Annotated in this window: 99 protein-coding genes, 1 tRNA gene and 1 riboswitch (1 of these 101 running past the window's edge); of the genes, 49 read left to right on the forward strand and 51 right to left on the reverse strand. The window is 65.1% G+C overall.

Annotated elements, in window-relative coordinates; translation table 11 throughout:
* Positions 1-142 precede the first annotated feature (142 nt).
* On the reverse strand, positions 143-2,593 hold the full coding sequence (lon, locus tag NTV05_13695; protein ID MCX6545448.1) for an endopeptidase La: 2,451 nt from the start codon (positions 2,591-2,593) through the stop codon (positions 143-145).
* 125 nt (positions 2,594-2,718) lie between these two features.
* Positions 2,719-3,174, reverse strand: a complete 456-nt coding sequence (locus NTV05_13700; protein MCX6545449.1) for a TraR/DksA C4-type zinc finger protein — start codon at positions 3,172-3,174, stop codon at positions 2,719-2,721.
* Positions 3,175-3,775: 601 nt separating this feature from the next.
* On the opposite strand from NTV05_13700, the gene rpmB reads away from it, so the two are divergent.
* Positions 3,776-3,967, forward strand: coding sequence for a 50S ribosomal protein L28 (rpmB, locus tag NTV05_13705; protein MCX6545450.1), 192 nt, complete (start codon positions 3,776-3,778; stop codon positions 3,965-3,967).
* Positions 3,968-3,970: 3 nt separating this feature from the next.
* Entirely contained in the window at positions 3,971-4,357 is a 387-nt protein-coding gene (locus tag NTV05_13710) for a RidA family protein (GenBank protein MCX6545451.1), read from the forward strand.
* Here NTV05_13710 and NTV05_13715 read toward each other — a convergent pair.
* Positions 4,354-6,537 (reverse strand): bifunctional (p)ppGpp synthetase/guanosine-3',5'-bis(diphosphate) 3'-pyrophosphohydrolase, encoded by a 2,184-nt coding sequence (locus NTV05_13715; protein MCX6545452.1) that lies wholly within the window; start codon positions 6,535-6,537, stop codon positions 4,354-4,356. The genes NTV05_13710 and NTV05_13715 overlap by 4 nt on opposite strands.
* A gap of 391 nt (positions 6,538-6,928) precedes the next feature.
* Here NTV05_13715 and NTV05_13720 point away from each other — a divergent pair, with 391 nt between their 5' ends.
* Positions 6,929-7,879: a tetratricopeptide repeat protein gene (locus NTV05_13720; protein MCX6545453.1), complete on the forward strand. Its 951-nt coding sequence runs from the start codon at positions 6,929-6,931 to the stop codon at positions 7,877-7,879.
* 311 nt (positions 7,880-8,190) lie between these two features.
* Here the strand turns inward: NTV05_13720 and NTV05_13725 are convergent, their stop codons facing one another.
* The 10 genes from NTV05_13725 to NTV05_13770 all read right to left on the reverse strand — a co-directional run bounded on the left by NTV05_13725 (position 8,191) and on the right by NTV05_13770 (position 18,671).
* Positions 8,191-8,658, reverse strand: a complete 468-nt coding sequence (locus NTV05_13725) for a biopolymer transporter ExbD (protein MCX6545454.1) — start codon at positions 8,656-8,658, stop codon at positions 8,191-8,193.
* The gene (locus tag NTV05_13730) at positions 8,658-9,089 is read right to left on the reverse strand and encodes a biopolymer transporter ExbD (GenBank protein ID MCX6545455.1); all 432 of its coding nucleotides are present in this window, start codon (positions 9,087-9,089) and stop codon (positions 8,658-8,660) included. The genes NTV05_13725 and NTV05_13730 overlap by 1 nt, the downstream gene beginning before the upstream one ends.
* A 94-nt stretch (positions 9,090-9,183) precedes the next feature.
* On the reverse strand, positions 9,184-9,861 hold the full coding sequence (locus tag NTV05_13735) for a MotA/TolQ/ExbB proton channel family protein (GenBank protein MCX6545456.1): 678 nt from the start codon (positions 9,859-9,861) through the stop codon (positions 9,184-9,186).
* A 105-nt stretch (positions 9,862-9,966) separates the two neighbouring features.
* Complete coding sequence (locus NTV05_13740; protein ID MCX6545457.1) at positions 9,967-10,683, reverse strand: TonB family protein; 717 nt, start codon at positions 10,681-10,683, stop codon at positions 9,967-9,969.
* A 350-nt stretch (positions 10,684-11,033) separates the two neighbouring features.
* Positions 11,034-13,469, reverse strand: coding sequence for a sodium-translocating pyrophosphatase (locus tag NTV05_13745; protein ID MCX6545458.1), 2,436 nt, complete (start codon positions 13,467-13,469; stop codon positions 11,034-11,036).
* Positions 13,470-13,555: 86 nt separating this feature from the next.
* Positions 13,556-14,365, reverse strand: coding sequence for an undecaprenyl-diphosphatase UppP (gene uppP / locus NTV05_13750; protein MCX6545459.1), 810 nt, complete (start codon positions 14,363-14,365; stop codon positions 13,556-13,558).
* 145 nt (positions 14,366-14,510) lie between these two features.
* Positions 14,511-15,500 (reverse strand): protein translocase subunit SecF, encoded by a 990-nt coding sequence (secF, locus tag NTV05_13755; protein MCX6545460.1) that lies wholly within the window; start codon positions 15,498-15,500, stop codon positions 14,511-14,513.
* 18 nt (positions 15,501-15,518) lie between these two features.
* Positions 15,519-17,087 (reverse strand): protein translocase subunit SecD, encoded by a 1,569-nt coding sequence (gene secD / locus NTV05_13760; GenBank protein MCX6545461.1) that lies wholly within the window; start codon positions 17,085-17,087, stop codon positions 15,519-15,521.
* Between the two features lie 19 nt (positions 17,088-17,106).
* Complete coding sequence (gene yajC, locus NTV05_13765; GenBank protein ID MCX6545462.1) at positions 17,107-17,463, reverse strand: preprotein translocase subunit YajC; 357 nt, start codon at positions 17,461-17,463, stop codon at positions 17,107-17,109.
* A complete protein-coding gene (locus tag NTV05_13770; protein ID MCX6545463.1) occupies positions 17,460-18,671 on the reverse strand; it encodes a tRNA guanosine(34) transglycosylase Tgt in 1,212 nt (403 codons plus the stop codon). Before NTV05_13770 ends, yajC begins: the two co-directional genes overlap by 4 nt.
* A gap of 26 nt (positions 18,672-18,697) precedes the next feature.
* Here NTV05_13770 and NTV05_13775 point away from each other — a divergent pair, with 26 nt between their 5' ends.
* Positions 18,698-19,876, forward strand: coding sequence for a D-alanine--D-alanine ligase (locus tag NTV05_13775; GenBank protein MCX6545464.1), 1,179 nt, complete (start codon positions 18,698-18,700; stop codon positions 19,874-19,876).
* Positions 19,873-21,423: a hypothetical protein gene (locus NTV05_13780; GenBank protein ID MCX6545465.1), complete on the forward strand. Its 1,551-nt coding sequence runs from the start codon at positions 19,873-19,875 to the stop codon at positions 21,421-21,423. The genes NTV05_13775 and NTV05_13780 overlap by 4 nt, the downstream gene beginning before the upstream one ends.
* Positions 21,424-22,005: 582 nt before the next feature.
* Here NTV05_13780 and NTV05_13785 read toward each other — a convergent pair.
* Positions 22,006-24,123: a HEAT repeat domain-containing protein gene (locus NTV05_13785; GenBank protein MCX6545466.1), complete on the reverse strand. Its 2,118-nt coding sequence runs from the start codon at positions 24,121-24,123 to the stop codon at positions 22,006-22,008.
* Between the two features lie 245 nt (positions 24,124-24,368).
* The gene (gene menC, locus NTV05_13790; protein MCX6545467.1) at positions 24,369-25,478 is read right to left on the reverse strand and encodes an o-succinylbenzoate synthase; all 1,110 of its coding nucleotides are present in this window, start codon (positions 25,476-25,478) and stop codon (positions 24,369-24,371) included.
* Between the two features lie 60 nt (positions 25,479-25,538).
* Between menC and NTV05_13795 the strand changes: the two genes are divergently transcribed.
* From NTV05_13795 to NTV05_13825, 7 genes are all read left to right on the forward strand, one after another.
* Positions 25,539-26,180: a deoxynucleoside kinase gene (locus NTV05_13795; GenBank protein MCX6545468.1), complete on the forward strand. Its 642-nt coding sequence runs from the start codon at positions 25,539-25,541 to the stop codon at positions 26,178-26,180.
* Between the two features lie 95 nt (positions 26,181-26,275).
* Entirely contained in the window at positions 26,276-27,139 is an 864-nt protein-coding gene (gene accD / locus NTV05_13800) for an acetyl-CoA carboxylase, carboxyltransferase subunit beta (protein ID MCX6545469.1), read from the forward strand.
* Positions 27,136-28,431: a bifunctional folylpolyglutamate synthase/dihydrofolate synthase gene (locus NTV05_13805; GenBank protein MCX6545470.1), complete on the forward strand. Its 1,296-nt coding sequence runs from the start codon at positions 27,136-27,138 to the stop codon at positions 28,429-28,431. Before accD ends, NTV05_13805 begins: the two co-directional genes overlap by 4 nt.
* A 60-nt stretch (positions 28,432-28,491) precedes the next feature.
* Complete coding sequence (locus tag NTV05_13810) at positions 28,492-29,346, forward strand: MBL fold metallo-hydrolase (GenBank protein MCX6545471.1); 855 nt, start codon at positions 28,492-28,494, stop codon at positions 29,344-29,346.
* Between the two features lie 397 nt (positions 29,347-29,743).
* Positions 29,744-30,115: a hypothetical protein gene (locus NTV05_13815; GenBank protein MCX6545472.1), complete on the forward strand. Its 372-nt coding sequence runs from the start codon at positions 29,744-29,746 to the stop codon at positions 30,113-30,115.
* 173 nt (positions 30,116-30,288) lie between these two features.
* Positions 30,289-31,728 (forward strand): pitrilysin family protein, encoded by a 1,440-nt coding sequence (locus NTV05_13820; protein MCX6545473.1) that lies wholly within the window; start codon positions 30,289-30,291, stop codon positions 31,726-31,728.
* A complete protein-coding gene (locus NTV05_13825) occupies positions 31,725-33,260 on the forward strand; it encodes a pitrilysin family protein (protein ID MCX6545474.1) in 1,536 nt (511 codons plus the stop codon). The genes NTV05_13820 and NTV05_13825 overlap by 4 nt, the downstream gene beginning before the upstream one ends.
* A gap of 72 nt (positions 33,261-33,332) precedes the next feature.
* Here the strand turns inward: NTV05_13825 and NTV05_13830 are convergent, their stop codons facing one another.
* Positions 33,333-34,154: an arsenite methyltransferase gene (locus NTV05_13830; GenBank protein MCX6545475.1), complete on the reverse strand. Its 822-nt coding sequence runs from the start codon at positions 34,152-34,154 to the stop codon at positions 33,333-33,335.
* 256 nt (positions 34,155-34,410) lie between these two features.
* Between NTV05_13830 and NTV05_13835 the strand changes: the two genes are divergently transcribed.
* The 7 genes from NTV05_13835 (at position 34,411) to NTV05_13865 (ending at position 42,604) form a co-directional block, all read left to right on the forward strand.
* Positions 34,411-36,741, forward strand: coding sequence for a hypothetical protein (locus NTV05_13835; protein MCX6545476.1), 2,331 nt, complete (start codon positions 34,411-34,413; stop codon positions 36,739-36,741).
* Positions 36,742-36,785: 44 nt separating this feature from the next.
* The gene (locus tag NTV05_13840) at positions 36,786-37,283 is read left to right on the forward strand and encodes a dTDP-4-dehydrorhamnose 3,5-epimerase family protein (protein MCX6545477.1); all 498 of its coding nucleotides are present in this window, start codon (positions 36,786-36,788) and stop codon (positions 37,281-37,283) included.
* 55 nt (positions 37,284-37,338) lie between these two features.
* Positions 37,339-38,355, forward strand: a complete 1,017-nt coding sequence (gene rfbB / locus NTV05_13845) for a dTDP-glucose 4,6-dehydratase (protein MCX6545478.1) — start codon at positions 37,339-37,341, stop codon at positions 38,353-38,355.
* Positions 38,356-38,423: 68 nt separating this feature from the next.
* Entirely contained in the window at positions 38,424-39,374 is a 951-nt protein-coding gene (locus tag NTV05_13850) for a GDP-mannose 4,6-dehydratase (GenBank protein MCX6545479.1), read from the forward strand.
* 7 nt (positions 39,375-39,381) lie between these two features.
* Positions 39,382-40,350 carry an NAD-dependent epimerase/dehydratase family protein gene (locus NTV05_13855; GenBank protein ID MCX6545480.1) on the forward strand — a complete coding sequence of 323 codons (969 nt, stop codon included), beginning with the start codon at positions 39,382-39,384 and terminating at the stop codon, positions 40,348-40,350.
* Positions 40,347-41,687 (forward strand): DUF92 domain-containing protein, encoded by a 1,341-nt coding sequence (locus NTV05_13860; GenBank protein MCX6545481.1) that lies wholly within the window; start codon positions 40,347-40,349, stop codon positions 41,685-41,687. Before NTV05_13855 ends, NTV05_13860 begins: the two co-directional genes overlap by 4 nt.
* Complete coding sequence (locus NTV05_13865) at positions 41,687-42,604, forward strand: UbiA family prenyltransferase (protein ID MCX6545482.1); 918 nt, start codon at positions 41,687-41,689, stop codon at positions 42,602-42,604. The genes NTV05_13860 and NTV05_13865 overlap by 1 nt, the downstream gene beginning before the upstream one ends.
* A 69-nt stretch (positions 42,605-42,673) precedes the next feature.
* Here the strand turns inward: NTV05_13865 and NTV05_13870 are convergent, their stop codons facing one another.
* Positions 42,674-43,507 carry a zinc metalloprotease HtpX gene (locus tag NTV05_13870; protein MCX6545483.1) on the reverse strand — a complete coding sequence of 278 codons (834 nt, stop codon included), beginning with the start codon at positions 43,505-43,507 and terminating at the stop codon, positions 42,674-42,676.
* Positions 43,508-43,661: 154 nt separating this feature from the next.
* Complete coding sequence (locus tag NTV05_13875; protein ID MCX6545484.1) at positions 43,662-44,798, reverse strand: M20 family metallopeptidase; 1,137 nt, start codon at positions 44,796-44,798, stop codon at positions 43,662-43,664.
* Between the two features lie 17 nt (positions 44,799-44,815).
* On the opposite strand from NTV05_13875, the gene NTV05_13880 reads away from it, so the two are divergent.
* On the forward strand, positions 44,816-45,463 hold the full coding sequence (locus tag NTV05_13880; protein MCX6545485.1) for a hypothetical protein: 648 nt from the start codon (positions 44,816-44,818) through the stop codon (positions 45,461-45,463).
* A 12-nt stretch (positions 45,464-45,475) separates the two neighbouring features.
* On the opposite strand, the gene thiC is transcribed toward NTV05_13880, so the two are convergent.
* Positions 45,476-47,215 carry a phosphomethylpyrimidine synthase ThiC gene (gene thiC / locus NTV05_13885; protein MCX6545486.1) on the reverse strand — a complete coding sequence of 580 codons (1,740 nt, stop codon included), beginning with the start codon at positions 47,213-47,215 and terminating at the stop codon, positions 45,476-45,478.
* A gap of 153 nt (positions 47,216-47,368) precedes the next feature.
* Positions 47,369-47,461, reverse strand: a riboswitch (TPP riboswitch).
* Positions 47,462-47,649: 188 nt separating this feature from the next.
* Here thiC and NTV05_13890 point away from each other — a divergent pair.
* From NTV05_13890 to NTV05_13900, 3 genes are read left to right on the forward strand one after another with little or no spacing between them, the layout of a single operon-like run.
* A complete protein-coding gene (locus NTV05_13890; GenBank protein MCX6545487.1) occupies positions 47,650-47,868 on the forward strand; it encodes an AbrB/MazE/SpoVT family DNA-binding domain-containing protein in 219 nt (72 codons plus the stop codon).
* On the forward strand, positions 47,865-48,332 hold the full coding sequence (locus NTV05_13895) for a PIN domain-containing protein (GenBank protein ID MCX6545488.1): 468 nt from the start codon (positions 47,865-47,867) through the stop codon (positions 48,330-48,332). The genes NTV05_13890 and NTV05_13895 overlap by 4 nt, the downstream gene beginning before the upstream one ends.
* 24 nt (positions 48,333-48,356) lie before the next feature.
* Complete coding sequence (locus NTV05_13900) at positions 48,357-49,814, forward strand: SEC-C metal-binding domain-containing protein (protein MCX6545489.1); 1,458 nt, start codon at positions 48,357-48,359, stop codon at positions 49,812-49,814.
* 37 nt (positions 49,815-49,851) lie between these two features.
* Here NTV05_13900 and NTV05_13905 read toward each other — a convergent pair whose 3' ends face one another.
* From NTV05_13905 to NTV05_13940, 8 genes are all read right to left on the reverse strand, one after another.
* Entirely contained in the window at positions 49,852-51,789 is a 1,938-nt protein-coding gene (locus NTV05_13905) for a response regulator (protein ID MCX6545490.1), read from the reverse strand.
* A gap of 16 nt (positions 51,790-51,805) precedes the next feature.
* Entirely contained in the window at positions 51,806-52,264 is a 459-nt protein-coding gene (locus NTV05_13910; GenBank protein MCX6545491.1) for a response regulator, read from the reverse strand.
* On the reverse strand, positions 52,261-56,592 hold the full coding sequence (locus tag NTV05_13915; protein ID MCX6545492.1) for a PAS domain S-box protein: 4,332 nt from the start codon (positions 56,590-56,592) through the stop codon (positions 52,261-52,263). Before NTV05_13915 ends, NTV05_13910 begins: the two co-directional genes overlap by 4 nt.
* Positions 56,589-57,023 (reverse strand): response regulator transcription factor, encoded by a 435-nt coding sequence (locus tag NTV05_13920; GenBank protein MCX6545493.1) that lies wholly within the window; start codon positions 57,021-57,023, stop codon positions 56,589-56,591. The genes NTV05_13915 and NTV05_13920 overlap by 4 nt, the downstream gene beginning before the upstream one ends.
* 98 nt (positions 57,024-57,121) lie before the next feature.
* On the reverse strand, positions 57,122-57,778 hold the full coding sequence (locus tag NTV05_13925) for a response regulator transcription factor (protein MCX6545494.1): 657 nt from the start codon (positions 57,776-57,778) through the stop codon (positions 57,122-57,124).
* Positions 57,775-58,878 (reverse strand): PAS domain-containing sensor histidine kinase, encoded by a 1,104-nt coding sequence (locus NTV05_13930; GenBank protein MCX6545495.1) that lies wholly within the window; start codon positions 58,876-58,878, stop codon positions 57,775-57,777. Before NTV05_13930 ends, NTV05_13925 begins: the two co-directional genes overlap by 4 nt.
* Positions 58,823-60,835 (reverse strand): PAS domain-containing protein, encoded by a 2,013-nt coding sequence (locus tag NTV05_13935; protein ID MCX6545496.1) that lies wholly within the window; start codon positions 60,833-60,835, stop codon positions 58,823-58,825. The genes NTV05_13930 and NTV05_13935 overlap by 56 nt, the downstream gene beginning before the upstream one ends.
* A gap of 115 nt (positions 60,836-60,950) precedes the next feature.
* Positions 60,951-62,126 carry a class I SAM-dependent rRNA methyltransferase gene (locus NTV05_13940; GenBank protein ID MCX6545497.1) on the reverse strand — a complete coding sequence of 392 codons (1,176 nt, stop codon included), beginning with the start codon at positions 62,124-62,126 and terminating at the stop codon, positions 60,951-60,953.
* A 71-nt stretch (positions 62,127-62,197) separates the two neighbouring features.
* On the opposite strand from NTV05_13940, the gene rpiB reads away from it, so the two are divergent.
* From rpiB to hutI, 7 genes are all read left to right on the forward strand, one after another.
* On the forward strand, positions 62,198-62,647 hold the full coding sequence (gene rpiB, locus NTV05_13945; GenBank protein ID MCX6545498.1) for a ribose 5-phosphate isomerase B: 450 nt from the start codon (positions 62,198-62,200) through the stop codon (positions 62,645-62,647).
* Positions 62,648-62,649: 2 nt separating this feature from the next.
* Positions 62,650-63,927, forward strand: coding sequence for a serine hydroxymethyltransferase (locus tag NTV05_13950; GenBank protein ID MCX6545499.1), 1,278 nt, complete (start codon positions 62,650-62,652; stop codon positions 63,925-63,927).
* 86 nt (positions 63,928-64,013) lie between these two features.
* Positions 64,014-65,900, forward strand: a complete 1,887-nt coding sequence (locus NTV05_13955) for an ATP-dependent DNA helicase (protein ID MCX6545500.1) — start codon at positions 64,014-64,016, stop codon at positions 65,898-65,900.
* A gap of 192 nt (positions 65,901-66,092) precedes the next feature.
* The gene (locus NTV05_13960; protein MCX6545501.1) at positions 66,093-67,064 is read left to right on the forward strand and encodes a tetratricopeptide repeat protein; all 972 of its coding nucleotides are present in this window, start codon (positions 66,093-66,095) and stop codon (positions 67,062-67,064) included.
* A gap of 24 nt (positions 67,065-67,088) precedes the next feature.
* Positions 67,089-67,784 (forward strand): YggS family pyridoxal phosphate-dependent enzyme, encoded by a 696-nt coding sequence (locus NTV05_13965; protein MCX6545502.1) that lies wholly within the window; start codon positions 67,089-67,091, stop codon positions 67,782-67,784.
* Between the two features lie 73 nt (positions 67,785-67,857).
* Positions 67,858-68,472, forward strand: coding sequence for a DivIVA domain-containing protein (locus tag NTV05_13970; GenBank protein ID MCX6545503.1), 615 nt, complete (start codon positions 67,858-67,860; stop codon positions 68,470-68,472).
* Positions 68,473-68,577: 105 nt separating this feature from the next.
* On the forward strand, positions 68,578-69,816 hold the full coding sequence (gene hutI, locus NTV05_13975) for an imidazolonepropionase (protein ID MCX6545504.1): 1,239 nt from the start codon (positions 68,578-68,580) through the stop codon (positions 69,814-69,816).
* Here hutI and cydB read toward each other — a convergent pair.
* The 10 genes from cydB to NTV05_14025 all read right to left on the reverse strand — a co-directional run bounded on the left by cydB (position 69,813) and on the right by NTV05_14025 (position 79,071).
* A complete protein-coding gene (gene cydB, locus NTV05_13980; protein ID MCX6545505.1) occupies positions 69,813-70,832 on the reverse strand; it encodes a cytochrome d ubiquinol oxidase subunit II in 1,020 nt (339 codons plus the stop codon). The two genes, hutI and cydB, sit on opposite strands and share 4 nt — an antisense overlap.
* A gap of 10 nt (positions 70,833-70,842) precedes the next feature.
* Positions 70,843-72,195, reverse strand: coding sequence for a cytochrome ubiquinol oxidase subunit I (locus NTV05_13985; protein ID MCX6545506.1), 1,353 nt, complete (start codon positions 72,193-72,195; stop codon positions 70,843-70,845).
* 45 nt (positions 72,196-72,240) lie between these two features.
* Positions 72,241-72,588, reverse strand: coding sequence for a hypothetical protein (locus tag NTV05_13990; protein MCX6545507.1), 348 nt, complete (start codon positions 72,586-72,588; stop codon positions 72,241-72,243).
* Between the two features lies 1 nt (position 72,589).
* Positions 72,590-73,240 carry a signal peptidase I gene (lepB, locus tag NTV05_13995; GenBank protein ID MCX6545508.1) on the reverse strand — a complete coding sequence of 217 codons (651 nt, stop codon included), beginning with the start codon at positions 73,238-73,240 and terminating at the stop codon, positions 72,590-72,592.
* Positions 73,241-75,049, reverse strand: a complete 1,809-nt coding sequence (gene lepA, locus NTV05_14000) for a translation elongation factor 4 (protein ID MCX6545509.1) — start codon at positions 75,047-75,049, stop codon at positions 73,241-73,243.
* 97 nt (positions 75,050-75,146) lie between these two features.
* Positions 75,147-75,563, reverse strand: a complete 417-nt coding sequence (locus NTV05_14005; GenBank protein MCX6545510.1) for a hypothetical protein — start codon at positions 75,561-75,563, stop codon at positions 75,147-75,149.
* Between the two features lie 8 nt (positions 75,564-75,571).
* On the reverse strand, positions 75,572-77,071 hold the full coding sequence (locus tag NTV05_14010; GenBank protein MCX6545511.1) for a glycosyltransferase family 2 protein: 1,500 nt from the start codon (positions 77,069-77,071) through the stop codon (positions 75,572-75,574).
* 303 nt (positions 77,072-77,374) lie between these two features.
* Positions 77,375-77,689, reverse strand: coding sequence for a type II toxin-antitoxin system Phd/YefM family antitoxin (locus tag NTV05_14015; protein MCX6545512.1), 315 nt, complete (start codon positions 77,687-77,689; stop codon positions 77,375-77,377).
* Entirely contained in the window at positions 77,686-78,084 is a 399-nt protein-coding gene (locus tag NTV05_14020) for a type II toxin-antitoxin system VapC family toxin (GenBank protein MCX6545513.1), read from the reverse strand. The genes NTV05_14015 and NTV05_14020 overlap by 4 nt, the downstream gene beginning before the upstream one ends.
* Positions 78,085-78,291: 207 nt before the next feature.
* Positions 78,292-79,071 (reverse strand): carboxypeptidase-like regulatory domain-containing protein, encoded by a 780-nt coding sequence (locus NTV05_14025; GenBank protein MCX6545514.1) that lies wholly within the window; start codon positions 79,069-79,071, stop codon positions 78,292-78,294.
* A 609-nt stretch (positions 79,072-79,680) separates the two neighbouring features.
* On the opposite strand from NTV05_14025, the gene larB reads away from it, so the two are divergent.
* The 12 genes from larB to NTV05_14085 all read left to right on the forward strand — a co-directional run bounded on the left by larB (position 79,681) and on the right by NTV05_14085 (position 91,789).
* Positions 79,681-80,439, forward strand: coding sequence for a nickel pincer cofactor biosynthesis protein LarB (gene larB / locus NTV05_14030; GenBank protein ID MCX6545515.1), 759 nt, complete (start codon positions 79,681-79,683; stop codon positions 80,437-80,439).
* Positions 80,440-80,601: 162 nt separating this feature from the next.
* On the forward strand, positions 80,602-83,100 hold the full coding sequence (locus NTV05_14035; GenBank protein ID MCX6545516.1) for an endonuclease MutS2: 2,499 nt from the start codon (positions 80,602-80,604) through the stop codon (positions 83,098-83,100).
* Positions 83,100-84,863, forward strand: coding sequence for a DNA primase (gene dnaG, locus NTV05_14040; GenBank protein MCX6545517.1), 1,764 nt, complete (start codon positions 83,100-83,102; stop codon positions 84,861-84,863). The genes NTV05_14035 and dnaG overlap by 1 nt, the downstream gene beginning before the upstream one ends.
* Before the next feature lie 12 nt (positions 84,864-84,875).
* Positions 84,876-86,558 carry an RNA polymerase sigma factor RpoD gene (gene rpoD / locus NTV05_14045; GenBank protein ID MCX6545518.1) on the forward strand — a complete coding sequence of 561 codons (1,683 nt, stop codon included), beginning with the start codon at positions 84,876-84,878 and terminating at the stop codon, positions 86,556-86,558.
* An 82-nt stretch (positions 86,559-86,640) separates the two neighbouring features.
* A tRNA-Ile gene (locus tag NTV05_14050) sits at positions 86,641-86,716 on the forward strand.
* An 8-nt stretch (positions 86,717-86,724) separates the two neighbouring features.
* Positions 86,725-87,477: a C4-type zinc ribbon domain-containing protein gene (locus tag NTV05_14055; GenBank protein MCX6545519.1), complete on the forward strand. Its 753-nt coding sequence runs from the start codon at positions 86,725-86,727 to the stop codon at positions 87,475-87,477.
* Positions 87,477-88,004: a ribonuclease HI family protein gene (locus NTV05_14060; protein ID MCX6545520.1), complete on the forward strand. Its 528-nt coding sequence runs from the start codon at positions 87,477-87,479 to the stop codon at positions 88,002-88,004. The genes NTV05_14055 and NTV05_14060 overlap by 1 nt, the downstream gene beginning before the upstream one ends.
* A gap of 123 nt (positions 88,005-88,127) precedes the next feature.
* A complete protein-coding gene (locus NTV05_14065) occupies positions 88,128-88,376 on the forward strand; it encodes a hypothetical protein (protein MCX6545521.1) in 249 nt (82 codons plus the stop codon).
* Between the two features lie 730 nt (positions 88,377-89,106).
* A complete protein-coding gene (locus tag NTV05_14070; protein ID MCX6545522.1) occupies positions 89,107-89,484 on the forward strand; it encodes a hypothetical protein in 378 nt (125 codons plus the stop codon).
* 34 nt (positions 89,485-89,518) lie between these two features.
* The gene (locus NTV05_14075) at positions 89,519-89,953 is read left to right on the forward strand and encodes a DUF6334 family protein (protein ID MCX6545523.1); all 435 of its coding nucleotides are present in this window, start codon (positions 89,519-89,521) and stop codon (positions 89,951-89,953) included.
* Positions 89,954-90,702: 749 nt separating this feature from the next.
* Positions 90,703-91,098: a hypothetical protein gene (locus NTV05_14080; GenBank protein ID MCX6545524.1), complete on the forward strand. Its 396-nt coding sequence runs from the start codon at positions 90,703-90,705 to the stop codon at positions 91,096-91,098.
* A gap of 196 nt (positions 91,099-91,294) precedes the next feature.
* Entirely contained in the window at positions 91,295-91,789 is a 495-nt protein-coding gene (locus NTV05_14085; GenBank protein MCX6545525.1) for a hypothetical protein, read from the forward strand.
* A gap of 403 nt (positions 91,790-92,192) precedes the next feature.
* Here NTV05_14085 and pgeF read toward each other — a convergent pair whose 3' ends face one another.
* Positions 92,193-93,038, reverse strand: coding sequence for a peptidoglycan editing factor PgeF (gene pgeF / locus NTV05_14090; protein ID MCX6545526.1), 846 nt, complete (start codon positions 93,036-93,038; stop codon positions 92,193-92,195).
* 9 nt (positions 93,039-93,047) lie between these two features.
* On the opposite strand from pgeF, the gene acpS reads away from it, so the two are divergent.
* Positions 93,048-93,431, forward strand: a complete 384-nt coding sequence (gene acpS, locus NTV05_14095; GenBank protein MCX6545527.1) for a holo-ACP synthase — start codon at positions 93,048-93,050, stop codon at positions 93,429-93,431.
* 292 nt (positions 93,432-93,723) lie between these two features.
* On the forward strand, positions 93,724-94,026 hold the full coding sequence (locus tag NTV05_14100; protein ID MCX6545528.1) for a hypothetical protein: 303 nt from the start codon (positions 93,724-93,726) through the stop codon (positions 94,024-94,026).
* On the opposite strand, the gene NTV05_14105 is transcribed toward NTV05_14100, so the two are convergent.
* From NTV05_14105 to NTV05_14165, 13 genes are all read right to left on the reverse strand, one after another.
* Positions 94,013-95,740 (reverse strand): radical SAM protein, encoded by a 1,728-nt coding sequence (locus tag NTV05_14105; GenBank protein ID MCX6545529.1) that lies wholly within the window; start codon positions 95,738-95,740, stop codon positions 94,013-94,015. The two genes, NTV05_14100 and NTV05_14105, sit on opposite strands and share 14 nt — an antisense overlap.
* Before the next feature lie 174 nt (positions 95,741-95,914).
* On the reverse strand, positions 95,915-97,192 hold the full coding sequence (ftsZ, locus tag NTV05_14110) for a cell division protein FtsZ (GenBank protein ID MCX6545530.1): 1,278 nt from the start codon (positions 97,190-97,192) through the stop codon (positions 95,915-95,917).
* A 48-nt stretch (positions 97,193-97,240) separates the two neighbouring features.
* Complete coding sequence (ftsA, locus tag NTV05_14115; GenBank protein ID MCX6545531.1) at positions 97,241-98,497, reverse strand: cell division protein FtsA; 1,257 nt, start codon at positions 98,495-98,497, stop codon at positions 97,241-97,243.
* 132 nt (positions 98,498-98,629) lie between these two features.
* Positions 98,630-99,511 (reverse strand): FtsQ-type POTRA domain-containing protein, encoded by an 882-nt coding sequence (locus tag NTV05_14120; GenBank protein MCX6545532.1) that lies wholly within the window; start codon positions 99,509-99,511, stop codon positions 98,630-98,632.
* Position 99,512: 1 nt separating this feature from the next.
* Positions 99,513-100,943: a UDP-N-acetylmuramate--L-alanine ligase gene (murC, locus tag NTV05_14125; GenBank protein ID MCX6545533.1), complete on the reverse strand. Its 1,431-nt coding sequence runs from the start codon at positions 100,941-100,943 to the stop codon at positions 99,513-99,515.
* 9 nt (positions 100,944-100,952) lie between these two features.
* Positions 100,953-102,056 carry a putative lipid II flippase FtsW gene (ftsW, locus tag NTV05_14130; protein MCX6545534.1) on the reverse strand — a complete coding sequence of 368 codons (1,104 nt, stop codon included), beginning with the start codon at positions 102,054-102,056 and terminating at the stop codon, positions 100,953-100,955.
* A gap of 232 nt (positions 102,057-102,288) precedes the next feature.
* A complete protein-coding gene (gene murD, locus NTV05_14135) occupies positions 102,289-103,644 on the reverse strand; it encodes a UDP-N-acetylmuramoyl-L-alanine--D-glutamate ligase (GenBank protein MCX6545535.1) in 1,356 nt (451 codons plus the stop codon).
* A 19-nt stretch (positions 103,645-103,663) separates the two neighbouring features.
* A complete protein-coding gene (locus NTV05_14140; GenBank protein ID MCX6545536.1) occupies positions 103,664-105,088 on the reverse strand; it encodes a UDP-N-acetylmuramoyl-tripeptide--D-alanyl-D-alanine ligase in 1,425 nt (474 codons plus the stop codon).
* Positions 105,088-106,632: a UDP-N-acetylmuramoyl-L-alanyl-D-glutamate--2,6-diaminopimelate ligase gene (locus NTV05_14145; GenBank protein ID MCX6545537.1), complete on the reverse strand. Its 1,545-nt coding sequence runs from the start codon at positions 106,630-106,632 to the stop codon at positions 105,088-105,090. Before NTV05_14145 ends, NTV05_14140 begins: the two co-directional genes overlap by 1 nt.
* Positions 106,629-108,644, reverse strand: a complete 2,016-nt coding sequence (locus NTV05_14150; GenBank protein MCX6545538.1) for a penicillin-binding protein — start codon at positions 108,642-108,644, stop codon at positions 106,629-106,631. The genes NTV05_14145 and NTV05_14150 overlap by 4 nt, the downstream gene beginning before the upstream one ends.
* A gap of 86 nt (positions 108,645-108,730) precedes the next feature.
* Complete coding sequence (locus tag NTV05_14155; GenBank protein ID MCX6545539.1) at positions 108,731-109,132, reverse strand: cell division protein FtsL; 402 nt, start codon at positions 109,130-109,132, stop codon at positions 108,731-108,733.
* 6 nt (positions 109,133-109,138) lie between these two features.
* Positions 109,139-110,017 carry a 16S rRNA (cytosine(1402)-N(4))-methyltransferase RsmH gene (gene rsmH / locus NTV05_14160; protein ID MCX6545540.1) on the reverse strand — a complete coding sequence of 293 codons (879 nt, stop codon included), beginning with the start codon at positions 110,015-110,017 and terminating at the stop codon, positions 109,139-109,141.
* 20 nt (positions 110,018-110,037) lie between these two features.
* The gene (locus tag NTV05_14165; protein ID MCX6545541.1) at positions 110,038-110,493 is read right to left on the reverse strand and encodes a division/cell wall cluster transcriptional repressor MraZ; all 456 of its coding nucleotides are present in this window, start codon (positions 110,491-110,493) and stop codon (positions 110,038-110,040) included.
* A 210-nt stretch (positions 110,494-110,703) separates the two neighbouring features.
* Here NTV05_14165 and ychF point away from each other — a divergent pair, with 210 nt between their 5' ends.
* The 5 genes from ychF to NTV05_14190 all read left to right on the forward strand — a co-directional run.
* Positions 110,704-111,813 (forward strand): redox-regulated ATPase YchF, encoded by a 1,110-nt coding sequence (gene ychF, locus NTV05_14170; GenBank protein ID MCX6545542.1) that lies wholly within the window; start codon positions 110,704-110,706, stop codon positions 111,811-111,813.
* Between the two features lie 17 nt (positions 111,814-111,830).
* Positions 111,831-112,874 (forward strand): glycosyltransferase family 4 protein, encoded by a 1,044-nt coding sequence (locus tag NTV05_14175; protein MCX6545543.1) that lies wholly within the window; start codon positions 111,831-111,833, stop codon positions 112,872-112,874.
* Positions 112,875-112,967: 93 nt separating this feature from the next.
* The gene (locus NTV05_14180) at positions 112,968-113,987 is read left to right on the forward strand and encodes a glycosyltransferase family 2 protein (GenBank protein ID MCX6545544.1); all 1,020 of its coding nucleotides are present in this window, start codon (positions 112,968-112,970) and stop codon (positions 113,985-113,987) included.
* Positions 113,980-114,840 (forward strand): glycosyltransferase family 2 protein, encoded by an 861-nt coding sequence (locus NTV05_14185; protein ID MCX6545545.1) that lies wholly within the window; start codon positions 113,980-113,982, stop codon positions 114,838-114,840. The genes NTV05_14180 and NTV05_14185 overlap by 8 nt, the downstream gene beginning before the upstream one ends.
* Positions 114,841-114,870: 30 nt before the next feature.
* On the forward strand, positions 114,871-115,343 hold the 5' portion of the coding sequence (locus tag NTV05_14190; protein MCX6545546.1) for a glycosyltransferase family 39 protein. It continues 823 nt past the right edge of the window; 473 of the gene's 1,296 nt are visible here — the first part of the coding sequence; it begins with the start codon at positions 114,871-114,873; its stop codon lies beyond the right edge, outside the window.

Here is a 115,343-nt window from a genome sequence, read left to right on the forward strand (position 1 = left end):
ATACGCACAATATAGGGCTACCAACCCGATCTGTCAAGCCATATTTAGTGACTACATTATGCGCCCACAAAACCTACGGAAAGATACAGGTTTCGGCCAGAAAGTATGCAATCAGTTACTGTCGACAGCGCGGAACTTCAGCCTAGCGCCCTCGCGCGGCGGATTGGCGTTTGCGCCGCGTCCGGGGCTTGGGTGACATCGCTGCCGGCAGTGCCGCTGGCAGCGCCAGCGCGAGCACTTCGTCAATCGTGGTGACGAAGTGGACCTTCAGATCCCGCCGCAGGTCCTCGCTGATGTCTTCGTTGATGTTCTTCTCGTTCTGCCGCGGGAGAATCACCTCGCGCAGGCCGACGCGACGCGCCGCCAGCACCTTTTCCTTGATGCCCCCGACCGGAAGCACCCGGCCGCTCAGGGTAATCTCGCCGGTCATCGCCAGATCGCCGCGCACGGGCCGGCCCATGATCTCGGACGCCAGTGCGGTGACCATCGCGACGCCTGCCGACGGGCCGTCTTTCGGAATCGCCCCTGACGGCACGTGCAGGTGAATCTCGGCGTCGTGGAAGAAATCCCCCTTGACACCGAAGCGCGTGGCGTTGGCCCGCAGCCACGACAGGGCGGCCCGCGCGGATTCTTTCATGACGTCGCCGAGATGTCCGGTCAGCGTCAGCGAGCCGGTCCCCTTCATGCGTGAGGCTTCGATAAAGAGCACCTCGCCGCCTACCGGCGTCCACGCGAGGCCGATTGAGACGCCCGGGGCCTTGGTCCGCTCCTCGACCTCCTCATCGACGAACTTCGGCGCGCCAAGCAGATCCATGACCACGGCAGAGGTGATGGTGACCGGCGCCTCGTTGCCTTCGGCGTAACGCCGCGCGACCTTGCGGCACAGCGCAGCGATTTCGCGCTCGAGGTTGCGGACACCCGCCTCGCGCGTGTACCCCCGGATGACCGTCCTCACGCTGTCGTCGGTGAATGTGATGCCTTCGGCGGTGAGGCCGTGGTTCTTCACCTGTTTGGCGATCAGGTGCTCGCAGGCAATCTTGAGCTTCTCCTCTTCGGTGTAGCCCGGCAGTTCGAGCACCTCCATCCGGTCACGCAAGGCGGGAGGCACCGGGTCGAGGACATTCGCCGTGGTGATGAAGAGCACCTCCGACAGATCGAAGGGCACGTCGAGGTAGTGATCGCGGAACGTGTTGTTCTGTTCCGGATCCAGAACCTCCAGGAGTGCCGACGCCGGGTCGCCCCTGAAATCCGATCCCAGCTTGTCGATCTCATCGAGGATGAACACGGGGTTCCTGGACTCCGCCCGCCGGAGTCCCTGAATCACCTGTCCCGGCAGCGCGCCGATGTAGGTGCGCCGGTGGCCGCGGATCTCGGCCTCGTCCCGCATGCCGCCGAGCGAGACGCGAACGAACTTCCGGCCGAGCGCGGTGGCGATCGACTTGGCGAGCGATGTCTTGCCCACGCCGGGGGGACCGACGAAGCAGAGAATCGGTCCCTTCATCTCGGGGTTCAGCTTCCGTACGGCCAGGTATTCCAGAATGCGATCCTTGGCCTTCTCGAGATCGGAGTGATCCGCGTCGAGGATGCGTTTCGTGTGGGCCAGATCGATGGTCTCCTCGGTGCGCGCCGCCCACGGCAGCGTCACGAGCCAGTCAATATACGTGCGCGACACCGTGTACTCGGCGGCCGCCACCGGCATCCGGGACAGGCGCTCCAGTTCGCGGAGCGCCTCCTTCTTCACCAAATCCGGCATGCCTGCCGCCGCGATCTTGTCGCGCAGTTCGTCGATCTCCTTGGCCTGGTCGTCGCCTTCTCCCAGCTCCTTCTGGATCGCCTTCATCTGCTCGCGGAGGAAGTAGTCGCGCTGGTTCTTGCCGACTTCGGACTGGACCTGCGACTGGATCTTCGAACCGAGTTCCAGCACCTCCAGTTCCTTGATGAGGATTCGGTTCAGGTGCGCCATCCGCTCACGGAGGTCGAGCGTCTCGAGCACCTCCTGCTTGACCGGCGTGCCGATCGTGCTCAAGCTCGACGCTATGAAGTCGGCCAGCCGTCCCGGCTCCGCGATGCCCAGCGCCAGCGTCTGCAGGTCGTCGGAGAGCAGGGGCGAGAGCGACACGACCTGCTGGAAATTCGACTTGATGTTCCGCTGCAGCGCGTCGATCTCCAGATGGTCGGCCTCCTGGGTCATGTCTACGGCGTGCCGTACGCGCCCGCGCAGATAGGGACTGGTAGAGACGATGGCATCAAGGTGCAGCCGGGCGAGCCCCTGCACGATCAGGCGAAGGCTCCCGTCCGGCAGTTTGAACATCTTGTGAATGTGCGTCGCCGTGCCAACGGGATACAACTCCTCGGCGCGCGGCTCCTCGACGCTCGCGTCGCGCTGAGTGAAGACCGCGATCAGCTTGCCGGTGCCGATGGCCTCGTCAATCAAAGCCACGGAGCTCTCGCGGGCCACAGCCAGCGGCATGAACGAATTGGGGAACAGGACCGTGTCGCGCAGCGGAAGGATCGGCAGTTCGGGCGGAATCGAGAGCGCCTTCTCTCCGCCTGTTAAATCCTCTAGCGGCGGCCTTTCGGGTACGTCATTCATCCGCAACCCTCGCTTCTGGCAGGGGCGGGACGCGCCATTGGCGTCCCCGGCCGCAGTCGAAACAGAAAAAGATTCGGCGGGTTCCGGCCCGCGAGGGCCGACAACCCGCCTGAAGAATGCCGCAGTCAGTTGGAGATGTCAAAGAAGAGCGACGAGGAGGCTGATCGCTGCGCCATCAGCCGCTCGCGATGCATCGCGTTCTCACGTGCCTGCTCGCAATCCTTACAGCGCACCGCGAACGGCAGGGCGCGCAGGCGCTGCTGGGCGATCTCGTCGCCGCACTCGAAGCAATCGCCGTACGCTCCTTCTTCAAGCCTGGACAGCGCTTCGTTGATCTTGGTCAGCGTCTCGGCCTTCATCTGGATCAGCGCGAACTCGATGTCCTCCTGAATGTCCGCCTCGGAGCTCTCGCCATCGTCGAGAACTCCGCCTGTCTTGCCGTGCGAACCCTCGGTCCGGACGCCGCGAATCTTCTCGTGCACTTCGCTCATGATTTCACGACGGCGGTCTTCGAGCATGCGCTTCAGCTCGCCGTAACGATCGCTTTTGGTGCCCTTCACGGTTGCGCCATTGGTAGCCATGGTGTCCGACGCTCCTTTCGCGTCATCCTGGGACGTCAGCGTCTCTATGCCAGCAACACCCTTGCAAAGAATCTGCCATTCTAGCCGGGTGGCTCGGTACTGTCAATCCCCATCTGCCATCCGGTGGTCCGTGGCGCGCTCACTCCCGCCCGGCCGTCAGCACCTTCCACGTCAGCCCTGCCTGAGCCCAATCCATCAGCAGCCACAACCAATTGATAACACATGCCTTATAGCACTACGCTTCGCGCGGACCAATTGCGCCTGCTGACCACGTTAACTCATTAGACGCCGGAGATCCGGCGACGGTTCGACAATCCGATCTAAATTGTCGGAGTAAGATGGGCTGCCAGGAGGAGTGACCTTGGAAGGGGACGTGTGGCATCTCCGCCACATGCGCGTGGCAGGTGTGCGCGGTGGTGTTTCTTGAATCTGACCGCAGCGCCGCGCCAGCACGGTGGCGCGACGCGGTCCGCAGCGGGAGACGAGGCATCACGGACGGGTCGCCCCGTCGGAATCAGCTCGAAGTCGTGGTATGATTGGGGATTCCGCCCTGTCTGATTGGGGGTCATGAGGACCCTTCGGAGGCGGCAGGTGATGATGTATGGCAAGAAGATGTGAAGTGTGCGGCAAGGGCCCGGTGATGGGCCGCAAGGTCAGTCACGCCCATAATGTCTCCGCACGGTGGTTCGAGCCGAACCTGCAGACGGTCCGCGCCTCGGTCAACGGTGGCGTCAAGCGGATGCGCGTGTGCACGCGGTGCCTGCGCTCGAACAAAGTCGTCAAGGCCGCCTGAGCCATGCGCAAAGCCATCAGCACCACCGACGCGCCGCAGGCGATTGGTCCCTACTCCCAGGCCATCCGGGCCGGCACTCTCCTTTTTGCGTCCGGCCAGATTCCCATCGACCCGGTCTCCGGGGCCGTGGTGGCCGGTGATATCGCCGCGCAGACGCGCAGGGTCTTCGACAATATCGCCGGCGTGTTGAAGGCGGCCGGCGGGTCGTTCGAGCAGGTCGTCAAGACGACGGTATTTTTGGCCGACATGAATGACTTCGCGGCGATGAACGCGGTCTACAGCGAGTACTTCAACCAGCCTGCGCCTGCGCGTTCGACGGTCCAGGTCGCGCGGCTTCCGCGCGATGTGCGCGTCGAAATCGAGATTGTGGCCGATCTGTCGGGCTGCTAGAGCGTCGCCTGCCCGCTGCTGGTTGGCACAGCCCTGGCCCGGTCGACGGCAATCACGCCCTTGACGCTCTTGAGCGCCTTGATCACCTTCTCCAGGTGCTTCATGTCGCTGATTTCCACAGTGACCTTGATCCAGCCCCGCTGAGGCTCGTCGGTGCGAGCCTCGATGTCGATGATGTTCGTGTTGACGCCGGTAATCCGCGCGCTGACCTCCGCAATGATCCCTTTCCGGTCCTCGACCGACACGGTCAGCCTGACGGTATAGCGCCCCGCGCCCTGGCCCTTGTCCCACTCGACGTCAATCCGGCGCTCCGGGTCGTACAGCAGGTTGGTCACGTTGGGGCAGGTGGCGGCGTGCACGGACACGCCCTTGCCGCGTGTGATGTAGCCCACGATTTTCTCCCCGCGAATCGGATTGCAGCAGCGGGCCCGGACCACGAGAAGGTCGTCGGCGCCAAGCACCTTAATCTGGTCGCCTCCCAAGCCGATCGCCCGCTTCACCGCCGCGGTCACGGCCGACTCGCGCTGTTCCTTGAGCGCACCATCCGGGACGGCCTTGGTGAGGACCTGCCTGGCTCCCACCTTGCCGTACCCGATTGCCGCGAACAGTTCCTCCGCCGCCTGCGCACCCCATTCCGGAGCGATCCGGTCGAGGGTGTCCTCGTCGAACAAGGTCTTCAGGTTGACGCCGTAACGCCGGGCCTCCTTCTCGAGCAGCTTCCGCCCGAGATCGACGGCCCGCTCATTCTCCTCCCCGTGCAGGAACTGCCTGATTTTGTTTCGAGCGCGGGTGGTGACAACGTAGTTCAGCCAGTCGCGGCTGGGTTTGTGTTTGGGACTGGTGACAATCTCGATGATGTCGCCGTTCCTGAGCCGCGTGCGCAGCGGCATCATCTTGCCGTTGATGCGCGCGCCGATGCACCGGTGGCCGACGTCGGTGTGAATCGTGTACGCGAAATCGATGATTGACGAATCGCGGGGAAGGGCCTTGACCTGGCCCTTCGGCGTGAAGGTGTAAACCTCTCCCGGATACAGATCGACCTTGAGATTCTGGATGAACTCCTGCGGATCTCTCACTTCCTGCTGCCACTCGAGCATCTGCCGCAGCCACTGGAAGTACCGCTCGTCGTTGGCGGCGCCGACCCGGCCTTCTTTGTACTTCCAGTGCGAGGCGATTCCCTCCTCGGCCTGACGGTGCATTTCCTCGGTCCGGATCTGCACCTCGAACGCGATCCCGAGCGCACTGATGACGGACGTGTGAAGCGACTGGTATCCGTTGGGCCGCGGCATCGCAATGAAGTCCTTGATGCGGCCGGGCACCGGGGGCCACGCATGATGAATGATTCCGAGGCTGGCATAGCAGTCCTTGACGGTCTTGGTGATGATGCGGATCGCCAGGAAATCGTACACCTGTTCGAGTTCGATCTTCTGGCGCTTCAGCTTCTCGTTGATGCTGTACAGCCGCTTGATCCGGCCGTCGATCGAGACGATCGGAATGTCGGCCTCGCGAATCTTGGCGTCCACGGTGCGGACCAGCTCCTCAACCAGGCCCTCGGTCGCCTTGCGGCGCCTTTCCACGCGGGCCTTGAGCGCCGCGTAGGCTGCCGGCTCCAGGTGCCGGAACGACAGATCCTCGAGTTCGTTCTTCAGCCGGCTCATCCCGAGGCGATTGGCGATCGGCGCGTAGATGTCGAGGGTTTCCTGCGCGATCACGACCCGGCGGTCCTCGGGCATGTGTTGGAGCGTCCGCATGTTGTGCAGGCGGTCGGCGAGCTTCACCAGGATGACCCGGATGTCGTCGATCATCGCCAGGAGCATCTTGCGGAAGTTCTCCGCCTGGCGTTCGGCGCTGGACGAGAACGGGATGGCGCCGATCTTGGTCACGCCTTCGACCAGGTGCGCGACTTCCGGGCCAAACAGCTCCTGGATGCGTTCGACCGTGGTCAGGGTGTCTTCGACGACGTCGTGCAGCAGGCCCGCAATGATGGCCGCCGGATCAAGCTTCAGATCCGCCAGAAAGTAGGCGACTTCGAGCGGATGGACCAGGTAGGGCTCCCCCGATCGGCGAACCTGGCCCTTGTGCGCAAATGCCGAGAAGACGTACGCCCGCCGCAGTTGCTCGACGTCGGCCTCCGGAATATAGGCCTGGGCTCGTTCGACCAGATCTTCGAATCGAATCATGGCGGATGGTGTCTAATTGTTGACAGGAATATGTGAACCCGTCTCGGCACCATCATAGGGATCGGTTCGGCGGGCGGTCAAGGAATGAGGGTTTCCGGCCCAATCGGTCGAGGCGAGGGTCGCTCGCGCGCCGCAGTCTTGTCCGCCGCCGCGCGAAGCGCTATGGCGAGACCCCGACGAAGCTGGACGAGCGAAGTCGGGGCGAAGGCGGGTTGCTTGACTCACATGTTTTCGGTTCATTATACTGGCCCGGCTCGGGGGTTTGGCCTTTCGGCGACTGTGAGAGCGCCTGGCCCTCTGGACGGCTGGTCTCAATTCGATTTGTTCTAATTCTGATGGCCGGTTCCGGCCGATTCAAGCCGCGCCGCGCGCGTCTGGTAAGGGGGACACAATGTTGAGGGGATTCTGGCGGGGCGCATCACTGGCGATTCTCGCGGGGCTGGCCCTGTCGCTGGTTGCGTGCAGCCAGTACAATAAACTTCAGGCGGTCTCGAAGTTCAAGGACGGCAACGCGCAGTACCGACTGCAAGAGTACAAGAAGGCGGCCAAACTGTACGAGGAGGCGGTCGCCGCCGACCCCGAGATTCAGTTCGCGTACTTCTTCCTGGCCAGCAGTTACGACAACATGTACAAGCCGGCTCGGAAGGGTGAGAAGGAAAACGACGAGTACCTGACCAAGGCCATCGAGTACTACAAGAAGTCCGCCGAAGTGGAGAAGGACCCGACCTACAAGAAACGGGCGATGGAATTCCTCGTGGCCGCGTACGGACCCGACAAGATGAACGATCCCTCACAGCAGCTGCCGATCGTCGAAAAGATGATCCAGACTGACCCGCAGGACACCTCCAGCTACTTCCAGCTCGCCAAGATCCACGAGGACGCGGGTGAGTACGACAAGGCCGAGGCCGTCCTGCTGAAAGCCAAGGAAGCCCGGCCAAACGACCCGAACGTCTTCCTCCAGCTGGGCGGGTTCTACAATCGGCAGGAAGAATTCGGCAAGACCATCGAGGCGCTGACGCAGCGGGCGACGATTGAGCCGAACAACCCGGAGGCCTACTACACGATCGCGACCTACTACTGGGACAAGGCCTATCGCGACTTCCGCCTCAAGGAACCGGAGAAGAAGCAGTTTGTCAGCCAGGGTATGACGGCGATCGACAAGGCGCTCCAGCTCAAGCCGGACTACATGGAGGCGATTACCTACAAGGGGCTGTTGCTCCGCCTCCAGGCCACGTTCGAGAAGGACGCCGCCAGGCAGTCGGCGTTGCTCAAGGAAGCTGAGAAGCTCCAGAACGAGGCCAAGGAGCTGCAGAAGAAGAAGCTGGCTGGCGTTACCAAGTAGAGACGCCGGCCAAACCCACTGACGACCTCCTGGGGCCGTCTCAGCCGGTGGCTGGGGCGGCCCTTGGGCTGTACAGGGGGTTTGGCTCAGGAGGCCTTGATGGGGCGCACAGGGGCCGTTTCGCGAAGCGCCACGGCACCTCTCGGTCCGTCGGGCTGCCGTTCGTCTCCCCGACCGTCTATGGTTCGGGCACGGCATGCCGTGCCCCTACGCGTGCTTCTTGCTTCTTCCGGTCCCGTACAAACGTACGGCCGACCAACCCGCGCGAGGCGGGTCAGCCGGCCGATATTGAGGCGCCGATGGGACGGGGCCTAGCCGCCGGTGGCCACGCCAGCCGCCTGGCGCATCCCCTCGGTGACGATGCCGACCTTCTCGACACCCGCGCCCTTGGCGGCGTCGATGACGTCGGTGATGTCACCGTAGCGCAACCGTCCGTCGCCCACGATGAACATCGTCTTGTCCTTGCGCTGCTCGAAGATGTTGCGCAGGCGGGTCTCCAACTCCCCGATGCTGACGTCCTGCTTGTTCACCGAGATGCGCCGGTCCGCGGTGTACTCGAGAACGATCTGGCTGCTCGGCTCATTGATCTCGGTCTTGCTCTTGGTATCGAGCGGCAGATTGATGTCGAGGCCCTTCTGCGTCAGCGGCAGCGCCGCCATGAAGATAATCAGCAGCACGAGGAGCACGTCGATCAGCGGCGTGACGTTCATGTCCGCGCTCGCCGTCAGTGCCTTCGACTTGACGTTCTCCTCTGCGCCGAAATGCTTGTGGTGTGCCATCACTGACCTCCCGATGTACTGATCTTGCGTTCAGTGATGAGACCGATGTTCTCGATATTCGCGGCCCGCAGCCGGTCCATCGCGGACATGATGGCAGAATACGGAGCATCCTTGTCGCCCTTGATCAGGACGACTTTCTCCTTCTTGTTCTCCATCAACTGCGTGATCTGGTTCGTCAGATCATCCTCGCGGATCCGCATGCCGTTCAGGTACATCACCTTGTTGGCGTCGACCGCGACCACCGTCTGCTCCTGCGTTTCCGGCTTGTCCGCGGTGTTGGCGGCCTGCGGCAGCGTCACAGGCACGCCCTGCTGCAACATCGGGGCGATAAGCATCATGATGATCAGCAGCACCAGCATGACGTCCACCAACGGCGTGACGTTGATGTCCGCCTTGAGGTTGCCCTTGCTGCCGCCCACATCCATTGACATAGTGACCGTCTCCTCTGTCTAACTCCCGCATCTGCCCGCCCGAGCCCTCCGCGACCCCGCACCGGGGCCTGGCAGGAGACCGAGACGTGCGTGACTAGGCGGTCTTCTTGATGAAGTAGTCCACCAGCTCCGACGAGGAGTTGTCCATTTCGACGTTGAAGTACTCGATCCGGCCCGTCAGGTAGTTATAGAACCACACCGCCGGGATGGCCACGACGAGTCCGAGCGCGGTCTCGACCAGCGCTTCCGAGATGCCGGCCGACACGGACCCGAGACCGCCGGAGCCGGTAGCCGCGATGCCCTGGAACGCCGTGATGATGCCGATGACGGTGCCGAGCAGCCCGACGAAGGGTGCGGTGGCGCCGATGGTCGCCAGCGCCGCGACGCCGCGCTTCAGGTCGGAGGCGGTCAGGGCCGAGGCGCGCTGGATGGCGCGGCGCACGGTGTCAACCACGTCTTCGCGGCTCAGCGCGGTCCCGCCAGTCGTGTCCGCCTGGTACTGGTACTCGTTCAAGCCGGCCAGCACGACCTTCGCCAGGTGGCTGTACCGGAATTCCTTCTTCTGCGACAGCGCCAGCGCTTCCTTCAGGCGGCCTTCCTTGAGGTGCTTCGCCACCTGTGGTGCGTACAGCTTGGACTGTTTGCGTGCCTGCAGGAACGTATAGAAACGCTCGATGGCCACGCCGAACGAGATCATCGACATGATGAACAAGATCCACGCAATGGCCTTCGCGAACATGCCCATCTGGTTCCACATATCAATCAGGTTCATGTCTCTCCATCCTCCAGAAAACGAACGATGTTACCTGCCACTGTTCTCCGGGGCGCCGGCAGAAACGGCCCCCTCACCCGCGTCAGTCGACACGACCGACAGGGCCTACTGCAGCGTGAAGTTCACCGTCACCGTCATGATGACCGGTACCGGCACGCCGTTGAGCAGCGTCGGCGTGAACTCCCACTGGCGCACCGCCTCGAGCGCGGCCTGATCGAGCAACGCGATTGATCGCAACACACGAGCGTCTTTCACCTTGCCATCCGGTCCGATCGTCGCCTCGATGATGACGACGCCCTGCACGCGCGCCGACTGGGCGATACTCGGGTAGATGGGCTTGACGTCCTTGACCTTGGTCGGAGGACGGATGTTGCCGCCTACGCGAACCGGCGCCTGCGGTGGCGGCGGTGGCGGTGGCGCTTCCGCAAGACCGCCGACGACGCCGCCAACGACGCCGCCGGGAATTCCGCCTTCAACCCCGCCGGTCACCCCGCCCTCGGGGGCTAAGATGCCGGTCTCAGGCTTGATCTCAGACGGCGCCGTCACCGGCGCGGCCGCCGGGTTCACTTCCAGTATGGGCTTCGGCGCCGCTGCCGCCGGCGGTGGCGGCGGTGGCGGTGGTGGCGGTGGCGGCGGCGGAGCCGCTACAAACGCCATCATGCCCGGGATGCTCGGCAGCACGTCGGCCGCCATCAACGGGATGATCACCACAAGCGCAATAATCAGCGTGTGGACGAAGATCGAGAGCGGAACGGTGTACCACTTCCGACTCCCGAGTGTGATTGAGGGGTTCGTGACGTCCCCGAACATATCGCGTGGCACCGGTCTGTCCTCCTAACCTCTTCGACTCACCCAGTTGACGAAGTCCTTCGATTCACACCCTTGCCTGCGAATTCGTTCACTCAGGCCTTCGTGCTGAGCGAGCATGTTTCGCGGCATCGCCTCGCAAGAACACCAAACCGCCATTACGAGTCGAAGCACGAAGGCGGCCGATTATAGCCAGAGCGTCTTGAGGGTGTCAATGAATCCGTCCCTCACCGTGATTCTGCCTGGCTCCAGACGACCGCCCTGAAAGATTAGACACCAAACAACCGAAATCGGCTATCCGCCAGAAATCCCACGGGTCTGGCGTCTTTCACCAGCCTCGATCGCTCCCCGACGTTGATCTGCCCCTACCGCGCCCCGATGCGCATGCGGTAGAACGACCGCCACACGAACACCACCGCCACGGCAAAGAAGACGGCCGCCAGCGAACGCGTCACGGCCTGGCCCGCGTCGAGGCCCAGCTTGACGGCCAGTTCCACCGCAAGCATTCCAAACAGAGTCGTGAACTTGATCACCGGATTCATGGCCACCGACGAGGTGTCCTTGAACGGGTCGCCCACGGTGTCGCCGATGACGGTGGCGGCATGCAGCGCCGTGCCCTTTTCCTTGAGTTCGGTCTCGACGATCTTCTTCGCATTGTCCCACGCGCCCCCGGCGTTGGCCATGAAGATGGCCTGGAACAGCCCGAACAGCGCGATCGACATCAGGTAGCCGATGAAGAAGTACGGCTCGACAAACGCAAAGGCCAGCGTCGAGAAGAACACGGTCAGGAAGATGTTGAACATCCCCTTCTGTGCGTACTGGGTGCAGATCTCCACGACTCGCTTGCTGTCGGTGACCGAGGCTCTCGTCACACCTTCGAGCTTGATGTTGGCTTTGATGAACTCGACGGCGCGGTACGCCCCCGTCGAGACGGCCTGGATCGAGGCGCCAGCGAACCAGTGAATCATCGCGCCGCCGGTGATCAGGCCCAGCAGGAACGGCGGGTGCAGCAGCGACAGATTGGCCACCAGGTCGGGCTGCAGCCGGTTGGTCAGCAGGAAGATGATCGAGAAGATCATCGTCGTCGCGCCGACCACCGCCGTGCCGATGAGCACGGGCTTGGCCGTGGCCTTGAACGTGTTGCCGGCGCCGTCGTTCTCCTCGAGCAGGTCTTTCGCCCGGCGGAAGTCGACATCGAAGCCGAAGTCCTTCTTGATTTCGGCCTTCACGCCGGGGATCTGCTCGATCGTCGACAGTTCGAAGACCGACTGCGCGTTGTCGGTGACGGGGCCGTAGGAATCGACCGCGATCGTCACCGGCCCCATACCGAGGAAGCCGAACGCCACGAGGCCGAACGCGAACACGGCCGGAGCAATCATCAGCGCGCTCAGACCCATCGAGCTCACGAAGTACGCCGTCCCCATCAGCACGACGATCACGATGCCGAGCCAGTAGGCGCTGAAATTGCCTGCCACGAGGCCGGAAAGGACATTGAGCGACGCGCCGCCTTCGCGCGACGCCTTCACGACTTCCTTGACGTGGCCCGACTCGGTGGAGGTGAAGATCTTGACGACCTCCGGGATGATGGCGCCCGCCAGCGTGCCGCACGTGATGACGGTCGACAGCTTCCACCAGAGCGTGGTGTCGCCGCCGAGCTCCGGGATCAGAAAGTACGACGCCAGGTAGGTGAGGCCCACCGAAACGAACGAGGTCAGCCAGACGAGCGACGTCAGCGGCGCCTCGAAGTTCATCTTGTCGACGGTGCCGTAGCGCGCCTTCGCGATCGCGTTGTTGATCAAGTAGGACAGGCCGCTGGCGATCACCATGATGACGCGCATCAGGAAGATCCAGACCAGCAGCTGCACCTGCACGACCGGCTCGTTCACCGCCAGCAGGATGAACGAGATCAGCGCGACGCCCGTCACGCCGTAGGTCTCGAAGCCGTCCGCGCTCGGGCCGACCGAGTCGCCCGCATTGTCGCCCGTGCAGTCCGCGATGACGCCGGGGTTGCGCGCGTCATCTTCCTTGATGTTGAACACGATCTTCATCAGGTCGGACCCGATGTCGGCGATCTTGGTGAAGATGCCGCCGGCAATCCGCAGCGCCGCGGCGCCGAGCGACTCGCCGATCGCAAACCCGATGAAGCAGGGACCGGCGTACTCCCCCGGGATGAACAGCAGGATGCAGAGCATGATGAACAGCTCGACGCTGATCAACATCATGCCGATGCTCATGCCGGCCTGCAGCGGGATGTGGGAAATCGCGAACGGCTTGCCCCGCAGGCTGGCGAACGCGGTGCGCGAGTTGGCGTAGGTGTTGATGCGGATGCCGTACCACGCCACCCCGTACGACCCGGCGATCCCGACCAGGCTGAAGGCCAGGATGATCGCGACCCGCTCGATCGGAAACTGCATCAGGAAGCCGTAGTAGAAGGCAATGACCGACCCGATGAAGACCTCGAGAATCAGGATGAACTTGCCCTGTTGCAGCAGGTACGTCTTGCACGTCTCGTAGATCAGGTCGCCGATCTCGGCCATCGACCGATGCACGGACTGTTTCTTGATGTCGTGATGAATGTAGTAGCCGAACAGCAGTCCGCCGACGCAGACCAGCAACCCGAGCATCAGCAGGCTCCGGCCATCGGTCCCCAGGAACTTCGCCTGGCTGAGATCTGGCAGGATGAGGCTGGCCTCACCGCCGCCGTGATGCTCGGCGGCAGCCTGGGGCGGCTCGACCTGCGGCGCCCGATGGCCAGCGGCGGTCACAACGGTGCCGGTCAACGACAGCACCGCGACCAGCATCAATGCCATTGTCCAGGCTCGCCGCTGCTGCGACCGCCCGTCGTTCCCGATTGCCCCCATGTTCTTCGCCTCCAGGCCTGACGTCCTCAGCCAACCAGCCACCACCCCAATACCAGGGACGCCACCACCAGCCGGTACCACGCGAACGCCACCAGCGAGTGGCTGGTCAGGTACTTCAAGAAGTACTTGATTGCCGCGTAGCCCACGACGGCCGAGGTGATCATGCCAACGAAAAAGATCCCGGCGTCGTCGCGGCCCATCCCGGTCTTGAGCAGATGCAACCCTTCATGGCCCGCCGCCGCCAGGATCGCCGGCACGCCCAGCAGGAACGAGAACCGGGCGGCGCCCTCGCGGGTCAACCCCAGGAACATGCCCATGGTGATCGTCGCGCCCGATCTCGAGACGCCCGGCACCAGCGCCACCGTCTGCGCGATGCCAATCGCCAGCCCCTCGCCAGCCGTCAAGGACTCGTCGGCGCGGCTGCGCGATCCGACGCGCTCAACCCAGAAGAACAGCAACGCTCCGAGCGCCAGCGACACAGACGCCACCAGGGGCGTGCGAAGCTGCTCCTCGATCCGGCCCGCAACCAGCAATCCGACCACCATCACGGGCAGGGTGCCGAGCACCACCAGTTGAAGCCGTCGCGCCGCCCCCTCTGGGGCTCGCTGGAACACGCCCGCGGCGGCAGCCGCCATCGCGACCAGGTCCCGGCGGAAGAAGACCACCACGGCGACCAGCGTGCCGACGTGGCAGGCCACGTCGAACGCCATTCCAAGCCGATCGGGGTCCACGCCGAACACCAGCCGGGCCAGAATCAGGTGCGCCGAACTCGAGACGGGAAGAAACTCCGTCAGGCCTTGCACGACTCCGAGCAGTATCGCTACAACTACAAGCAACCGGATTCCGCCTCAGGGACCAGCGCGGCGACGCCTAGTCCTGCCTGTTGTCTTTCGTCATTCCGGCGACTTGTCCCGCTGTAGCCCCGGAACGATGTGGGGGCGAAGGCGGAACGCCGGAATCCAGCCACGCAGAACCGAGCTGTTACGCACGGTCCCGCTTGTTGTTCTTCTTCTTCGGCCCAGGGTCGACGGAGACCGACGGGGCGACTGGCACCTTCGGCGCGCGCTTGCCACGCCAGAACGTGACGATGGCGGCGGCGATGAACACGCTCGAATAAGTGCCCGTGATCGTGCCGACGATCATGGTGAACGCAAAGCCCTTGAGCACCTCTCCGCCCCAGATATACAGGGCAATGACGCTCATGAGCACGGTGCCGGCGGTGATGATGGTTCGATTCAACGTCTGATTGACGGATCGGTTCACCACCTCGTCAATCGCGTCACGACGCATCCCCCTGAGGTTTTCCCGAACTCGATCGAAGATCACGATCGTGTCGTTGGTCGAGTAGCCGGTCACCGTCAGAATGGCCGCGATGACATTGAGCGACATGTCGTAGCGGAAAAACGCCAGGAAGGCCAGCGTCACGAGCAGGTCGTGGAACGTCGCGACAACGGCCCCGACGCCGAAGCTCAGCCTGAACCGGAAGCCGATGTACACCAGCAATCCCGCCAGCGAGAGCACCGTCGCCCAGAAGCCCTTCTGGGTCAACTCCCGGCCGACGATCGGGCCGACCACCTGCGAACCAACCTGTGTGAACCCACCCAGGTTCGCATCCTTGACCGCCTTCACGACCTCGTCAGCCGTCCTGGTGAGGCTGGTGCCCTGCTCTTCGCCCGAATGGGGCAGCCGCACCATCACCTGGCGCTGCGATTCGTCGCCGTAGCGCTGGACCACGATGTTCTGCCCGCCGCCGCCGACCTTCTCGGCATCGAGGGCCGATCGCACCTGTTCGATGCTCGGGGTCTGGTCGAACTTGAGGATGACGATGGTGCCGCCGGAGAATTCGACACCGAGGGCCAAACCCTTGGTGGCGATGACGCCGATGCCCGCCGCGATGACAATCCACGACAGGATCAGCGCGTGCCAGCGCCATCTGAGGAAGTTGTAGTTCGGATTATGGAAGATCTGCATGGTGCCAGCCGTTGTTCGCTAGATGCTCAGCGTCTGGACCTTTCGGCCCGACAGAACCAGCTCGAAAATCGTCTTCGAGACAAATGTGGACGTAAACAGGTTGGCCACCAACCCGATCGACAACGTGGTGGCAAACCCGCGGATCGGACCGGTGCCGAACTGGAACAGGAAGGCCGCCGAAATCAGCGACGCGATGTGCGTATCGAGCAGGGTGAGGAAGACCCGGCTGAAGCCCGCATCGAGCGCCTGACGCACGCCCCGCTTCGCGGCGAGTTCCTCCTTGATGCGCTCGAAGATCAGCACGTTCGAATCCACGCCGATGCCCATCGTCAGCACGAAGCCCGCGATGCCCGGCAACGTCATGGTCGCCCCGAGATAGGCCATCAGCCCGAGCAGGATCGTGAGGTTGAAGCACAACACCACGATCGCGTTGATGCCTGACAGCTTGTAGTAGACCAGCATGAACAGCATGATCAGCAACAAGCCCACCGCTGATGCGATGACGCCGGACCGGATCGAGTCGGCACCGAGCGTCGGGCCGACCGTGTTCTTTTCGAGGTACGTGAGCGACGCCGGCAGCGCGCCCGACCGCAGCACGAGCGAGAGATCCTGGACCTCCTGCTGCGTGAAGGCGCCGCCTGAGATGCGGCCCTCGTCGGTGATCCGGCTTTCAATGTTCGGCGCCGACTGGACCCGCCCGTCCAGGATGATCGCCAGGCGGCGGCCGATATTCTCGCCGGTCGCCTTGCCGAATTTCCGGGCGCCGTCCTGATTCAGCGAGAAACTGACCGCCGGCCGGCCAGTCTCGTCGATGGTCGGCTTGGCGTTCCGCAGGTCGCGCCCCGTCACCACCGCGACTTTCCGGACCAGATAGAACACCGTCTCGGCCCGCTCACCGCGCTGCGACGAATCGCCCACGCCGGGCACGACTTCCATGTTGTTGGGAATCGCCCCGCTGCGAGACTGGAGCAGATTCTCCTTGGTCCCGGCGGGACCGTCTTCGACGATCTTCAGCTCGAGCAGCGCCGTCGACCGGATGATCTCCTCTGCGCGCGCCACCTCGGTGATCCCCGGCAGTTCAACGATGATCTGGTCGTTGTTGGTGCCCGTCTGCGCGATCACCGGCTCGGCCACGCCCAGCTCGTTCACGCGCCGTTCGATGGTCTGCCGCGCCTGGGTCACCGCGTCTTCACGCAACTGCACGACCACGTTCGGCTTCATCGTGAAGGTGTAAGTGCCGCCGACGCCGGATTCCCGGTTGTAGGAGGCCTGCACTTCGTTGGCCGCCTCGCGGAACGCGCCGTCCTGATTCTGCGGGATGCCCTCAACCTTGAACTGCATCGGGGGCATCACCGTGAAGACCGCGCTGGAAATCCCCTTGCCGTCCACCGTCTCCCGCAGCTGCTCCATGGTGGTCTCTGTATCGAGACGCAGGGCGTCGTCGGTGTTGACGCGGAGCACGAGGTGCACGCCACCTTTGAGGTCAAGCCCCAGCTTCAGCCGGATGCCTTCGAAGGGATACGGGTAGAGCGGATAAAAAAACCAGGCCGCGGCGACGAGCACCACGAGCGAGGTCAGCACCCTCATGCGCTGGTTCTTCATATGTCTACTGATTCGCTGATTCGGGCGCGACCGGGTCCTGGCCCTGGTACCCGGCCACCGCCGCCTTGCTGATGTCGATCCGGACCTTGTCGGCGATCTGGACCTGAACGCTCTTGTCGGCGAGCCTCGTGATCTGGCCGTAAATGCCGCTGGTGGTCACGATTCGATCGCCGACCTTGAGCGCGTTGAGAAACTGCTGCACCTTCTTCTGCTTCCGCTGCATGGGCAGCAGAATCAGGAAGTAGAAGATGGCCAGCACGAGGGCGAACGGGATCAGTTGCACCCAGGGGTTGGCGCCACTCTCGGCCGGCGCGGCCATCGACAGCACGAGGCCCTGAGAAAGAATGCCTGTTTGGGTCATGAGTCACACAACTGGCGGGAAAAAGTTACGCGCAGTGATTGCTGCAAATTTCCCAACGAGCCAAAAACTATAGCCTCTCTGATTCGCGCCATTGTGTCAAGGTAGAACCGCACATTGTGAACAGTGTTCAGGATGGCGCCGGTCATTTCTCCCGCCAGAGCCAGGTGCCTCAGGTACGCTCTCGAGAAGTTCGAACAGGTGTAACAGGCGCAATTCTGGTCGAGCGGCCGGGGGTCCTCGGCGTATTGTGCGTTCTTGATGGTCAGCCGGCCGTGGCTCGTGAACAGTTGGCCGTTCCTGGCGTTTCGGGTCGGCATGACGCAGTCGAACAGGTCGATGCCCCTCGCCACCGCCTCCACCAGATCCAGAGGGGTGCCCACGCCCATCAGGTAACGGGGCCGGTCGGCCGGCAACTGGGGGGCCGTATGCTCGACGACAGAGTACATAATGTCGGCGGGTTCGCCCACGCTCAGTCCGCCAATGGCATAAGCCTCGAATCCCACCCCCAGCGTGCGTTCGACGCTCATCGCCCGGAGCGACGGGTCCGTGCCGCCCTGGATGATGCCGAACTGGGCCTGGCCCGGATTGGTGATGACCGGGAAAAGGGGCCTGGCCCCTTTTTCGGCATCATCAGAAGAAAGGGGCCTGGCCCCTTTTTCGCCGGCCTGCAATTGGAGAAATCGTTCCCGGCAGCGCTCGGCCCAGCGGGCCGTCCGCTCGGTCGACTCGCGTACCGCCTCGAACGACGCCGGCTGAGCCAGGCACTCGTCGAGCACCATCGCGATGTCCGACCCAAGTTGTGCCTGGATATCGGTGGCGCCTTCCGGCGTCAGCAGAAGTTCCGACCCATCCAGATGCGAGCGGAAGTGAATGCCCTCTTCCCTGATTCGCCGGCGCTCGCCGAGGCTGAACGCCTGGAAGCCCCCGCTGTCGGTGAGAATCGGGCGATCCCAGCCCATAAACCGGTGCAGGCCGCCCTGTCTGGCAATCACGCCATCTCCCGGCCTCAGCCAGAGGTGGTAGGTGTTGCCGAGGATGATCTCGACACCCTCACCCGCCAGATCGCGCGGCGTCAGCCCTTTGACCGCGCCACGTGTGCCCACCACCATGAACGCGGGCGTCTGGACGATGCCGTGGGCGGTGGTCATTTCTCCCCTGCGGGCCGCACCCTGGGTCGTCAGCACGCGGAAGGAGAATTGGGAGGACATAGGACCGTAGGATATATTAGGTCTCTGTGAAAAAAATCCGTATCGGCGTCGTCTTCGGGGGGCGATCGAGCGAGCATCTCGTCTCGATCCGTTCGGCCGCCTCTGTGTTCGCCAACCTGTCCCGCGACCGGTACGATCCGGTTGCGCTCTACATCCTCCCGCAGGGGCGGTGGATCGTGCCCGACCGGCAGCCGGCGGCGCAGTCCGAGGCCGAGGCCAAGGAGTACATGAAGGAGCAGGAGGCGCGGCAGTTGCGGACCGAGCGGGAGGCGCATCTTGTGGCGTACCCCAATGGCCACCAGGCGCTGCTGACCATCGAACGGCGACTGCCGGACGGCGAATCGGACCACGACACGACCGTGGATTCCGCGGTCGTGCACGGCATGCATCTCGACGTGGTGTTTCCCGTTCTGCATGGTCCATTCGGCGAGGACGGGACCGTGCAGGGCCTGCTCGAGCTCGCCAACCTGCCGTATGTGGGCGCCGGGGTGCTGGCCTCGTCGGTGGGCATGGACAAGGCCGTGATGAAGACGCTCTTCGCGGCGCGCGGGTTGCCGACGGCCGCCTACGTCGTGATCAAGCGGCGCGACTGGCTGACCGATCGGGAGCGGGTGATTGCCGATCTGATGCAGCGATTTGCGCTGCCGGTTTTCGTCAAGCCGGCCAATCTCGGATCGAGCGTGGGAATCAGCAAGGCCAAGGACCGGGCCGGGCTGGAGCACGCCTTGGACCTGGCCGCGCAGTATGACCGCAAGCTCGTGATCGAGGCGGCCGTCCCCAACGCGAGAGAGATTGAGGTGGCCGTCCTCGGGAACGACCGGCCTGAAGCGTCGGTGCCGGGCGAGATTATCCCGTCCCGGGAGTTCTACGACTATGAAGCCAAGTACCTGGACGAGGGAACGACGCTGAAGATTCCGGCCGCGCTCAGTCCCGAGCAGACTGCGGAGGTGCGGCGGCTGGCCGTCGAGGCGTTCCTCGCGGTCGATGCCGCCGGGCTGGGACGCATCGACTTCCTGCTCGACGGAAAGTCTGGTGAGTGGTTCGTCAGCGAGATCAACACGATTCCCGGCTTCACCACGATCAGCATGTATCCCAAGCTCTGGGAGGCGACCGGGCTGCGGTACGCGGCGCTCATCGACGGCCTGATTGACCTGGCGATCGAACGACACGCCGAGAAACAGGATTTCCGCACCACCGTATCATGATCACTCGCGGCCAGACCCGATGGGTCGTCGCAGCGCTCGCGCTGACGATCGCGTCGATTGCCGGCGGCCATGCGGCCATGGCGCCGATCAAGGGGCTGACGAACGCGCAAGGCCTGGCGCGGGCCTACAACCTGGTTTACGACGCGGACTTCAAAGCGGCCGAGGTTGAATTGGCCCGCGCCTGCGGACCCGCGCCGAGCGAAGCGTGCGATGTCGTTCGCGCAGCGTCCCTCTGGTGGCAGATCTATCTCGACCTGGACAATCACAGCCTCGATGACACGTTCCTCGCGCGGGTGGCCGAGACGATCCGGCGGTGCGACCAGTGGACCTCGCGTGAGCCCGAACGGGCGGAGGCGTGGTTCTACCTGGGTGCCGCCTACGGCTCGCGCGTGCAGTATCACGCGCAGCGATTCCAGTTTCTGGCCGCCGCACGCGACGGCAAGCGCATCAAGAACGCGCTCGAGAAGGCGCTCTCGCTCGACAGCCAGATTCAGGACGCCAATTTCGGCATCGGCATGTACGAGTACTACGCCGACACCGCTCCGGCCGTGTTCAAGTTTCTCCGATGGCTGCTGCTGCTGCCCGGAGGCGACAAGGTCAACGGCCTGCGACAGATGGTCCAGACCAGGAACCAGGGTGTGCTGCTGAAGAGCGATGCCGCGTATCAGCTGCATTTCATCTATCTCTGGTACGAGAAGAACCCGGACGGCGCCCTGGAGCTGCTCGAAGAATTGCGAGCCCGCCATCCGCACAATCCGATGTTCCTGCTGAATGTCGCGCAGCTGCACGAGATCTACCGGAGCGATCGGATCGCCGCGCTCGAGGCGTATCGCTCACTGGTGGACGGGGCACGCGGCGGCAGTCTCCGGGAGGCCGAACTGGCGGAAACATGGGGCCGCCTCGGCGCCGCCGATCAGTTGGACGCGCTGGCCGAGTCCGATCGGGCCGTCGACGAGCTCCGCCTCGTCCTCGAGCGCCGGCCCGCGAAACCGTTCGGCGCGATCGCCAGGGCGCACTTGGGACTTGGCCGCGCGTACGATCGGCTCGGGTGGCGCGACAAGGCTGTTGCGGAGTTTGTGGCCGCGCGGGTCACTGCGCCGCCTGACGATCCGCTCGAAGTCCGCAAGGCGGCCAGCGACGGGTTGTCCCGAACACCAGACGCGCGCACGACCGAGGCGTACCGGCTCTCACTCGAAGGATGGCGCAGCTTCGAACGGGGCGCGCTCGGTGAAGCCGCCCGGCAACTCGATCGCGCGGTTGCCCTCAGGCCTGGCGACGGCGTCCATCGATTCCGGCGGGGCCGCGTGCTGGAAGCCACCGGGGATCGGGCTCGCGCGCTGGTGGATTTCGAACAGGCCCTGAAGGCGCGGCCGGCGCCGCCGGCGCCGTTTGTCGCCGGTTCGTTCGCCGGGTGCGGCCGGCTGTACGAAGCGGCAGGCGATCGCGCGCGCGCCATCTCGAACTACACGTGGGCCACGCGCGTCGGCGGGGCCGACGCGTCGACCCGCGCTGCGGCCACGCAAGCGCTGGCCCGCCTTCGCCGCTAGCGCCGCATTTCCCTCGCGCTGAGCGTGATGCATCGGAAGAATTTGATCGCCCTCCGTCACTTTGTGCTTGACATCGTATTTTTCTCACCCATAATCTACATATTGTATGAGCCTGGATTGCTCAGCCCAGTGCTTGTGATCGTTCGAAGACGGTAACCAGCTGGGCAGCTACAATCCTAGGAGGACAAATGGCGAAGAAGACTGCGAAGAAGGCCACCAAGAAGGCGGCCAAGAAGCGCTAAGCGCTTCACTCGATCACGGGGGTGGCTTCACCCCCGTTTTTTGCGTCCAACCTCCCGGCAGACGGGAGTTCCTGCTCACACGATAAACGCCGAAGGGGGGGATGAAGATGGCGAAGAAGACCGCAAAGAAAGCGACGAAGAAGGCCGCGAAGAAGCGCTAGGCCTTGTTGAGTCGTGAACGCGAGGGGGCGGCAGTCGCCCCCTTTGTTTTTTCCGGCCGCATGATCTCAATGCACATTCGCACGGCCGGGACCCGTCGTAGCCTTGTCCGCCTCCGCGCCAAGCGCTACGGCCGGACCTCGACGAAGCTCGAAGAGCGACGTCGGGGCGAAGGCGGGCCTCATTTCACTGTCAGTTCGATCCCGTCCCACGTCTTCACGCGGCGGATGACGTCCCACTGCTGCAGCCGATCCACGCACTCCATGCCGGCAACGACGTGACCAAACACGGTGTAGCGCCCATCCAGGTGCGGCTGCGGAGAGTGCGTGATGAAGAACTGGCTGCCACCGGTATCCGCCCAGTCGAGCGCCATGCCCACCGTGCCGCGCAGGAACGGGCGCTCGTTCAATTCGTCACGAATCGTGTAGCCCGGGCTTCCCTCGCCGTCGCCGCGCGGGTCGCCGTCCTGCACGACGAAGTTCGCGACCACGCGATGAATGGCCACACCTGAAAAGGCGCCACTGCGCGCCAGGGCGAGGAAGTTCGCCGCCGTCAGCGGGGCATCCAGCACAGCCAGTTCGATTTCGATCGTGCCCTTGTCGGTCTCGAGAAACACGTGAGGCGACACGGGCGGCGACACGAGCGACGGCGATGCGTAGTAATCGGTCGACGGCCCCGGAGCCGGGCGGATGGCCGCGCTGAGGTCGGAGGCCGGATCGAGATCGCGCGCGAGGGCGAGCGCCCTCACGCGCACGGCCCAGTCGCGGTCGCCGAGCGCTTGCTTCAACACCGGCATGACGGCGCCGGATCCGTACTTGGTGAGCGCGCCGAGTGCCGCCGTTCTCGCCTGGTACATGCCGTCGCCCAGGCCGGCGCGGTACGCCTCGGCCAGGGCCGCGTCCCCGCCCTGAAGCTTCATCTCCCCGATGGCGGTGGCCGCAGCCGCCCGGACCATCACATCCTCGTGCTTCAGCAGGCGAAGCAGGGTCGGTCCGAGATCGGGTGGATGCAACCTGGCGAGCGCCTCGACGACCGCAGGGATCACGCGCGCGTCCCGATCCCCGAGCATCACGGTCAGACGCGGCACAGCGACCGCGGGATCCAGCGTCGCGACGATCGACGCGAGAGCGGCGCGGACGCTCCAGTGCGGGTCGGCGTCGAGACTCGAGAGCACCATGAGGAACGTGTCCGGATCGACCTGCCGCATCGCACGCAAGGCCGCCGCGCGCATCGAGGGCCAGGGATCTGCGGCCAGCTCGATCAGACGATCGATCGAGCCGCCACCGCCAAGCGCACCCAGCGCCGCAACGGTCTCGAGCCGGAGGTTGGGGTCGAGGAGGGGTGTCTGCAGCAGCCCTCGAATGACGGTTGCGCTTTCCGGCGCGCCCAACTGCCCGAGCGCCCGGATCGCCGCCACGGCGGCTCGAGGATCCTGCTGCCAGCCCTGGGCCCGCAAGGCGAGCGCGGCTACGGCCCGGCCGTCCTTAATGGTCTGCAAGCCTCGCGCGGCGAACGCGCGGGTCAGACTGCCGCTGCCGCCGAGCCACGTCATCAGCGCGGGCACGAATCGCTTGTCGTCGGTGCGCGACAACGCGTACGCGACCGGCCACCACCGCGCCCGAGGCTGTCCTGCCGCATCCAGCACGACCGACGCGAGGGCGTCGTAAGCCTTCAGCCTCGCCAGTGCGTAAATGCCCAACCGAAACGCGTCGACGCCCGGTAACTGCGGGTCAGTCAGGTCGTCCGGATCGAGCGTCGCCACCGAACTGGCCGCCAACTGCCGGGCCGCCATGGCGGCAACGGCCGGCGCGGACGCGGCATCTCCGACGAGGCCCAGCGCCTCAGCGGCGCGACCCTGCACCAGCGGCGACGGGTCGCCCAGCGCCGTCCGGAGGGGTTCGATCGCGGCGCGCTGCCCGATCAGGCCGAGCGCAAACGCCGCCATCTGCCTGACCTCTGGCTCCGCATCGGAGGCCAGAATCTTCGCGAGCGGCGCGACGCCTTCCACGAGTCCGACGCGGCCGATCGCGAGCGCGGCGCGCCGTCGCACCCGTCCCTCACCGTCGCCGAGCAACCGCACCAGGTCTGGCGACGCGACAACCACCGGGGACGCAGCGATTGTGCGGCCAGCCTTGCGGCCGGTCGCGCGGGGGGGCGGTGCCGGGGCAGCCGGAGCGGGCGGCGGCGGATCGCGCAGGATCCGCTGATCTTCGAGCCTCAGCATCCACGCGAGTTTCTGTTCGTACGTCGGTGGTGCCAACGGCCCGGCCGGCTGCGCGGACGCGGGGACCGCGGCCATCGCCCACCATATCGCCACGGCGGCGACAGCGCCGATGTGACACCGGCGACGATCGCGCACGGGCGCGCGGCCGCTAGCAGCCCGTGGTGGAAGTCGGTCGTCGCATCGAGACCGTCGATGCGCCCGGATCGCAAGGCGCGAAACGCGAGAATATCGGGAATATTCGAGCGTTGAGCAACGCGGCGAGGCGGGATGCAGCGTCGGTCGAATGCAGACTGACTTCCACCACGGGCTGCTAGGGGCGTTCACAACCTGAACTCCACCCGGCGCAGCGTGGCCTGTTCGAGCCGGTCATCGACGACGTGGACGCCAGTCCCGGGACCATCGGGCACCTGGATCATCCCGTCAGGTCGCACTTCGATTCCGGGCTCGATCAAATCGGGCTGGTAGTACCGCCGGCTGGCCGCCACGTCTCCCGGCAGCGAGAAGTTCGGCAAGGTCGACAGATGAAGGTTGTGGGCGCGCCCGATGCCGGCCTCGAGCATCCCGCCGTGCCAGACCGGCACGTGTCTCGCCGCACACAGGTCGTGGAGCCGGATCGACTCGGCGTGTCCGCCGACGCGTCCCGGCTTGATGTTGATGATGCGGCAGGCCTCGGCATCGAGTGCGTCGCGCCCGGCGCGGACCGAGTGGATCGATTCGTCCAGACAAATCGCGGTGGTCAGGTGCCGCTGGAGCGCGGCGTGATCCGCGATGTCGTCATAGTCGAGGGGCTGTTCGATCATCATCAGGTTGTACTGATCCAACCTGGCCAGGTGGCCGGCGTCTTCGAGACAATAGGCGGCGTTGGCGTCCACCATCAGCGGGATCGGGCCGAAGCGATCGCGGATCATCGCCACAACTTCCACATCCCACCCCGGTTTCACCTTGATCTTGATCCGGCGGTAGCCGTCGGCCAGTTCGGCAGCCACGCGCTCGGCCAGCTGTTCGAGCGAATCCTGGATGCCGATCGAGACGCCGGCGGCAATCTCGGTTCGAGTGCCTCCGAGCACCTCTCTCAGCGGCACCCCCTGCTGGCGTGCAAACAGATCCCACGAAGCCATTTCGATGGCGGCCTTGGCCATCTGATGGCCCCGCACGCGGTGCATCGACGCGAAGACTTCCCGCGGATGCGCAAAGGGGACGCCCAGGACCAGCGGCACGAGGAACTCGCCGATGATCTGCCACGCGGTCTCGGTCGTTTCGGCGCTGTAGTACGGGTTGTCGTCAGCCACGCACTCGCCGTATCCGAACGCCCCTTCGCCATCGAGTCTCGTGACGAGGAACGTCCGGTCGTAGACCCGGCCGAAGCTGGTTTCGAAGAAACGTACCAGCGGCAGCCGTACCAGTCGCAGTTCAATGTGTTCGATTTTCACAGTAGTGTATGTTACCGCGCCTTGCTTCACCCACAACGCGGTCGGTATACTCGGCCAGAGTTGGACTACCGTTACCTGGCCATTGAGGGCCCCATCGGCGTCGGCAAGTCGGCGCTGGCCGAACGGCTGGCGGCACGCGTGGACGCCACGGCGATCCTCGAAGACACCGAGAATCCGTTTCTCGGGGACTTCTACCAGGACCGGCCGGGCGCTGCGTTCCAGACGCAGCTGTTCTTCCTGCTGAACCGTCACCGGCAGCTGTCCGGGCTGCGTCAGGCTGAGCTGTTCAGCCAAGTCACTATCTGCGACTACCTGTTCGAGCGGGACCGCATCTACGCGTACCTGGCCCTGAACGACAACGAGCTGTTCATTTACCAGCGGCTCTACGAACTGCTGGCGCGCGACATCCCACGCCCGGATCTGGTGGTCTACCTGCAGGCACCGACCGACGTGTTGACCAGGCGCCTCAAGGAGCGTAGCCGCGACCCCGAGCAGCAGACCTTCCGGCCCGATCCGGACTACGTGAAGGGGTTGAACGAAGCCTATCAGCACTTCTTCTTCCACTACACGACGACACCCCTGCTGGTTGTGGAGACGTCGCAGATCGACTTCGGCCGGAGCGACGAAGCGGTCGACGACCTGGTCCGGCAGATCAAGACACTCGGCCGCGGCACGCAGTACTACGTGCCACGGACGTCTTGACGGACGGAAGCAAGAGGCAGGAAGTAAGAAGCAAGAATGCTCCGTGCTCCTTGCTTCTGACACGCGTGTCGCCGTTTTGATAAGCTGTCACGTGAATGCCCTGGTTCAAGAAGGACAAGAAGTCGCCGATCGCCGCCACGAAGGACACGACGGTCCGCGTCCCGGAAGGCCTGTGGGTCAAGTGTCCGTCGTGCAGCCAGGTCATCTATAACAAGGATCTGCAGACCAACCTGCACGTCTGCGGCAAGTGCGGGCATCATTTTCGCCTGACGGCGGCCGAGCGGCTGCGGTCGCTGTTCGACGGGGAGTGGGAGGAGTACGACTCCGACTTGATGTCGACCGACCCGCTGGTGTTCACCGACACGAAGCCCTATCGCGAGAGGCTGTTGTCCTCGATGAAGGCCACGGGGCGGCGAGACGCGGTCGTGACGGCACGGGGCCTGCTCGACGGGATTCCCGTCCACATTGCGGCGATGGAGTACGGGTTCATCGGCGGCAGCATGGGCGTGGTCGTCGGCGAGAAGATCACGCGCGCAATCGAGCGCGCTCTGGCCGAGCGCTCGGCCGTCATCATCGTCTCCTGCTCGGGCGGCGCGCGCATGATGGAGGGCGCGCTGTCCCTGATGCAGATGGCCAAGGTTTCCGCGGCGCTCGCGCGCCTCGACCGCGCCGGGCTGCCGTACATCTCGGTGCTCACCGATCCAACCACCGGGGGCGTCACGGCGAGCTTCGCGATGCTGGGGGACCTGAATATCGCCGAGCCCAAAGCGCTCATCGGTTTCGCGGGGCCGCGCGTGATTGAACAGACGATCCGCCAGAAACTGCCCGAAGGGTTTCAGCGCAGCGAATTCCTCATCGAACACGGCATGCTCGACGTCGTCGTGGATCGGCGCGAACTCAAGGCCACCATTGCCCGGGCGCTGCGGTTCATGAGGGCGGGTGAGAAGAAGCCGGTGTGAATCTTGAATATCTCTTCGGCCTCGAGTTTCACGGTCACAAGTTCGGCCTCGACAACATCACAGCTCTGACCGAGGCTCTGGGACGGCCCCAGGCCGCTTACCGCACCGTCTGTGTCGCGGGCACCAACGGCAAAGGGTCGGCCTCGGCCATGGTCGCCCGGGCACTCACGGCGGCAGGACATCGAACGGGCCTGTATACGTCTCCGCACCTGGTCTCGCTCGGCGAGCGGTTCGTCGTCGACGGCGAGATGGTGACCGACGCCGAGGTGGCTGCCTCGCTCGATGAGGTGCGCGCCGCCGTCGATCGCCTGCTCGAACAGGGCGGCCTGCCCGCCCAGCCCACGTTCTTCGAAGTCGCCACCTCGATGGCCCTGATCCTGTTCCGCCGGCGTTCGGTCGACATCGCCGTGCTGGAGGTCGGCCTCGGCGGACGCCTCGATGCCACGACCGTGGCGACGCCGGTGGCCGGCGCGATTACCACGATCGATCTCGATCATCAGGCGCTGCTTGGCGATACGATTCGAGCCATTGCCGCCGAGAAGGCGGGCATCATCAAGCCAGGCATGGCCGTCGTGTGCGGCGAACGCAAGCGGGAGGCAATCGAGGTCATCGATGAGGTCTGCCGGCGTCAGGGGGCGTCGCTCGTCAAGGCATGGGAAGGGGTGGACGTGTCTGCCTCATCTGCGTCCGGATTGACGACGGTACGCCTGAGAACGCCGGAGCGATCATACGGTCCGTGCACGCTGGCCCTGCGCGGCACTCATCAAGTCGCCAACGCGGTGGTGGCCGTGCGGCTCCTCGAGGCGCTGGATGCGGCCGGTATCCCGGTGCCGCCGCGCGCGGTCGTCGATGGCCTCACGAAGGTCCGGTGGCGCGGCCGGCTCGAACTGGTATCGTTCGAAGACGGGCGCCAGGTGCTGCTCGACGCCGCACACAATCCGGCCGGGGCCGAATGCCTCGGCGCCTACCTCCGGGACGCCTATCCCGAGGGCCTGCCGCTGGTATTCGGTGCGATGCGGGACAAGGACATCACAGGCATGCTGCGCGCGCTGCTCCCCCGCGCGACGCGGATCATCCTGACGTCCCCGCCATCGCCGCGCGCCGCGCCTCCAGGCGACCTCGGCGCGCTGGTCTCGCGCCTTGCGCCCGAACTGCCTGTCGAGATCGAACCCGATCCGTCCAAGGCGATCGCCTGCGCGTTCCAGTTCGCGCGGGTCATCTGCGTGGCCGGTTCGATCTACCTGCTGGGGGCGATCGTGCCCACGCTTCCACGGTCGTCACGGACGGACTGACGAATAGAAGGGAACCTTCCGGCGCGCAACAGCGGGACGGCCGGGTTACTATGGTTCTCAGTGCTGGCACTCCAGAACACGATCTCCGGCTTCTCTCGAGCCATGTACAGCAACTGGCTGTGGCACCGGCCGCTTCAGTTGCTGATTGACGCGGGCGAAGGACTGCAACTGGCCCTCGGCCAGCGGGTGTGGGCACCGGACATCGTCGCGATCACGCACGGCCACGCGGACCACCTGCTGGGCCTTCCTGGGTTCATCGCCTCGCGTCGCTTCAGCAAGGGTGCGCAGGACAAGCCTCTTACGATTCTGTATCCCGAGGGCTCGGCGGCAGTCGAGACTATCCACGACCTGGCGGGCCGCCTCTGGCCGCACGAGCAGTTCCCGGTGACGTGGATCGGTATGAAGGCCGGCGACGAGCATCGGTGCGGCCGAACGCTCGTGCTGCAGTCGTTCGCGTCCCGTCACGGCATGTCCGAGCTGACGCTGGGATATCGCGTCCTCGACCTGCGCCGGCATCTCAGGGCCGAGTTCGCGGGACTGCCCGAATCCGACGTGCGCGAGCGAGTCCGCACGATGGGCCGCGAGGCCGTCATGGAGGAGTACCGCCACGTGGTCTTTGCGCACACTGGCGACAGCATGCCGATTCCAGCCGACCTGGTGGCCAAGGCCGATCTGCTCGTCCACGACGCGACGTTTCTCGACGGAGACGATCGCAAGTGGGACATCCACGCCACGGTCGGCGAAGCGCTCGCTGTCGGGCGGGCGGCCGGCGTCGGCTGCCTGCTCCTGTACCATTTATCAATCCGCTACGAGCGGAACGAAGCCGTTCGCCGGCTGCGTGCGCTGGTCGCGGAGTCAGGCTTCTCCGGGGATTGCTGGCTGCTCGACGATGGGCGGCTGATTAGTCTTCGATAGCCGAATCTGGCGGCGGCAAGAGAAGGGGGCCGGTATGCAGAAATGCTCGATCACGCATACCTGTATCGCCACGATCCGGCGTGGCCATGCTCCCGGTGTGGCTGTCCGCATCCGCGCCAGAGCGCTACGGCGAGCCCGCGACCGCAGCTCAACGAGCGAAGTCGGGGCGGGGGTGCTTTCCGGCCGTAATCTCCGGCGTTTGTCCCCCTGCTGCCGGGGTGTTGCTCGGAGCCGAATCCGCACTTTCGGACATGAATATCCGCACTTTTTCCCAGCAAATCAGGGCATCAACCCGATTGAGGAAATTGGCGCGCTGCCGTACATTATGTCTAGAAGCTGAGAGCGAGAGACGGAACAGAGAGCAACGAACCGGCACTTATATAGAAAGAAGGACATCATGGCACACGAAGGCGGCACCAAGGTCAACTACGGGTTCTACTGGAGCGCCAGGGCGTGGGACATGGCAATGATCCCCGCCGAGGGCGGTCTCCTGCCGGGCGGGTCGGATCGGCGCTACGCCCGAATCCCGACCTTCCTGTTCCTGCTGATGGCTCCCTTCATGGGCGCTCTCTACGTGGTGTTCCTGCCCTTCGTGGGCTTCGCGATGCTGGCCGGGTACGCCGCCCGCGGTGTCAAGCGGCTTGCGACCGACGGCTTCATGAACATCGCGGTGGCGGTGAGCCCGCACTGGGCGCCGGGAGAGGCGTACCTGGCGGGCCGGCGGAAGGCGAAGGCCGACAAGCTCGCGGCGCGCAGGAAGACAGTCTGAGCGACGCCGCATCAAGAACGGGCGGTGTGTGGCGGAAGGATGCCGGATGGGGGCCCGGCACCTGGACGCCTGCACCGCCCGGAGTCGTTTTGGGGCTTCGCGCGCGCACCTCACCGCACCGCCGTATATATAATCGTCACGTACGCTCCCCCTTCCCAAGGAGAACAGCCATCGTGCTCACTACCAGTCGGCGGATCGCCGGACTTGGCCTGCTGGCTCTGGCCTGTCTCGCGGCGGCGCAACGCCCGCCCGCCCGAGACGCCGGCGCCGCCACAGACACCATCAAGATCCCGTTTGAAACCTACACGCTCGCCGATGGATTGACCGTCATTCTGTCGGTCGACCATACGACACCGACCGTCGCGGTCAATGTCTGGTATCACGTCGGATCGAAGAACGAGGTGCCCGGGCGCACGGGATTCGCGCACCTGTTCGAGCACGTGATGTTCACCGGCTCCGGCCATGTGCCGTACGGGCTGCACGACAGGCTGACCGAAGGCGTCGGCGGCAACAACAACGGGACCACCTCGAACGATCGCACGACGTACTTCGAGACGGTTCCCTCCAACTACCTGGAATCGGCGCTGTGGATCGAAGCCGACCGCATGGGCTTCCTTCTCGACACGCTCGATCTCGCCAAATTGAATGCACAGCGCGACATCGTCAAGAACGAGCGCCGCCAGGGCGTGGACAATCAACCCTACGGGCTGGCGTCCGAGATCCTGTCGCACGCGACGTACCCGGAATCGCACCCGTATTCGTGGGATGTCATCGGCAGCATGGCTGATCTGTCTGCGGCGTCCGAAGAGGACGTCAAAAACTTCTTCCGCCTCTACTACGCGCCCAACAATGCGTTTCTGGCGATTACCGGCGATTTTGAGCCGGCGCGGGCGAAGGCGTGGGTTGCGAAGTACTTTACGGACATCCACAGAGGCAAGCCCGTCACGCGGCCCGCGGTGAACCCGGTGCGGCTCGCCGGCGAGCAGCACCTGGTGTACGAGGACAAGGTGCAGGTCCCGCGCCTGTACATCCAGTGGCCGACGGTTGGCGAGAGGAGCGACGACCAGTTTGCGCTCGATGTGATGGGAGCCATCCTGTCGGGCCCCCGCACGGCCCGATTGACCAAGGCGCTCGTGTACGACAGGCAGGCGGCGGCATCGGTCGGTGCGTACCAGAACTCGAACGAGGATGTCGGCGAGTTCGCGGTGATCATCACGCCGCGTCCGGGGAACTCTCTTACCGATATCGAGGCGCAGGTGGACGCCATCATCGCCGCGTTCAAGAAGGACGGCCCCACTGCTGACGAGATCAAGCGCGCGGCGGCGGGCCTCGAGTTGTCTTACCTGCGCGGGCTCGAATCGAATCTCGGCAAGGCCATGACGCTCTGCGACGGCGCGGGCTTCCACGGGGATGCCGGGTACTTCAAGGCGCAGTACAGGAAGTACCTGACCGTGACAGGCGCCGACGTGACGCGGGTGGCCAACACGTACCTGACTGCCGGCCGTGTCGTGTTGAGCATCGTGCCAGTCGGCAAGGCCGACGAGGCCTCGAAGCCTGGTCAGAGCAGGAAGGTCACGGCCGACAATCTGCCTCGCGCGGAGGTGCAGCGATGAAGACGCTACTCGCCCGGTTCACACGCAGCTCAATCGCCATCGCCGCGCTGGTCATGCTGTCCAACGGGATGGCGCCGGTCGGCGCGCAGCAGACGGGACTCAAGCCCCCGCCAGCGCGGCCTGCCGCGACGACACCAACGCAGGCGGCGCCCGTCCTGGATCGCACGAAGATCCCGCCAGCCGGCCGGACGCCCGTGCTGCGCGTGCCGACGTGGACCAGGTCGGCGCTGGCCAACGGCGCGGAACTGATCGTGTCGGAGCGACACGGCCTGCCGCTCGTGTCGTTCTCGCTGACGATTCTCGGCGGCTCGGCGCAGGACGAAGCGCCGAACCGGCGCGGCCTCGCGGGCCTGACCGCCGCGATGCTCAGCGAAGGCACGAAGACGCGCGACGGCGAGGCGCTGTCGAACGCTCTGCAGATGCTCGGCACGACGGTCGCAGTCGGGATCGGCGCAGAATCGGGATCGATGAGTTTTGTCTCGACGAGCGGGAAGTTCGGCGCCACGCTCGACATCCTCGCCGACATGCTGCTCAACTCCACCTTCCCCGCCGACGCGCTCGAGCGGCTCCGCGCCCAGCGACTGGTCAGCCTGACACAGGCGCGGTCGCAGCCCGGGTCCATCGCCAGAAACGTGTTTCCGATGACGATCTACGGACACGCGCATCCGTTCGGAGCGGTCGCCACCGAGGCCACCCTCAAGGCCATTACGCGAGACGATGTGGTCGCGCTGCACAAGGCGTACTTTCAGCCCGGCAGAGCGGTCATCATCGTGACGGGTGACGTGGCGGCGGCGACGGTCAGGACCACGGTCGAGAAGGCGCTCGCCGCGTGGCCGGCCGGCGGGTCGAGGCCCGCGTTCGCCTACCCATCGCTCCCGAAGCCGGCGGCAACCGCCATCTACCTCGTGGACAAGCCGGGAGCGGCCCAATCGACGTTTGCCATTGGCCTGCCCGGCCCCGCGCGCCACACGAAGGACTACTACGCGCTTCAAGTGATGAATACGATGCTGGGAGGGCTTTTCCAGTCGCGGCTCAACGCCAACATTCGCGAGGAGAAGGGCCTGAGCTACGGCGTCGGCTCATCGTTCGGCTTCGGCCATGGGCCAGGAGCGTTTCGTGCCGGGGGCGACATCATCTCGGCCAAGTCCGACGTGGCGTTGATTGAATTCATGAAGGAACTGCGGGGCATCGGCGGCGCCCGTCCCGTCACGGACGAGGAACTGAAGACTGCCAAGGACGCGCTGGTCCAGAGCCTTCCGGAGGAGTTCGCGTCCATCAGCGGCATCAATGGGTCGATTCGAGAACTGGCCGTCGATGGCCTGCCCGACACCTACTACCACCAGTTCGGCGCGGCGGTCGGCGCGGTGACTGCCGCCGACGTCGTGCGCGTCGCGAGACAGTACATCGATCTCGATCACCTCGCGATTGTGATCGTCGGGGACCGGGCTACCATCGAGGGCCCGCTCAAGGCGACCGGCATCGCTCCGATTGTCAACCTGGACATCGACGGCAATGTGGTGAAGATGAAGTAGGGGCACGGCATGCCGTACCCCTACAGCCGGCAGGCGCACTCGGCGATTTGAGGCGGAGCTTCGCGATCGACATCAGACGCCCGGCTTGCGGCCGCGGATGAAGCCGCTGTAGAAGCGCTCGTCGACAAGCGGCGCGATTAGGTCGATGTCGATGCCGTGGCCCTCGAGGAACTCGCGCGCATCCGCTGCGCGGTAGACGCGGGTGGGCTCGATCGACACATCAACGAAGCCCGCCCGGCCCAGTTTCGCCAGGTAGTCCGACTCGTCGAGCGCGCCCGCGAGGCAGCCAATCCACAGTTCCACGTTGCGGCGGATCGCGGCAGGGATCTCGCCCCGAACCACGACATCAGAGACCGCAAAGCGGCCGCCCGGCTTGAGCACCCGGAAGGCCTCGGCGAGGACCTTGTCCTTGTCGGCCGACAGGTTGATCACGCAATTCGAGATGATCACGTCGACCGAGTGGTCCGGCAGCGGGATCTGCTCAATCTCCCCTTTCAGAAACTCCACATTGGTGGCGCCGGCCTTCTGTTGATTGGTGCGGGCCAGGGCGAGCATTTCATCGGTCATGTCCAGGCCGTAGGCCTTGCCCGTCGGCCCGACGCGTCTCGCCGACAGCAGCACGTCGATGCCACCGCCGGATCCGAGATCGAGCACGACCTCTCCCGGGTTCAACTGCGCGAGCAGCGTCGGGTTGCCGCATCCGAGTGAGGCGATCACAGCGTCGGCCGGCAGCCCACGGGTCTGTTCTCCGCCGTACAGGTTGGCGGTAATCGGATCGACGGCTCCCAGCGGGGCCGGGCCGCATCCGCAGCCGCAACTTCCGGCGTTACCGCTGACGACGCGCAGCGCCGCCTGGCCGTACTTTTCTTTCACAACGTCCTTGATGTTCGACATGATGATGCTCCTTGGTGGGCGTGGGTGGGGCCCGGCCTGGGGTGAACAGGGGTCGGGACACATGTCATACGTGACCCGAGCATGTGCCCGACCCCTGTTCATCAACATTGATTGGAATTATAGATCTATGTCAACCGGAACTCCTGGACCGGCCAGACACACCCTCTTGCCGGGCCCGTGGGACGCCGAAGCCAGGGGCGACGGGCGCCTCTGTCCGGTTGGCGGGGTGCGCCCTCCGTGGTAACCTTCGAAACGCATGAATCGACTCCTGTTGGCGACGCTGTCGGCGCTCGCGCTGGCCGCGTCACCCGCGCTCGCGCGACAGGTCCAGCCGCCTGTCCCATCGGTGCCCGGCATCAATTCGAACCTCCAGTGGCACGCCGAGCGCCTCGGCGACAACCACTGGAAGTTGATAGGCGATGTCGAGGTGGAAAAGGACAACGTCAAGATCTCCGCCGACGAGATGGAGATCTTCACCGACAAGGATCTGCTCACCGCCAAGGGAAACGTGACGCTCACCACGCTCACGGAGCGGATTTCCGCCGAATCGCTCGAATTCAATACGCGGACCAAGCTAGGCGTCTTCCACCATGCGTCAGGCAGTTCCCAGATCGAGGACAACCCCAGGAAGCCCAGAAACCAGTTCGGCGCGCAGGAGACCGAGGTCCTCTTCTACGGTGAGACGATCGAGAAGATCGGCTACCGCAAGTACCGGATCACCAAGGGCGGCTTCACGACCTGCGTGCAGGCCAACCCGCGCTGGATGCTCACGTCCAGTTCGGTGGTGGTCAACGTCAACCACTACGCGATGCTTCGAAACGCGGTGGTCAAAGTCAAGGGCGTGCCGGTGCTCTACCTGCCGGTCGTCTATTACCCGATCAACAAGGAGGACCGCGCGACCGGGATCCTTCTGCCTGTATACGGCACGTCGTCGTTGCGGGGCCAGACGCTCAGCAACGCGTTTTTCTGGGCCTTCGGCCGAAGCCAGGATGCCACCTTCATGGTGGACTGGTTCTCGAAGACCGGATACGGTTTCGGAACCGAGTATCGCCGCGTCGCCAGCGGAGGTTCAAGCAGCAACCTGCGCTTCTACCGCCTCAACGAGAGGGCCATCGCGTATACGAGCCCGGTCACCGGAACGCAGGTGTCAACGGCCGGACGCCAGAGTTTCCAGCTGCAAGGTTCGGCCTTCCAGAATCTGCCGCTCAACCTGAAGGCCAGGGCGCGGCTCGACTATTTCTCGAGCGTCTCGGTCCAGCAGACCTACAGCACCGACGTGCTCAACGCGACGATGAACACGCGGTACTACGGCGGGGGCATCAACGGCAACTGGGGTTCCTACGGGGCCGCCGTGACGTTCGACCGGTCCGAGACCTTCTACAATTCCACGCAATCGACGGTCACCGGGGCGACCCCGCGCTTTTCGCTGTCGCGCAAGGAACAGCCGCTGTTCGGGTCCCCCCTCTACTTCGGCCTCGGCGGCGAGTTCGCAGGCCTGGTCCGCGAGACGGTGACCACCGACGCGGCGGGCATCCGGACGGCGCTGGACACGGGGCTGTCACGCATCGACGTCGGGCCCAGCATCCGGTTTCCATTCACGCGCTGGCCGTTTTTCACCGTCAATTCGTCGTTGGGCTGGCGGTTCACCAGGTGGAATCAGAGTCTCAACGCGTCGGGCGTTCAGGTGCAGGAGCCGATCGATCGCACGTACTTCAACATGTCGGCGCAGTTTGTCGGGCCGGTGTTCAATCGCGTCTGGAGCACACCGGGCGGCCGGTACGCCGAGAAGATCAAGCACACGATTGAGCCGTGGTTCACCGTCCAGCGGCTGACCTCGATCGACAACTTCGATCAGATCGTCAAGATCGACGGGACCGACACCATCGTCGGCGGTTCCACGCAGGTTCAGTTCGGCCTGAGAAACCGCTTCTACGCGAAGCGGAAGATCGGCGGGGTGGCCGCACAGAGCCGGCAGGTGCTCAGCGTAGGGATTCAACAGACCTACTACACCGATGCGCGCGCGTCCCAGTACGACCCGGCGTACACGTCGAGCCTGTACGTGCCCGTGGCCCGGCCGCAGAAGATGTCGCCGATTTCGCTCGACGCGGCGGTGTCCCCCACCGACAACCTGAGCGCGACGTTCCGAACCGAGTACAACACGTACGCGAGCACGTTTCTGTCATTCAGCGCGGCGGGCACATTCAGGCTCAGCGATTGGCTGGTCACCTCGACCGGCTGGAACAAGCGGAACTTCGGACCCTCTGGGGTCGGCCTCGCCGCCATCAGCCACTATCTCAACCACGACACGTCGCTGAGTTTCAACAAGAACCGGCTGGGCGGCCACGTCTCGTTCAACTGGGACCTCGAGCACAACACGTTTCTGCAGCGCCGGTTCGTCGGCTTCTACAACGCGCAGTGCTGTGGTGTGATCGTGGAGTATCAGACGTTCGACTTCAGCGGGCTCTACCTTGGCGGCTATAATCCCCGCGTCACGAAGGACCACCGCTGGAACGTGGCCATCACGCTGGCAGGCATCGGCACGTTTTCCAACATCTTCGGGGCGCTGGGCGGCGGCACGACCCGATAGCCTTGCGCCGGGGCGACCCGCCTTCAACCTGGAAGGAACACACCGTGGCTGAACCCGCGAAGTACTCGGAACCAGGCGTCAAGTCGCCGCGCATCGCCGGCGTCCTCGTGAAACCCCTGAAGTTGATTGCGGACGAACGCGGCTACCTGCTCGAGATGCTGCGCGCCGACGATCCCTTCTTCACCAAGTTCGGCCAGACCTACATCTCGGCCACCTACCCGGGCGTCGTCAAGGCGTGGCACTACCACACGGTGCAGGTGGACCACTTCGTCTGCATTGCGGGCATGGTCAAGCTGGTGCTGTACGACTCGCGCACGGATTCGCCCACCTACCGAGCCATCAACGAGTTCTGCCTGGGCGATCAGAATCGCAGCCTGGTGGTGGTGCCGAATCTGGTGTACCACGGCTGGAAGACCATCGGCCCGGAGATGTCGCTGGTGGTGAACATCCCGACCGAGGTGTACCGATACGACAATCCTGACGAGTATCGCGCGGAGCCCCATGGCGTGCTGCCGTACGACTGGACGCGCAAGGACGGGTAGGGGGCAGGCTAGATTCGGGGGTCGGGGTTCGGGCACAGAGGGACGGCTGAGCATGATTGAGGTTCTGGTGACGGGCGGCGCCGGGTTCATCGGCAGCAATTTCGTCCGGTATGCGCTTCGCACGCACCCGGACTGGCGGGTGACGACGCTCGACAAGTTGACGTACTGCGGGCGACTCGAGAATTTGCGGGACGTGATGGCCGATCCGCGCCATCGGTTCGTCCAGGGAGACATCGGCGACGAACTCGTGTCGGCGCCTCTGGTCAAGGCGTCGGAGATCGTCGTGCACTTCGCGGCCGAGACCCACGTGGATCGATCGCTGCAGAGCGCGGGCGCCTTTATTCGCACGGATGTTCTCGGGACGTTTGTGCTGCTCGAAGCGGCGCGCCAGGCGCCCCGTCTGCGGCGTTTCGTGCAGATCTCGACCGATGAGGTCTACGGCTCCGTGCCCACCGGCGCATCAAAGGAAACCGACGAACTGCGACCGCGCAACCCGTATTCGGCGAGCAAGGCCGGCGCCGACCGGCTGGCCTACAGCTATTGGGCCACCTATCACGTACCGGTCGTCATCACGCGGGCGTCGAACAATTACGGCCCCAACCAGTTTCCCGAGAAGGTCATTCCGCTGTTCATCACCAACGCCCTCGAGGATCGCGGCCTGCCGCTCTACGGTGACGGCCTGAACGTGAGGGACTGGCTCCACGTCGACGATCACTGCCGCGGCATCGATCTGCTCCTGGAGAAGGGCGAACCCGGCGAGGTCTATAACATCGGCGGCGGCAACGAGGTTCCCAATGTCGAGCTGACGAGGCAAATCCTCCAGTTGGCCGGCAGACCGGCGACACTCATCACGCCGGTGGCCGACCGCGTGGGCCACGATCGCCGGTATGCGCTCGACACGACGAAGCTCAAGGGCTTTGGATGGACGCCGCAGGTGGCCTTTGCCGACGGGCTTCGCGCCACCGTCGACTGGTATCGCGACAATCGCTGGTGGTGGGAGCCGATTACCCACCACGATCCGGCTTTCCAGTCCTACTACCAGGCCCAGTATGAAACGCGCCGTGGTGCCTGAGTGCGCCGATTCCCGAATGCGGCCACAACGATTCGACGCGCGGTGCGCGTGACGGAGGCGGAGCACCCATGAGCGGTCGCCAGATCGTCCTGATCACCGGCGCCGCCGGATTCGCCGGCAGCCACCTGCTCGACGTCCTGCTGCCGCGCGACTGCCGCGTGGTCGGGTGGAGGCGTCCTGGCATCGGCGCCGAGGTCCAGGCGCGGTACCCCGGGGTGGAATGGCTCGAAATCGAGTTGCTCGATCGCGATGTCGTGCGGCGGGCCATCGCGGGCCTCGCGCCCGACGTGATCTACCATCTGGCGGGCGCGCCGCACGCGGGCCAGTCATGGGGAGCGTCCGCGGACACCCTGGCCATCAACGTGCTGGCGACGCACCCCCTGATCGAGGGCATTCGCGCGGCCGGACTGCGGACACGAGTCGTCATCCCGAGTTCGGCGTATGTCTACCGGCCGGCCGACCATGCGCTCAGTGAAGACGATCCGCTCGAGCCGGCCAATCCGTACGCCATCAGCAAGATCGCCACCGAGTTGGCTGCCCGGCGGGCCACCCTCCACGACGGGATCCCTGTGGTCGTCGCGCGATCGTTCAATCATCTCGGGCCACGCCAGGACGCGTCGTTCTTCGGCTCCGCGGTCGCGCGCCAGATTGCCCGGATCGAGGCGGGCCTGACCGATCCGGTCATTCGCGTCGGCAATCTCGACGCCCGCCGCGACTTCACCGACGTGCGTGACACGGTGCGGGCGTACGTGGCTCTGGCCGAGCGCGGTCAGCCCGGACGCATCTACAACGTTTGCTCCGGTCACGCGCGAGTCATGCGCGATTTGCTCGACGGCTTGATCGCCCTCGCGCGCGTGCCGGTCAACGTGCAGCAGGATCCGGATCGGCTCCGGCCAAACGACACGCCGCTGCTGTTGGGCGATCCGTCGCGGATGACGAGTGAGATCGGCTGGAAACCGGAGATTCCGTTTGAAGTGACCCTGCGCGATCTGCTCGACTACTGGCGCGAAACCAGCTGAGGCCCACGTGCAAGTCCTCGTCACCGGAAGCACTGGATATCTCGGGCGGGCCATCGTCGGCGCCCTCCGGCAGTCTGGGCATACCGTGGTCGCCTACGGCCGATCGGCCTCCACCAGCGGACTGGCGGTCACCACCATCGACGGCGATATCCGTGACGCCGCTGGAGTGGTGCGGGCAGCGCGTGGCTGCGACGCCATCATCCACGCCGCGGCACTGGTGGCCGTGTGGCGCCAACGGGCCAGTGAATTCGACGAGATCAACGTCGGCGGCCTGGCCAACGTGCTCGGGGCAGCGCGCCAGCACGGCATCCCGCGCATCGTCTACACCTCGTCGTTTCTTGCACGGCCTCGCGAAGGCTACGGGGGTGTCCCGGCCTGGAACGACTATCAGCGAACAAAGGCCCTGGCCTCCCAGGCAGCCGACCGGGCAGTGGACCGGGGGGTGCCGCTCATCTGTCTATATCCCGGCGTCATCTACGGCCCCGGACGCAAGACTGATGGCAACCTGGTGGGACGAATGATTGCGGATCATCTGGCAGGCCGGCTGCCCGGACTGGTGGGGAGCAGGCGCATCTGGTCGTTTGCGTATGTGGATGATGTCGCCGCTGCGCACGTGGCCGCGATCGAACGGGGCCAGATTGGAGGCCGCTACTGTCTCGGCGGCGAGAACGCTCCACAGATGCGCGCGTTTGACCTCCTCCGCGAGATCACGGGACGACCGCTGCCGCGCCGCCTGCCTGGCTGGCTGGTGTCGCCGGCGGCGCTCGTCGATGAACTGCTGGCCACCTGGCTGGGCAGGACGCCGCAATTGACGACCGGCACGCTCGAGATCCTCCTTCATGACTGGCCGCTCGACAGCACTCGGGCCGTCCAGGATCTGGGGTATCGCGTGACACCGCTGCGGGACGGCATTGCGAAGATCGTGTCGTCGCTGGAATCGGAACGCGCCGCGGTCCAGGGAGTATCGGCGTCATGACGCTCGGCTATTCGGAGACCCGGCGGAAGTTGCTGCATGTCGGCATGGGCGGGTTTGCGCTGGCGCTGCGCGCACTGACATGGCAGCAGGCCGCGCTCTGCGCCATCGCCGCGCTTCTTTTCAATCTGTTCGTGCTGCCGAGGATCTCAGGCCTCGCGCTCAATCGACCGGTTGATCAGGCGCGAGGGTACCCGATCGGCATCCTGCTCTATCCGCTCTCGGTTCTGCTGTTGATCCTGGCGTTTCCGTCGCGACTCGACTATGTCGCTGCCGCGTGGGGCATCCTGGCATTCGGGGACGGCGCCGCGACGATCGTCGGCCGCGCGTGGGGGCGCCACCCCGTGCCGTGGCAGCCGGAGAAGTCCCTCGAAGGCGTCGCCGCGTTCCTCGTCTTCGGAGGCGCCGCGGGCGTGATGCTGGCGTGGTGGACGGCCCCCGCCGTCAGCCCGCGACCGCCCATCGAGTTCATCATCGTGGCGCCCTTGCTGGCGGTGGTCGCCGCGGGACTGGCCGAGACGGTGCCCATCCAACTGGATGACAACCTGACCGTCCCGGCTGTCGCGGGCGCGACACTGTGGCTGCTGGGACTGGTCACCGCGGACGTGTGGACGGTGACGCAGGCGGCGGTCTGGCAGCAGATGCCGATGGCGCTCGCGGTCAATTCGGTTGCGGCGCTGGGCGGATGGCGCGCCGGCACGGTCCGCATGTCGGGGATGATGATTGGCTGGTCGATCGGCGTCATCGTGTACGGTTGCGTTGGCCTGGCGGGGTGGACGCTGCTCTTCGTGACCTTCCTCGCGGCAGCTGTGTCGTCGAGGCTCGGCCTGCGGAAGAAGTCGCTGCTTGGAATCGCCGAGGAACGCGGCGGGCATCGCGGGGGAGGCAACGCGTTTGCGAACACGGGGCTGGCGGCTGTGGCGGCGCTGGCGGCTGTCCTCACGCCCTACCACGACGCGGCCCTGCTCGCGTTTGTCAGCGTCCTGGCGACGGGCGGCAGCGACACCGTGGCCAGCGAAATTGGAAAGGCGTGGGGCGGCAAGACGTACCTGGTGACGACGTTCTCTTCGGTGCGCCCGGGGACGCCAGGGGCCATGTCGCTTGAAGGCACCGTGACTGGCGTGGTGGCCGCGGTCGGGCTGGCGCTGCTCGGCGTCTGGCTCCATGTGCTTCCGATGTCGCTCGTCTGGGCCGTCGTCGGAGGCGCCATCGCCGGGTCGCTGGTGGAGAGTGCGCTGGCTGCGACGCTCGAGGCGTCGGGAATTGTCAACAACGACGTGCTGAATTTCCTGAACACCGCCACGGGCGCCATCGTGGCGCTTGTGCTGATGAGGATGTGATGACGGGTTCGGACCGGATGCGCACGGTCGTGGATTTCGCCCGGCCGTTCACGTTGATCGCGCCGGCGCTCGGATTCGTGTCCGCCGCGGCAACCGCGATTGGCGCGCGACCTGGCGAGGTGTGGAGTTGGTCGCTGGTGGTGCCGCCCATCCTCGGGGCGATCATGGCGGCCGTGCTGAACGTGGCTTCAAACGGCCTCAACCAGATCTTCGATTTCGAGATCGATCGGATCAACAAGCCGAAGCGACCGCTGCCGAGCGGACGGATGGGATTGGGCGAGGCGTGGGGCATCACGCTGGTGAGTTTTGCGGTGGCGTTCGTCCTCGCGTGGTTCGTGGCGCCGGGCGGCCGACACGAGTGCTTCTGGATGGTGCTGGCAGCCGCGTTCATCACGACGCTCTACTCCGTGCCCCCGTTCCGCACGAAGCGGCTGGGCATCTGGGCCAACGTGACGATTGCGATCCCTCGCGGCGTTCTGCTGAAAGTCGCGGGCTGGTCGGCGGTGAAGACCGCGGCCGGGTTCGAGCCGTGGTACCTGGGGGCGATCTTCGGGCTGTTCCTGCTCGGCGCGACAACGACGAAGGATTTCGCCGATATGAAAGGCGACGCCCGCGGCGGATGCCGGACGCTGCCGATTCGGTATGGCGTGACTCGGGCGGCGTGGATGATCTCGCCCTCGTTCGTGCTGCCGTTTCTGATGATCCCGGCGGGCGCGTGGATGGGCGTTCTCACCGGCAATTTCTGGCTGCTACAGGGGCTGGGCCTGCTGATGACGGCCTACGGCCTGTACGTCTGCTACCTGATGCTGCGACAGCCCGACACGCTCGCGGTCGAGGAAAACCACGTGTCGTGGGCGCACATGTACCGCATGATGTTTGTCGCCCAGATCGGCTTCGCGCTGGCGTACCTGCTGTGAGCCGTATTTGGGGCCAGGCCCCGTTTCTTGCGGGCGGGCCGAGAGAACAGAAATGGGGCCTGGCCCCAACTACTGGCCGAGCAGCGCGCGGATGCGCGACTCGGTGGGCGGATGCGTGCTGAACAGCGACATCATGCCCGACACGGTGAACGGCTTGATGATGAACATGTGCGCGGTGGCCGCATTGGCATCGAGCGGGATCCGCTTCGACGCGACTTCGAGCTTCTTGAGTGCGTCCACCAGGCCGTAGGGCGAGCCGGCAATCTCCGCCCCGCCGGCGTCCGCGCCGTACTCACGGGATCGCGAGATGGCCGACTGGATCAGGATGGCCGCCAGCGGCGCGAGGATGATCGTCGCCAGCAGCGCGATGGGGTTCGAGCCTTCGCGATCGTCGCTCCGGCCTCCCCCGAAAAACGCCGCCCAGCGCGCCATGTTCGCGATCATCATGATCGCGGCGGCCAGCGTGGCCGCAATCGAACTGATCAGGATGTCGCGATTCTTGACGTGCGTCAGCTCGTGACCGATGACGCCTTCCAGTTCTCGATCATCGAGGATGCCCAGGATGCCCTCGGTGGCCGCCACGGCCGCATGAGACGGATCGCGTCCGGTCGCGAACGCGTTGGGCGAGGGATCCGGGATCACGTACACCTTCGGCATCGGCAGGTTCGCGCGCTGCGCCAGCCGCGCCACGGTCTGGTAGAGCCGGTGTTCGGGCCCGACCGGCTGAGCCTTGTACATTCGCAGGACGATCTTGTCGGAGAACCAGTACGAGCCGAAATTCATGATGACGGCAAAGCCAAACGCGATGACGAGGCCGCCTCCCCCGCCGAGCATCTCGCCGATCACCATGAGCACGCCGCTCAGAAGGCCTAGCAGGAGTGTGGTCTTGAATGTGTTTCCCATATGTGTATCCGCATGAAAGCCGTCGCAGTTCCAGCTCAGTGCTTCGACTCGGAACTAGGATAGCGCATTCTCACGCCGCAATCCGGTCAGCGACCTCGCTCAGCACTAAGTCCTGAGGGAATGAGTTCGCCACCGAACTCGTGAATCGAAGGACTTAGCGCGCCAGGATCCGTTCGATCAAACCGGCGATCAGGGCGGCGCGCCACGGCAACTGGCCAAGATCGACGTGCTCGTCAAGTCCGTGGGCGCCAGCGCCGACGGCGCCGAGGCCATCTAATGTTGGGACGTCCAGAGCCGCCGTGAAGTTTCCGTCGGATCCGCCGCCGGTTGAGCCTTCGCCCAGTGTTCGCCCAAGGCCAGCCGCAACGGCCTGCGCCTGGCGAAACAGCGCCTCGACCACCGGTGTCCGCTCGAATGGAGGCCGATCCAGGCCGCCTGTCACGCTGAGGACGGCTCCAGGGATCTGCGGCCGAAGCGCCTGCATCGCGCGGGTCACGCGGTCGGCGTCTTCAAGGGTCGCCGCGCGCACGTCGATAAGCGCCTCAGCCTCTGCCGGAATGACATTGCCGCGGGTGCCGCCCCGCACGATGCCGACACTGAGCGTGGTCCCGCCGGCAGGATCCTGCAGCGATTCGATGGCCAGGATCTGCCGGGCCAGCTCCCGAATGGCACTGATGCCGCGTTCGGGCTCGATCCCCGCGTGCGCGGGTCTGCCTGTCACGCGCAGGTGGAACTCGCCGCAGCCCTTGCGTGCGGTCTTGAGGGCGCCGCCAGGCAGCGATGGCTCGAGCACGAGCACGGCGTCGGAGAGCCGGGCCTCGTTTTCAATGATGCTCCGCGAGGTGGCACTGCCGGTTTCCTCGTCGCTCGTCAGCAACACCCTCACCCGGCCGCGCAGTTCGGACGCCGAGTCCTGCAGTGCGCGCATCGCGAGCAGCGCGATCACGATTCCGGCTTTCATGTCGAACACGCCGGGGCCAAAGAGCACATCAGCCTTGTGCCGCAGCGGCCGCCGTTCCAGTTCGCCCACCGGCCAGACGGTATCGAGGTGTCCGAGTATCAGAATCTGGCGCGCGCCGGAACCGAACTCAGCCAACAGGTGGTCGCCCGCCGCCTCGCACGCCAGCACGCGCACGCTGCCGCCGACCCGTCTGATCATCCGAGCGACTTCCCTCCCACAGGCGTCGACCGCCGCCTTGTCGCCGGTCGGCGACTCAAGACGCACGAGCGCCTCGACGGCCTCCGTCGCCCAGGGCAACTCCGCCGCACAGAATGTCAGGTGGCTGTCCATGTCTATATAATGATCCCATGTTCCGCCTTCGGTACGTGAGCGGCGTTCTGGTATGTGTGGCGCTTCTGGCGATGGCCGGGCAGGCTCAGGCCCAGCCGCCTGTGGCCAAACCTCAGCCGCCACCAGCCGGCGCCACTCCAGCGCCGGCCAAGCCCGTCGCGCCTGCAACCGGCGCGCAGGCTCAACAGCCGGGTCCGGCGAAACCAGCGGCGGCAGCAACGACCGCGCCGGCTCAGACATCGGCTCCAGCCGTTCCCAAGATTCAGCCCGCCACCGACGCCGCGACGGAGGCACAGCCGACCGAAACGCAACTCGGCGTGAGGCTGTATCCGGGCGCCACATTCCTCGGCTCGTACGACGCCGGACGCGGCCAGCGCTTCTACCTGTTCGGCGTACAGCAGACATTCTCGAACACGGTGACGTTCTACAAGACCGATCTAGGCAAAGGCGAACTGGTGTTCGAGGCGCCGCCGATCCACATGTTTGACGTCGGCAAGTTCCGGGAAGAGACGATGGCGTTTCCGCCAAGCGTGACGATCAAGGACTACACGTGGGGAGAAGCGCCAGGCTACCCGAACCCCAAGCCTGGCGCGACGCCGGCGACGTTTCCGACGGTGATTCAGATCGTGCCGCAGCCAGCCACAGCCGCCGGTCCAATCCGCTAGCGGATCGCCGGTCTACCCCGGCTTCACCTCTTCGACCGGCACGTAGATCTCCGGCGTCTGGTGGAAGGCGTCGGCGCGCTCGCGCATCCCGACCTCCAGCGCTTCCTCTTCTGCGAGGCCGTGCGCGGCGGCGTAATCGCGCACCTGCTGCGTGATTTCCATGGCACAGAACCTCGGGCCGCACATCGAGCAGAAGTGGGCCAGTTTCGCGCTATCAGCCGGCAGCGTCGCGTCGTGGAACGCGCGCGCGGTCACCGGATCCATCGCCAGGTTGAACTGATCGTTCCACCGGAACTCGAATCGCGCTTTCGACATGGCATCGTCCCACCCCCTGGCCCGCGGGTGGCCCTTGGCCAGGTCGGCGGCATGCGCCGCGATGCGGTATGCGATGACGCCCGTCTTGACGTCCTCGCGATTGGGCAGGCCCAGGTGTTCCTTGGGGGTCACGTAGCAAAGCATCGCCGTGCCGTACCAGCCGATCATCGCCGCGCCAATCGCCGACGTGATGTGATCGTATCCGGGCGCGACGTCAGTAGTGAGCGGCCCGAGCGTGTAGAACGGCGCCTCGCCGCACCAGTCGAGTTGCTTCTCCATGTTCTCCTTGATCAGGTGCATCGGCACGTGGCCCGGGCCCTCGTTCATCACCTGCACGTCGTACTCCCAGGCGATCCGGGTCAGCTCGCCCTGCGTGCGCAGTTCCGCGAACTGCGCCTCGTCGTTGGCGTCGGCAATCGAGCCGGGCCTCAGTCCGTCGCCCAGCGAGAAGGCCACGTCGTACGCCTGCATGATCTCGCAGATGTCCCGAAAGTGCGTGTACGTGAAGTTCTCGCGGTGATGCGCCAGGCACCACTTCGCCATGATCGATCCGCCGCGCGACACGATCCCCGTCACGCGCCGCGCGGTCGTCGGGATGTGCCGCAGGAGCACCGCGGCGTGCACGGTGAAGTAGTCCACGCCCTGCTCGGCCTGCTCGATGAGCGTGTCGCGGTAGATCTCCCACGTCAGTTCCTCGGGCCGCCCCCCGACCTTCTCGAGCGCCTGATAGATGGGCACCGTGCCAATCGGCACAGCCGAGTTGCGCAGAATCCACTCGCGCGTCTGGTGAATGTCCTTCCCCGTCGACAAGTCCATCACCGTGTCGCTCCCCCAGAGCGTGGCCCAGCGCAGCTTGTCCACCTCCTCCTCGATCGACGAGCTGACGGCCGAGTTACCGATGTTCGCGTTGATCTTCACCAGGAAGTTGCGGCCGATGATCATCGGCTCGATCTCGGGGTGATTCACGTTGGCCGTGATGATGGCGCGGCCCCGCGCGATCTCGGAGCGGACGAACTCGGCGCCGAATCCCTCGCGCAGCGCCGCGAATTCCATCTCGGGGGTGATGCTGTGCTGCCGCGCGTAGTGCATCTGAGTGACGGGGCCGCGACCGCGCAGCGCCATCATCGGCTGGCCCGGCCGGTGGCCCGGCACCGCCGGCTCTCCCGGTTGCGGCTGGCGCGAGCGCACGACCTGGGTGACATCGCCGCGACCGAGGATCCACGCCCGGCGCAGTGGCGGCAGGCCCTCCTGAACGCTGACGCTCTGCGGGCCGCTCGTGTCGTAGAGCAGGACGGGAGGATCGCCGCCAGACACGGTCACCTCGCGCATCGGCACGCGCACGCCGTTCGGCCCTTCGATGAACACTTTCCGCGACTGGGGATACGCGCAGGCAAAATCAGACGGCTTGGAATCGAAAGACGGCTTGGCGTTCGGCATCGACGTGCTCCGCACGCGCTGGACGGGATCCGGCGCGGCAACCTCACGAAAGACGGCTTCAAGACCTGTGTAAACGGCTCGCGCGGTCGGCACCCGAATGGGTCTTGAAACCCGTCGTCTTCAACCTGGAGCCTGATGGTGACGGAGAACGGACGAGGCGGGATGCCGCGCTCCCTCCGCCGGTCTCAACCGGATCAGGTTCCAAGGGTGTATCTCAATCCCAGAGGGATACCCCTGACGGCTATGGGCACTATACCACGCGGGATTCTGGGGTCGGGCACGGCATGCCGTGCCCGCCTCAGCCTGCCGTCACCAACTCATCCAGCGTCTTCCGCACGTGCTGAGGTGATCGCGCCTGGCAGTAGGGTCATTGATCGTGACGGCCGCCTTGACGGCCAGCTTTACCTTGATTGACAATTGTAAAGGAGGCCATGATGCCAGAGGTGACCATGTCGAGCAAGAACCAGATTGTCGTGCCGCGGGGGGCTCGTGAAGCGCTCCGGCTCAAGCCGGGCTCGAAGCTCGAAGTGTTGGTTCAGGGGGACAGCCTGGTTGTGATGCGGGTTCCACGCAATCCGGCCAGAGCTCTTGCGGGATCGCTGCGTGGCACCTACCCGTCCGGGTACCTCGTGCGCGAACGAGAAAGCTGGTGAGCGGTCCAGCCCGCCTTGGGGCATTTCTCGCCCGCCACCGCAGGATCGGGGTGGACACGGCACCGCTGGTCTACCACCTGGAAGGCGATCCTCGGTACCTCGAAGCCACGACGGCCCTGTTCACGTGGCTGCAGGGCCAGGGCGCCAGCGCCGTGACCTCAACGCTGACTCTGACCGAACTGCTCGTGCAGCCGTACCGGATGAAGGACCGTCACCGCGCGGCCGTCGCATTTGCGGCGACGGCCCTCCTGAGGCACCTGGAGTGGGTGCCACCCACCTTGGGCATCGCGGATCGGGCAGCGCGGCTCCGAGCCGAGCATCGCCTGCGCACGCCGGACGCCATCCAGATCGCCACGGCGATCGTTGGCGGGGCAACCGGGTTTGTCACCAACGATTTCGATTTCAGACGCGTCGCTGGCCTCGAGGTGCTCGTCCTCGACGATCTATCAGGTGGTTCGGCTTGATTCCCGAACGTCAGGAGGTCATCGATGTCGGTCGGCCGAAATGACCCATGTCCGTGCGGCAGCGGGCGCAAGTACAAGCAGTGCTGCCTGTCGAACCAAGAACTGGGCGAGGTCAGGTGGCGGGCATGGCGCGAGGCCGAGGGCGTCGTAGTCCCGGCGGTCCTGGAGTTCGCCGGTGACACCTGGGGCGAATCGTTTCTGGAGCACGCATTCGAGCAGTTCTTCTCCGGCTCCCCGGACCCGGAGGATCCGCTGACGCACGGCCAGTGGGATCAACTCTTCCTGCCCTGGTTCGCGTTCGATTTCATCCCAAGGCCCAGCACGCTCCGGCGATCAGCCAAGTCCTGGCCCAGGACCACGCTCGCCGAAGCGTACCTGGGCGCGCACGGCCAACATCTGCCGCCGATGGAAACACGGGCGCTCCGGGCGGGGGCAGAGGCGCCACTCAGCTTTATGGTGGTGACGTCGGTTCAGCCTGGTCAGTCAATCGACGTGAAGGACATCCTGAGCGGGGACGTCCATCACGTGGTGGAACGGAGCGCTTCGACGAGTCTTCTGGCCGGACACGTGGTTCTCGCCCGCGTGATCGCGGACGGCGATCTTGCAATCATGTCCGGGCTGGGACCATTCCCGCTGTCTCCGACGAGCCATCAGACGGTGATCGACTACCGGGAGGCCGTCCTCCGCCCGCGTGGACCCGTCAACCGGGCCAGCGTGAAGGCCGCCGCCCCGGAGATCCTTGCGCTCTACCACCGACTGGCTCACGAAGCGCTGCACCCTGCGTCGCCACGACTTCAAAACACCGACGGCGATCCGCTGGCACCGACGACGCTGGAATTCAAGGTGCGGTGCAGCGTGCGCGAAGCGTTCGACCGCCTCAAGACGCTGACCCTCTCGAACGACGACGACGAACTGCTGGCGGACGCATCGTGGTCGGACACGGGTGAGTTGACCACCGTCGAACTGGTCTGGAGCAAGCGCGGGAATAGGCTGCACCGTCACTGGGACAACACGACGCTTGGCAACCTCGCGTTGTCGCCCGGCGGGTTGCGCGTGTCGGTCAATTCGACGAAACGGGCCCGGAAGATCCGGCGCCTCGTTGAGAAGTATCTGGGCAGCGATGGACTGTTCCTGCGGGAGACGATTGAATCGGTTGACGCTCTCCTCGAAGCCGCGAAGGTCGGCGGCGGTTCGGACGATCCTGCTGACGCCGGCCAGGGCATTGAGGACACGCCAGAGGGCCGGGCCATCCTCGCCGAAATGGGCCGGCGTCACTGGGAGGCCTGGTTCGACGGGAAGATTCCAGCTCTCGGCGGCGTCACCCCGCGCGAGGCCGCGAAGACACGGCTCGGCTGCGAACGTCTGGAAGCTCTCCTGGCCGAGTACGCATGGAGAAGCGAAGCTGGGCCGCGCAGCTCTATCGAGCCCGACGTGGCATGGTTGCGAGAGCAATTGGGTCTGCCGGGCGGAAAGGCCGGCTGATCGGCGAACCCTTGGGAGCTTTCGTGGTTCGCTCGCGCTAGTTCGGAGTCTCCAGCGCCATCCGCACCTTGGCGGCCAGGTCTGCCGTGGAGAAGGGCTTCTGGATGAAATGCGCGCCTTCATCCAGCACGCCGTGGTTGGCGATCACGTCTCCCGTGTATCCCGACATGAACAGGCGCTTGAGTCCTGGATGCCGGGCCGCCAGATTCATCGCCAGGGCCTGACCGTCCATCTCGGGCATGATTACGTCAGTGATGAGCAGGCCGATCTCGCCCGTGTGTGCCCTGGCCAGACGGAGAGCTTCCCGTGGCGTGCCAGCCGCCAACACCGTGTAGCCCCAGTATTCAAGCATCCTCTGCGTCAGCGTCAGGATGGACCGCTCGTCCTCCACCAGCAGGATCGTCTCCTGGCCGTGCAGGAGGGGCCTGGCCGCGCCGTCGATCGGGGCCGATTCAGACACGCCCGCATAGCGAGGCAGGTAGATCGTGAACGTGGTTCCGCGCCCGGGCTTGCTGACGAGATCGATGTAGCCGTGGTTCTGTTTGACTGCGCCGTACACCGTGGCCAGCCCGAGGCCCGTGCCCTTGCCGCTCTCTTTGGTCGTAAAGAACGGCTCGAACGCGTGGGCCAGCGTTTCCTCGTCCATGCCGCAGCCGTTGTCGCTCACCTCGAGCCGTACATACTGGCCTGGGACGCACCCCGCGTGCATGGCGCAGTAGTGCTCGTCGAGCATGCTGTTTCCGGTGCCGACAGTCAGCGTGCCGACCCCTGCGATGGCGTCGCGCGCGTTGACGCACAGGTTCGCCAGGATCTGGTCGGTCTGCGACGGGTCGATGTTGACCAGCCACAGATCCGCGCCCGGCCGCCACTGAAGATCGATGTCCTCGCCGATGAGCCGGCGTAGCATCGTGACCATGCCCGCAACCATCTCGTTCAGGTCCAGGACTCTGGGCGAGACGGTCTGTTTGCGGGCGAACGCGAGCAGCTGACGGGTCAGGGCGGCAGAGCGAGCGGCCGCCGCGCGGATTTCCTCGAGGTCTGCATAGAGCGGCTGCGCCGGGTCTACCTGCCCGAGCGCCAGCTCTGCATGCCCAAGGATCACGCCTAGCATGTTGTTGAAATCGTGGGCCACCCCTCCCGCCAACCGGCCCACCGATTCCATCTTCTGGGCCTGCTGCAGCTGGACTTCGAGCCTGGCTTTTTCGGCCTCCGCCTGCTTGCGCCCGGTGATGTCCCGATCAACGCCGCGGTAGCCGGTGTACCGCCCTTCCTCGTCAAACGTGGCCACGCCATTCGTGAGCAGACACACGCGGTCGCCGCTTTTCGTGATATTCCAGTTCTCGAGGTCGGTGATCGGGGCTCTGCGGGCGGCGATGTCCGAGAAGATTGCCCCGATTCTCCGGCCTTCGTCCGGCGTCATGAAATCGAACGGCGTCTTGCCGATGGTCTCTCCGAACATCTCGATCCCGCTCGGCGAACTGTAGGTGTAGACGCCGTTCTCGTCCACCTCCCACACCCATTCCCCCAGGCTGGACGTGATATCTCTCAACCGCCTCTCGCTCTCCCGCAGCGCCGATTCGGCGAGCCTCCGTGCCCTGCGCTCGGCGGCGTCCCGCAATTCCCGCTGGACGGCAGAGCCCAACCGCGCCGGCCGGTCCTTCATCAGATAGTCGTTCGCGCCGGCTTTGAGAGCTTCGACAGCGGTCTCTTCGCCGACGGTGCCCGAGACGATAATGATCGGAATGTCCGGCCCGCGCGCTTTCAACAACTCCACAGCCCGCAGGCCGTTGAACTGTGGCAGCTTGTAGTCGCTCAGGACGATCTCCCAACCGTTGCCGAGCTCGGCCAGGTAGTCCGATTCCGTCTCGACGCGTTTCCACTCTGGTTCGTAGCCTGCGCGCCGCAGTTCGCGCAACATCAGTTCTGCGTCTGGCGGTCGGTCTTCGACGACGAGCACGCGGATGGGTTCGTTCATGGCCGGGGCCTGAGGATCACGTGCTCGAGACGGGCTCGGGCCGTTGATTCAGCAACAACCAGTACATACCCAGGTGCGCCACCGCTTCGGAGAAGTTCTCGAAGTCCACTGGCTTGACGATGTAGCTGTTCACGCCAAGCCGGTAGCTTTGCACCATGTCCTGTTCTTCGCGCGAAGAGGTCAACACGACCACCGGAATGATCTTCGTCCGGTCGTCGCCCTTGAGCCGGCGCAGTACTTCCAACCCGTCTACTTTTGGCAGTTTCAGGTCCAACAGAATGACCTTCGGCGTATGGGTGTGTGCGGACAACGCACCGGTTGTCGCGCCGAAAAGGTAGTCGAGCGCTTCCGCCCCGTCCTTAACCCACGTGAGATGGTTGGCCAGGTTGCGCTTCTTGAGCGCCCGTACGGTCATTTCCGCATCGTGTGGGTTGTCTTCGACCAGCAGGAGTTCCACGCCGTTTTCGGTAGTCATTGTTGTTCCTTCATATTGGGCAGCGAGAACGAGAAGACGGCGCCTTCGTTGACGTTCGCCTCGGCCCAGATGCGTCCGCCGTGGCGTTGGACGACGCGTTGAGCCAGGGCCAGCCCGACGCCGGTCCCTTCAAACTCGTCTGAGGAGTGCAGCCGTTGAAAGACGCCGAACAGTTTGTGCGCGTACCTCATGTCGAATCCGACGCCGTTGTCCTTCACGTAGTAGACGTCCTGCTCGTCTTCGCGGCGACTCCCGATCTCGATCACCGCAGGATTTCGAGGCCTCGTGAACTTGATGGCGTTGGAGAGGAGATTGCCCAGCACCACGCGCAGCATGGCCCGGTCGCCCTGGGTCGGCGGCAGCGGCTTCAGCTCCAACTGCAAGGCTCGTTCCGGGGCCTGAGCCGCCTGTTCGTCGAAGACGGCCTGGGCCATGTCCGTCATATCAATGTCTAGAGCTTCCATGTTCTGGCGTCCCAGGCGCGAGAAGACGAGCAAGTCATCAATCAAGTGTCCCATGCGTTGGGTTTCGCTGGAGATGACGCCGAGCAGCCGCTGGCCCTCTGCGTCGAGATGGCTCTCGTAGTCTTCTTTCAGAATCCGGCCGAAACCATCAATCGCCCGCAGCGGCGCACGCAGGTCGTGCGAGACGGAGTAACTGAACGCCTCCAGGTCCTTGTTGGAGGCTTCCAGTTGGGCGGTGCGACCGCGCACGCGCTGCTCCAGTTCGGCATTGAGCGTGCGAACTTCCTCCTCCACCTGCTTCATTGGCTCCACGTCCGTGTTCGTCCCAAACCACTGCACCACCTGCCCGGACGCATCCCTGATCGGTTGCACGCGCGTCAAGAAGGTACGGAAGCGCCCATCCGCGCCGCGCAACGGAAATTGCATTTCGAACGGTTTGCCGGACGCGATCGAGCCCGTCCAATTGTGCATGACCTGCGGAAGGACATCCGGATCGTGCACGCTCTGCCAGCCCCACCCTTCCATCTGTTCCGGAGTGGTGTTGGTATATTCATACCAGCGTTGGTTGTACCAGAAGATGAAGCCGTCCGCCTTGGCGATCCAGGCCAGTTGGGGCATGGCATTCGCCATCGTCCGGAATTGCTCCTCACTGGTGCGCACCGCCAGTTCCAACCGTTTGTGATCAGTGATGTCGTGGAACGATCCCCCCAATTGCGGCGAGCTCCCCAGTGCGCTGATCAAATGGCCTCGGGCCAGGCAGATCCGTTTCTCGCCGTCCTGGCGGGTCATGGCAATCTCCATCTCGAACGGCGTGCCATTGGTGATGGTTTCTGCGATCGCGGCCTCGAGGCGACGCAGATCGTCAGGGTTATAGTATTTTGAACATGCCGCAAGCGACGGGGCTCTTCCGCCAGGGGCCAGCCCGAAGATGCGGAACAGTTCATCAGACCAGATCACGCTGTCCTTCGCCACATCCCATTCCCAACTGCCCAAATGCGCAATCTGCCCCGTTCGGGCCAGCATGTCCGTGCGCTTCCGCAACTCGTTCTCGGCGCTCTTGCGCTCGGTGATGTCCTGGCCTTGCGCAATGGTCGCCACCGGCGTGGTGCCATCCTCCCCGAATATCGTCGCAGAGTTCCAGATGACGGTGCGGACAGCCCCATCGAGACGGCGAATGGGGATATCGACCGTCTCCCACCGCTCGCCTCCGGTCGTCCCGCTGATGAGCGCCATCGCGTCGGCCACCCGGTCCGGCGGGAACAGGATGTCGAGAGGGCCGCCAATGACGTCCTCCGCGCGTCGCCCGGTCAGGGATTCGAAGGCGTGGTTGAAACGGGTGATTCGGAACTCAGGGCTCCAGACGATGATGGGAGCGTTCGCGTGGTCGAACAGGTTTTCCAGGAATTCACTCGTTTCCCGCAACTCGTTCTCGGCGCTCTTGCGCTCGGTGATGTCCGTGATCGAGCCAATCATGCGAAGCGGTTCGCCATCCGGGGTCCGGGCGGCGGCGCCCCGCGCCGACCACCAGCGATAGACCCCGTCTTTTCGCCGGACACGATACTCGGTGACATAGGGCGTGCGCTTATCGACGTGGGCTTGAACCTCGGCCATCGTCCGCTCGATGTCATCCGGATGCACCGACTGCGCCCAACCGTCCAGCGTTCGCGGGAACTCCCCCGGCTCGTAGCCAAGCATCTCGTCGACGTGTCCCAGCCACTGGACGCTCTGCTTCAGATCCCATTCATAGAGCACGTCGTTTGCCGTCTCGGCAGCAATGCGGAACCGCTCCTCGCTGGCGCGTAGCGCCTCGTCGGCCCGCTTGCGTTCGGTGACGTCGCGGAAGATGCCGAGCAGGCAATCACGCTGCCGGAAACGGACCACCCCGCCACCAATGTCGGCATAGAACACCGTGCCGTCCTTGCGCCGCATGGGCGCATTGGGGACCAAGCTCACGGCCCCGCGGGCCAGTGTCTCAAACTGCGTGAGCATGGTGGGTAGATCGGCGGCGGTGTGAAGATCCCGCACGGACAACTGGAGGATCTCGTCTTCCGAGTAACCCATCTGTCGCTGCATTTGCCGGTTGGAGAGCGTGATGCGTGTGGTTTCCGCATCCGCCAGCATCATGCCGTCGGTGGCCTGGTCAAACAGAATGCGGAACTGTTGGGCGCTCTCGCGCAGAGCCTCATCGGCCTGCTGCCGCTCGGTGATGTCGATACAGGTTCCAACCCACTCCTGAACGCTTCCGTCTGCTCTCACGACGGGGAAACTCCGTGCCAGGAAATGCCGGTACACGCCGTCGTGCCTGCGCAGGCGGTATTCCACCTCATAGGAACTCCTGGTGGCCACCGCTTCATTCCACACCCGCACCGTGCGCGCCAGGTCATCCGGATGGAGGGCCTTCGCCCATCCCGAGCCTCTGGTCTCCTCATAGGTCTGACCGGTGAATCTCCTGAGCGACGGAACATCCTCTACGACTGCACCGTCAGCATTCGTCACCCATCCAATCTGACCTGTCACGTCAGTGTAGGACCGATAGCGTGCCTCGCTGGCACGTAACGCTTCCTCCCCGCGCTTGCGCTCGATCGAAGCGCGGTTGACGCTCCACAGCGCCCCCAGAAACATCGCCAAGCTGGCGATCGTGCCGGAGGAGACGACGGCCTGGGACAATCGAATGACGCCGACCGCTTCACGTTCGCGCCTTTGGAGCAACTGGCGCTCCTCACTCTCCAGCTGTTCGAGGGTCAACGTGACCGTGTCCATCAGGCGTTGGCCGGTGCCGGACTCTACGCGTTGAGCGGATGAGTCGGCGTTCGTGCGGCGGGTTTCAAGTGTCTGCTGCCACCACTGGAGAGCATCCGTGACCTGTGGTTCCAGTCGGGCGAGGCGTCCCTGTTGGGACGGATTGTCCGCCGTGAGCCCGCGCAGCGCCGTCATTTCTTCGTGGCAGCGGTTCGCAGCCGCGAGATAGGAAGTCGCGAACCGCTCCTCTCCGGTGATGATATAGCCGCGGGTGCTGCTTTGGGCCTGGACCACGTTGCTGCGGAATCGCGCGAGGCCTAGCTGCACCTGCTCGGTGTGCGCGACCCGGCCCTCGATCTCGGCCGTCCGCACAAGACCTCTGCTGAGGTTGAGCCCGATGAACGCCATCAGCGCGAGTCCGGCGGCAAACGTCGCGGTCGTCTTGCCACCGAGCGACCAGCCCACGACGCCCGGCCGCCAGGCCATGGATGCGACCGCCAGCCCCAACACTACGAGCAGCACGGCCGTGGGAATGGCCATCACGGTATAGCCCCACCAGCCGTACGCCCCGAGCATGGGCGTGAGATACGACAGCATCGCCGCCAGCGGAATCGTCGCCACAAGCGTACCGAATGTCCCCGTCGTGATCAGATTCCAGCGTGATGGGCGCGGGCGGCCCAGCAGCCATGAGGCCGCCGCCAGGAGGACGAAACACAATGCCGTGTCGGGTGCCATCCGGCCCGGATGCGACGTACCCACGGACGCGACGGGCTCCTGGCCGAACCACTGATCAAGACCGGGATTCCAACCCGAGGCGTATTCAGCGAGTGTGAACAGCCCGATCAGTCCGGCCACCAGTGCGCAGAGTCCCCCCAGCCGGGAAAAGAGGGTTGAGAGCCGAGGGTCGAGCGTCGACATCGAGCGGGAGGCGAAGAGCAGCGCAATCCCCACCAGGACGAACGCGACCGCCGTATTCGGCTTCATCGACACCTGGCCCGGCAGCATGCTACTCAGCGGGGCGATGTCGAGAACCCAGCCAACCGACACCAAGCCACCGACGACGATGGCCAGCCCACCGGCCAGTTGGACGCCTCGCCCGGCAGACGCCGCGTTCGCGTCTGTCATGGTCGCATCTCCTCCGTGCTGCTGGTGCGGCTTGAAAACAGCTGCGCGATGGCGCCGGGCAGTTCGTCGCGCAACGCGCTCTTCGAAATGAACCCGTCGGCCCCAGCCGTGATGCTGGTGGCTCTCAATTCCGCGGAATCGTGGAGGGTGATTATGATGACATGCACGCCCGGGAACTCGGTGCGAATCGTCCGCGTGGCCTCCAGGCCGTTGAGCCTCGGCATCGTGATGTCCATCAACACCAGGTCTGGCCGCGCGCTGGCCACCAGGGCCAGGGCCTGCATGCCGTCTTCTGCAGTGCCCACGAGTTCGACGCTCGGCAGTCGCTCCAGGAACTGTCGGGCGGCATTCAGGAACTCGGGGGAATCGTCGACGATGAGGGTGCGAATGCCCTGGGGCGCATCGGCAACGTCGTGAGCAGCGTCATTCATGGTCGGCCTTCTGTCGAACAGAGCCAAGCATGGCGCGCGCGGCATCGATAGGAAACTGTAACGATTGCCTAGGGAGAACACCCTAGGAGCGATCGGGCCTACGGCTGCACAATCTTGTTGCGCACGGCGTACATCACCAACTCGCTGACCGAGTGCAGATCAAGCTTGCGCATGATGTTGGCCCGGTGGGCGTCGGCGGTCTTCACGCTGAGGGTCAACAGGCGCGCGATGTCTTTGCTCGACCGTCCCTCGGCGATGAGCTGGACGATCTCGCGCTCGCGCGGCGTGAGCCGGTCGGCGCAGGCGCCCATCGTGCCGGGATGCTGGTCGGGGTGCAGGAGCGCGTCGAGCGCGCGCGGGGGGAGATGCCCGCCAAAGAACGGCTGGTGCTGGGCCAGCGCGTCCACGGCGGCGACGAGGTGGCTCTTCGCCTCGGTCTTCAAGACAAACCCGTGCGCGCCAGCCGCCAACACTTCGCGCGCCAGCGTCTCGGAATCATGCATCGTCAGGATGAGCACTTCGGTGGCGGGCAGTGCGTGGCGGATCTGGCGGGTGGCTTCGAGGCCGTTCAACTCCGGCATGCTGAAATCGAGTACCACCACGTGCGGCTTCAGCGTCAGCGCTTGCGCGACCGCTTCCCGGCCGGTGGCGGCCTCGCCGCAGACCTTGAAATCGGCCCGCGCCGCGAGCAGGGCTTTCAGGCCCTCACGCACGACGTCGTGATCGTCGGCGATCAGGATTCGGACGGTGTTCATGTCGGTTCCTGTCGGCGTGGTATCGTCGCGCGCACCGTCGTGCCTTGCGCATCAGACTCGATTTCCAGCCGTCCGCCGAGCAACCGCAACCGCTCCCGCATCCCCGCGATGCCGACGCTGGTGTCACCTCGCTTCCGCTGGATGGCCCGGACGATTTCTGGAGACATGCCTCGGCCTTGGTCGCGCACCTCCAGCATCACTTGCTCCGCATCGGCCGAGAGGAGGATGCGTGCGGTGGAAGTGCCGGAGTGCCGGTGGACGTTCGCGAGGCCTTCCTGCACGACGCGGAACAGGGCGATCTCAATCTCGTCGGACAATCGTTCGACGCCGGGCGGTGCGTCGAGCGCCACCTGCACGCCGCTTCGCTTCGTGAAGCCGTCGATGTAGTCGCTGATCGCGGCGGCCAGCCCCAGTTCGTCGAGCAGTGGCGGATGCAACAGGTACGAGAACGTGCGGATTTCCTGTGCGCATTGCTCGACGAGGGCCGTGCAATCGGCGAACATCTTCCTGGCGGTGCCTGTCGGGGCGCCAGTGGTGTCCTGAAGCAGCCCGACGGTCATGCTCAACGCGGCCAGTTTCTGGCCGGTAGAATCGTGCAACTCGCGGCCGATTCGGCGGCGCTCGACGTCCTCGGCGCGGCTTAACTGCAACAAGAGGTCGCGCAGCGACCTCTCCGCCTGCTTGCGTTCGGTGATGTCGCGCATGAAGACCACAAGCTTGTCCCGGCGCCCTCCCAGAAGATTGACACTGGCTTCGATGTCGATCTCTCGTCCGTCCTTGCGCCGATGCCGGGTCTCAAAGCGCGCATATCCCGTTTCCACAATCCGCTGGATCCGCGCTCGAATCACCTCGTCACTGTCAATCGCCTCAATGTCTTTCACGCCCATCTTCAGCAATTCGTCGCGGCCATAGCCGATCATCTGGCAATACGAATCATTCGTGTCCAGGAATCGACCATCTCGATCGACCAGATAATACCCATCGATTGTCGTCCGAAGAAGGGTCTCAATTTCCTCCTGCGCCTGCTTGCGCTCCGTGATGTCATTAAACAGGATGGCGACGTGGCGGTCTTCCGGCCGGCCGACACGGAAGGCGTACATTCACAAAGCGGGCCGGTTGACCCGTGAGCGCGATCTTCCCGTAGATCGCAAACCAATGCTCCTCGTGCTTGGGGGCAAGGTCACGCATCCTCTTGCCTAGCGCGTCGATCAGTCCTGTCTGTTTCTCGAACGACGGATTGATCTCCAGAAAACGGTAGTCGATCGACTTATCGTGTTCGTCGAAGATCACCGCGACGATGCAGAAGCCCTCGTCAATCGCATCGAACAGCGTACGGTATCGGTGTTCAGACTTGGACAGCGCCTCGGCCGCGTGCGCCTGTCCCTTGTAGAACCGCACGCTTTGCTCTCGCCAGACCAGACCCAGCGAGGCCCCTGCGCCGAGCACCAGGGCGCCCATAAGCAAGACGGTCAGCCACAGCCGCTCGCGCAGCGGCGCGTAGACTTCCGCCGTGTCCATGCGGGCCACCAGTGCCCACGGCGAATTCGGAACGGTGCGCAGGGCCGCCACAACGGGCACGCCTCGGTAGTCGAGGCCTTCCGTGATGCCCTGTCGGCCCAGGGCCGCCTGAACGGCGGGCATGGTTGCGCGGCTCAAGGGCGAGCGGAGATTCAGCGCGGTGTTGGTCTGGAAGCGAAGTTCATTCAGGAAGACGGCGTCGTTGCCCTCCTTGCGGACGAGCAGCGTCTCGGCGGTCCGGTTGGGCGTTGGCCAGCGCGAGATGAAGGGATAGACGTAAGTGGCCGGATCAATGCGCAGCACGAGCACACCCAGCGGGCGGTCGCCAGCGGCTTCGTCGCGGAGCGGGACAAGGACGGACAGATAGACGCGTTGATCTTGTTCGTGCCGGTAGAAGTCCTGAAAGATGACCTGGTTCGATCGCAGAATCTCCGGCACGCGAGCCATCAGCACGGATGTGACCGCCTGCGACGAGTCAGGAGCTGACATTCGGAGCACGCCAGTGGCATCGAGGAGAAAGACCCGGTCATACTGGTAGTGACTCTGGTAGGCACCGATCCACGCGCGAAGCTGCTGGTGCGCGTTGGCGTCCTCCGGCCGTCCCAGAAATCGCCGCACCAGGTCAGAGAACGAAGCGTTCCGGTGCAGGACGGCGCCATCCCCCAGCCGCTCCTTGCGATACTGCTCCAGTTGGCCGACCTTCAGATCGGCGATGACGGAAAGCTGGCGCTCGACTTCGGCGCGGTATCGCTGCTCGTAATTCCGGTAATAGATGTAGCCGGTGGCGACGATGCCTGCCGAGAGCAAAACGAGAATCGAGACCAGCGTCAGTGCCGTCCTGAATCCGCTTGGGCGAGATTCGTCTGACTGTCCGGCCGGCCAGCCGGCCAAGGCCAGGAGCGCAACACCCAGCGTCGTGAACGCCAGGATGGTGTTGAGCGCCGGCGGGATGTAGCGGCCGCCGTAGAGCAACGGTGCGCCGAACAGATACGCCAGCAGGAAGACGAAGCACATCCCCAGAAGCACGCCCGCCAATCCAAGGGCCAGAACGGCGCGCCAGCGCGTGGGGGCGGCCGACAACCGCGACAGCGAGGCCAGAAACGAGACGCTGGCGACCAGGAAGCAGAAGGCGGTCACTGGTGACATGTGTCCGATGGGCGCCCCGCCAATGGTTCCGGTGATACTCGCTCCGGCGTGTTCACCCGCCCAGTTAATCCCCAGGTAGCTCAGCGCGAACAAGACGAGCGCGACCAGCATCCCCACGCAGGCTGCCGCGACGCTCGTCCGAAAAGCCCGTCGGCCGAGCGGCGGCCGGGCGCGCACGCAGATGGCCTCTCCATACAGGAGAAACAGCACTGCCGTGCTCGGCGCCATCGGTATCAAGCCCGCTCCGAAGCCGGCCAGCACCGGCGGTCCCAGAACCCATCCCACAAGCGCGAGCAGACCAATGGCCGCGGTGATTGCGCCCGCGGCCAGAACGCCGACAATCACGACGACGCTGCGGCTGATGTCGTGATCAGCTGGTGTCTGCGAGTTCATAGTGGCGCTCGCGTAGGCGTGGGGGCAACGAAGGCTCTGGCGTGGAGTCTATCCCAGAAGGCGCAGGAGCACTCGCCGTTCTCGCCCGCGGTGGGGGCCCAGACCGTGGCTCTTCCTACGCCAGCTTCCGGAGGATGAAGCACTTGAGGTAGTACGTCTCCGGCACGCCGAGCAAGACGGGATGATCGCGCGCCTGCATGCGCTTCTCGATGACGACGACGCGGGCGCGGGCGTCGATGGAGGCCTCGTAGACGATCTGGCCGAACGTGGCCTCGTCGATGTTGTACGAGCAACTGCAGGTGACCAGCGTGCCGCCTGGCTTCAGGATCTTCAGCGCCCGCAGGTTGATTTCCTTGTAGCCCGCGTACGCCTTCTCGACCGCGTCCTTGCTCTTGGCGAACGCGGGCGGATCAAGCACCACCATGTCGTAGCGCTCTCCCGCCCGATCGAGGCGCCGCAGCTCGTCGAACACGTTCACGCACTGCGCCTCGATGTTCGCGAGCTTGTTGCGGGCGGCGTTGCGCGTAATGTGGCCGACGGCTTCCTCCGATACGTCGAGCGCCGTCACCTGATCGCAGCGATCGGCCAGCTGGAGCGCGAAAGCGCCGTGGTAGCTGAAGCAATCGAGCAGGCGGCCGTGGGCGTACTGGCGCGCGGCAATCCGGTTCTCGCGCTGATCGAGAAAGAGCCCCGTCTTCTGCCCGTGCCAGAGGTCCACGTCGTGCTCGATGCGGCCCTCGCGAACCGTCACGAGCGGCGGCACCTCGCCGGCGAGCAGCGTCACCCCCTGGTCGAGTCCCTCAAGTTGGCGCACGCGCACATCGTGCCGCGCCAGGATGCCGGCCGGGGCCAGCGCGTCCTGCAGCATCTCCACCAGGCGAGGCAGCAGCCGCTCGGTCCCCTGCGAGAGCGCCTGCACCACCAGGTGGCGGTCGTACTGATCGACCACGAGCGACGGCATCAGGTCCGCCTCGCCGTGGACGAGCCTGAAAGCCGTTCCATCAATCGCGAGTTGCCGGCGAAAGTCAATGGCCGCGTCAAGCCTCGCACGCCACAGGTCGAGCCCGGCCGGCGCTTCGCCGATTGTGAGCAGACGCAGCGCGATCTGCGACTTGTCGCTGAAGAGCGCGCGGCCGAGGATCCGGCCACGGGGGGTCATAACGACCACCGTGTCGCCGCCCTGCGCCCGCACATCCGCGACATCCGTGCGGTAGATCCACGGATGTCCGGCGCGACCGCGATCTTCGCCGCGGGCGGTGACAACGACGCTGGGTTCGGCTGGGTGGCTCACGGTACCCATCATGACAGAAAGGAGACCGGGTTTTCTCGGGGAGCCGAGCAAATCAGGTAAGATCCATGATTGTGCGCATCGCGATTGGTTCCGACCATGGCGGCTTCGAGCTCAAGCAACACATCAAGCAGTTGCTGGCCGAGTTGAACGTCCCATTCGAGGACCTCGGCACGTTCACTCCGGATCCGGCCGACTACCCCGACATCGCGGTTCTGGTGGCCAGAGGCGTCGCCAGCGGCTCGTACGAGCAGGGCATCCTGATATGCGGCACCGGCATCGGCATGTCGATTGCGGCCAACAAGATCCCGGGCATCCGGGCGGCGCTGGTCACCGACATTGAAACCGCCCGCCTGAGCCGTCAACATAACGACGCCAACATCATGACGATCGGCGGGCGCACGACGCGGGTCGATCGCGCCCGCGACATCGTCCGCGCGTTTCTCGAGACTGGATTCGACGGGGGCGGCCGCCACAGCCGCCGCGTGGACAAGATCTCAGCCCTCGACTGCAAGGACTCATAACGATGGATACCAGCGCGCTCGTCGCGGCTCATCGCCGCTCGCTCCGAGACACCGACCCCGACATCGCACAGGCCATCTGCGATGAAACGGACCGCCAGACGTCTGGCCTCGAGTTGATCGCCTCGGAGAACTTCGTCAGCAGCGCGGTACTTGAGGCGGCCGGATCGGTGTTCACCAACAAGTATGCTGAGGGCTATCCGGGCCGCCGGTACTACGGCGGCTGCGAGCACGCGGACGTCGTCGAGCGCCTCGCCATCGATCGCGCCAAGGCGCTGTTCGGCGCGGATCATGCCAACGTGCAGCCCCACTCGGGGGCGCAGGCCAACATGTCGGTGTACTTCACCCTGCTGAAGCCCGGAGACACGGTCCTCGGCATGAACCTGTCGCACGGCGGCCACCTGACGCATGGCCATCCCCTGAACTTCTCCGGCAAGCTCTACAACATCGTCGCCTACGGCGTGCGCAAGGAGGACGAGCGGCTCGACTACGACGAACTCGAGCGGCTCGCCATGGAGCACAAGCCGAAGATGATCATGGTTGGCGCGAGCGCCTATCCGCGCGTGATTGATTTTCCGCGCATTCGGACGATCGCTGATCGGTCCGGCGCCGTGATGGTGACCGACATGGCGCACATCGCCGGGCTGGTGGCGGCCGGCGTCCACCCCAGCCCCGTGCCGCATTCGGACTTTGTCACCACCACGACACACAAGACGCTACGCGGCCCCCGTGCCGGCATGGTGCTGTGCCGGGCCCAGTACGCGAAGGACCTCGACAGGAGCGTGTTCCCCGGCGTGCAGGGCGGCCCGCTGGTCCACATCATCGCGGCCAAGGCCGTGTGCTTCAAGGAAGCAGCCGAACCCGCGTTTGCCGTCTACCAGAAGCAGACCGTCGCCAACGCCGCACGACTGGCCGCCGTCATCGCATCGCACGGCTTCAGGATCGTCTCCGGCGGCACGGACAACCACCTGATGCTGGTCGACGTGTTCTCCAAGGGTGTCACCGGCAAGGCGGCGACCGCCGCGCTTGGCAAAGCCGGCATCACCGTCAACCAGAACACGATCCCGTTCGACCAGAATCCGCCGCTCGTCGCCAGCGGCATCCGCATCGGCACGCCCGCCTTGACGACGCGCGGTATGGCGGAGGCCGAGATGGACGTCGTGGGCGACCTGATCGCCCGCGTGCTGGCCGCCCCCGAAGACGGGCACGTGCACTCGATGGTCAGGGCCGAAGTGGAAGTGCTGTGCAGGACATTCCCGCTGTATCCAGACAAGCGGATCTAGAAGCCGCGGTCGATCGCGTTTTCGCCGGCGACGGCCCTCTGGCGCGAGCCCTCTCGGAATTTGAACCGCGGGAAGGCCAGCGCGACATGGCGGCGGCGGTCGCGCGCGTATTCGCGCGGGGCGGGGTGCTGCTGGCCGAAGCTGGCACGGGCACCGGCAAGACGCTGGCCTATCTGGTTCCGGCCATTCTCGCCCGCCAGCGCGTCCTGATCTCGACCGGCACGAAGAACCTCCAGGAACAGATCTTTTTCAAGGATCTGCCCATCCTGCGCGAAGCCCTGCGTCTGCCCTTTTCGGCCGTCTACATGAAGGGGCGCGGCAACTACCTGTGCCTTCATCGATTCGCCGCGTGGCGTGATGACGTCGAGGCAGGTTCGCCAGCCGATCGTCTCTATCTCAGGCTGGTGGACGACTGGGCGGCCACCACCGAGACCGGCGATCGCGCCGAGATTCAGGACCTCCCGGAAGATGTCGCCTTCTGGAACGAAATTGCCGCCACGGTAGAGAACTGCGTCGGCACGCAGTGCCCCGAGCGCGACGAGTGTTTCGTCACGCTGATGCGGCAGCGCGCCGCCGAGTCGGACGTGGTGATCGTCAATCACCACCTGATGTGCGCCGATGCCGCGGTGCGCCAGAACGCGCACGGCGAGGTGATCCCGGACTGTCCGCTGGCTGTCATCGACGAAGCCCACAACCTGGAGGATGTGGCGACACAGTACTTCGGGTTCTCCGTCAGCAACTACCGCCTGGACGAGCTGACCCGGGATCTTGAGCGACTGCTCGCCTCCCGCCAGATTGCCGACGGAGAAGGCCAGCTTGGGCGAGCCCTGAACCGAATTGACGACCACGCCCGGCTGTTCTTCTCGGCACTCGGACTGGCCAGGCACGACTATCCGCCCCTGGCCGATGCCTTCACCGCTGGCGGTGGCGAAGACCGTGCGAGAGTTTCGCCGGATCTGCTCGAGCCCGTGCGGGAGCCAGGGCGGCACCTCCTCGACGCGCTCACGGGCCTCGAGGCCACCGTTGCGCTCGCGCGCGACTCGTCCGAAGACCTGCGCGCCATCGGCCGCCGCGCCGCTGAGTTGCGTGACGAACTCCGCTTCCTGCTCGACGCCAACGACCGCGACTACGTCTTCCACCTCGAGTTTCGCGGTCGCGGCCAGTTTCTCCGTGCCTCGCCGATTGACGTCTCCACGCTGGTCCGTCACCTGCTGCTCGATCGGTTTGCGGCCACGGTGCTCACCTCAGCCACGTTGACGGTCGAAGGCGCGTTCACCTACGTTCGCTCCCGCCTCGGGGTGGAGCGCGCCGAAGAACTCCAGCTGCCTTCGGAATTCAACTACCGCGAGCAGGCGATTCTTTATCTGCCGCCCCGGATGCCGTCTCCGAAGACGCGGGAGTTCGCCCAGGCGGCCGCCCGCGAAGTGGTCGGCATCCTGACGCGCACGCAGGGTCGGGCATTCGTGCTGTTCACCAGTTACGCGATGCTTCGGCTGGTGCAGCCGGTCGTCGCATCGGCGCTCGACTACCCGATCCTGGTCCAGGGCACCGCGCCGCGCTCGGCGTTGCTCGCGCAATTCCGCGAGACGCCGCATTCGGTGCTCCTGGCGACGTCGAGCTTCTGGCAGGGCGTGGACGTCGTCGGCGATGCCTTGAGCTGTGTGATCATCGATCGTCTTCCTTTCGCCTCGCCTGGGGATCCGGTCATCGCGGCGCGCATCGATGCGATTGTTCAGCGGGGCGGTGACGGCTTCGCCGACCTCCAGGTGCCGCTGGCAGTGCTGACGCTGCTCCAGGGACTTGGCCGGCTGATTCGCCACCGGCGAGACCGCGGCGTGCTGGCCATTCTCGATCCCCGGATCACCGCGATGCCCTACGGGCGCCGGTTCCTGGCGTCGCTTCCCCCTGCTCCAATCACTTCGGATATCGAGGACATTGTGGAGTTCTTTGCGGACGCCCGGAGGCCGGCATGACGGGTTGCGGCCGCAGGCGGCTCAAAACACGAGGATATCGGCCTGGTTCCAGCTGGTACGTCATGTGCACAGGACGAGGTCGGCGGTTTCGCGCGGTGCCGCCTTTGATGTAGACTGGATCGGATTGACTCTCTTACGTGATCTGGTTGTTCTTTCAACGTTTTGCTCTCTTTCTTCCTATGGAGGAGCGTTATGCTTCGCCTCTTCTCTGGCCGCCGCTTGGTGGTATTCGTCCTGACGGCGGTTGTGGCCGTTGCGCTGGCAGCCCCTGTATTTGCTCAGACTGGCTCAGTCAAGGGCAAGGTCGTCGATCCAAAGGGTAAACCGGTCGACAAGGCCGTGATCCTGATCGAGTTCACCGACGGCATCACGTACAAGGTCGACACCAAGACCAACAACAAGGGCGAGTTCATCCAGATCGGCCTCCGGCCGGGCAACTACAAGGTGACCGCCTCGACCAAGGAGCTGGGGGACCAGGCGTTCAACGTCCGCGTCCGGCTGGGTGACCCGTCTGAGGTCAACTTCACCCTCGGCGGCACCAACACGGCCGCGGCCGCAGCCGAAGCCGCGAAGAACGAAGCGCTCAAAAAGACATTTGATGAGGGTGTGAACTTGAGCAAGGCGGGGAATTTCGATGCGGCGATCGCGAAATTCACCGAGGCCGCTGCGCTGGTGCCGAAGTGCTTCGACTGCTATTACAACGTCGGCTTCGCGTTCATGCAGAAGAAGGAATACGACAAGGCCGAGGAGGCGTTCAACAAGGCGATCGAGTTCAAGGCGGACTATTTCGAAGCCTACAACGGGCTGGCGACCGTCTACAACGCCCAGAAGAAGTTCGACAAGGCCGGGGAAGCCAGCCAGAAGGCGAGCGAACTGGCGGCGGCTGCGGGGCCAGCTGGAGGCGGAGGCAGTGTCGACGCCGAATACAACAATGGCGTGATCGACTGGAACGCCGGCAAGATTCCGGAGGCCCAGGCGCACTTCCAGAAAGTGATTGAGCTCAAGCCCGACCACGCCGAGGCGCACTATCAACTGGCCATGTCGTTCCTCAACCAGGGGAAGATGCCCGAAGCGATCGCCATGTTTGAGAGGTACCTCGTCCTGGCGCCGCAGGGACCGAACGCGGCGACCGCGACAGGCATCTTGAAGACGCTCAAGAAGTAACGCAGAAAGGTGGAGTCCTTGTCGTTGCAGGACGCCATCGCTGCCAACCTTACCGACATTCGAAGCCGGCTGGCCCGCGCCGCGGAGCGGGCCGGCCGACGTCCCGCCGATGTCCGCCTGGTCGCCGTCTCCAAGACCTTTCCGATGTCCCACGTCCTGGCTGCTCTTGCGGCCGGCCAGCGTGTGTTCGGCGAGAATCGAGTCCAGGAAGCCCTGGAGAAGATCGCCCTCTCGTCCGATACACCTATCGAGTGGCATCTGATTGGCCACCTGCAGTCGAACAAGGCCCGGAAAGCGGCGTCCTCGTTCGCGTGCATCCATTCCATTGACAGCGTGGAACTGCTGCGCCGGGTGGATGGAGCCGCCGAGGAGGACGGGCATCAGCCCGAGTTGCTCATCCAGGTCGATCTGGCGGGTGAGCCGACCAAGCACGGCACGGCGGTCGACACGTTGCGCGCCATCTTCGACGCGGCGGCGGTGTGCCGGGCGGTGCGCGTGACCGGGCTCATGGTGCTGCCGCCGTTCATGGACGATCCCGAGGATGCCCGCCCCTACTTCCGGCGGCTCCGCGAGATCCGCGATGAATTGGCGGGCCACGGCGTTTCTCCTTCGATGCTCGGCGAACTGTCGATGGGCATGAGTCACGATTTCGAGATCGCCATCGAGGAAGGCGCGACACTCGTCAGGATTGGCACGGCGATCTTCGGCGGCCGAGGCTAAGTCGGCCCGCCTTCGCCTGGCAGGCATCGAAGCTCGGCCCGCCAGGCTACGGCGTCGCTTTCAGGAGACAGACATGAACGTGACTCCACTTGACTTGCGGCAGCAGCAGTTTCGCTCTTCCATGCGCGGGTACGACCGAGACGAGGTCAAGGCGTTTCTCGCGGAAGTCGCCGCCGACTACGAGGCGGCTCTGATGGAAGTCGACAAGATGCGGCAGGAGGTGGCGCGGCTCGAGGGCCTCGTCAACGTGAACCGCGAGCACGAGCACAATCTCCGCAACACGCTGCTCACCGCCCAGCGGCTCGCCGACGAAGTGAAGGACGCGGCCAATCATCAGGCCGCCGTCATCGTGAGCGAGGCCGAGGGGCGCGCCGACCTGATCCTGGAAAAAGCGCAGGCCAGGGTTGACGATGTGCACCGCGAGATCGACGGGCTGCGGATGAAGCGTCGCGAAGTCGAAACGTCGGTCGAGTCGCTGATTGCGTCCCTCACCAATACGCTCGACTTCATCCACGATCAGGACCGGCGCGACCACGACGACAAGATCGCGATTCATCGTCCCCGCCAGGCTGACGGCCGCGAGGGCGTGTCGATCTGGGGTCAGGATCGCCAGGAGCGCAGCCAGCAGCGCGGCGAGCGTGAAGATCTGCCGCGCACTGTGACATCGCCGGCCGAGCGCCAGGCGTAGCCGTCCGGCTTCGAAGCAGTTCGATGGCCGCTGCCGGTGCGGGAGTCTCTCTTTTCCCACTGACCGGGTTCTCGGGATACGATGCCCACGTATCGGGAGGGTGCGGTGGGCACAATCATCATCCGAAACGCCAAGACGATCATCACGTGTGCGGGGACCGCACCCAGGTGCGGTCCCGATCAGGGTGATATCCGCGCTGTCGCAGGCGGTGCAGTCGTTGCCACCGACGGCCGCATTGCCTTTGTCGGGACAACCGCGGAATGTGACGAGCGCTACGCTGCCGGCGAGGGCTTCGACGTCATCGACGCGGCGGGATGCACGGTCCTCCCGGGCTTCGTCGATCCCCATACGCATGTCGTGTTCGGCGGTGATCGCCGTGACGAACTGCGCCGGCGGCTGGCGGGCGCCACCTATGCCGAGATCGCCGCCTCGGGTGGTGGGATCCTGTCGACAGTCCGAGCCACGCGGGCCGCCTCCGAGGAGGACCTCGTCGCCGCAACCACGGAGCGCCTGGATCAGATGCTCCGATGCGGCACGACGACGTGCGAGGCCAAGAGCGGGTACGGGCTGGAAACCGACGCCGAACTGAAGATGCTGCGCGCCATCAGGCGCCTCGACCAGCAGCACCCCATCGATCTGGTTGCCACGTTCATGGGGGCGCACGAAATCCCCATCGAACACCGCGCGAACCGCCGCTTCTACATCGATCAACTGGTTCGGCAGATGATTCCCGCGGCGGCACGCGAGGGGATGGCCGAGTGGTGCGACGTGTTCTGCGAGGCTGGCGTCTACACGCCCGAGGAGTCGACGGAGATTCTTCTGGCCGGAAAGCGCCACGGGTTGAAGGCGCGCATTCATGCTGACGAACTGGAAGAAAGCGGCGGATCACTGGTGGCCGCGGCCGTCGGCGCCCGATCGGCCGACCACCTGCTCTACGTCTCGCCGCGCGGAATCCACGCGATGAAGCAGGCAGGCGTGGTGGCCACGCTGCTGCCCATCGCGGCGTTCTACCTGAAGCTTGGACGGTACGCGCCGGCACGGGAACTGATCGAGGCTGGAGTCCCGGTGGCGCTGGCCACCGATCTGAACCCGGGCGGCGGCTTTTCGCCCTCGATGCCCTTCGCGATGTCGCTCGCGTGCTTCTCGATGCGGATGACGCTCGAAGAGGCGCTGGTCGCCTCGACCATCAACGCGGCCTACGCCATCGATCGGCACGATCGGATCGGCAGTCTCGAAGTCGGCAAGCAGGCCGACATGGTGATCGTCAACGGCGAGGCGGTCGATCTGGTGAAGGTGGGCGTTCCGGCGATCCGGATGGTGATCAAGAAGGGCGAGGTTGTCTAATACGACGTCGACTCCAGCTTGACCTTCCCGCGGAAGATCCAGTAGACGCTGACGGTGTAGGTCAGCACGAGCGGCATCCCGACGGCAGCCATGATCAGCATGATCCACAGCGTCTTCGGGGAGGATGCCGCGTTGTAAATCGTCAGTTGCCTGGCCGGTTCCCACGCGTTGACGAGGGTCGGGTACATCCCGACTCCGACCAGCGCGAACAACCCCAGCACGGCGCACGAAGACGACACAAACGCCTCCCGATGACGGGTGTGACGGATGGCACGGGGCACGTTCGCAATCGCCAGCATGGTCAGCACCGGCAGCGCGAACAGCACCGGCCGGGCCTTGATCGCGGCCGTCATCTCCGGCCGGTAGATCAACGTCGCCATTGTGGTGGTCGCATAGCACACCAGAAAGAAGACGATCGTGTTGCTGGCCCACCCCTTCACCATCTCCTGGGTGTCGCCCTCGGTCTTCAGCAGGAGATAGATCGCGCCGTGCATCGTGAACAGGGCGACGGTCGTGACGCCGGTGAGCAGCGCATACGGTGTGAGGAGTGACAGGAACGACCCCGCGAACTCGCCGGCCGCGTCGATGGGAATGCCCCAGATGATGTTGCCGAACGCCACGCCCATCAGCAGGCTGGACGCGACCGACGCGATGGCGAAACTGCCATCCCACGCCCGCCGCCACCCCGCGCCGGGTTGCTTGCTGCGGAACTCGATCGCGACGGCCCGGAAGATGAGCCCGACCAGCAGCAGCATCATCGCCACGTAGAAGCCGGAAAACACCGTGGCGTAGACAATCGGGAATGCGGCAAACAGCGCTCCCCCGCCGGTAACGAGCCACACTTCATTGCCGTCCCATACGGGGCCAATCGCGTTGAGGAACGTCCTGCGCTGCACGTCCGTCCTGGCGAACAGGTGCAGCGCACCGACGCCGAGGTCGAATCCGTCGAGTACGGCGTAGCCGGCCAGCAGAGCGCCGACCAGCAGGTACCACGCGGTGTTCAGATCAAGGCTCATGCCGGTATCCTCACGCCCGGTGCCTCTCTTCGCCCGGATGATCTTCGGCCAGCGGGCCGTGCTGGATCTCTTCGTTGAGGAGATACAGGAACAGCACAAAGAGCAACGTGTACACGAGGGTAAACAGCACGAGTGAAAAGATGACATGCGATGAGCCGACCACCGGCGACAGTCCGTCGATCGTGCGCATCACCCTGTAGACGATCCAGGGCTGGCGGCCGATTTCAGCGGTGGCCCACCCGAGCTGGTTGGCAATCTGCGGTCCGACGACGGCGCCGACAAAGCTCCACAGCAGCCATCGGGTTCTGAACAGCCTGCCCTTCGGCAGATAGATCAGTCCGCATGCAATCAGCGCAGCCAGCGTCATGCCAATCGCCACCATCACGTGGAACGCCTGGAACGTGGCGTTGAGCGGCGGGAGATCGCCCAGGGGGAACGACTGCACACCCGGAATTGCCGCGGACGCGTCTCCCGCGATCATCCGGCTCAACAACCCGGGAATCTCCAGACCCACCACGCGCTGGTTGGCGCCATCCACCCAGCCGAGGATGTGCAGGCCGGCGGGTGCCGACGCTTTCATCACGCCTTCCATCGCGGCGAACTTTTCCGGCTGATACCGCGCGACGAGGCGGGCCGACAGATCCCCGGTGGCGATCGACGCCAGCGCCGCCACCGTCGCGAGCGCGAGGCCGATTCGCATCGAGGCTCGAGCAAACGTCTCGTGCCGCCGCTTCAGGAGGTAGTATGCGGCAATCGAGAGCACGAAGAAGGCGCCTGTCGCCCACGCGGCGGCGATCGTGTGCAGCAGGCGATCGACGCTGGACGGATTGAACACGACCGCCCAGAAATCGGTGATTTCCGCTCGCGGCCGGCCGGCCGCGTCCGCGACCACGTGATACCCGGCAGGCGTCTGCATCCACGAATTGGCGACAATGATCCAGATCGCGCTGAAATGTGCGCCCAGGCAGACGGCGACCGTCGACAGAAGGTGCAGGCGCGGCCCGATCCGGTCCCAGCCGAACAACAGCAGCGCGAGGAATCCGGATTCGAGGAAGAACGCGAAGAGGCCCTCTGCCGCCAGCGCACTCCCGAACACGTCACCGACAAAGCGCGAGTACGCGGCCCAGTTCGTGCCGAACTCGAACTCCATGACGATGCCGGTGGCGACGCCGATGGCGAAGACCAGGCCGAAGATCCGGGTGAAGAACCGCGCCATCTGGTGGTAGAGCGGGTCCTTCGAGCCGAGCGACATCGCCTCGATGACGACCAGCATCATGCCGAGGCCGATCGAAAGCGGCGGATAGATGTAGTGGAATCCGATGGTCAGCGCAAACTGGAGGCGAGCAAGAAGACCGACGTCCACAGCATGACCCCATGGAAGCGGGCAGGTCCGCGCGGCGACTCCGGGCTACTTGGTTCGACCGCCCGGCATCCGCCAGCTCTCGGCGTTGACCGCGAACGTCCAATTGTACTGGTACCAGGGCAGGATCTGAACGGGCCTCGTGTAGACGACGTCGATGTAGATGTGATCCATCACCTTGCGGATGCTGACGCCGGCCGGATCGATCCGGATCCCGATCTTGCTGCCCTCCGCGACCACCACGGTGCGCGTCTCGTCATCATCCCGGTCCCCGCGGAATTCGGCGACCTGGCGGACTGAATCCTCGAACTTGAAGTGGTCCAGTTGGGCGGATCCTGCCTGCCAGGCGGCATAGAGCACAAGCGCGGCGATGGCGAGTTTGATGAGTTTGCCCATACTAGTGGATCTGATGCAACAGACGACCCCAGCGTGTGCTGGTCAGGAGGCTGAACAGCCCGCCGGCATCGGGGTCGTACGACCAGTAAATCATCAGCGCCTGTCCCTTGATGTTATCGCGGGGCAGGAACCCCCAGTAGCGCGAGTCCTCCGAATTGTCGCGGTTATCGCCCATCACGAACAGCATACCCGACGGCACGATCTCCGGGCCGTACTGCTCGCGCCTTTCGTCTGAGGTCACCTCGACCAGCGTTCCGCCATCCGAGCGCGGAAGATAGTGGGCATACGGTTCATCGAGCGGCCGCCCGTTGATGTGGATTTGGTGGTTCTTCAACTCGACCGTCTCCCCGGGCAGGCCGATGACGCGCTTGATAAAGTCGCGCTCAGGATCGGTCGGAAACTTGAACACCACAATATCGCCGCGCCGGACCGCCCGGGTGGGCAGCAGTCCCCGTTCGACCGCCGAATCCGTCGGCGAAAAGACGAACTTGTTGACCAGCAGGTGATCGCCGACCAGCAGGTTGGGCTCCATCGATCCGGTCGGAATCTTGAACGCCTGAACGACAAACGTCCGGATGAACAGCGCCAGGATGACGGCGATGACAATCGACTCGAAGTACTCGCGCGCCACGGACTTCCTGAACTCGGGCACCTACTCCTCCGTTCCCATCTTGAGCACGGCGAGAAACGCCTCCTGGGGAATCTCCACGCGGCCGACGCGCTTCATGCGCTTCTTGCCTTCCTTCTGCTTCTCGAGCAGTTTGCGCTTGCGGGAGATGTCGCCGCCGTAGCACTTCGCGAGCACGTTCTTCCGCATGGCCTTCACGGACTCGCGGGCCACAATCCGGCCGCCGATGGCCGCCTGGATGGCCACCTCGAACATCTGCCGCGGGATCAGTTCTCGCATCTTCTGTGCCAGCGCCCGCCCGCGCTGGTACGAGGCATCCCGATGCACGATGGTCGACAGGGCATCGACCGGGTCGCCGTTGACCAGGATGTCGAGCTTGACCAGCGGCGATTCCCAGTATCCGCTCACATGATAATCGAGTGACGCATAGCCGCGCGAGATTGTCTTGAGCCGATCGTAGAAATCGAGCACCACCTCGTTGAACGGCATCTCGTAGGTGATCAGGACGCGTGCGGTGGCCAGGTACTCGAGCGTCTTCTGCACACCACGCTTCTCCTGACACAGGTTCAGGATGCCGCCGACGTGCTCGGCCGGGGTCAGGATCATCGCGGTGATGACGGGCTCTTCGAACTTCTGGATTCTCCCGACATCTGGCAGCTTGGCCGGGCTGTCGATGTCGTGCACCTCGCCATCGGTCGTCGTCACGCGGTACAGGACGCTCGGGGCCGTGGTCACCAGATCCTGGTCGAATTCGCGCTCGAGCCTCTCCTGCACGATATCCATGTGCAGGAGGCCCAGGAAGCCGCACCGGAACCCGAAACCAAGCGCCGCCGAACTCTCCGGCTCGTAGAAGAACGATGCGTCGTTGAGGCGCAGCTTCTCCAGGGCATCCCGCAGTTGCGGGTACTCGTGCCCCTCCACCGGATACAGCCCGGCGAACACCATCGGCTTCAATTCGCGGAAGCCTGGGAACGGCTGCACGGCCGGGCGGGACACCTCCGTGACGGTGTCGCCAAGCCGGGCGTCGCTCACCTTCTTGATCCCCGCGGCGATGAACCCGACTTCCCCGACGCCGAGCTCATCCATCTCGACGGGCTTGGGAGTGAACGCGCCGACCTGCTCGACTTCGTACTCCTGCCCCTCGGCCATCAGACGGATCTTCATGTGCGGCCGGATGACGCCGTCGAGCACCCGAAGGACGATGACGACGCCGCGGTACGGGTCGTACCAGGAATCGAAGATGAGGGCCTTGAGCGGCGCGGCCGGATCGCCTTCCGGCGGCGGGAGGCGTTCGACAATCGCTTCGAGCACGTCGTGCACGCCGATGCCGGATTTCGCGCTCGCGAGGATGGCGTGAGAGGGATCGAGGCCGATGATCTCGGCCAGCTGCCGGCGCGATTCCTCGGGCTGCGCGCTGGGCAAGTCGATCTTGTTGATGACGGGAATGATCTCGAGGTTGTTGTCAACGGCGAGATACGCGTTGGCGAGCGTCTGCGCCTCGACGCCCTGCGAGGCGTCGACAATCAGCACTGCGCCTTCGGAGGCGGCGAGCGACCGGGTGACCTCGTAGGAGAAGTCGACGTGCCCGGGCGTGTCGATCATGTTGAGCACGTACTGCCGGCCGTTGTCCGCGGCGTAGGTCAGCCGGACCGGATGCGCCTTGATCGTGATGCCGCGCTCGCGCTCGAGATCCATCGAGTCGAGCACCTGCGCCTCGATCATCTCGCGCGGCTGCAGCGCGCCGGTCAGTTCGAGAAATCGGTCCGCCAGCGTCGACTTGCCGTGGTCGATGTGCGCGATGATCGCGAAGTTCCTGATGTACTGCTGGTCCATCTGCGTCTACGGATTCTTTCGATGATACCCCGAAGAAAATGGGGTCAGGCCCCATTTTCAAGGACCGTGGAAAAATCAGGCCAGGCCCAATCGCTGGCTATCGCCGCTTCACGACCGGACGGTAGATGAGACCGACGATGGCGCCGTAAATCGCCATCTCGATGATGCTGTCGACGATCATCGCCGCCGCGAAGGCTGCCGAGATTGGCATCATCACGTAGCCCCACACGCCGCCAAACACGGCGAGCAGCAGCCCTATCAGGACCCCGTATCGCAGTCCTTCGACCAAGCCGGCGCCGCCCTCGTAGCCCTTGGCGTACGCATACGAGAACACGAAAAACCCGACGAGCGATGCGCCGTACCCCAGCACGAGGTTCATGTCCGACGCCGCTCTCAGCAGCGCGGCGTCCTGGCGGGAAAGACCTGGCAGAACGATACCCCAGATGAGGCCGCTCAGGCCGAGGTGCGCGAACCAGCCCACCAGCGCCGCGGCCGCCAGTCGCCCGAAGTGCATCCGGGTTCCTACTTGCCGCGGGCGACTTGTGTGCTCAGCACGACGCCGCTGCCGCCGAATTGCTGGACGAGCGACATGAGCCCCATGTAGAGGAACCCGAACTGGAACAGCACCAGGAACGGCAGCGTGCCGTAGATGCCGTGGGCCAGCGCGTAGAACACCGTCATCGTGAAGTAGAGCCCCAGCGCCGTTTCGATGAGCGGCTGGATGGCCACCACCTGGCGGTACTTCTTGGCGCCCCAGTCGTCGGACCCGCGTTCGATGCCGTACTTGGGGGTGCGCGCGAAGGCCGACTCGTGGCCCATCATCGCCTCGATCACCGCCCGGGTGTTGTTGACGGCGAGGCCGATGCCAATCGACATCAGGAACGGAATGTACCGCAACCGCGCCTTCCAGTCGGGATACAGCTCACGCTGCGATACGACGTAGAAGTTCGCCACCGACGCGGTGGCCAGGAAGAACAGCGGCACGTCGATCAGCAGCATCTCGTACCAGCCCATGTTGTAGCGAATCACCATCGCCGGGAACATGAGGACCGAGAGGAGCGACATGAGCAGGTAGTTGAAATTCGCCGTGAGGTGGAAGAACGCCTCCGCCTTCACCCCAAACGGCAGATCCGACTGGAGGATGCGCGGGAGCACCTTCAGGCACACCTGAATCGAGCCTTTCGCCCAGCGGTGCTGCTGCGACTTGAAGGCGTTCATTTCGACCGGCACCTCAGCAGGCGCGACCAGGTCGGGCAGGAAGAGGAACTTCCAGCCCAGCAGCTGTGCCCGATAGCTCAGGTCGAGATCCTCGGTGAGCGTGTCGTGCTGCCAGCCGCCGGCCGCGGGAATGACCTCGCGGCGCCACACGCCGGCCGTGCCGTTGAAGTTGAAGAAGTGCCCCGCGCGGTTGCGCCCGCCGTGTTCCAGGACGAAGTGGCCGTCGAGCAGGATGGCCTGGGCCTTGGTCAGCAGCGAGAAATCGGCGTTGACATGGCCCCAGCGGGCCTGCACCAGGCCGATCTTCTCGTCCTGGAAGTACGGGATCGTCTTCTGCAGGAAGTCGACGCTCGGAATGAAGTCCGCATCGAAGATGGCCACGAACTTGCCGCGCGCCACCTTCAAGCCGGCATCGAGGGCGCCCGCTTTGAACCCGGTCCGGTTGGTGCGATGGATGAGCGTGATGTCGAACCCTTCGGCCGCCAGCCGATCCACGGCGCGCTGGGCCACCTCGGTTGTCTCGTCGGTCGAGTCGTCGAGCACCTGGATCTCCATCAACTCGCGCGGGTAGTCGATTCGCGCGGTCGCCTGGAGCAGGCGATCGGTCACATACATCTCGTTGAAGAGCGGCAGCTGAATCGTGACCACGGGCAGAAGACCGTCCCAGGCCGGAGTCGGCCCGGGGACCTTGTCCTTGTTCTTCATGTAGGCGTAGACCAGATAGTAGCGGTGCCACCCGTAGACGCCCAGGATGACGAGGACAAAGAAGTACAACCCGAGGATGAGAGATTCAAGTGGGCTCATGAGTGTTTGGCCAGTCCAGTGTCGTGCCTCAGGGCACAATCGATCATTTTACAGCCGTCCTGCAGAAAAGCCTAGTCTGGCGCGGTCTCGCGCGGTTTTGCTGGAGATTTCGCACATCGCGGAGGCGGGAAGAACGACTTGTTACAACCTCATTTTGCTGGCGCAGTGGTCGAGTCTTCGAAAACCCCGAGTTCGCGCCTGCGCACGCCAACTGTGTTGTCCACGCACAGCTTCGGACGAATGCCGACACTGCCGCTCACGAAGAACGTCTCCCCCTTGATCACATCGGCTGACCACCGGCGCTCAGCCGCGCACGCGCCCCACTGTCTTGGAAGTGGAGCGCTTCGCGCGCGTCTGCTGCATGCGTGTGTTCGCCGGCGCTTGTGGCAGCAACCGTCCCGTCGATCGTCGGCTTGCCCGAACGAGATCGACGAGTTCCGGGGCGGTCAGACTGGACTCAACTCCGGGCACGTCGAGCGGCGACCCTCCGCGAAGAGCCGGCTGCACGAGGAACAGTTCACCGTCGCGACGCCGGATTTGCGCCTGCCCTTCGCGCTTGGCCTGCCGCAATACATCAGCAAACCGCTGGCGCGCCTCCGAGTAGGTGTACACCTTCATGTCGGTAACTCCATGACCGAGACGCCGATCGACCGCGCGGCCCGAGCCAGGGCCGCGTCGAGTGTGAGCAAGGGCGCCCCTTCCCTTCGGGCCGCTTCCAACATGTAGGCGTCGTAGGCGTAGACGCGAAGCGCGACTGCCAGCTCCAGCGCTTTGGCAACGTCGAGCTGTGCCAGGCGCACCGAAATCATGCGGTAACTTGCCCAAGCCGTCAGGACCATTTCCTCGGTAAGTCTGCGTTTCCGGACTCCGGCAATTAGGGCGTTCCCGACTTCCCACGGGAGCGACGGCGCCGAGATCAGAGAGCACCCGTCGGTCACGGCGATGAGCGCCGCCCGCGACGGTTCACTGAGTAACACGGCGAGAATGGCGGACGTGTCGATGGCGATGGTCACTGGGCGATCCTGCATTTTGTACAATTGTACAACTAGAACGGTTGCCGTTCAATGGTAGGCGTTCTGTCCGGCTGACCACCGCGCTTCACCCGCGACGCTTCACGATCGCACTAGGAACCGTCGGTTGGATGCGCCTGTCAGGCTCCGTACCCACCTGGCTCCGACCGCCTGTTTGCGTCGTGAATAGCAACGACACTCCTGCCGGGTTCACCGTTCCCGGCCCATGGCTCGCAACGTCGAGAGAAAATCGGCGGTGGTCATGCTGGCTGTGCTCACGGGCGAGTGGAAACTGACGACTTGGTCTCCGGTGATCAAGAACGCGTAGTAGGGCCCGGCCAAACGCCACAGTTCCTGCTTGGACCCGACCAAGAAAACGATCATCTGTTGGCCGATTCGGTAAGGCGTGCGCTCGCTCACCCAGTTCTCTTGCCTGAACACGAGTTGACGCCTGGCCTGCGTCTCTGCGCCGCTCTTGAGACTCTCGATGACGTCGGCCGTATGTAGAACGTCGTTGGTGGGACATTCTGACCGCACCGGGTTCGTTGCCACAATGCGGACATAGGCAACGATGGCTGCCTGTTTCCACGCCGCGCCGAGGCTGCCAGGCACGGGCCAGTCGACCTCCCAGAGAGGAGCCAGACAGAGCGCGAAGTCTAACGGACTCACCAATTGGCCATCGCGAAGCGCGATGCCCTCCCGCTTCGTGGTCACGAACCCCACCAGGGACGCTGTGATGGAGTAGGTCCCGGCGGGTAAGCCCGCGAGACGATAGCACCCGGACGAATCGGTGACGGCGCGCTGCTGTGTGCTCGAGCCGGAAGCGATAACTTCCGCGCCCGGAAACACCGCCCCGCTCTTGTCCGTGACGCATCCGCTGATGCTGCCCTGTCCATTGGCGGCGGCTGGCGCGAGAGCGAAAGCGAACACAAGCCACGCGACGTTCCACCCGTGCGAAAGAGGCGCTCGACGTTGGTGACGGGAGTGCATATCGACTGTCTCCATTGCGTCTGCGCGGTACCGAGGTCTCAACGCCAGTAAGCCTAACGTCTCAAATGAACCGCGTGCGTTCACGAGCCAGCGCGTCGGCTCCATTTGGATGTTAGCCAGCTCCTTGCGAGGTGACCGTTCCTACCTCTTCTTTCGGAACGCAAGCCTCGCCCTTGAACGTGATCCAGTCGAATGCGTCTCCTTGTCGCCCGTCACCGAGCACAACGTCCCGGACCTGAAAGTCAGTGATGACAAACGACAGCCGGCCTCGGCCGAGTTGGTCCATTCGCTTCAGGGTTTCCTCCGCCGACCGAAGGTCAATGGCGGCCCTGGCTGCATCGTAGTCCGCGCGCGTCACCACGAATCGAAGCGGACGCTCTTGACGTCCCGCCGTGGGACGACCCGGCGACCGCATCGGAGAACGTCCCGCACGACATGACCGACGACGTCTCGGTGTTCCCATCGCAACTCGTCACCGTTGAGGCGTTGCAACGACCGGTTGAATCCACCCGGCATTCTTGCGCCGGAAATGCGGCCATTATCGACATGGGGTCCGGAATCGGTGATCATAGCCCCCATGTGCTGTGGACTCAAACGCCGGGCCGCCCGATGAACCCGCCTCTCATCCACGAGGTGCTCGCGCAGTTGCAGGACGGGGCGCTGACGCTGGAGGCCGCGGAAGCGCGCCTGACCGAGTACGTGCGCGGCCTGCCATTCGAGGATCTGGGATTTGCCCGCGTGGACCATCACCGGGCCATCAGGCTCGGCATGCCGGAAGTGATCTTCGGCTTGGGCAAGACTCCCGAACAGATTGCCGCGATTGCCGCCAGAATCGCCAGCCGCGGCCAGACGCTCCTGGTGACCCGGGCCAGCCGCGCCGCGTACGACGCGGTCGTGGCCGAGGTGCCCGACGCCACGTATCACGGGGAGGCGCACGTCATCGCACGGCGCCAGGACGACCTTCCTCGGGGCACGGGCACCATCCTGATCGCGTCGGCCGGCACCTCGGACCAGCCGGTGGCCGAGGAAGCCGCCATCTGCGCCGAAGTGATGAACAACGAGATCGACCGGCTCTATGACGTGGGCGTGTCCGGGTTGCATCGGCTGCTCAGCTCCCGCGACCGCCTGGATGCCGCGCGGGCGGTGATCGTCGTGGCGGGCATGGAAGGCGCGCTGCCGAGCGTCATTGGTGGGCTGGTGCGCGTGCCCGTGATTGCCGTACCCACCAGCGTCGGCTACGGCGCCAGTTTCGGTGGGGTGGCGGCGTTGCTCGGAATGCTGAACTCGTGCGCGCCAGGCGTGGCGGTGGTCAACATCGACAACGGATTCGGCGCGGCCTGCATTGCCAGCCAAATCAATCACTTATAGCTGAATACCTCTTGACTCCAGGGGCCCGGGCGGCAGATATTTAAGAGTTGCGAGTGTCTAGCCGCCATGCTAATCTAAAGGGCTTTCCTCGGGTCGAAGGCGGTCGGCCGAGCAATAGGGGGTCATCCCCTCAAGTTGAGTCCCAGGGGTCCCTGACAGATCATGCATCCAGCCGTCCTGCAGGCGCTCGAATTCACACGCATCATCGATGTCGTGTGCAGTTTCGCCGCCACCCCGCTGGGGGAAGCGCGGCTCGCGAGCCTGCGGCCGTCGTCTGATCCACGCCGGGTGGCACAGTGGCAGGCGGCAACCTCCGAAGGCGTCCGGTTCAACGAGCACGCAGGGGGGTTCGCGCTGACGGCGCCCAAAGACCTGGCCTCGATCCTGGCCAGCCTGGCCATCGAGGGGCGCGCCCTCGAACCGCTTCGACTGATCGCGCTCGCGGACTACCTCGATTCGGCCGACGCGACACGCGCCGCGATCAAGCGGGCAGAAGGATCGTTCCCGACGCTCAAGGCGCTGGCCGAATCCGGCGCGTCGTTCCGCACCGAGACCACCGAGGCGCGGCGCAAGATCGATCCCTCGGGCGAGGTCGTAGACGAGGCGACGCCGGAGTTGCGCGCGCTGCGCGATCGGCTTCGCCGCCAGCGAACCAGACTCCGAGGCACGTTCGAGTCGTTCCTGCGCAATAAAGATACGGCCAAGTACCTGCAGGAGCAGATCGTCACCGATCGCAACGGCCGCTTCGTGCTGGTGGTGCGCGCCGAGCATCGGTCGGCCATTCCGGGCATCATCCACGGCAGTTCGGCCAGCGGCGCGAGCCTCTTCCTCGAACCGCTCAGCACGGTCGAGATCAACAACGACATCGTCGCGCTGGAACAGCAGGAGGCCGAGGAAGTCCGGCGAATCCTGCTGCACCTGACCGATCAATTCCGCCGGCGGGCCCTCGATCTGCAGCGGACCATCGAGTCGGCGACCGAGCTCGACGTCATCCAGGCGAAGGCGCGGTTCTCGGCGGTCATCAACGGCGTCGAGCCGGCCGTATCGGCCGATGGGGCCTTCGAACTGCTGGCGGCCCGCCACCCGCTGTTGATGCCGGCGGTGACCAGCCGGCTGACGGACGCGCGGCCTGCGGCCTCGGGAGCCGATGCCGAGCGAGACGCGAACCCGAACGCGCCAGCGCGTACAGATGATCCGCAGCCCGTCGATATTCGGATGATCCCGCCCACGACCGCGCTCGTGATCACCGGACCGAACACGGGCGGAAAGACGGTCGCGCTCAAGACGGCGGGCCTGCTCGTGCTGATGGCCCAGGCCGGCCTGCACGTGCCCGCCGCGGGCGGGTCGCGGCTGCCGGTGTTCAGGTCGGTGTTCGCCGACATCGGCGACGAACAGTCGATCGCCGCCAGCCTGAGCACGTTCTCGTGGCATATGACCAACATCGTGCAGATGGATCGGTCGCTGGCGTTGCCGGCGCTCGTGCTGCTCGACGAGGTCGGCGTCGGCACGGATCCGATCGAAGGCGGTGCGCTCGGCCTCGCCATCGTCGACCATCTTCGGCGGCGTGGCGCGCACTTGGTCGCGACGACGCACTACGAGCAGTTGAAGACGTATGCGGCCACCACCGAAGGGGTGGCGGGCGCTGCGTTTGGTTTTGATGCCGACACGTTTGCCCCGACCTACCGCCTGGTCTACGGCACCGCGGGCCGCAGTCTGGCGCTCGAGATCGCGTTGCGGCTGGGATTGAATCCGACGATTCTCGATGAGGCGCGACGCAACATCAGCGCGCGCGAGGCGCAACTGGCGGAGCATCTCGCCAAGATCGACGCGGATATCAGGAGTCTCGAGCACGAGCAGAGGCTGGTCGGACGCGAGCGGGAAGCGCTGGCCGAAGCCGAATTGCGCCTGCGGACGCGCGAACAGTCGCTCAAGGAGAAGGAAGACCGCGCGCGGCAGCGCGTCGACACCGAGCTCGAGGCTCGGGTGCGCGCCGCGAGGCAGGAAATCGACGGGGTGGTCGACGGCCTGCGGATGCAGGTGGAGCGCTTGAACGCCGAGGCGGCCAGGCGCGCGCAGCAGGGATCGCAACTGCCGACCAGTGAGGCGGGAACCGCGAGGGCGGGGGCGCGCGCGGCCCTCGACAAGGTCGCCGAGCGCATTCACGAAAGTTCCACCAGCGAAGTGGCGGCACCGGCCGTCGACGCCGGCGCCGCAGCAGCTGTCGGCGATCGGGTCACGCTCCAGGGGATCGGGCTCGAGGGCCGGGTGGTGGCCATCTACGGAAGCGAGGCCGAGATCGACGTGCGCGGCAAGCGGCTGCGGGCGCGCACCGCCGAACTCCACGTCGTTGGCAGCGCGGCGAGCGCGCCGCCGGCGAAGGTCAACGTGAGCGTGCAGGTGCAGGCCCACGAAGCGACCGGGACCGATATCAACGTGATTGGCTGCACGGTAGACGAGGCGCTGGGCCGCGTCGAGCGGTTCCTGGACAACCTGCTCATGAGCGACGAGCGGTCCGTGCGCATCATTCACGGGCACGGCACCGGGCAGCTGCGTCGCGCGATCGCGGAGTTTCTCCAGCGCCACCCGCTGGTGGCACACCATCAGCCGGCCCCGCCCGAACAGGGCGGCGGCGGGGTCACGGTGGCGGAGTTGAAAGACTAGTGGCACTGTTTCCGTCCACCTTCATCGACGACCTGCGAACCCGCGCGGATATCGTGCAGGTGATCCAGGAACACGTGTCGCTCAAGAAGGCCGGAACCAGTTACAAGGGGCTGTGCCCGTTCCACGGCGAGAAGACGCCGTCGTTCCACGTCAATGCCGAGAAGGGATTCTTCCACTGCTTCGGCTGCGGCGTGGGGGGCGACGTGATCAAGTTCGTGGAGATGCACGAGAAGGTCGGATTTGCCGAGGCCGTTCGCCACCTGGCACGCAAGGTGGGGCTGACGATTCCGGAATCCGGACCCGATGCCAGCGAGAGCGATACCCGCGAGCGCGAGACGCTGCTCAAGATCCACGAAGTGGCGGCGGCATACTTCCGAGAGCAACTCGAGGGGCCGGGCGGCGCGCGGGCACGCCAGCAGTTGACGGCGCGGGGCCTGTCGCCCGAGACCATGGCAACGCTCGGGCATGGGTACGCGAGTTCGGCCAGGGACGCGCTGAAGACCCGGCTGCTGGAGCAGGGCTTCTCGATGCCGCTGCTCGTCCGGTCGGGCCTCGTGCTCGAACGCGACAACGGCGAGATCGTGGATCGGTTCCGCAACCGCCTGATGATCCCGATTGCGCGCGACACCGGGACCGTCGTCGCCTTTGGCGGTCGGGCGATGGATGCCGACCAGGTGCCGAAGTACCTCAATTCGCCGGAGACGCCGATCTATACGAAAGGCCGGACGCTGTACGGCCTGAACCACACGAAACCGTTGCTGAGAACCACTGGATTCGTGGTGCTGGTCGAGGGCTACTTCGATTTCGCTCAGGTGTTTCAGGAATGCCGGCTGCCGGTAGTGGCTTCTTGCGGCACGGCGTTGACACCCCAGCACGCGCAAATCCTGAAGCGGTTCGTTTCGAAGGTCGTGCTGAGCTTCGACCCGGACGCCGCCGGGCAGGGCGCCGCCGCGCGGTCGTGCGACCTGCTGGTGGCGGAGGGCTTCCAGGTGAACGTCGCGGTTCTGCCGGGCGGGGACGACCCGGACGCGTTCATCCAGAAGCGGGGCGGACGACAGTACAGCGCGCTGCTCCAGCAGTCGCAGCCGTATCTCGAGTACCTGCTCGACCGTACCGTCGCATCGCACGACCTGCGCAAAGACGACAGCCGGCGGGAATTCCTGCAGGAGATGCTGGGCGTGGCGGCGCGGATTCCGGATGCGGCCGCCCGGGATCAGTTCGCCGATCGGATTGCCCACCGCGCGCGGATTACGGAATCGGTGGTCCGCGACGAAATTCGCAAGGCGGCGGTCGAGCGCCGCACGACGGTTGGCACCCGCGAAATGCCTTCGCTCGGCCAGTTGAAGCCGGCCGAGCGGGGCCTGATCTGGGCGCTGCTGAATCAGCCGGACGAAGCTGTTCGTGCGCTGGCCACACTGGATCTCGAGGATGTGGAGGCGTTGGCCGGCGCTCCGATCCTGCAGCAGGCATTGGAGTTGGGGCGATCCGAGGGGAACTTCTCACCAGCATCGCTGCTGGAGCGTCTAAGTACTCAAGAGGCCCAACTGGCAACGGGCATCGCCACCGAACCCCATGCGCCCGCTCCGGCCATGGCATGCGCGCAGGCGCTGCGCCGGGTCCGATTCGAGCGTCAGAACGCCGCCGTGCAGAGTGAGATCGACCGTCTCCAGGAGTCGGGCGGCGGATCGGAAATTGATAGGTTGTGGCAGCAGAAACGTGAACTGCTCCAGCGCATCGCCGCGCTGGAGATGTCTCGCACTTAACTGGAGGATGCCTTGTCAATCGAGGACAAGTTCGACGAAGTACAGCAACTGATCATCATCGGCAAAGAGAAGGGTTACCTGCTCTATGACGAGGTGAACGATCTGCTGCGCGCTGACATCACCTCGTCGGACGACCTGGATGATCTGTTCAGCACGTTCGGCAACGCCGGGATCGAAGTGGTCGACTCCGACCAGAAGTTCCGGGAGGAGAAACCGGACGGGGACGATCTCGAGCTCGACCTGACGCCGGGCGCGCTCGACAAGACCAACGACCCGGTCCGCATGTACCTGCGGGAGATGGGCACCGTGCCGCTCCTCACGCGCGAGGGCGAGGTCGAGATCGCCAAGCGCATCGAGCGGGGCAAGCTGGCGGTGATCAAGGCCATCTCGCGCACGCCGACGGTGGCCGCCCGGGTCATCGAGAAGGGCGACAAGCTCAAGGTGGGCGAACGCACGATTCGCGAACTGGTGATCTTCAATGACGAGGAGATCACCGACGAGCGCCTCGAAGAGCGCACGCGGGAAGTGCTGCGGCAGACCGATGCCGTCAAGAAGGCCCGCGTGGTGTACGACAAGGCGCAGGAGAAGCTGGACGCGACGCCCAAGAAGGACAAGCGCAAGTATCGCCGGGTGCGGTGGAAGGCGATGCGGGCGCGGATCAAGGTCTCGCAGCTGATTCGCGTCATCGAGTTCACCGAGGGCGTCAAGCGCCGGCTGATCGAAGATATCAAGGAAGCCGTCGAACGCGTCCAGCGCGTCCAGCGGGATGCCGATCAGGTCGACCGGCAGCTGAACGCGAAGAGCCGCAGGACAAAGCTCAAGGAAGACGACCGCAAGGTCGCCATGGTGAAGCATCGCGAGCTTCGCGGCGAGGTCAAGCGGCTGGCCGATGATCTGGGAGAGACGCCTGTCTACCTGCGCCAGACGCTCGACACGATCCGGCGCGGCGAGGCGCAGGCCGAACAGGCCAAGAAGGAGCTGGTCGAGGCCAACCTCCGCCTGGTCGTGTCAATCGCCAAGAAGTACACGAATCGCGGCCTGCAGTTCCTGGATCTCATCCAGGAAGGCAACATCGGGTTGATGAAGGCCGTCGACAAGTTCGAGTACCGGCGCGGCTACAAGTTCTCGACGTACGCGACGTGGTGGATCCGCCAGGCCATCACCAGGGCCATCGCCGATCAGGCGCGCACGATCCGCATTCCCGTGCACATGATCGAGACGATCAACAAGCTCATCCGGACGTCGCGGTCGCTGGTGCAGGAACTCGGGCGCGAACCCACATCAGAGGAAATCGCACAGCGCATGGACATCCCCGTCTCCAAGGTGCGCAAGGTGCTGAAGATCGCCCAGGAGCCCATCTCGCTCGAGACCCCGATTGGCGAGGAGGAGGATTCGCATCTCGGCGACTTCATCGAGGATCGCAATGTGGTGTCGCCGGCCGAGGCGGTCATCAACCTGAACCTCAAGGAACAGACCGACTCGGTGCTCAAGACGCTGACCCCGCGCGAGGAGAAGGTCATCAAGATGCGGTTTGGCGTCGGCGACGGCTCCGAACACACGCTGGAAGAGGTGGGCCAGAATTTCGCAGTCACGCGCGAGCGCATCCGGCAGATCGAAGCCAAGGCGCTCCGCAAGCTGCGCCACCCGTCCCGCAGCCGGAAGTTGCGGGCGTTTCTCGAGGGACGATCCGAGTAGGGGCGCGATTCATCGCGCCCGAGCAGAGGCACGGAGCACGCTTCTTGCTTCTTGATTCTTAGTTCTGACGATAAGCTATCGTGGGCCCATAGCTCAGTGGTTAGAGCCGCCGGCTCATAACCGGCCTGTCCCAGGTTCGAATCCTGGTGGGCCCACCAGAACCGATATGCATCCTGATCTTGAACACGTCATCCGGCTTCAGAAACTCGAGGACGCGGCCGAACAGGCTCGTCGGACGGTCGCCAGCGAACCGGCCCGGCACCAGGAACTCGACGCCAGACTGGCCGCCGCCCAGGCCGAACTCGATGGCGAGCGCCAGCGCCTGGCCGCCAACCAGACGAGCCGGCGCGAAATTGAGAAGGAACTGGCCGGGCAACAGGTCAGGCTGTCGAAGTTCAAGAACCAGTTGATGGAGGTCAAGACCAACCGCGAGTACCAGGCGGTGCAGAAGGAGATCGAGGTCGCCCAGCATGAGATTCAGACGCTCGAGGATCACCTGCTGGAACGGATGATCGAGTTCGACGAAGTGACGCGACAGGTCAAGAATGCCGAAAAGTCATTCGCGGAACGGACGATCGCCATCGAGGACGAGCGGCGCGATCTCGCGGTGCACCTCGCCGAGGCCCAGGCCGCGACGGGGCCCCTGGCTGCCGATCGCGAAGCGCTGATGGCCCAGATGAGCCGGTCGGTGGTCACCATTTTCGAGAAGGTGATGAAGTATCGCGGCATCACCGCCGTCGCCACGGTGGAAGAAGGCCGGTGCAGCGTGTGCGGGGTGCGCATGCGACCCCAGGCCTACAACGACCTGCGCCGCAACGACATGATCTTCCAGTGCGAGAGCTGCCAGCGGATCCTCTACTTCACCGGTCCACCACCCGCCCCCAACACCAATACCAACACCCCGCCCGACGCGTCGTAATGGAATTCTGGATTGACGGCGGCTCCAGAGGCAATCCCGGTCCCGCTGGTTACGGCGTGGTCGTCGGCGACGACAAAGGCCAGGTGATTGACGAACTCTACGCGTCAATTGGCGCCGCCACCAACAATGTGGCCGAGTATCGCGGCCTTCTGGCGGCGCTGCATTACGCCATTGATCACCAGTGCGAGCACATCACGATCAGGTCCGATTCGCTGCTGCTCGTCTGCCAGATGAAAGGCGAATACCGCGTCAAGAATGCCGGCTTGAAGCCGCTGCATGCCGAGGCCCGGCTGCTTGCGAGCCGGCTCGGGCGCGTGCGGTTCGTGCACGTGCGACGCGAGCAGAACGCCGAGGCCGACGCGCTGGCGAACCGGGCGATGGACGAGGGGAAGAAGCAGGACGCCAGCAGCAAGGAGCCAGAAGAAGCTGGAGGCCCGGCCTTCCCTACGACGACGCCCACGCCGGGCAGACCCGGTAACGAAAAGCACGCAGCCGGAACCTGGCCACCGACAGGGCGTTTGTTCTGAATCTGAATTCAACTCTCAGACAGTCTCCCTTTTCTTTCCTATGCGGACATTTGGCAGCGTGCACGCGGGGAATGGAACTGGAAGGAACCGGTCAACACCGTGTTCGGAGCCCACGCGCTGTTCATGCTGGAGGGTTTGGGCCAGCGGTCTGACTATCTCGGGAGCTACGCGTTCGGGTATCTCATGAACGCCTGGGATCCGATCGGACCTAATACGTGGCTGGCGAGATGGGGAGGTGCCGGCTTCAACCTGTACGACTCATTCAAGAGCGGGGGCAATCCGTTCAAGGGGTCTCTGTTCACCGGATACGAAGACCCCCGGGACTTCGTCGCGATCAATGCCGGCGCTGCCCTGTACTGGAGGACGCGATGACGTGTCGGTTATCCAGGGCTGGGCTCGTAGCGTGGACATTCCTGATCGCTGTACTTCCCCTTGGCTGCGGGGGGCGCGAGTTCGGCAGCCAAGGAGAAGCGGTCGCACATTTCCGGGCACATCGCTCGCAGTTTGAGCGAGTGGCGCAGTTGCTTCTGATCTCAAAGATCGTGTCCCTAAACGTGCCCTCGGTACCGTCGGCGAATGTCGAGTCTGACCTCGTCCGATTGAGTCGCGATCTGCGGGTGCGGAATGTTGCCCGGGTGCCAGGGGTGGAGACGGAAGAGGAGCAGTGGATCGAGTTCCGTCTCGCCCAGCGCCCGCTCCAGTCATCGTACGGCTTCCTGTACGTGCCTGATGGGCACGAGCCGGCTTTGAAGATGATTGCTTTTCTAGCGCGTTCACCGACCCACGGCATTCGCGTAATACGCCCAATCGAGGGTCGTTGGTTCTACTACGACTACGATTGATCTCCGGAGGCGCAACTCGATGTCGAGCTGTTTCCGGGATGGTTGTTCCGTTTGTGGCGCCAGGGAGGATGTTGACCTGGGCGGCGCCTGCTCCGGCTGCACGGCCTGACCGGCGCCCGGATTGATACGGCCGCGCTTGAGGACGTCGGTGATCATGTGGTCTGGGTGACGCACGGCGCCACGGAGACCGGCGAGGCGGTGGCCGTTCATCTGGAGCCGCTGACAGGTAAACTGATTGCGTTCTACGTGGGAGGTGAGCGATGAGCCGCGGAATGCGGACGTCGGGGATCGGCGCGGTCGTTCGTGCGGTCACCGCTGGCGCGGCGCGTAGCAGACGACGGGTGGCCTCCTCTCTCTCTCGCATGGGTGTCGCGGGCCTGCTGGTGCTGCTGCCGACGTCCGCGCTGGCGCAGTCGGGGCAGATCGTCGAGTACTTCCACCTCGACGCCCTGGGCTCGGTGCGCGTCGTCACCGATCAGACGGGGCAGGTAGTCGCGCGCCACGACTTTCTGCCGTTTGGGGAAGAATGGAATCCGCCGCCGAACGCGAAAGACAAGAAACTCTTCACGGGCCATGAGCGCGACGCGGAGAGCGGCGAATGGGGAGGCGGAGGCGGTCAAGGCACCGAAGATGGTTAAGCAGGCGGCGGCGAAAGCGCAGAGGTATTGAGTTGTGACTGAGACGAACGAGAACATGTTCAGCCCGTTCTTGAGCGACGAACACACCCGCACTCTTCGCGAGGTAAGAATGTATGCCTCGGCGGAGTTGCCCGATTCCGTCGAAGCCCTCGATCTCTTTTTCGATCACTTGGTCGTCCGCGTCTCCGTGGAGTCACTCGACGACACCGTCTATTGCGTTAGGCTGTCACCGCCAATTGCGGCGCCGGGCGAGCATATGGAGACCCTGACCAGTGGATTCTGGCAACCACTGCTGGGGAAGGTACTGACAGCCACGTGGCGCATGACGAATGAACGCGGGTACAACGATGCCGTGGAACTTCAGCTGAGGGATTCGATCAACCAAGGCGGCTACGCCCTCGTCCGGATTGAAGCGGCCGCATCAGGACTCTGGATCGCGGAACTGGCTCCAACTAGGTCGGTCAGGTGAAGCGATACCGCGGTGAGAAGTCACGGCCGCGCTGGCGGGCGCCTTGTGATTTCAGGTGATGTTGGATCGCGTGCCGGTGCGGGGAACGCCGAGGACCGCGTGGCGGCGCTGTGCGCCTTCGACTTCAGGTATCGACAATGTGACCATTATGGCAGAGGGTTTCCCGTACGCCATTCCCGGGGGTGGAACCTGCCCCTGCTCGAAGTGAGGGCCAACATGGGCGTCTGGCTGTTAGCACCGGCTCTCGCCGTTGGAGCATTGATCATCTGGGCCTTCAGAGTCCATTCGCGAAGATCACTCGTGAAAGGGCGCGAGCCGAAGTCGCTGGCGGATCTGCAAGCGGAAGTGCCGGATCAGGTGTCGCCAGACGTGTTCCGAGAGGTTTGGACCACGATCGGAGAAGCATTCTCGATTGATGCTCGACTGATCAGGCCGAATGACACGCTGGCGGCCCTCACGAACATGGCCAGTTGGGACTTGGGAAACGGAGAGGATGCCCTGAGCGAGTGGTTCGAGAAGGAGGGTTGGGGAAGGCCGCCTGCGCCTGCGACGGTGCTCGACTTGGCGAGGTGGGTGCAGTCCTGCCGAGCGAGGACAGAACACTGCCACAGAGCCAAGTGAGCGGTGCCGGGCGTACTCACTCGCCTGAGGTTCGAGAACGCGCCATCCTCGTGGTGGAGGAGTCCACCTGGAAGCATACCTCCCACTGGACCGGCTTTCGAGTTGACCGTTGATGTGGGAGACCGAAAATGTGTCAGAGATTCCGGATGGTTCATTTCCTGTTGGTGATAGTCCTACTGCAGGGCTGTTCAATCTGGCCTGAGTTGCCTCCGCGTCCTCCAAACGTGCCGGTGGATGCGGTGCGGCTCGGGGGAGCCAAAGCGCAGTGGTGGGTCAAGTGCTCGTACAAGTCCGGTGCCAACGTCTGCCGCGTGTTCAATGGCGGTGGCGTCGTGTTGGAGGACGACAGTGTGTACCGGCCGTACGATGGAGGGCCACCGGTGCCCGAACAGGAACTTCGAATCGATCCGCACCAGTCGATGATACAACGGTTGTACCTTGAGAACGGCCGCATCCTCCTTCTGGCCAGGGCGTTCGACTTCCACAAAGGAGCGATCGACGCGATGGGTCGCGCAAAGCGGTAAATGGGCATTTCCGAAGAAGTTCCGCGACTCCGATGCGAGCGTGATCGACGTTGGATCATGAGATTCGTGTGGGATGTCTGGCGGCGCCTCTTCAGCCGAACAATATTCCTGTACCGCCTTGGGGAGCGTCTGGCAGTGGGCACGTTGAGTCAAGCCTTCGTGCCTTTGCATGTTCCTGGACACGCGTGAGCTACGGATGTCATACCAAACAGTCTTTGACGTCACCGAGAGAGGGTACGAGTATCCGTTCCTTCCACTAGTCGCCCTCCTCTTCGTGGGTCTCGGGATCGCATGGTGGCGTCTACTGCATCGCTCACCAGCGTGGCCCCAAGGAGCCAAGAATCGCATTGTTCCCGGCGTGATGCTCTGGTTCGGGGCGTTCGTGATATCCGTGTTCTCCGCGACGGGATTCCTGCAGCACGAACGCTTGCGAAGCAGACTCCGGGCGGGTGACTACGTCCTCGTGGAAGGGCTGGTTGTGGACTTTCGTGCCGGTTCCCCGGAACAGCACGTGGCGGAGCAGTTCCGAGTGGACGGTCATTTCTACTCCTACTCCGACTACATCGTGACTCCAGGGTTCCATCGCACTCGTTCGCGGGGAGGACCCCTGAGAGAGGGACGGTGGGTCCGGATCGCCGACATCGATGGGGAGATTGCCCGTTTGGAGATTGCGACAGAAGCGACAAGGTGAGCGCAGTCGGTCACAAGCGTTGTGGGCTTGCACCTGCGCGTGCCCTGTCTCCTTCGGCGCACCGCGCCGCCATGGCGGGTCTCCTGCTCAGCGTCCGTGAGGAAACATGCAGCTACACTGGCTCTCTTGGATCGGGATTGCACTGATATTCGCGGCCAACGGTCTCTACTACGTCATGGCTCATGATGCGAACAAAGCGAGTCCACCTGACAGACGGTTGCCGTTTTGGGGAGGCCGCTCTCTGTTCTCGGTCCAGGTCAGGCATGCGGAGCTGTTCCCAGCCAGCCGAGCGCGCCTCGTGATGTGGCTTCTCGCTGGATCCGGTTTCGTCTGCTTCCTCCTCGGCGTTCTGCGGAGATTGCCGCCGTACGGGCACTAGCCTGCCCGTGTCAATCCCGAATCCCTATTCCCTGACCCGTATTACCCCCACCATCCGTCCCGCCCCCGGCCCATCGACGCGGTAGGAATGGAAGACGTCCCGGGCGCACGATGTGCAGAACCCCGCGACGTGCACGTTCTCTGTCGCCAGACCCGCCAACGCTAACTGATCCGACACGACGCTCCACATGTTGAGCCAGAGAGGCGGACGGCCGTCCGGCGACACCGGCTCCGAACCGGGCACGCCGCGCAGAGCGAGAATCGGCGGCGACGCCGTGAACCAGCCGTCGATGGCATCAGCCGAGTGGCCGGCATCCAGAAACCGGTCCCGCAGTTCGGGACCGACGCGGTAACAGCACGGCCCGATGCTCGGGCCGACGGCCGCGACCAGGTCGGCTGGGTCGGCCAGGAACGCTGAGGCGAGCGAGCGCACGGTGGCCGGGATCACACCAGAGGCCGCGCCTCGCCATCCGGCGTGGACGGCCGCGACCGCGCCCGTCCTCCGGTCACCAATCAGCACGGGCACGCAGTCGGCCACTCTTACCGTAAGGGCCACGTCCGCGCTATCGGTCACTGCGGCATCGGCGGCGCCCCACTCGTCGATCGATGCGCGCATCACATCGGTCGTCCTGATGGTCATGACACCGGCACCGTGGACCTGGCGAAGCCGGACGAGGCCCTCGCGCGGCACACCGAATCCGTGGGCGATGTTGTGCCAGCCATCACCGTTGGTGCCGTCGCCGGAGGGAATCACCGGCTGGCGGGTCGTAAAGCAATGCTGCGCGACGGCCGCCAGCGGCCGGCAGCGCAGGGCTTGGCCCCACGGATATCGCACCCACTCAAAGGCGTCGGAGGTCTGGAGTTCGGGCATACTGTCTCTATGAGTATCATCGGCATCGGGATTGACGCCACCGACATTCCGCGCATCGACCGGGCGCTCAAGCGGTTTGGTGATCGATTCGCGCAACGGTTGTTTACCGAGGCCGAAATCGCCTACTGCACCGACAAACACTACCCCGCACCGCACTTCGCCGCCAGGTTCGCCGCGAAAGAGGCCGCCATGAAAGCCCTGGGCACCGGATTGTCACAGGGCGTGACGTGGCGCGATATCGAGGTCGTGCGCGGCGGCGGCCCGCCCCGGCTCGTTCTGCGCGGCGGCGCTCTTCGGCGTTTCGAGCAACTCGGCGGAACGTCTTCTCTGCTGAGCCTGACGCACGCCGAGACGATCGCGCTCGCGCAGGTCGTGCTGACCAGCGCCGAATAGACCCGGCCAACCGCAACCCGCGTTGGCATGCGCGCCGTCAGCCTCCAGCAGCCCGATCACTTCCCCGCCCGCCCGCCGCGCCGAACTCTTTTCTCTTCCGCATGTTAGGCCGCCCGGATCCCGAGCGCGATCCGACGGCACCGGGCTTGCCCTTCGTCACGGCGTGACGCGGGCCGGCTTCAACAGTGCCGCTCCTCTGCGCCTGGGGACAATGACCCTCTCCGGTCCGCTCACTTTCACTGCCGCCACCACGTGGCGCCCGGGCACACGACGGCCGAATGCGGAGTTCACCATGATCGTCAAGTTCTCGCCCAACGACAAAGGCAATCCTCCCGGCAAGCTCGCCGAAGCCGAGCTGCACTTCGGCGAGGGCAACCTGAACGGGATGAAGCTGATTGGATTCGGCATCTGGGAACGGCGGAACGGCTCCGGCCGGAACGTCACGTTTCCGGCGCGCCAGTACACGGTCAACGGCGAGCGACGCAGCTTCGCACTGCTCAGGCCGGTCGCCGACGCGGCCAGCCAGGAACAGCTGCGCGATGTCATTCTGCAGGCGTACACCGAGTACGAGGCGCAGATGGCTATGGCTGAGTAACGGCGGCGCGCTTCGGATCGAGCGTCACGTCGGCGCGCTGGCCCTTCTCGAATTCGGCCCTGTAGAAGGACGCCTTCATGCCGCCGTCAATGATGTCCCACGGAAGCACGGTGTCGCGGCTCCGATCGCGGAACACGTAGAAATGAAGATCGACACCCGTCTCGGCGAGTGCGGCCCGCCACTGCCCGCCATTGCGTTCGGCGGCTGCAACGACCGGGGCTATGCGCCTATCGCCCAGCGACAGCAGGGCCTGGTAGAGGGAGTGGCGCTCCGACTTGAAGGAAAAGTACACGTTGTCGAGGTCGGCCACAAGCGACCGCAACCGCTTGAGCTTCTTCTCGACCACTTTCGGATCTTCCATCGGAAGCCACTGGTACGCGGTCCCCGGTTTGGGAACGAGCGGGTTCACGCTCGCGCTGATCCGGCCGACGCGGCCGCGCTGGCGCGCGTGGACCATCATGCGCTCGCGAATCTCCGCCGTCAGATCGCGGATGGCCACAAGGTCATCGTCGGTTTCGGTCGGCAGCCCGATCATGTAGTACAGCTTCAGGTTCTCGAACCCGCTCCCGAAGATCTGGTCTGCCCTTTCGAGGATCTCCTCGTTGGTCATGTTCTTGTTGATCACGCGCCGGAGGCGATCGGACCCGGCTTCGGGCGCGATGGTCAGCGAACGTTCCCCGCTCTGCTGGAGCAGGCGGATGAGAGGATCGGTCAGGTCGTCGAGCCGGAGAGACGCGGGGCTGATGGTGTATCCCATCTCGATCAGGCCGGCCAGCAGGCGCTCGATGTCCGGATGATCGCAGAGCGCGATGGACACGAGGCCGATGCGGCTGGCGTGGGGACGAGCCGCCCGGGCAATCCCGAGAATCCGATCCGCTGGAAAGGCGCGAACCGGGAGGTAGTTGTAGCCGGCCCAGCAGAATCGGCAGAGATTCGCGCAACCTCGCACGACCTCGATCAGCAGACGCGACCCGAACTCGGTCGCCGGCGTAAAGATGCTGGTCGCTGGCGGATCCACGGCTGCCTTCGCCGCGAGCGCCGCTTTCCGGACAGGGACCGGGGCGAGGCTGTCTGCCAGCGGCACGAACGCCTCGATCGTGCCGTCCGGCTCGTAGCGAACCTCGTACAGCGACGGCACGTAGAACCCGCGCTGCTGCGCGAATGCGCGCAGTTGCGCGGCACGATCGCCCGCCGCCCGCAGGTGCTCGACCAGCACCGGCACGAGCACCTCGCCTTCGCCCGCCGCGATCAGATCGGCGAATGGCGCCAGCGGTTCCGGATTCAGAAAGGTGACGGCGCCGCCGACCACCACCAGCGGATGGCGCGCATGCCGGTCGGCCGCATAAATGGGCAACCCGGCCAGCCGCAGCATCGACACGACGTTCGTGTAGTCCCACTCGAACGAGACGGAAAACGCCAGCACGTCCATGTCGCGGACCGGGGTCTGCGACTCGATCGTGACGAACGAGCCTGGCGACTCGAGCGCGTGAGCCAGATCCTGCTTCGGTGGCAGAAACGCGCGCTCACATACGACGTCTTCGTGGGCATTGAACAGCCGGTAGACGGACTGGAAGCCCAGGTTTGACATGCCGACGAAGTACGAGTTCGGAAACGCGAGCGCCACGCGCAGCCGGTCGTGATGGGGCTTGCGCACGACCCCGATCTCGCGCGCCGGCGCAACATGTGACCGTTCCCGATGTGATGTCTGACGCATGCGTTTCTGGCGGGTTGACGGGTCCGTGCCGTCGACAAGCCCCGCTCGTCCTGAACCTCTCGCTCAGGCGGCGGCGCTCGAAGTTGCCGTGGTTGTACTCAGTGTACCACGCAGCGGCGGACCCGATGGCGACGGGCGGTGCGGTCGACAGCCCGACCGACGAGTGGAACGACCCTATGCCTGCTTCAATCGCCGCAGAAAGGCCGGCACCTCTAGGGCCTCTGCCGCCTCATCAATCTCCGCGTCCGCGCCGACGGGGGCGGCAAGGGTCGCCGGATTGCTTGACATGTGCACACCCACGCCGTGCCGGCGAGCGAGCGACAGGCCCGGCGCCACCAGTTCCGATCCGTACTGCTGACGCTGCAGCCAGTTGGTGTAGTGCGTCAGATCGACAGGGGTCTGCGCCAGATTGCCCGGCACGACCGCGCGCGCGCCTGCCCGATCGAACCCGGTGGCAATCACGGTGATCTTCACTTTCCCGTTGAGCGTCGGATCAATCACGGCGCCAAAGATGATGTTGGCGTCCTCGTGCGCGGCCTCCTGCACGATCAGGTTGGCGTCGTTGACCTCGAACAGCGACAGATCGGAGCCGCCGGTGACGTTGATGATCACACCCCTGGCCCCTTCGATCGAGGCGTCTTCGAGCAGCGGACTCGAGATGGCGATCCTCGCCGCGTCAACTGCGCGCGTCTCGCCTTCGCCGATGCCGGTGCCCATCACGGCCACGCCCATGCCGGTCAGGATGGTCTTGACGTCCGCGAAGTCGAGGTTGATCAGCCCCGGAACGAGGATGAGGTCCGAGATCCCCTGGATCGCCTGCCTCAGCACGTCATCCGCCGTTGCAAACGCGTCCACCAGTGGCTGGTTGCGCGCGATGGTCGCCAGCAGGCGCTCGTTGGGGATGGTGATGATGCTGTCGACCCGATCGCGCAGTTCGGCCAGGCCGACTTCGGCCTGCATCGACCGCTTGCGTCCTTCGAACCTGAAGGGACGCGTCACCACGGCGATGGTGAGCGCACCCAGTTCGGCGGCCAGGGCGGCAATCACCGGGGCGCCGCCGGTGCCGGTGCCGCCCCCGAGCCCGGTGGTCACAAACACGAGGTCGGCGCCGTCGAGCGCCTGGATAATCCGCTCGGTGTCCTCGAGGGCCGCCTGCCTCCCGACATTCGGATCGGCGCCGGCGCCCAGCCCCTTGGTCAGCCTCTCGCCAAGCTGGATCCTGATCGGTGCGGGGCTCTGCCGCAGCGCCTGCATGTCGGTGTTGGCCACGATGAACTCGACACCCGGGAAGCCCTCGCGCACCATGCGGTTGACCGCATTGCTGCCGCCGCCGCCGACGCCGATGACCTTGATGCGGGCGCCTCTGTGCTGTGTGTCATCGATCGTCAGTCGCAACGCCGCCTCGGGGCGGTGCGCGTCGGTGATTGGCGTGGTCTCATTCGGGTTCGACATCAACGGCCTCCACTACTCGTGTGCATGATGATCGCGGGTTCCGGTTGGCTACCCACGAGTGTCATCCATGAAGAAGAACTGCTTGAACACCCCGATCAGACTGTCAGTCAGCCGGCCGAACGAGGATGCCCCGGTGTGCTCCAATGCCTGCATGCGCTGCTGGCGCGCGCGCAGCAGCAGCCCGACGGCGGTCGCAAACGACGGGTTCCCGATGTGGTCCGCCAGGCCGCCGACCACGCCGGTCGGCACGCCTCGCCGGACGGGCAGATCGAAGATCTGTTCGGCGATCTCCGGCATGCCCTCGAGGTTGGCCGCGCCGCCTGTCAGGACGATCCCCGAATTCAGCAATCGCTCGTAGCCGGCGCGGTGGATCTCGTCCCAGACCAGGTGGAACATCTCTTCTGCCCTGGGCTGCACGACATCCGAGAGAATGCGCCGTGCGAGCGTTCGCACGGGCCGTCCCCCGACACTGGCGACCTCCATCACTTCGTCATCGCCGACCATCGACGAGAGCGCGCACCCGCACTTCCGCTTCAGCTTTTCCGCCTCCGGGATCGGCATGCGCAGCCCGACGGCGATGTCGTTGGTAAAGTGGTCGCCGCCAATCGACACGACGGCAGTGTGCCACAGACAGCCCCGTTCGAAGATGGCAAGATCGGTCGTGCCGCCGCCGATATCCACAACCGCTACGCCGAGTTCCTTCTCGTCCTGGGTCAGCACGGCGTCGCTCGCCGCGAGCTGTTCGAGGACGGATTCCTTGACGCTGACACCCGCGCGATTCACGCAGGCGACGAGATTCTGCGTCGTGGTGGTGCCGCCGGTCACGATGTGGACGTTGACCTCGAGCCGCGATCCGGTCATCCCCACCGGATCGTTGATGCCGTCCTCTTCATCGACCACGAAATCCTGGGGCAGCACGTGGAGGATCTCGCGTCCGCTCGGCAGGCTGACCGCGCGAGCCGTCTCGATCGCCCGCCGCACATCGTCACGCGTGATCTCCCGGTTCTTGCCGGCGACCGCCACGACACCCCGGCTGTTGAAGCCTTTGATGTGCGTGCCCGACAACCCGAGATAGATGTTGTCGATTTCGATGCCGGCCGTCAGTTCGGCTTCGTCGATCGCCTTGCGAATCGACTCCACGGCCGCCTCGACATTGACCACGACGCCGCGCCGGATGCCCTGTGATTCGGCGACACCGAGGCCGATGATGCCGACATCGCGACCGTCGAGAAATTCGCCGACAATGGCCGCCACCTTCGAGGTGCCGATGTCGAGTCCGACCAGATGCCGCTCTTTACGTGCCACTCGTCCTCCGCTGCTATGTGCTTCGACTCGCCATAACCACCGTGTCTGCTTACAAGTCGATCCGGTTATCCCGCTCGCTCGGCACAGAGTCCTGAAGGCACAAGTCCGTTGCCGGACTGGTGCCTCGAAGGACTATGGCTGCTGCCGCTCGCCAGGACCGCGAGGCGGTCGTGTTGCCGCCGGCTGAAGCGTCGCGCCTGTCGCCCCGTGAGCGGGTCCGACATACACGCGCTCGCCGAAGCGCAGATCCACGTAGTCAATCTCCTGCACACGCTCCCGCAGCGTGGCCTGCAGATCCGCGTACAACTGCAGGCGTTCGGCGAACTGCGCGTCGCCGAGACGGATGACGGCTGAATCGCCGTCGAGAATCACGTGCACGTCGTGCGCGTCGCTGATGTCAATTTGTGACACCCGCCGCGCCAGCGCAGGCCTGGTCCGCAGGTCGGCCATCATGCGGCCGACCGTCTGCGCGCGCCCGCGGTCGACCCTCGGCCTGGCCGACGCCGCGTCGGCGACGAGGCCGTCGATCATCGGCAGGTCGATGTCCGAATAGCGGGGACCGTACTCGTCAATGGTGCCGTCCTGGTCCACCAGGTGAAGTTCGTGGCCAATCCGCGCGAGCCCCAGCGGCTGGCGCTCGTGAATTTCGATCTCGATGGTCGCGGGCAGCCGCCGTCGCAGAGTCGCGTCGGCGATCCACGGCGAGGCCAGCAGGCGCGAACGCCAGCGATCGAGGTCGGTGGAGAGCAGACTGTCACCCTTGAGGCCTTCAACCAGCAGGTTGATCTCGCTGGTCGGCACGCGCTGGTTGCCCGTCACGCTGATGTGCTGGACCCTCAGCCACCGCAGGTCTCCTGCGGCACGGGCAGCCCAGTAGCCGCCGGCGATGAGCACGCCGGCAAGCACCAGGACCCGTGCGATGCGCACGACGGGCCGGACGCGGAGTCGTCGCCGCCGCGGCGTGTGCACCTGGCTGCGAAGGAAGTGCTTGTCGGACGGGACGGTGACGGCCATGTCAGCCTCGCCCTCCTTCCGTCTGCCGGAGTTCCGCGAGCAGGCGATCGCCGATACCGCCGACAGATCCGGCTCCGAGCGTGAAGACAGCGTCACCAGGACGAACCAGCGACAACACCATCGGCACCACGGCGTCGAGCGTCTTCACGAGGTGAACGGGTCTGGGCCTCCCGGCGTTCATCGCCGCCGCGAGCTTCTCAACGGTCACGCCAGGAATCGGATCCTCGCCTGCGGCGTAGATGTCGGTGAGCACCACTTCGTCGGCCAGCCGCAAGGCGGGACCGAACTGGTCGAGCAACCGGGCCGTTCGCGTGTAGCGGTGTGGCTGAAACACCGCGACGATCCGCCGCCTGAGCGTCGCGCGCGCGGCCTCCATCACGGCCGCGATCTCGGTCGGGTGGTGGCCGTAGTCGTCGACCACGAGCACTCCGCCTTCCTCACCCCGCCGCTGAAATCGGCGATCGACGCCCTTGAACGACGCGAGCGCCTCGGCGATGATCGCCAGTGGAACGCCAAGTTCGAGCCCGACGGCCACCGCCGCGAGCGCGTTCTGAAGGTTGTGGCGCCCAGGTGCCTGGAGCCGCAGCTCGCACGACCCGGTGTCAGATCCGGTGGCGTGTCCCCACCCGGCCAGCACGCCTGCACCGACCTCGACGCGGCAGATCCACTGCTCCTCTTCCTGCCGAACGTTGCACCCGCGGACGTCCGCCGCGCGGGTTTCGAGGCCGTACGTGATCACCCGGCGCGTCAGGCGAGGCAACAGCGCCTGCACATGGTCATCGTCTGCGCACGCGATGATCGCGCCGTAGAACGGGACCTTGTTGGCGAAATCGACGAAGGCGTCGCAGAGATCATCGAAGTCGCGGTAGGCCTCGAGATGCTCGCGGTCGATGTTGGTGACGACCGCCACAGTCGGCGACAGCCGGAGAAACGACCGGTCGCTTTCATCGGCCTCGACGACGATGTACTGTCCGCGCCCGAGACGGGCGTTGCTGCCAAACGCGCTGAGCTTGCCGCCGATGACCGCGGTGGGATCGAGGCCCGCGTGCTCGAGCACGACGGCAATCATCGACGTGGTCGTCGTCTTGCCATGCGCGCCGCCCACCGCGATGCCGAATCTGAGTCGCATCAGTTCGGCCAGCATCTCCGCCCGGGGGATGACGGGAATCCTCTGCCGGACCGCCGCGATCACCTCAGGGTTGTCCTGGCGCACCGCCGAGGACACGACCACCACGTCGGCCTCGCCGACGTGTTCGGCCGCATGCCCGATCGCGACGCGGACGCCGAGGGTCTGGAGGCGCGCGGTCACGTCGCTGGCTCGCTGGTCGGATCCCGACACGGCATAGCCGAGATTGGCCAGCAGTTCGGCAATGCCGCTCATGCCGATGCCGCCAATCCCGACGAAGTGCACGCGCCTGGTCCGTCCCAACATCTTCACGTCCTATCCTTCGGCCGACGCTTGTTGAGAAATGTTCAGGAGCGCGCCCGTGGCCGCCAGACTGACGATGAGCGAAGACCCGCCGGCACTGACAAACGGCAACGGAATTCCCTTGGTCGGCATCAGGCCCAGCACGACGCTGATGTTCACGAACGCCTGGACCGCGAGCATGGCGGTGATGCCGAGCGCAAGAAACGACCCGAACGCGTCAGGCGCACGCGACACCACGCGCAGCCCGCGCCACGTCAGGATGGCGAAACACACGAGCATGAGCGTGGCCCCGACCAGCCCGAGCTCCTCCGCCGTCACGGCGTAGATGAAGTCCGTGTGCGGATACGGCAGATAGGCCATCTTCTGGATGCTCTCGCCGAGTCCCCGGCCCGTCACGCCGCCCGTGCCGACAGCGATGAGCGACTGCAGGATCTGGAAGCCGTCTTTCAGCGGATCCTGTTCGGGATGCAGAAAGATCAGAAACCGCCGGACCCGGTAGGGCTCAAGGATGGCGAACAGCGCCAGCAGCGGGATCGCCCCCGCGCCGATGAACACGAGATAGCGGATGGGAATGCCGGCCGAAAACACCATCACCGCCACCACGACCACGACTGCCACCGCGCTGCCGAAGTCCGGTTCAAGCAAGAAGAGCGCAAACAGGACCGTCAGCGCGACCGCAATCGGTCCGAGGGAGTAGCGCAGCTCCTTGATCCGGTCCATCCGCTGCTCGAGCACCGCCGCTGCGAAGATGATCATCGTGATCTTGGCGAGTTCAGACGGCTGGATGCTGACGCCGGCCAGGCGGAACCACCGGTGCGTGCCGTTGATCTTCGGGCCGAGGACCAGGACGGCCAGGAGCGCCACGAGCGTGATGGTCAACATGGTCCAGATGAACGCCGGCATCCGGTAGGCGTGATAGTCGAACTTCATCGCGGCGGCCATGACGGCGAGGCCGAACACGGTGAACAGCACCTGCTTGATCAGGAAGGCCCCCGACTGGCTGCCGTCCTGCGGCGTCAGCATGTTCGACGCGCTGTACACCATCACGAGGCCCGAGAAGGCCAGGACAATCGTGGTGTAGAACAACATGCGATCGAATTTCAGCTTTCGCGCCATGATCCCCGCATCACCCTAAAGTCCACCCGCACTCCCACCGAGATCACGAGAAGCACCATTCACCGGGGATTCTGAATCCCGGGTGTCGGGCCGTCAGCAGTCATCAGTCAGCCAACGTCCAGGAACGCCAGCTACCCGCGCCGGGGCGGCGCGGGGTCCCAGCAGCCAGACTCCTGTCTCGTTCGGCCGACTGACGACTGCTCACGGCCCGACGTCGAGCCGCTTCCTCCCGTCACCGTGTCCGCAGACGTGCGACCTCGGCCTTGAAGGCCCTGCCCCGCGCCGCGTAGTCCGCGAACATGTCCAGGCTGGCGCACCCCGGCGCCAGCAGTACCGTCCCCCCGCGTGTTCCCGCTCTCCTGGCCTCACCGACCGCCTCAGCCATCGAGGCCGCCTCGACGACCGGCACCGCTGGACCGAGAGCGTCACGGATGAGCGGCCGGGCCTCACCAATCGCCACGACGCTCGCGCGTCGCGCCACGAGCGCCTCGCGAAGGCTCCCGAAGTCGCCGCCCTTGTAGCGGCCGCCCATCACCACAACCAGACCAGCGCCGAAGGTGTTGATGGCGTGCATCGCCGCGTCGATGTTGGTGGCCTTGGAGTCGTTGACGTAGCGCACGCCGTCAATCTCGTCGACCCACTCCATCACGTGCTCGAGGCCCCGAAACGCCGACACCGCCGCCGCAATGTGTTTCGGTAACGCGCCCGCCAGTCGCGTGATCGCCGCCGCCGCGAGCACATCGGCCATCAGGTGTGGACCGATCAGCCGCACGTCTGATGTCCGGACCAGTGGCATGTCGCCTGTGTCTGTGCGCTCAACCACGATTCCGTCGGCCACCGTGACGTCGGCCGTTGCGCCGCCTTGCAGGCCGAACTGCCGCCGACGCGCACGCCCGCGTCGCGCCAGTTCCAGCGTCTGCGGATCGTCCGCGTTGACCACCGCCCAGTCCTGTTCGGTCTGCCGCACGAAGATCCGCGCCTTGGCGTCGGTGTACTCCAGGAAGTTTGCGTGCCGGTCGAGGTGATCGGTCGTGAGGTTGAGCAGCGCGGCAATCCATGGATGAAACGTGTCGACCGTTTCCAACTGGAAGCTGCTGACCTCCACGACGTGGATGGAAGCCGGCGTCGACTCCCCCACCTGCCCCGACAGCGGCGTGCCGATGTTCCCGCCGACCAGCACGTGACATCCGGCCTGCTCGAGAATCCGTCCAGTCAACGCGGTGGTCGTCGACTTGCCCTTGGTGCCGGTGATCGCGACGACGCGTCCGCGGATCCACCGGGACGCCAGTTCGACCTCGCCGATGATCGGCACGCCCCGTTCGCGGGCCGCCACGATCGCTTCCTGCGTGCGCGGCACGCCTGGACTGACAACGATCAGATCGGCCGAGGTGAACAGGTCGAGCGGATGCGATCCCAGCACGAGCCTGACGCCCGCACCGGCCAGCGAGGAGGCATCGGCGATCGTGTCGCGCAGATCGGTGAGCGTGACGGATGCGCCGCGTTCGACGAGCAGACGCGCGGCGGCGACGCCGCTGCGGGCGCCTCCCACCACGACCGCCTGTTGTCCACGCACGCTGAACCTGGTCATATGCATCCGTTGACGATCTCTAGCGCTGCGCTTCCTGTGTCATCGCTCTTACGCGATCCGCGACCACGTCCATCCGCACGCCGTGCGACCCTTTGACCAGCACCAGGTCGCCCGGGCGCAACGCACCCGACACCACGTCGGCGGCGTCGAGGCTGGTCGCCACGTGTGTCACGGCCGCGGGTTCAAGCCCCGCCTCAACGGCCGCCTCGGCCATCGCCAGCGCGGCTGGCCCTCCCACGGTGACGAGTCTGGCGATGCCCGCCTGTGCGGCAGCCTGCCCGCATTCCTGGTGCCATCTGGTTCCCTGGCTGCCAAGTTCGAGCATCTCTCCCAGCACCGCCACGCGTCTGGCGAAGCGGTGTTCCGTGGCCATCACGTCGAGCATCCCTCGCAGGGCGCGCGGATTCGAGTTGTACGAGTCGTCAACCAGCGCGATGCCGTCACCGAGCCGCCACACTTCTCCCCGGCGCGGAGCCGGCGTCAGCCGGGATGCCCGATCGGCGACGACGTCGAGCGGGACGCCGAACGACAGCGCGACGGCAATGCCGGCCAGTGCGTTGGACAGGTGCCCTCGGCCGAGCAGGGAGATCGTGAGAACGGTCTTGCCCGTTGGCGTCGCGACCTGCGCGGTCGTTCCGGATATGCCGGCATTCACGACGCTGGTCGCCATCACGTCGGCCCGCACATCCACGCCGAACGTGACGACCCGAGCCGCCGACTTCTGCACGCGCGCCATCACCCGGGGATCGGCGGCATTGGCGATGACCAGGGTGTCCGGGCCGGCGCCTTCGAGTATCTCGGCCTTCGCGTCGGCAATCGCCTCGATCGACGCGAAGAACTCCGCGTGGACGTCGGCGACGTTGGTCCAGACGCGAACGTCGGGTTCGGCGAGCCTGGCGAGCAGACTGATTTCGCCGGCGTGGTTCATGCCCATCTCGAGGACGGCAATGTCGGGGCCGTGCCGAAGCTCAAGCAGGGACAACGGAAGGCCGATGTGGTTGTTGAGATTGCCCTGTGTGCGAAACACCCGGTAGCTGGTTTCGAGAAGCGCGGCCGCGACGTCCTTGGTGGTGGTCTTTCCCGCACTGCCCGTCACCGCTACGACGCGGGTGCGAGACTCGCGGCGAATCGCGCGGGCCAGCACCTGCAGCGCGCTGGTCGTATCGGCCACGTGGATCACCGCCGCGCCTGCCGCCACCTGCGGCGGTAGACACGACGGATCGGACACGACGAATCCTCCGGCGCCTGCCGCGCCGGCAGCTGCGATAAATCGATGCCCATCGAACCGGTCCCCGACAATCGCGAAGAAGACGTCCCCGGACCGAAGCGTGCGCGAATCGATTGAGAATCCGCCGATCGTCAAGTCGGGAGAGCCTGACACGAGCGTTCCGGACATGGCCCGTGCGATCGACGCGGCGGTGAGCTCGACGCGGCTGGCGGCCATCACACCCGCTCCTTGCGCCGGGTCCGCAGCGCGTCCTGGCCAACCACGACATCATCGAACGGGAGTTCCCGATCGCGAATGACCTGCGTCTTCTCGTGGCCCTTCCCCGCAATGACGATCACGTCACCGGGACCGGCATCGGCGATGGCGCGGGTGATCGCCGCGCGCCGGTCGGTCATGCGCATCCACGGCGTCGGTGTTCGTGCGCGGCCGTCGGCCGCGGCACCGGAGGCGAGGCGCGCCCGTTCCGCCGCTGGCGCGATGCCGCGCTCGATTTCGTCAATGATGGCGTCGGGATCTTCGGTTCGCGGATTGTCGGAGGTGATCACGACCAGGTCGCTCAGCCGGGCGGCCACCGCTCCCATCAGCGATCGCTTCGTGCGATCGCGATCGCCCCCGCACCCGAACACGGTGATCATCCTGGCCCGGGCCAGCGGGCGAACGGCCTCCAGCAGGTTCTTGAGCGCGTGCGCGTAGTCCACGATGACGACGACATCGTCTTCGGGGGCGCTGACGATCTGGAACCGGCCAGGCACCGCCGTCACCGCAGCCAGGCCGGCTTCGACCGCAGAGAGCGGCAATCCCAGGCCCACTCCCGTCGCGGCCGCCGCGAGCAGGTTGTAGAGGTTGAACCGGCCGGCCAGGCGCGAGTGGACGTGCATGGTGCCGGCGGGCGTACGCGCGTCGAAGGTCAGTCCCATCAGCGACGCGGGTGGCAATACCGGCATCACGTCGGCGTCGCGATCGACGGCGAACGTCACGACCGACTGCCGGCGATCGGCCAGGGAAGCCGCGCGCGGATCGTCGACATTGAGGACCGCCGGCGCCCCGGCCGGCAGCATCTCGAAGAGCCGGCGCTTCGCCGCGAAGTACGTGTCCATGTCGTGGTGGTAGTCGAGGTGGTCGCGCGTGAGGTTGGTGAACACGCCTGCGGCAAATCGGGTGTCGTCGACCCGCCGCTGGGCGAGCGCGTGGGACGACACTTCCATCGCGCATGCGCGGCAGTCTGCATCGACCATCTCGCGCAGCATGCGCTGGAGATCGACTGCCTCCGGCGTCGTGCGCGACGCCTCGTGCGCCTGGGGGCCAACGCGGTACTGCACCGTCCCCATCAACCCGCACGAAAGACCAGCCGCCTGCAGCACCTCGCGCACGAGATACGCCGTCGTGGTTTTGCCGTTGGTCCCCGTGATGCCCACGATCAGCAGGGCGCGGCTTGGATGCTGGAAGAAGGCCGAGGCCAGCACCGCCATGGCGAGCCGGGCGTCCCGCACCCGCACCCAGGGCGCCGACACCTCTGCAGGCCGCTCGCGCTCCGACACGACGGCGATCGCACCCTTGGCGACCGCCTGCGGCGCGAAGGCCGCACCATCAACGTGCTCCCCACCGACGCCCACGAACACGGCGCCGGGCACCACGTTCCGCGAGTCGTACTCGAGAGCCGCCACCTCGCGGCCGGCAGACTGCTCCGCACCCGAAGGAACGCCGGAACGGACCGTCAGGCCGCGCGCATCGATCGCGCCGATGAGTTCACGAAGCGTCATTGCGGCGACGACGACGGTGGCGGAACCATGACGCGCTCGAGCTTGAGCCGGCAGATGGTGTCGGGCTCGAGCAGGGTGCCAGGAGCGGGGTCTTGCTCGGTGACCACGCCGTCGCCGGTCAGCCGCGAAACGAGGCCCAGACGGGCGAGGCGATGGATCGCGTCCCGGGCGCCGAGGCCTCGCACGTCTGGCACAACTGGTGGGCCGGTGACCACGTCGAGGCCCGACGTGGACACCCGGTTCGTGGTCGGCATCATCGTCGGAACCGGTTCGGCGGCCGATGCGGTGACGACGATTGGCGGAACGGGATTGATGGTTCGCGGGACGCCCAGGTGCCGTAGCGCAGCCTCGGCGATCCGCTTGAAGACCGGCGCGGCGACGGAGCCGCCGTATATCGCGCCACGGTGCGGCGAGTCGATCACGACGATCGCGGCAAAGGCGGGCTGCCGCGACGGCACGAATCCGACAAACGATGCGTGGTACTCGGTCTTGGAGTACCGTCCATTCACGATCTTTGCGGCCGTGCCAGTCTTGCCGGCAATCGTGTAACCCGGGATCGCGGCCGCCTTCCCGGTGCCGCGCTCCACGACCTGTTCCATGATCGCAAGCAGTTCGGCGTACGTCTCCTTCGCAATCGTCCGGCGCAATTCGAGCGGCGTGACCTCGGTGCGAGACGAGCCCTGCCGCAACGCGCGAACCACGCGTGGCTGCACGAACACTCCTCCATTGGCGATCGAGGACACCGCGGCGGCCATCTGCAGCGGCGTCACCCCGACTTCGTACCCCATCGCGACAGAGGCGAGGGTGCTGTCGCTCCAGTGTCCGGGATCTGACACCATGCCGGACGTTTCCCCCTGCAAGTCGGGGCAGATGCGCGTGCCGAATCCGAACCGGTGGATGTACCGGCCGAATCGCTCGGACCCGAGACGCAGCCCGATCTTGATCGCTCCCACGTTGCTCGACTTCACGATGACGTCGGTGAAGCTGAGGACGCCGGACGCGTGAACGTCCTTGATTTCACGTGAGCCGACGTGGATGGCGCCGGCGCTGACATCGATCAGTTCGTCGGTACGGAACGCCTGTTCTTCGATGGCCGCCGAGGCGGTCACAACCTTGAATGTGGAGCCGGGCTCGTACAGTTCCTGCACACTGCGGTTGCGGCGGTCCTCTTCCCTGGAGGCGTTATAGGCGTTGGGGTTGTACGTCGGTTCGTTGGCCAGCGCGAGAATCTCGCCGGTCCGCGGGTCCATCAGGATGGCCGTCCCGCCGGCGGCGTTCTGTTCGACGACGGCCGCGTGCAGTTCACGCTCCGCGATGTGCTGCAGCACGCTGTCGATGGTCAACTCGACCGTCGCGCCATCGATGGGCGCGCGCCTGACGCGCTTGGCGAACACGTTGTGATGGACGTCGGCCTCGATCAGAACCTCGCCGGCCTGGCCGCTGATCTTCGAGTTGTAGGCCGCTTCGATGCCGCCAAGGCCCTTGCCTTCCGCGCCGACATAGCCAATCACATGCGCGGCCAGTTCGCGGTTCGGGTAGACCCGCTGCGGTTCGGTGATCAGGCTGACGCCTGGCAGCTTGAGTGCGGCAACGCGGGCCGCATCATCGGGGGGAATCTGTCGGCGGAGGACAACGAACTGAAGATTCTGGCGAAGCCGCCTCGCGTACAGTTCCTTCTCCTTGGGCTGGCATCCGCCGATCGCCTGACAGATCAGCGCGATCGTGGCATCAGGATCCTCAACCTCCTTCGGCACGGCCCAGATCGACTCGGCGTCCACGCTGAGCGCGAGCATCTGGCCATTGCGATCGACGATGTCGCCGCGGCGGGCGGCCACTTCAAGCGTGCGCTTCTGCTGCTGGTCCGCCCGCATGACGTAATAGTCGTGCTGGTACACCTGGAGCCACACGAGTCGGGCTTCGATCGCGACCACCCACAGGGCGAAGAACGCCGCCACCACCAGGACCCGGCTGCGAATCGTCGACTGCCACGCTCGATTGGTCGGGTCGCTCATAGATGCTCCTCGCGAAGCCAGACTGTCCTCGTCCCGAACCAGGGTGGCGAGACTCGCTGCAAGACCGCACCAAAAACCGACGGTCGCTACCGGCGCGCCACCAGTCCCTTTGCGGGCGCCGGCGACGGCGTGACGCGCTCGATTACGACGACGTCCCCGTTGGCCGGAGCCGTGAGGTTCAACTGCGGCGCCAGCTGCTCAATCCGCTTCAAGGAACGCAGCGACTCGAGTTCGACCCGGAGGTGATAGTTCGCAGCCTCTTCCGCCGCGAGCGCCTTCTGCTGCTTCTCGAGCTCGATGCCGAACTGCCGGACCTCGGCCTGCTGCCACAAGGTCACCAGGACAACCACCAGGAGCACAACCGAAGCGAGCACGATGAGCCACATCTCGCGATGCCGCACCCGATCGACTTCGCGGACCGGATGGTTGAGGATGTCCTTCTGAACGGCGAATCCCACCGGAACTGCTGTTCTGGCGATTTCGATCATTCCCCTTCACCCAATCCGTTCGATGGCCCGAAGCCTGGCGCTGCGCGCGCGAGGGTTCTGCCTGGTTTCCTCGGACCCTGGTACCACGGACTTCTTCGTGAGAACCCGAAACGCCGGCTGCTCGGCGGCGATGGCCCGAAACGTGTGCTTGACGGGCCGATCCTCCAGCGAATGAAACGTCACGACGGCAAAGCGCCCCCCGACGCGCAACCTCCCGCACACCGCCCGCAGAAAGACCTCGAACTCCTCGAGTTCGGCGTTCACCCAGATCCGCACGGCCTGAAACGTCCGGGTGGCCGGGTCGATTCGTCCGCGGCGCGCGACGACGCGGCGCACCAGCGTGGCCAGTTGCGCCGTGGTCCGCAGCGGCTCGACCCGCCGCGCGGCGACGATGGCGCGTGCAATGGCCCTGGCCCGCCGCTCTTCGCCGTATTCAAAGATCACGTCGGCCAGTTCCGCTTCGCTTGCCCGCGCCAGCAGATCGGCCGCCGTCGCCCCGCGGCTCTGATCCATGCGCATGTCGAGCGGCTCGTCACGCTGAAAACTGAAACCCCGCCCGGGTTCCTCCAACTGCATCGACGACAACCCGAGATCCGCGACCGCCCCGTCGATCGCCTCGATCCCGCGCTGGTCGAGCAGCCGCGGCAACTCCCGGTAGTCCGCGTGCACAAGCTCAACTCTGTTCTGCCACTCGGCGAGGGCCGCGGTGGCCAGCTCCAGCGCGTGCGCGTCGCGATCGATGCCCAGCACGCGCCCGGCCCCAGCCTCAACGAGCGCCCGCGAGTGCCCGCCGAGGCCGACCGTGCAATCCACGAAGAGCCCGCCGCGCTCTGGGGCGAGCGCGGCCAGAATCTCCGCAGTCATTACGGGAACGTGTACGGCCATCGAACGGCACCAGGCCAGCGCTAGATCCCAAACTGCGCCAACGCGCGCGCGTCGTCATCCGTGAACGCGTCGCTCGCGAGCTTGGTGACGAAGCGCTCGTGGTTCCACACCTCGAAATGGTCGTACTGCCCGAACACATCCACTTCGCCCGCCATGCCGGCGGCATCCCGCAACCGCGCGTGGATCAACACGCGCCCCTGGTTGTCGAGTTCGGCCGTCTGCCCGTAATAATTGACACGGCTGAAGAACCGGACGCGCGACGGATGCGTGGAGGGAATCTGTGCGAGCTTGCGTTCGATTTCGACCCAGACCGGCATCGGGTAGATGCGGACAGACTCGCCCGTCAGGCTCGTGACGAAGAGGTCACGGCCGTACTGGGTCTCGAGAACGCTCCGAAACCCCGTGGGAATCTTCAGCCGGGCCTTGTCATCAATCTTGGCCGGCGCGTTCCCTCTAAAGACGGCAACCTGGTCCACTTTACTCCACCAACGACCACCCGGATATTAGAGGACAGGCTCTAGGTTGTCAACGCCAAAATCTTGTTCTGTCAGGAGTTAGCGGGAATCACATACGTGTTTTCTTCGCTTTTATAGACGCCGGGCGGCCGCCGGCAGAAAGGCATGGTAGGATTTGAAATTCGGGTTTCCTGGGCATTTCTGTCCCTATTTGGCCCGATCATAGGCATCATGCTCCGCACCGCACTGATCGGCTACCCGCAAGTCGGCAAGACGGCGTTTTTCCAGTTGCTGACCAACGCGCATGAGGAGGGGCGCCTCTCGCATGGGAAACTCGAAGCCACGATGGGAGTGGCGCGAGTGCCGGACGCGCGTCTCGACGTGCTGACCGCCATGTTCAATCCGCGCAAGCGCGTGCCGGCGACGGTCGAGTTCGCGGACATCCCGGGCCGTTCCTCAGCCAGCGGCGCCGAGGCGCTGCTCGACGTGGCGGCGTACCGCAATGCCGATGCGCTCGTACACGTGCTGCGCGCATTCTCCGATCCGGCCGTTGCGCACGCGGCCGGTTCGATCGATCCGCGGCGGGACGCGCGGACGATGGAGGACGAACTGATCCTGGCGGACCTGGCCGTGGTCGAGAAGCGTCTCGATCGGCTGGCCAAGGATCTCAAGAAGACCCGCACGCCGGAATTGGAGCGCGAACAGGACATCCTCGTGCGCTGCAAGGCGCAGCTTGAATCGGGTGCCCCGCTTCGTGCGATGGGACTCGGCGATGACGACAAGCGGCGGCTTCGGGGTTTCCAGTTTCTCTCGGCCAAACCCCTTCTGCTTGTCGTCAACGTGGACGAGGCCGATCTCGCCGGGGACCTCGGCGCGGCGTCCGGGCTTGACGGCATCGTGGCGCGCTACGATCTCGGCTCGGTGGCGTCCGGCGCCTCCACCGGGATGGTGGCGGTGTGTGCGAAGATCGAGCTCGAGATTGCGCAGCTCGAGGCGGCCGACGCGGCGGCGTTTCTGGCCGATCTGGGACTGAAGGAATCCGGGCTGGATCGGGTGATCCGCGCGAGCTATGACCTGCTGGGCTACCTCTCGTTCTTCACCGTCGGCGAGGATGAGTGCCGCGCGTGGTCGATTCCGCGGGGTCTGACGGCACAGGCGGCGGCGGGCGAGATTCACACGGACCTGTCGCGGGGATTCATCCGCGCGGAAGTGGTCACGTACGAGCGGCTCACGTCGCGTGGCACGATGCAGGCGTGCCGCGAGCACGGCGAGGTCCGTCTCGAGGGCAAGGAGTACATTGTCCTTGATGGCGACATCATGAATGTGCGATTCGCCACGTAGAGGGTCGATCGAAATCGATGGCCATCCGCACGATTCTCGTCTGTGAGGCGCAGGTGCCGCTTGTGTACGGCGGGGCCGAAAGCCACGTGCGCCAGTTGGTGACGCATCTCGAGGCGCATGGCTACCAGGTTGGCCTGGTGTCGGTGCCGTTCAAGTGGTATCCCAAGGAAGAGATTCTGGCTCACGCCGCGGCCTGGCGGCTGCTCGACTTGAGCGAGAGCAACGGCGTGCCGATCGATCTGGTGATCGCCACCAAGTTTCCGTCGTACTTTGTCCGGCACCCGAACAAGGCCGCCTGGCTGATTCACCAGTACCGGGCGGCGTATGAATTGTGCGGCACCGGGTACAGCGATTTCGCTCATGTCGATCTCGACGTGGGCCTGCGGCAGAAGCTCATCAGCCTCGACACCGAGATGCTCGGCGAATGCCGCCGCCTGTATACCAACGCTGGAAACACCGCGAACCGGGTCGCGAAGTACAACGGTCTCAAGGCCGAACCGCTGTATCATCCACCGAGACTGGCGGATCGGATCGAATCCGGACCGTTCGGCGACTACATCCTGTCGGTTGGCCGCCTGGAAACGGTCAAGCGCGTTGATCTCGGCATCCGGGCCATCGCCGCGACTCGCGCGATGACTCGCCTGATCGTGGCCGGCACGGGCACGCAGGACGAGGCTCTCCGGCGGCTCGCGGCCGATCTGGGAGTGGCCGATCGCGTCGAGTTTGCCGGAGCGGTCGATGACGAGGGGTTGATTCGGCTGTATGCCGGCGCGCTGGGCGTGCTGTATGCGCCGTTCGACGAGGATTTCGGCTACGTCACGCTCGAAGCGTTTCTCGCCCACAAGCCGGTCATCACGGCGCGGGATTCCGGCGGCACGCTCGAGTTCGTCGAGGACGGCGTGAACGGGCATGTCTGCGACCCCGAACCTCAAGCGATTGCCGACGCCTTTTCCCGGCTGGCCGATGATGTCCCGCGGGCCAGGTCGCTGGGCGACGCGGGGTACGAGCGGGCAAGACTGGTGACGTGGGACGGGGTGGTGGAGAAGTTGGTGGGCGAGTAGAAGTTCGGGGTTCGGGGTTCGGAAGGCACCGCCGGTGCGGAGGAACTGTCGTCCCGCAGACGCGGGGCGGCCTTGAAGATGCGACGAGACCAGATGAAGTTGATCATTCAGATTCCGTGCCTGAACGAGGCTGAGACGCTGCCGTCAACGCTCCGCGATATTCCGCGGTCCATTCCAGGCATCGACACGATCGAGATCCTCGTCATCGACGACGGGTCGCGCGACGGCACGGCTGAGGTGGCGCGGCAGCACGGGGTCGAGCACGTGATTGGCTTCACGTGCCGGCGCGGCCTGGCGTCTGCCTTCAGCGCGGGATTGGATGCGGCCCTGAAGCTGGGCGCGGACATCATCGTCAACACGGACGGCGACAACCAGTACTCCGGCCACGATATTCCGCGGCTGATCGGCCCGTTGCTCAAAGGAGAGGCCGACATCGTCATCGGCGATCGCAACGTGCAGGATCTCGACTCCATGTCGCCGACGAAGAAGCTCCTGCAGCGGCTGGGCAGTTGGGTGGTGCGGCAGGTCTCCGATACGCAGGTGCCCGACACGACAAGTGGATTCCGCGCCTACACCCGCGAGGCCGCGTTGCGCCTGACGATTGTGTCGGACTTCACCTACACGCTCGAGTCGATCATCCAGGCCGGCAAGAAGCGCATCGCGATTGCTCACGTGCCGATCCAGTCGAACGCGCGCACGCGCAAGTCGCGGTTGTTCTCGAGTGTCTGGACGTACGTGAAGGCGTCGGCAGCCACGATCGTGCGCATCTACGCGATGTACGAGCCGCTGAAGGTGTTCGGCCTGATTGGTCTGATGGTGTTTCTGGCGGGCGTCGCGATCTCGGCGCGGTTTGTCTATTATTTCCTGGGCGGTGCCGGTCAGGGACACGTGCAGTCCCTGATCGTGTCGGCGGTGCTGATGATTGTCGGTTTCCAGATCGCGCTGATTGGGCTGGTGGCTGACGTGATCTCCGGCAACCGGAAACTGATCGAGGATCTGCTCTATCGCGTGCGTCGGATGGAGTTGACCGCCGCCACGGACCGGCTGATCGGCGACCGGCCGGTCGCCGACGGCGGTGGGTCCCGGGACAAGGGGGTCGGACCGCGTGGCTGATCCGTCATCGATCTCGATCGTGGTCCCCGCCTTCAACGAGCAGGACGCCATCGGCCCGCTCGTCGAGCGGCTTCGGGAGGCCGGAGCCTGGCACGAAATCCTGGTGGTCGACGACGGATCGACTGACGACACGGCGGCGCGAGCGCAGGCGGCCGGCGCGACGCTGATCCGTCATCCCTACAACAAGGGAAACGGTGCGGCCGTGAAGTCGGGCATTCGCAAGGCCACCGGCGAGTTCATTCTCATCATCGACGGCGACGGCCAGCACCGGACTGGCGATGCCAGGCGAATCACGGCGCGGCTCGGCGAGTACGATCTCGTGATTGGCGCGCGCTCGGCCGGCACGCAGGCGACACGGGCGCGCCTGCTCGGCAACAGCGCCCTGAACTGGCTGGCCAGCTACATGACCGGCCGCCACGTCCCGGATCTGACGTCGGGATTCCGGGGCGCGCGCACGGCGTGCCTGCGCGAGTTCCTGCACCTGCTGCCCAACGGATTCTCGACGCCGACGACGACGACGCTGGCGTTCATCAAGGCGGGGTACAACGTCACCTTCGAGCCGATCGACGCGGACGCGCGCGCAGGTGCGTCCAAGATCAGGCTCGCCCGCGACGGCGTGAAGTTCCTGCTGATCGTCCTGAAGATTGTCACCCTGTTCAATCCGCTCCGGGTCTTCCTGCCCATCAGCCTCGGATCGTTTGCCGCCGGCGCGGCGTACGCGGCGTGGACCATCGCGACGCAGTCCCACATCGCGAACGCGTCGGTCCTCCTGATCATGCTCGCGGTCATTGTGTTCCTCGTCGGGTTGGTCTCGGAACAGATCGCCGCGCTCAGGTTCGAGCGGCGCGAGTAGGGCGCTCAGCCGATGACCTCAGAGCGGGACATGCGTCAGACCCCGACCCTGCGATGGGCCGCCCGGCCGCTCGTCGCGGCGGCACTCCTGACTGGGCTCACGCTCCGGCTCGCCTTCGGCCTCGGCTGGTGGGTCGACAAGCCGTTGACGCTCGATGAGCAGGAGTACCTGATACTCGCGCAGAGCCTGGCCGAGGGCCGAGGCCTCACATACTCGTCGCCTTCGGCGAGTCCAGGCGGCACGAGACATTTCGAACGGCCGCCCGGATATCCGGTGTTTCTGGCCGGCGTGATGACGCTCAGCGGCGGATTCGCCGGTGTCCGCCACGACGCCGGCGTGCCGGCACCCGTCAAGGTGGTCCAGTCGATCGTCGGCCTGGTAACCGTTCTGCTGATCGGGCTCATTGCCCGCCGTGCCGCTGGCGAGCGGGCTGGTACGATCGCCGTGTGGATCGCGGCGATCTATCCGCCGCTGGTCTGGTCGTGCGCGTACGTCTTGTCGGA

The sequence above is a fragment of the Acidobacteriota bacterium genome, from assembly GCA_026393755.1.
Classification (GTDB): domain Bacteria; phylum Acidobacteriota; class Vicinamibacteria; order Vicinamibacterales; family JAKQTR01; genus JBAXOX01.

What these genes read in the sequence shown, in the direction of transcription:
- acpS (MCX6545527.1), top strand. Translation starts at nt 93,048, where the DNA reads ATGAGTATCATCGGCATCGGGATTGACGCCACCGACATTCCGCGCATC.
- NTV05_13735 (MCX6545456.1), bottom strand. Translation starts at nt 9,861, where the DNA reads ATGAACCTGATTGATATGTGGAACCAGATGGGCATGTTCGCGAAGGCC.
- NTV05_13865 (MCX6545482.1), top strand. Translation starts at nt 41,687, where the DNA reads ATGACGGGTTCGGACCGGATGCGCACGGTCGTGGATTTCGCCCGGCCG.
- NTV05_13815 (MCX6545472.1), top strand. Translation starts at nt 29,744, where the DNA reads ATGGCACACGAAGGCGGCACCAAGGTCAACTACGGGTTCTACTGGAGC.
- secF (MCX6545460.1), bottom strand. Translation starts at nt 15,500, where the DNA reads ATGCAGATCTTCCATAATCCGAACTACAACTTCCTCAGATGGCGCTGG.
- thiC (MCX6545486.1), bottom strand. Translation starts at nt 47,215, where the DNA reads ATGCCGAACGCCAAGCCGTCTTTCGATTCCAAGCCGTCTGATTTTGCC.
- NTV05_14175 (MCX6545543.1), top strand. Translation starts at nt 111,831, where the DNA reads ATGGCCATCCGCACGATTCTCGTCTGTGAGGCGCAGGTGCCGCTTGTG.
- NTV05_13990 (MCX6545507.1), bottom strand. Translation starts at nt 72,588, where the DNA reads ATGGGCAAACTCATCAAACTCGCCATCGCCGCGCTTGTGCTCTATGCC.
- NTV05_14100 (MCX6545528.1), top strand. Translation starts at nt 93,724, where the DNA reads ATGATCGTCAAGTTCTCGCCCAACGACAAAGGCAATCCTCCCGGCAAG.
- NTV05_13830 (MCX6545475.1), bottom strand. Translation starts at nt 34,154, where the DNA reads ATGTCGAACATCAAGGACGTTGTGAAAGAAAAGTACGGCCAGGCGGCG.
- NTV05_13725 (MCX6545454.1), bottom strand. Translation starts at nt 8,658, where the DNA reads ATGGCACACCACAAGCATTTCGGCGCAGAGGAGAACGTCAAGTCGAAG.
- rsmH (MCX6545540.1), bottom strand. Translation starts at nt 110,017, where the DNA reads ATGGCCGTACACGTTCCCGTAATGACTGCGGAGATTCTGGCCGCGCTC.
- cydB (MCX6545505.1), bottom strand. Translation starts at nt 70,832, where the DNA reads ATGAGCCTTGATCTGAACACCGCGTGGTACCTGCTGGTCGGCGCTCTG.
- NTV05_13915 (MCX6545492.1), bottom strand. Translation starts at nt 56,592, where the DNA reads ATGACAGACGCGAACGCGGCGTCTGCCGGGCGAGGCGTCCAACTGGCC.
- NTV05_13890 (MCX6545487.1), top strand. Translation starts at nt 47,650, where the DNA reads ATGCCAGAGGTGACCATGTCGAGCAAGAACCAGATTGTCGTGCCGCGG.
- ftsZ (MCX6545530.1), bottom strand. Translation starts at nt 97,192, where the DNA reads ATGTCGAACCCGAATGAGACCACGCCAATCACCGACGCGCACCGCCCC.
- lepA (MCX6545509.1), bottom strand. Translation starts at nt 75,049, where the DNA reads ATGGACCAGCAGTACATCAGGAACTTCGCGATCATCGCGCACATCGAC.
- NTV05_13720 (MCX6545453.1), top strand. Translation starts at nt 6,929, where the DNA reads ATGTTGAGGGGATTCTGGCGGGGCGCATCACTGGCGATTCTCGCGGGG.
- NTV05_14140 (MCX6545536.1), bottom strand. Translation starts at nt 105,088, where the DNA reads ATGGCCGCCAGCCGCGTCGAGCTCACCGCCGCGTCGATCGCACGGGCC.
- NTV05_13925 (MCX6545494.1), bottom strand. Translation starts at nt 57,778, where the DNA reads ATGAACACCGTCCGAATCCTGATCGCCGACGATCACGACGTCGTGCGT.
- NTV05_14005 (MCX6545510.1), bottom strand. Translation starts at nt 75,563, where the DNA reads ATGCACTTCGGGCGACTGGCGGCCGCGGCGCTGGTGGGCTGGTTCGCG.
- NTV05_13900 (MCX6545489.1), top strand. Translation starts at nt 48,357, where the DNA reads ATGTCGGTCGGCCGAAATGACCCATGTCCGTGCGGCAGCGGGCGCAAG.
- secD (MCX6545461.1), bottom strand. Translation starts at nt 17,087, where the DNA reads ATGAGGGTGCTGACCTCGCTCGTGGTGCTCGTCGCCGCGGCCTGGTTT.
- NTV05_13870 (MCX6545483.1), bottom strand. Translation starts at nt 43,507, where the DNA reads ATGGGAAACACATTCAAGACCACACTCCTGCTAGGCCTTCTGAGCGGC.
- larB (MCX6545515.1), top strand. Translation starts at nt 79,681, where the DNA reads ATGAACCCGCCTCTCATCCACGAGGTGCTCGCGCAGTTGCAGGACGGG.
- NTV05_13930 (MCX6545495.1), bottom strand. Translation starts at nt 58,878, where the DNA reads ATGTACGCCTTCCGTGTCGGCCGGCCGGAAGACCGCCACGTCGCCATC.
- NTV05_14025 (MCX6545514.1), bottom strand. Translation starts at nt 79,071, where the DNA reads ATGCACTCCCGTCACCAACGTCGAGCGCCTCTTTCGCACGGGTGGAAC.
- ftsW (MCX6545534.1), bottom strand. Translation starts at nt 102,056, where the DNA reads ATGGCGCGAAAGCTGAAATTCGATCGCATGTTGTTCTACACCACGATT.
- rpmB (MCX6545450.1), top strand. Translation starts at nt 3,776, where the DNA reads ATGGCAAGAAGATGTGAAGTGTGCGGCAAGGGCCCGGTGATGGGCCGC.
- pgeF (MCX6545526.1), bottom strand. Translation starts at nt 93,038, where the DNA reads ATGCCCGAACTCCAGACCTCCGACGCCTTTGAGTGGGTGCGATATCCG.
- NTV05_13770 (MCX6545463.1), bottom strand. Translation starts at nt 18,671, where the DNA reads ATGTCCTCCCAATTCTCCTTCCGCGTGCTGACGACCCAGGGTGCGGCC.
- NTV05_13700 (MCX6545449.1), bottom strand. Translation starts at nt 3,174, where the DNA reads ATGGCTACCAATGGCGCAACCGTGAAGGGCACCAAAAGCGATCGTTAC.
- NTV05_14065 (MCX6545521.1), top strand. Translation starts at nt 88,128, where the DNA reads ATGCTGGAGGGTTTGGGCCAGCGGTCTGACTATCTCGGGAGCTACGCG.
- NTV05_13950 (MCX6545499.1), top strand. Translation starts at nt 62,650, where the DNA reads ATGGATACCAGCGCGCTCGTCGCGGCTCATCGCCGCTCGCTCCGAGAC.
- NTV05_14085 (MCX6545525.1), top strand. Translation starts at nt 91,295, where the DNA reads ATGTCATACCAAACAGTCTTTGACGTCACCGAGAGAGGGTACGAGTAT.
- NTV05_14080 (MCX6545524.1), top strand. Translation starts at nt 90,703, where the DNA reads ATGTGTCAGAGATTCCGGATGGTTCATTTCCTGTTGGTGATAGTCCTA.
- NTV05_14145 (MCX6545537.1), bottom strand. Translation starts at nt 106,632, where the DNA reads ATGACGCTTCGTGAACTCATCGGCGCGATCGATGCGCGCGGCCTGACG.
- NTV05_14035 (MCX6545516.1), top strand. Translation starts at nt 80,602, where the DNA reads ATGCATCCAGCCGTCCTGCAGGCGCTCGAATTCACACGCATCATCGAT.
- NTV05_13835 (MCX6545476.1), top strand. Translation starts at nt 34,411, where the DNA reads ATGAATCGACTCCTGTTGGCGACGCTGTCGGCGCTCGCGCTGGCCGCG.
- NTV05_14105 (MCX6545529.1), bottom strand. Translation starts at nt 95,740, where the DNA reads ATGCGTCAGACATCACATCGGGAACGGTCACATGTTGCGCCGGCGCGC.
- NTV05_13920 (MCX6545493.1), bottom strand. Translation starts at nt 57,023, where the DNA reads ATGAATGACGCTGCTCACGACGTTGCCGATGCGCCCCAGGGCATTCGC.
- murD (MCX6545535.1), bottom strand. Translation starts at nt 103,644, where the DNA reads ATGACCAGGTTCAGCGTGCGTGGACAACAGGCGGTCGTGGTGGGAGGC.
- NTV05_13935 (MCX6545496.1), bottom strand. Translation starts at nt 60,835, where the DNA reads ATGAACTCGCAGACACCAGCTGATCACGACATCAGCCGCAGCGTCGTC.
- accD (MCX6545469.1), top strand. Translation starts at nt 26,276, where the DNA reads ATGCCCTGGTTCAAGAAGGACAAGAAGTCGCCGATCGCCGCCACGAAG.
- NTV05_14060 (MCX6545520.1), top strand. Translation starts at nt 87,477, where the DNA reads ATGGAATTCTGGATTGACGGCGGCTCCAGAGGCAATCCCGGTCCCGCT.
- NTV05_13710 (MCX6545451.1), top strand. Translation starts at nt 3,971, where the DNA reads ATGCGCAAAGCCATCAGCACCACCGACGCGCCGCAGGCGATTGGTCCC.
- NTV05_13955 (MCX6545500.1), top strand. Translation starts at nt 64,014, where the DNA reads ATGGCGGCGGCGGTCGCGCGCGTATTCGCGCGGGGCGGGGTGCTGCTG.
- NTV05_14055 (MCX6545519.1), top strand. Translation starts at nt 86,725, where the DNA reads ATGCATCCTGATCTTGAACACGTCATCCGGCTTCAGAAACTCGAGGAC.
- NTV05_13850 (MCX6545479.1), top strand. Translation starts at nt 38,424, where the DNA reads ATGAGCGGTCGCCAGATCGTCCTGATCACCGGCGCCGCCGGATTCGCC.
- lon (MCX6545448.1), bottom strand. Translation starts at nt 2,593, where the DNA reads ATGAATGACGTACCCGAAAGGCCGCCGCTAGAGGATTTAACAGGCGGA.
- NTV05_14150 (MCX6545538.1), bottom strand. Translation starts at nt 108,644, where the DNA reads ATGAGCGACCCGACCAATCGAGCGTGGCAGTCGACGATTCGCAGCCGG.
- NTV05_13905 (MCX6545490.1), bottom strand. Translation starts at nt 51,789, where the DNA reads ATGAACGAACCCATCCGCGTGCTCGTCGTCGAAGACCGACCGCCAGAC.
- NTV05_14155 (MCX6545539.1), bottom strand. Translation starts at nt 109,132, where the DNA reads ATGATCGAAATCGCCAGAACAGCAGTTCCGGTGGGATTCGCCGTTCAG.
- NTV05_13730 (MCX6545455.1), bottom strand. Translation starts at nt 9,089, where the DNA reads ATGTCAATGGATGTGGGCGGCAGCAAGGGCAACCTCAAGGCGGACATC.
- NTV05_13880 (MCX6545485.1), top strand. Translation starts at nt 44,816, where the DNA reads ATGTTCCGCCTTCGGTACGTGAGCGGCGTTCTGGTATGTGTGGCGCTT.
- NTV05_14180 (MCX6545544.1), top strand. Translation starts at nt 112,968, where the DNA reads ATGAAGTTGATCATTCAGATTCCGTGCCTGAACGAGGCTGAGACGCTG.
- murC (MCX6545533.1), bottom strand. Translation starts at nt 100,943, where the DNA reads ATGTTGGGACGGACCAGGCGCGTGCACTTCGTCGGGATTGGCGGCATC.
- NTV05_13960 (MCX6545501.1), top strand. Translation starts at nt 66,093, where the DNA reads ATGCTTCGCCTCTTCTCTGGCCGCCGCTTGGTGGTATTCGTCCTGACG.
- NTV05_14015 (MCX6545512.1), bottom strand. Translation starts at nt 77,689, where the DNA reads ATGAAGGTGTACACCTACTCGGAGGCGCGCCAGCGGTTTGCTGATGTA.
- NTV05_14010 (MCX6545511.1), bottom strand. Translation starts at nt 77,071, where the DNA reads ATGAGCCCACTTGAATCTCTCATCCTCGGGTTGTACTTCTTTGTCCTC.
- NTV05_13715 (MCX6545452.1), bottom strand. Translation starts at nt 6,537, where the DNA reads ATGATTCGATTCGAAGATCTGGTCGAACGAGCCCAGGCCTATATTCCG.
- ychF (MCX6545542.1), top strand. Translation starts at nt 110,704, where the DNA reads ATGCTCCGCACCGCACTGATCGGCTACCCGCAAGTCGGCAAGACGGCG.
- NTV05_13970 (MCX6545503.1), top strand. Translation starts at nt 67,858, where the DNA reads ATGAACGTGACTCCACTTGACTTGCGGCAGCAGCAGTTTCGCTCTTCC.
- NTV05_13860 (MCX6545481.1), top strand. Translation starts at nt 40,347, where the DNA reads ATGACGCTCGGCTATTCGGAGACCCGGCGGAAGTTGCTGCATGTCGGC.
- NTV05_13785 (MCX6545466.1), bottom strand. Translation starts at nt 24,123, where the DNA reads ATGGCCGCGGTCCCCGCGTCCGCGCAGCCGGCCGGGCCGTTGGCACCA.
- NTV05_13745 (MCX6545458.1), bottom strand. Translation starts at nt 13,469, where the DNA reads ATGCTGGTCGCGGTGCTGTCGTTGACCGGCACCGTTGTGACCGCCGCT.
- NTV05_13780 (MCX6545465.1), top strand. Translation starts at nt 19,873, where the DNA reads ATGATCACTCGCGGCCAGACCCGATGGGTCGTCGCAGCGCTCGCGCTG.
- NTV05_13875 (MCX6545484.1), bottom strand. Translation starts at nt 44,798, where the DNA reads ATGGACAGCCACCTGACATTCTGTGCGGCGGAGTTGCCCTGGGCGACG.
- NTV05_14120 (MCX6545532.1), bottom strand. Translation starts at nt 99,511, where the DNA reads ATGGCCGTCACCGTCCCGTCCGACAAGCACTTCCTTCGCAGCCAGGTG.
- yajC (MCX6545462.1), bottom strand. Translation starts at nt 17,463, where the DNA reads ATGACCCAAACAGGCATTCTTTCTCAGGGCCTCGTGCTGTCGATGGCC.
- NTV05_14070 (MCX6545522.1), top strand. Translation starts at nt 89,107, where the DNA reads ATGAGCCGCGGAATGCGGACGTCGGGGATCGGCGCGGTCGTTCGTGCG.
- NTV05_13825 (MCX6545474.1), top strand. Translation starts at nt 31,725, where the DNA reads ATGAAGACGCTACTCGCCCGGTTCACACGCAGCTCAATCGCCATCGCC.
- NTV05_13910 (MCX6545491.1), bottom strand. Translation starts at nt 52,264, where the DNA reads ATGACTACCGAAAACGGCGTGGAACTCCTGCTGGTCGAAGACAACCCA.